The following is a 113,081-nucleotide window of genomic DNA, read 5'->3' on the forward strand; positions in this document are numbered from 1 at the left end:
AGTGGACGAGGAAGAATTTTTCCACTCGCGCGAATCGGGCGGCACGGTGGTGTCGTCGGCGCTGCACCTGCTCGACAAGGTCATCGACGAGCGCTACGCCGCTGGCAGCTGGAACAGCTACGTGGCGCAGGCATCGGACGGCGACAACTGGGACAACGACTCGGTGCTGTGCCGGCAGTTGCTCACCAACACCATCATGCCCAAGGTGCAGTATTACACCTACGTGGAGATCACCGACGGGCCGCCGCAAAACCTGTGGGAGCAATATTCGCAGGTACCCGATCACCATCCCCACTTTGCCATGCAAAAAATCGTCACGCCGGCCGACATTTACCCGGTATTCCGCGAACTGTTTAAAAAGCAGGCAAAATCATGAACGATATGACGCACCCCGCCACGCCCACGCCGGGCCCGCGCGACCGCGAACCAGTGTCGCGCCATCCGAACGCCCTGCCCGAGCAATCGGAATGGACGTTCGAGCTGATCGAACAAATCCACGCCGAAATTCGCCGGGTGGCGGAAAACTTCGGCCTCGACACTTACCCCAACCAGCTCGAGATCATCACCGCCGAGCAGATGATGGACGCCTACACGTCGGTCGGCATGCCGGTCTCGTACAACCACTGGTCGTTCGGCAAACATTTTCTGAGCACTGAGAAAGGCTACAAGCGCGGGCAGATGGGCCTGGCATACGAGATCGTCATCAACTCCGATCCCTGCATCGCCTATTTAATGGAGGAAAACAGCCTGACCATGCAGGCGCTGGTGATCGCCCACGCGGCCTACGGCCACAACTCTTTCTTCAAAGGCAACTATCTGTTCCGCACCTGGACCGATGCCGAGGCCATCGTCGATTACATGGTGTTCGCCAAGAATTACATCGCCGAATGCGAGCAGCGCTATGGCATCGACGAGGTCGAGCTGCTGCTCGATTCGTGCCATGCAATCCAGAATTACGGCGTCGATCGCTACAAGCGGCCTGCCAAGCTGTCGCTGGCGCAGGAGCGGGCGCGCCAGAAAGAACGCGAGGCGTACGTGCAATCGCAGATCAACGAGCTGTGGCGCACCCTGCCACGCCGCGAGGAAGAGGAAGTCAACAAGTCGGCCAAGCGCTTTCCGCCCGAGCCGGAAGAGAACCTGCTCTACTTTATCGAAAAATATGCACCATTATTGGAACCCTGGCAGCGCGAAATGGTGCGTATCGTGCGCAAAATCAGTCAGTATTTCTATCCGCAGCGGCAAACCCAGGTCATGAACGAGGGCTGGGCCACCTTCTGGCACTACACCATCCTCAACCAGTTGTACGACGAGGGCGTGATCGGCGACGGCTTTATGATGGAATTTCTCAAGAGCCATACCAACGTGGTGTACCAGCCGCCGGTGCACAGTCCCTATTACAACGGCATCAACCCGTACGCGCTGGGGTTTGCCATGATGACCGACATCCGCCGCATCTGCGAGCATCCCACTGCCGAGGACCGCGCCTGGTTCCCCGACATAGCCGGCAGCGACTGGCGCAAGACGCTCGACTTTGCTATGCGCAATTTCAAGGACGAGAGCTTCATTGCCCAGTACCTGTCGCCCAAGCTGATACGGGAATTCCACTTTTTTGCCGTGCTCGACGACGATCACAACGAGAAACTGGCCATCTCCGCCATCCACGACGACCTCGGCTATCGTTACGTGCGCCAGCAGCTGGCAGAACAATATAATCTCGGCAATAGAGAACCGAATATCCAGGTATGGTCGGTCAACACCCGGGACGACCGGGCATTGACGTTACGCCATACGCAATTCCAGCGCCGGCCGCTCAACCAGCAGGCCGGCGAGGTACTCAAGCACGTAGCGCGGCTATGGGGCTTCGATGTCCACCTCGAGACAACGGGGCCCGATGGCGAAGTAATCAGCGCGATGGAGGTTAAACGCGAGAAACGCTCACGCTTTTGACTGACAACTGCAGGACATCTCTGTAGTGTGCTTGTTATGCTAGGCATGAACGGGCCCCTAAAACAGGCACGGCTCTTGCATGGAACAAGACCGGGTTCAGAAGCGAAAGCTTCGATACCCGGTTTCTTTTTTAGGGAATGCATGGCCGCAGAAAGAAGTCAATATTTATCTGCACCATTTTGTAGTACCTTGCAACTTGCAGTTTCACTTGAGAAACATCAGCGGCCGAATTATCAACTGCGCGTAGTAAAGTTACACGCATAAAATTCCGCAAATGTCCTTAAGGGAGAACTAAGTAGTGTCACTGAGGGGGTCGCCCCAATTGTGCACTGCAAGGGGCGCTCGCGTGTACTATATTGGTGCAAAGGGAGCGCTAACACACAGGAAAAGCCGACGAAATTTAACCGGTTTTAGGGATGAAAATTCTATGTAAAATCAAGAATTCGTATGTATAATTCGCCGACGTCCCGGATGCGGCTGTTGTTTTATGTCGCCATTTTGGGGTTTAGTAGCAACAAAAAGAGTTGGTATTGGAGAAAGCAGGCATGAATTTCAGTCACGAGAAAAGCACCGGGAAGAACTTTACAGGCATTACCATTGTCATTTTGTTGCATGTACTGGTTGCTTGGGGGATCATTTCGGGCATGGGCAAGACCCTGATAGCCAAACTGGCTCCGCCAGTGGAGACGAAGATCATCGAGGAAGTAGCACCTCCTCCACCTAAAGAGCTCCCACCACCGCCACCGCCACCGGAAATGAAGGCTCCACCGCCGCCATTCATCCCGCCAGTCGAGGTGAACGTGCAGCAACCGCCGCCGCCGCAGAACGTTCTGCAAAACGCGACCAACGTGGCGCCGCCATCGAAGGAAATCGTGAAGGCACCGCCGGCACAACCGGCGCCAACGCCTGCACCTGCACGTACGGGTCCACCGAACGTGGCAGCAGTAGCCGACTTCTCCACCTGCGCATTGCCAGAGTGGCCGAAATCGTCGCTGCGTAACGAAGAAACGGGTACGGTGACGTTGTCGTTCCTGATCGCTGCCGATGGTCGCGTCGCCGACTCCAAAATCGTGAAAACCTCGGGTTTCCGCGATCTGGACAAAGCAGCGGTCGTAGGCATCAGCAAGTGCAAATTCAAACCGGGTCTGACGGACGGCAAGCCGACGGAAGCGTGGATGCAGATGCAATATGTCTGGAAGCTGGAGTAAAAGCGAGGCAGCAGCACCGTCTCAACTTAGTAAGTTTCGTTGTCGATTACGTTCAGCGATCTGATTATTTATCAATTTGGAGGAAGCATGTTTAAGAATACCCGTTTGTCCGCTGTACTGGCCGCTGTAATGTTCTCCATGACGGCCACCGCCGCCCTGGTCAGCGCACCAGCTTACGCACAAGAGACTGCCCCTGCAGCCTCGGCACCAGCAGCGGATGCGGCAGCAGCACCAGCAGCGGATGCAGCAGCACCAGCACCAGCGGCCGACGCAGCAGCAGCTCCAGCAGCAGACGCAACCCCAGCAGCCGGCGGCCACACCGAAGTTGAAAATCCATACGGCTTCAAGGCAGTGTGGGACGCCGGCTTCGTGTCGCGCGCTACCCTGATCATCCTGACCATCATGTCGATGGGTTCCTGGTACATCATCATCGTCAAGCTGATCGACCAGGCCAAGATCTTCAAGCAATCGAAAGAAACCACTGCCAAGTTCTGGAAAGCTTCGTCGATCGCTGCAGGTTCGGCTACCCTGAAAGAAGGCTCGCCATTCCGCTTCATCGCTGAAACCGGCACCAAGGCTACCGTGCACCACGACGGCGCCCTGCTGGAACAAATCGACCTGTCGACCTGGGTGACCATGTCGATCCAGCGCGCTGTTGACAAAGTTCAATCGCGTCTGCAAGACGGCCTGTCGTTCCTGGCAACCGTTGGTTCGACCGCACCGTTCATCGGTCTGTTCGGTACCGTTTGGGGTATTTACAATGCACTGATCGCCATCGGCATGTCGGGTAACGCATCGATCGACAAGGTTGCAGGTCCAGTTGGTGAAGCACTGATCATGACCGCTTTCGGTCTGTTCGTGGCAGTTCCTGCTGTTCTGGGTTACAACTGGCTGGTACGTCGTAACAAAGCCGCGATGGAAGATGTCCGTTCGTTCTCGGCTGACGTTCACTCCGTGCTGATCTCGGGCGCAATGTCCACCTCCGACGCTGCCCGTATGGCCGCTAAAAAGATTGGGTAATTAATCATGTCGATGTCCGTAGGCTCCGATAGCGGAGACGAAGATCAAGTCATGTCAGAAATCAACACGACGCCCCTCGTGGACATCATGTTGGTTCTGCTGATTATCTTCCTGATCACGAGCCCGGTTGTTCTGAAGCTGATCAAGATCAAGCTGCCAGAAGAAAACAACCAGGTTATTCAGACCAAACCGGAAGATGTCAACATTGTGGTAAGCAAGGATGGCGACATCTACTGGAATCAGAAGAAAATGCGGGACACCAATGAGTTGTTCGATTTTCTGAAGGTGGAGGCCGTGAAATTGCCGCAGCCGGAAGTTCACGTTCGTGGCGACCAAGAAACGCGCTACGAGTCGATCGGCAAAGTAATCTACACGACCCAGCGCGCTGGTATTCAGAAGGTCGGCTTCATCACCGAACCGCCTGACCGGGGTTAAACCCACCCGTGCACCGCAGGCCTGGTCTCCAGGCCTGCCCTTCTAAAAAGGAAACATCATGAGTATGAATGTCGGCTCCCCATCCGCAGGCGCGGATCCGGAACCAATGATGGAAATGAATATGACGCCCCTCATCGATGTGATGTTGGTGCTGATTATCATGATGATCATTACGATTCCTAAAGCCAACCACTCGGTCAACTTGAACATGCCGGTCGGTACGCCGCCGCCATCGACCAAGGAACCGGTGGTCATCACGATTGACGTCGATTTCGACGGTACGATTCTGTGGGATAACAACGTCATTCCTGACCGCGGTACCCTGGAAGCGAAACTGGCCGATGTCGCAGCGCAAGCTGACCAGCCGGAAGTGCATCTGCGTCCGAACAAGCTGGTTGAGTACAAAGTCGTGGCACAAGTCATGGCTTCGGCTCAGCGTCTCGGTGTGACCAAGATTGGCCTGGTTGGCAACGAGCAGTTCCAATAATTAGTTCTATGTTCAACGATAGGCAGGACCATTCCTGCCTATTTCGCATTTTGAAGAAAGAAAACTTACCCATGACCAAGTTTCGTCTCGCTCATCTCGGCCTGGTAATGGCCGCTATTGGTTTTACTGCAGCAGCTCCCCTGGCAGGTTTTTCGTCGGTTGCCTTCGCAGCCGAAACAGTGCGCGCTGAAATCGGCAAACCATTGCAGGAAGCACAGAAACTGGCTGCGGCAGGAAAGAACAAGGAAGCACTCGCAAAATTGCGTGAAACCGACTCGGTCGGTAACAAATCCGCCAACGACACGTACCTGATCGAACGCACGCGCGCCTCCGCCGCGTCGGCCGCAGGCGACTTCGACACCGCCGCCAAGGCATTCGAAAGCGTGATCAACTCCGGCAAGCTGTCCGCTGCCGAACAACCAAAATTCACCCAGGCCCTGGCCGGTATCTACTACCGTATCAAGGACTATCCGAAAGCGATCACCTGGATCCAGCGCGCGCTCAAGGACAATCCGAGCGACGGCGCCATGAAGGAACTGCTGATCCAGACCTACTACATCAGCGGCAAGTACGCTGAAGCAGCCAAGGAACTGTCGTCGCAAAAGACCCTGAACGAAGCCCAGCTGGGCATGCTGGCCAACATCCAGCTCAAGCAAAACGACAAGACTGGCTACGTCCAGACCCTGGAACGCATGGCTGCCAGCTATCCGAAGCCACAAACCTGGGCCGACCTGCTGCAACGCGTGCAGACCAAGCCTGGCTACTCGTCCACGCTGTCGCTCGACGTGCTGCGCCTGCGCCTGGCCAACGGCCTGCTGACCAAGCCTTCCGAATACATGGAAATGAGCCAGCTGTCGCTGCAAACCGGCAATCCGGCTGAAGCACTGAAAATCATCAACGAAGGCTACAAGAAAGGCGCCCTGGGCACCGGTTCCGACGCCCCGCGCCACCAGCGCCTGAAAGACCTGGCAACCAAAACCCAGGCTGAGTTCGACGGCAAGCTGGCTGCGGCCGAAGCCGAAGCGACCAAGGCCAAGGATGCAGATGCGCTGGCCAACCTCGGTTATGCCCTGGTATCGTCCGGTAAAGCCGACAAGGGCCTGGCGCTGATGGATCAAGCGGTCAAGCTGGGCACCGGCCGCAATCCGGAAGCCATCAAGCTGCACTACGGTATCGCCCAGTCGATCGCCGGCAAGAAAGCGGCTGCGCTGTCCACCTTCAAGACGGTTAAAGGCACGGACGGCACCGCCGACCTGGCCCGTTACTGGACCATCAGCCTCAGCCATAGTTAAGATCCTGGCTCGCTGCAAGAAAAGCGTTGTTTGCTGCGGCAAACAGCGCTTTTTTTTCATCTTTTCCACCCTCTCCCCCGCTCACGTATAATCTTTCATTTAGCGTTAGTTTCCAGCACAATCCCATGAAGGTATTTCGAGGTCTTCCCAACGCGGCATCGCGTGCGCCGTGTGCGCTCACGATCGGCAATTTCGACGGTGTCCACCTGGGCCACCAGGCGTTGCTGGCCCGCGTGCGCGAAGCTGCCGGCGATCTCGGGCTCGAAGCGGCCGTGATGACGTTCGAGCCGCACCCGCGCGAATTTTTTGCGCAAAAATCGGGCGACCTGTCGCGCGCACCGGCGCGCATCGCCAACCTGCGCGACAAGCTGCAATCGCTGTCCGACAACGGCATCGACCGCGTGATCGTCGAACACTTTTCGTCCTCGTTTGCCGCTCTCACCCCGCAGGAATTTACCGAGAAAGTGCTGGTCGAAGGCTTGCACGTCAAGTGGCTGATGGTCGGCGACGATTTTTGCTACGGCGCACGCCGCGCCGGCAATGTGCAGATGCTGCAGGAAGCCGGCGAGCGTTACGGCTTCCACGTCGAAACCCTGCCTACCGTGATGAATGGCTCCACCCGCATCTCGTCGTCGGCCGTGCGCACCGCGCTGGCCGAAGGCGATTTTATCCGCGCCGAGGCGCTGCTGGGCCACCCGTACGCCATGTCCGGCCACGTGATCCACGGCCAGAAGCTGGGCCGCACGCTGGGCTTCCCGACCTTGAATCTGCGGGTGCCGCACCGCCCCGCCCTGATGGGCATCTTCATCGTCCAGGTGCATGGCCTGGCGGACCAGCCGCTGCCGGCCGTGGCCAGCCTGGGCGTGCGTCCCACCGTGGACGACAGCGGCCGCGTGCTGCTGGAAGTGCATATCTTCGACTTCGCGCAGAATTGCTACGGCAAGCAGGTGCGGGTGGAATTCCTGCAAAAGATCCGCGACGAAGAAAAATACGTCGACCTGCCCACGCTCACCGCCGCCATCGACCGCGATGCCGACATCGCCCGCGCGTACTTCGCGCAGCGCCATGGCGCCAAAAATGGTGCAACTTCGGCCACCGACCGAATTTGAGCGCGCGACCAGCTACGCGCGCCGGCTACCCCCAATTCCCCGAAATCTTATTGAAGAAATCCCATGTCCAATCCAAAATCCGACAACCCTAAAAACAGCAAGAAGCCAGAGAGCAAATACCCGGTCAACATGACCGAAACCCCGTTCCCGATGCGCGGCGACATGGCCAAGCGCGAGCCGACGTGGGTGCAGCAATGGCAGGACAAGAAGATCTACGAGCGCGTGCGCAAAGCCGCCGCCGGCCGGCCGAAGTTCATCCTGCACGACGGTCCGCCGTACGCCAACGGCGACATCCACCTGGGCCACGCGGTCAACAAGATCCTCAAGGACATGGTGATCAAATCGCGCTCGCTGGCCGGTTTCGACGCGCCGTACGTGCCGGGCTGGGACTGCCACGGCATGCCGATCGAAATCCAGATCGAAAAACTGTACGGCAAAAACCTGCCGACCGCCGAAGTGCTGACCAAGGCCCGCGCCTACGCGCTCGAGCAGGTGGACCGCCAGCGCAAGGACTTCATCCGCCTGGGCGTGCTGGGCGAATGGCAGAATCCATATCTCACCATGAACTACTCGAACGAGGCGGACGAACTGCGCGCGCTCGGCAAGCTGCTGGAAAAGGGATATGTCTATCGTGGCCTGAAACCGGTAAACTGGTGCTTCGACTGCCAGTCGGCGCTGGCCGAGGCGGAAGTGGAATACCAGGAAAAGCGCGATCCGGCCATCGACGTCGGCTTCAAGTTCGCCCAGTTCGACGCGCTGGCAGCGGCCTTCAACCTGCCGCAGCTGCCGACCGAAAACGGCTTCATCGTCATCTGGACCACCACCCCGTGGACCATCCCGTCCAACCAGGCATTGAACGTCAACCCGGAAGTGACCTACGCGCTGGTGCAGGCCGAGCGTGACGGCCAGCCGCTGCTCTTGATCCTGGCGCAGGACCTGGTGGAATCGTCGCTGGCGCGCTTCAAGCTCGAAGGCACCACGATTGCCACCACCCTGGGTGCGGCGCTGGAAAACATCAGCTTCCGCCATCCGCTGCACGCCGCCGATCCGTTCTACGACCGCCTGTCGCCCGTATACCTGGCCGACTACGTCACCACCGAGAGCGGCACCGGCGTGGTGCACTCGGCGCCCGCCTATGGCCTCGACGACTTTATCTCGTGCCGCAAGCATGGCCTGAAGGACGAGCAGATCTTGACGCCCGTGATGGGCGACGGCAAATTCGCGTCCACGCTGCCGCTGTTCGGCGGCCTGACCATCTGGGAAGCCTCGAAGCCGATCTGCGACGCGCTGCGCGACGCCGGCGCGCTGTTCGAACTCAAAATGTTCGCCCACAGCTATATGCACTGCTGGCGCCATAAAACCCCGATCATCTACCGCGCCACGTCGCAGTGGTTTGCGGGCATGGACGTCACGCCTGCCGACGGCGGCGCCACCCTGCGCGAGACCGCGCTGGCCGGCATCGAGCAAACCGAATTCTTCCCCGACTGGGGCCAGGCCCGCCTGCACGGCATGATCGCCAACCGTCCGGACTGGACCCTGTCGCGCCAGCGCCAGTGGGGCGTGCCGATGGCCTTCATCGTGCACAAGGAAACCGGCGCGCTGCATCCGCGCACCGCCGAGCTGCTGGAGCAGGTCGCCCAGCGCATCGAACAGGGCGGCATCGACGCCTGGCTGGCGCTCGACCTGAAAGACCTGCTCGGCGATGAGGCGGCCAGCTACGAAAAGAACAAGGACACGCTCGACGTGTGGTTCGATTCGGGCGTCACCCACCAGACCGTGCTGCGCGGTTCGCACAAGGAACAACTGGCCTTCCCGGCCGACCTGTACCTGGAAGGCTCGGACCAGCACCGCGGCTGGTTCCACTCGTCGCTGCTGACCGCCTCCATGCTGGACGGCAAACCGCCATACAAGGCGCTGCTGACCCACGGCTTCACGGTCGATGGCGAAGGCAAGAAGATGTCGAAGTCGCTCGGTAACACGCTGGCGCCGCAAAAGATCTCCGATACTCTGGGCGCCGACATCCTGCGCCTGTGGATCGCGTCCACCGACTACACCGGCGAGCTGTCGATCTCCGACGAGATCCTCAAACGCGTGACCGAAGCGTACCGCCGCATCCGCAACACGCTGCGCTTCCTGCTCGCCAACACGTCCGATTTCAACCAGGCGCAGCACGCGGTACCGCTGGAGCAGATGCTGGAAATCGACCGCTACGCGATCGCCAACATGGCCGCGCTGCAGGAAGAAATCGCCCAGCACTACGCCCGCTACGAATTCCAGCCCGTGTACTCGAAGCTGCAGAACTACTGCTCGGAAGACCTGGGCGGCTTCTACCTCGACATCCTCAAGGACCGCCTGTACACGTCGGCCGTCGATTCGCCGGCGCGCCGCTCGGCGCAGACCGCGCTGTGGCACATCACGCAAAGCCTGCTGCGCGTAATGGCTCCGGCGCTGTCGTTCACGGCGGAAGAAGCCTGGGCCATCTTCGCCGGCGAGGAAGCATACGCCGCCAGCGACGAGACCATCTTCACGCAGACCTGGTGGCAATTGCCGCAGCAGGCCGACGCCGGCGCTTTGCTGGCCAAGTACACGGCGCTGCGCACGGTGCGCGCGGACGTCACCAAGCAGCTCGAAGACCTGCGCACGTCGGGCGCAATCGGCTCGTCGCTGCAGGCGGAACTGTCGATCAAGGCGGCGGGCGACAAGTACAAGTTGCTGGCCAGCCTGGACGACGACTTGAAGTTCGTGTTCATCACGTCGGCCGCCCAGGTGGCTGAAGTATCGACCGAAGCGGAAGAAGTGGTAGCAGTCGCCGCATCGACGGCGGAAAAGTGCGAGCGCTGCTGGCACTACCGCGCCGACGTGGGCGCCCACGCCGACCACCCTACCCTGTGCGGCCGCTGCTACAGCAACCTGTTCGGTGCGGGCGAACAGCGCAAGTTCGCTTAAGATGAAGGCCCTGCGCTCCTGCCCACCGCCCGGTGGCGGGAGCGCAGGTGAAACGATCCAACTGACTATTTATGGCCACCAAAAAAATCATCTCTTCCAAATCCTCGGCCAGCCTGACGCCGTGGCTGGGCATCGCCTTCATCATCATCCTGATCGACCAGCTGACCAAGATCACCATCACCCGCACGTTCGCGCTCGGTGAAGAGAAATTCATCACGTCGTTCTTCAACCTGGTGCTGGCGTATAACAAGGGCGCCGCGTTCAGCTTCCTTCACGACGCCGGCGGCTGGCAGCGCCATTTCTTTACCGCGATCGGCCTGGCGGCGGCAGCCTACATCATCTACCTGCTGAAAAAGCACGGCGGCCAGCGCATGTTCTCGTGGGCGCTGACGCTGGTGCTCGGCGGCGCGCTCGGCAACGTGATCGACCGCGTGGTGTACGGCCATGTCGTGGACTTCCTCGATTTCCACTGGGAGGGCCTTGGCCACTTCCCGGCGTTCAATGTCGCCGATGCGGCGATCTGCATCGGCGCCGCGCTGTTCATCCTCGATGAGCTGCGCCGGGTAAACAAATAAAGCGGAGAGCATCATGGAATTGAGCGGCAAGAAAATCGTGCTGGGCCTGTCCGGCGGCGTGGCGTGCTACAAGTCGGCGGAATTGTGCCGCGCGCTGACCCGCGCCGGCGCCTCGGTGCAGGTGGTCATGACCGACGCCGCCGAACACTTCATCACGGCCGTGACCATGCAGGCGCTGTCCGGTAACAAGGTGTATTCGAGCCAGTGGGACCCGCGCGTGGACAACAACATGGCCCACATCGATGTTACCCGCCACGCGGACGCGATCATGATCGCGCCCTGCTCGGCCGACTTCATGGCCAAGCTGGCGCACGGCGTGTGCGACGACCTGCTCTCCACCATGTGCCTGGCGCGCCCGCGCCACGTGCCGCTCCTGATCGCGCCGGCCATGAACGTGGAAATGTGGCAGAACCCCGCCACCGGCCGCAACGCCCGCCAGCTCGAAGACGACGGCATCGTCATCTTCGGCCCGGCCGCCGGCGACCAGGCCTGCGGCGAAGTGGGCATGGGCCGCATGCTGGAACCGGCGCAACTGCTGGAAGAACTGATCGCATCGTTCCAGCCGAAAGTGCTGGCCGGTAAACGCATCCTGATCACGGCCGGACCGACGTTCGAGGCCATCGACCCGGTGCGCGGCATCACCAATCTGTCGTCGGGCAAGATGGGTTACGCGGTGGCGCGCGCGGCGCGCGAAGCCGGCGCCGAAGTGGTGCTGGTATCGGGCCCCACGGCGCTGCCGGCGCCGTTCGGCGTGCAGCGCATCAACGTGCAAAGCGCGATGCAGATGCACGACGCGGTGCTGGCCAATGTCGATCACCAGCACATCTTCATCGCGGTGGCGGCGGTGGCCGACTGGCGCATCTCGAATGCCAGCGAACAGAAACTGAAAAAGAACCCGGACGGCTCGGTGCCCGACCTGAAATTCGAGCAGAACCCGGACATCCTGGCCACAGTGGCGGCGCGCACATCGCTGGCCGGCCATCCGTATTGCGTTGGCTTTGCCGCCGAGTCGGAAAACCTGATCCAGTTCGGCGCCGACAAGCGCGAGAAAAAAGGTATTCCACTTTTGGTCGGTAATATCGGCCACCACACCTTCGGCCAGGACGACAACACCATCATCCTGTTCGACGAAAACGGCCACACCATCCTGCCGCGCGCCGACAAGCTCACGCTGGCGCGCCAGCTGATTTCCGAAATTTCCAAACGCATCACCCAGCATTCGCTCTTCGACAAATAACATGAACACTATCGACGTCAAAATCCTCGACCCGCGCATGAAAGACCAGTTGCCGGCCTACGCCACTCCGGGTTCCGCCGGTCTCGACCTGCGTGCCTGCATCGACGCGCCCATGGTCATCGAAGCCGGCCAGACCGTCCTGATTCCCACCGGGCTGGCGATCCACGTGGCCAATCCCGGCTACGCCGCCATGATCCTACCGCGCAGCGGCATGGGACACAAGAACGGCATCGTGCTCGGGAATCTGGTAGGCTTGATCGACTCCGATTACCAGGGCCAACTGATGATTTCGACCTGGAATCGCGGCCATAGCGCATTCACCCTGAACCCGATGGAACGGCTGGCGCAACTGATTATCGTGCCGGTGCTGCAGGTGGGCTTCAACGTGGTGGAAGAATTTGACAGCAGCGAACGTGGCGTCGGAGGCTTCGGCAGCACGGGCGTACAATAAAGAGCAGGAGACTTCAGGATGGTTCGGCAGCACACTTCGACAAAACTCGCTTCATTGTCCCTGGTCGCGGCAGCCAGCCTGCTCACCGCCTGCACCACCTACACGGTGCGCCCCACGGACGGCGCGTCCGAGCCGGCCGTGGTCCGCACCATCAACCAGGACCAGCCGGTGGTCACCGCCAAGATGGCGGCGGCTCGCGAAGAACTGGGCCAGATGGTGGCGCTGCAAGACCGCCTGTACCGCATTGCCGCCCCGCTCCTGATCAATAACGCCGACCTGTGCCGCTCGCAGGCGCGCAACCTGCTGGGCTTTACCGCCAAGAACCGCTACTCGTACTCGGGCGAATACGTCGATGCCGCCACGGCAGTGCTCAACTATGGCGACCGCCTGGAAGTGGCCAGCGTGCTCGCCGGCAGCGGCGCCGCCAAGGCCGGCCTGAAACAGGGCGACATCCTGCTGGCCGCCGAAGGAAAGGAACTGCCGCGCGGCGCCAACGCTGAAACGCAGGCGGCCGGCATCCTCGGTCCGCTCGCGTCCAGCAACAAAACCCTGAACCTGATGGTCGAGCGCAAGAACGCCAACGTGCCGCTCAAGGTGCCCGTCACGCGCGCCTGCGCCTTTAAAATCGACATCGGCAATGTCGATAACATCAACGCCTATGCCGACGGCCAGCGCGTGCTGATCACGCGCGGCATGGTCAATTTCGCCCAGACCGACGAAGCGATTGCCTACGTGCTGGCCAAGGACATGGCCCACAACATCCTCGGCCATGCCGCCACCACGCGTTCGGCCTACACGGTGGCCAGCATCATCGACAATCTGGTCACCATTCGTCCCGACACCTCCATGCTGATCGGCAGCGCTGGCGTCAAGCCGATGCCGCAGGAGCTCGATGGCGCCGCCGACCGCCTGTCGCTCTACATGGTGGCCCGCGCCGGCTACAGCACGGCCGGCGCCCGCGCCTTCTGGCAACGCCTGACCACGCAGTATCCGGCCACGGTCCTCAACGGCTACACCGCCAATCATCCTTCGGTGAACTATCGCCTGTCGGTGATCGACAAGACCGTCGCCGAAATCCGCAGCAAGCAGTCTTCCAACAAACCGCTGGTGCCGTAGGAGTCATCGATGAACAAGTCCGCCCTGTCGGTCGTGGTGTGCCTGTTGTTTGCGGCAGCGGGCGGCGCCCAGGCCGCGCAATGGGCCAAGGTGGGCGGCGCCTCGGGCGGCGCCGGCAATGTCTATTACATCGACCGTGCCAGCGTGATCAAGAAGGACAAGACGCGCAAGGTGTGGTCGCTGCACTCGTTCGCACGCGCGCAGAATTCGCCCGAGGGCAAGCCGTACAAATCGGTGAAGGCGCTGCACCTGTATTCGTGCGAAGACCGCACCACCATCCTGCTCTCGCAGGTGTTTTACCCGGAAGCCATGGGCAAGGGCGAGGCGCTGGAAACCTACAAGTACGAGAAATTCACGGCGGAAGATATCGTCCCCGACAGCCCGTACGACAATGCACTCGCCATCGTCTGCAAGCCGTAGATCGCCTGGCAAAGCCTCCAGAGCTGCGTTGCAGCTCCTCGCCGTACGCTCGTACTGTCTTCGTCGCTGCGCCTTGCTCTGTAAGCTTTGCCAGGCGATCTAACATCATCAGGTGAAATTCGGAAAGTCCGGAAACACGGTGGCCATCAGCCACGTGAGCGCGCCACACAGCAGCACCACGCCGACCAGCACCAGCAGCAGGCGGCCGAACTTCGGACCGTCTTCATCGTCACTGTCGTCTTCGTAATGATTCGGTTCGGTCATGGCGTGCCTGCACGGTTCGGAGAGGCATAGTATATTCCAACCATGGACAGCATCGATCTCGAAGTACTTAAAACCAGCGCAGCGTGGATCGCCTCCGGGCGCCGCTGCGAACTCATCACCGTCATCAAGACCTGGGGCAGCAGCCCGCGTCCGATCGGCGCCACCCTGGCCATCTGCGAAGATGGCACCGTGATCGGCTCGGTCTCGGGCGGCTGTATCGAGGACGACCTGATCGCGCGTGTGCGCGATCATGGCATCAGCCGCACAGCGCCCGAAATCGTCAGCTACGGCATCACTGCCGACGAGGCGCACCGTTTCGGCCTGCCCTGCGGCGGCACCATCGAACTGGCGATCGAACCGCTGGCACAGCACAGCCGCATCGCCGAGCTGCTCGAACGGCTCGAACGCCACGAACTGGTGCAACGCCGGCTCGACCTGCACACCGGTGCGGTGGAACTGTCGGTGGCGCCGCCCGGCGCGCAGATGCAGGTCAGCGACCGCGCCATGGTCACGCTGCACGGTCCGCGCTGGCGGTTGCTGATCATCGGCGCCGGCCAGTTGTCGCGCTTCCTGGCGCAGATCGCCACCGCCATGGACTATCACGTGATCGTGTGCGACCCGCGCGAGGAATACCGCGCCGGCTGGCACGTGGACGGCGTGCAGCTGGTGCACGACATGCCCGACGATACGGTTACCGCCATGCGGCTCGACCATCGCAGCGCGGTGGTCGCGCTCACCCACGATCCCAAGCTCGACGACCTGGCGCTGATGGAGGCACTGAAGTCCGACGCGTTTTATGTCGGCGCGATCGGCTCGCGCCTGAACAACAGCAAGCGCCGCGAGCGGCTGCTGCAATTCGACCTGACGCCGGCACAACTGGCGCGCCTGCACGGGCCGATCGGCCTCTACATCGGCAGCAAGACGCCGTCGGAGATTGCCATCTCGATCCTGGCCGAACTGACCGCGACCAAGAACGGCGTGCCGACCGCGATGCTGGTGCCCCACGCGGCGGCGCCGACGGCGCCGGGTGACGATGTGTGCGTGGTGGAGACCGGCGCCGTTTAGCCTGACAGCCCGAAGGAGGGCGGGCAGGGACGCCGGGTCGCTTTCGGGTTCGGCCACCGCGCCGAGCAGTGCAGGATAAAAGCAAGAACCGGCTGGTATTCCCCTGCGTGCTGCGGGACAATGGCACCATGAGCACAGCTAACCTCCTCCGCCTGATCTTCCTCGCCGCCATCTGGGGCGGCTCTTTCCTCTTCATGCGCATCGCCGCGCCCGTGCTCGGTGCGCCGGTGCTGATCGAATACCGTGTGCTGTTTGCCGCGCTGTTCCTGGCCGTGATGGCGCTGGTGCTGAAAAAACCGCTGGCCCTGCGCCAGCACTGGAAGCACTACCTGATCCTGGGCCTGGTCAATTCCGCGCTGCCGTTTCTCCTGTTCGCGTTTGCCGCGCGCACGCTGTCGGTATCGCTGATGGCAGTGCTCAATGCCAGCACGCCGCTGTGGGGCACCTTGATCGCGGCGGTGTGGTCGCGCCACCCGATCACGCCAAAGGTAGCAATCGGCCTTCTGTTAGGGGCGTGCGGTGTGGCGTTGCTGGTCGGCTTCGACCATGTGACGTCCAAGCCCGGCGCCGGCATCGCCATCGTGGCCGTGCTGTGCGCCTCGTTCATGTATGGCGTGGCCAGTAATTACACCCGCAGCGCGGCCAGTGCGCAAGGCGTGGAACCATTTGCCAACGCCCACGGTTCGATGTGGGCGTCGGTGCTGCTGGTGCTGCCGGTGGTGCCGTTCTTCCCGGCGCCGGCCACGCCCACCATTGGCGAGATGGGCGCAGTGATCGCGCTGGGGGTGCTGTGCAGCGGCGTGGCCTACCTGATCTACTTTCGCCTGATCCAGGACGTGGGGCCGTCGTCGGCGCTGACCGTGACGTTCCTCAGTCCCCTGTTCGGCATCCTGTGGGGCGTGCTGTTCGTCGACGAAGCGATCCATTGGTACACGGTCGCCGGCGCCGGCATCGTGGTCGTGGGCACCGCACTGGTGACGGGCTTCCGCCCGAATTTCGGCGCGCTGCGCAAGGCCCGCGCCTGATGGCCAGCCTCACCTTCACGTTCGAGCTGGCGCCCGGCTATCGCCTGCATGACGTGCTGGCCTTCCACCGCCGCGATACCGAGGCGGTGGCCGAGCAGGTCAGTGAAGCCCGGCTGCGCAAGGGCGTGATGCTGGGCGGCGTGCCGGTGCTGCTGGACGTATCGTTTGAAAGCCTCGTTGATGCATCGAGCAGCGCCAGCGCGCCGGGACGCGCGGCCTGCACGGTGCACGCCGACGGCAAGCTGTCCGCCGCCGCGCGCCGCCGCCTGGAAGGGCAAGCGCATGACGCCCTGCTCAACATCCTCGGCTTGCGCATCGACCCGGCGCCGTTTTGCGCGTTTGCCGCCGGCGATGCGCTGCTGGGCGTGCTGGTACGGGCGCAGCCGGGCCTGCTGATCGTGCAGTCGGCCACCGTGTTCGAGGCGCTGACTTGGGCCGTGATCGGCCAGCAGATCAACCTGTCGTTCGCCATCGCGCTGCGCCGCACCCTGATCGAGCTGGCCGGACGCCGGCACAGCAGCGGCTTGTGGTGCTATCCGGGGCCACAGGACGTGGCCGCGCTGGAACTCGACGCACTGCTGGCACGCAAATTTTCACGCGCCAAAGCGGAAACCTTGCTGCGGCTGGCGCAACTGGTGCACAGCGGCGCGCTCGATCTCGAGCTTTCGCCCACCAACAGCATCGAACAGATTTCGGCGGCGCTGCTGGCGATCAAGGGTATCGGCCCGTGGACCGTCAACTACGGCCTGCTGCGCGGCTACGGCCATGCCGACTGCTCGCTGCACGGCGACGTCGCCATCCGCGCCGCCCTGCAGGCGCTGCTCGGCGAAGACACCAAGCCCGCCATGGCGCGCACCGAACAGCTGCTGGCGCGTTACGCCCCGCACCGGACCATGGCGGCGGCGCACTTGTGGGCCAGCTTGCATCCGCGTGCCAGCGATCAGTAAAAAACCACGGCACAAATGAAAAAACGCTGACTTCTTTCGAAATCAGCGTTTTTAGTATCTGGTTGCGGGGACAGGATTTGAACCTGTGACCTTCGGGTTATGAGCCCGACGAGCTGCCAGACTGCTCCACCCCGCGTCTGTATGGATGTATTATAGGGCAGTTCAGGGGATTAGGCAATATTAATCCCGAAATGATTGCTGATAGACCGAATAAATCCGCAGAGCCCCTTTCAACGGGCATGTCCGCGCGCCGCAATCGGTGTAAAGTAGGCAAATGAACAAACCATCCCGACCAGTCAGCATCTGCCCATGAAATATTGTTCCGAATGCGCCGCCGCCGTCACCCTGACGATCCCCGCTGGCGATAACCGCCCCCGTTTTGTCTGCATTAACTGCGGCACGATCCACTATCAGAATCCGAAAATGGTGCTGGGCTCGATCCCGGTCTGGGAGCGCGAAGGCGAACTCAAGGTGCTGTTATGCAAGCGCGCGATCGAACCGCGCCATGGTTACTGGACCCTGCCTGCCGGTTTCATGGAAAACGGCGAAACCACGGCCCAGGCGGCGATCCGCGAAACCGAAGAGGAAGCCGGCGCCCACATCGAACTCGGCAAGCTGTTTTCGATGCTGAACGTGGTGCGCGTGCAGCAGGTACATATGTTTTACCTGGCCACCCTGCTCGACCTCGATTTTGCGCCCGGCATCGAAAGCCTGGACGTGCAATTGTTCAGCGAGGCGGAGATTCCGTGGGACGACCTGGCCTTCCCCACCATCCGCGCCACGCTCGAACTGTTCTTTGCCGACCGCGCCCGCATGCGCGAAGCGGGTTCCCGGGACGACTACGGTTTCCATGAACACGATATCCACCGGGCCATGCGTTCGGACGATGCAACGTGATCCCTTGGCTCGACACTGACACGCCCTTCCCCGATGTCTCGACCGCGCTCACGCGCGAGGCGCCGGGGCTGCTGGCCGCCGGCGCCGACCTGTCTCCGCAGCGGCTGTTGATGGCTTACCGGCACGGCATCTTCCCGTGGTTTTCGGAAGGCCAGCCCATCCTGTGGTGGAGCACCGATCCGCGCATGGTCTTGATGACCGACCAGTTCCGGGTCAGCGACAGCCTGCGCAAGACCTTGCGCAAAGTGGAGCGTGAACGCACCAACCCGGACGGCCGACGGTGGCAGGTGCGCTTCGATAGTGCATTCGAGGAGGTCATGCGCGCGTGCGCCGCACCGCGCCGCGACGGCCCCGGTACCTGGATTTCGGAAGACATCATTGCCGGCTACACGGGCTTGCACCGGCTGGGCTACGCACACAGCGCCGAGGTATGGCTCGATGGCGAACTGGTCGGGGGCGCGTACGGCGTTTCGATCGGGCGCATGTTCTACGGCGAGTCGATGTTTGCCCGCGTGACGGACGGTTCCAAGATCGCCCTGGCTTACCTGGTGCGGTTCTTGCAAGATCATGGCGTCCAGATGATTGATTGCCAGCAGGAAACTAACCACCTGGCCTCGCTGGGCGCCGCACCGATTCCGCGTGAGCGCTTTTTAATACACTTGCGCAACAATATTGGCTTACCTCAAATCAAGGACTGGGAGCCGATTGCGCCGCTGGCTCCGCGCAGTTAAGCTGGAGCAAAATCCTGCGACACGGTTCCTTGATTAACGCTATTATTGGTCAAAAGAACAACCGCCCGGTCATACACCAAGTATGGGGCACCGAACTAGGACCGGCATGACGCACCTGAACGAACTGCCTTTTGCGACGCTGCAGTTTTATACCACCGCGCCCTACCCGTGCTCGTATCTCGACGGGCGGCAGGCACGCTCGCAAGTCGCCACCCCGTCGCACCTGATCAATGCCGATGTGTATTCGGAACTGGTCAAGAACGGCTTCCGGCGCAGCGGCATCTTTACTTACCGCCCGTATTGCGACGGTTGCCAGGCTTGTATCCCGGTGCGGGTGGTGGTCGATCAATTCCTGTCCAGCCGAGGCCAGCGCCGTGCGTGGGCACGCCATGCCGACCTGATACCGGGCGTGGCCACGCTGTCCTTCTCCGACGAACACTACGATTTGTACCTGCGCTACCAGAGCAAGCGCCATGCTGGCGGCGGCATGGACCAGGACAGCCGCGACCAGTATGCCCAGTTCCTGCTGCAAAGCCGGGTGAACACGCGGCTGGTGGAGTTCCGCGAACCGGGCGGCGTGCTGCGCATGGTCAGCATCATCGACGTGCTGTCCGACGGCCTGTCGTCGGTGTACACGTTTTTCGATCCCGACGTGGAAGGCGCGTCGTACGGCACGTTCAACATCCTCTGGCAAATCTCGCAGGCGCGCGAATTGAAGCTGCCTTACGTGTATCTTGGCTATTGGATCAAGGAAAGCCAGAAGATGTCCTATAAAACCAACTTCAAACCGCTGGAAGCGCGCATCAAAGGCGTGTGGAGTGTACTGGGCGACTGATAAAATACGGGCGAACAACATCCAGAGCGCCCTCATGTCCCAAAACTTCCTGTACTCCCTGGCCCGTCCGCTGCTGTTCTCCATGGACGCCGAGCAAGCCCACCACACCACCCTGCCCGCGCTCAAGCGCGCTGCCGCCCTCGGTCTGACCAAGCTGGTCAAACAACCGGCGGCCGATCCGCGCACGGTGATGGGCATCACGTTCAAGAACCCGGTGGGCCTGGCGGCTGGCCTCGACAAGGACGGCGCCTATATCGACGCGCTGGCCGACCTCGGTTTCGGTTCGATCGAAGTGGGCACCGTCACGCCGCGTGCGCAGGCCGGCAATCCCAAGCCGCGCATGTTCCGCCTGCCAGAGGCGCACGGCATCATCAACCGCATGGGGTTTAATAACGGCGGCGTCGATGCCTTCGTGGCCAATGTGCAGTCGTCGCGCTTTTACCAGGACAAGGCCGGCGTGCTGGGCCTCAATATCGGCAAGAACGCCGATACGCCGATCGAACGCGCCACCGACGACTACCTGCACTGCCTGGAAAAAGTCTATCCGTACGCCAGCTATGTCACCGTCAACATCTCGTCGCCCAACACCAAGAACCTGCGCCAGCTGCAAGGCGGCTCCGAGCTCGACGGCCTGCTGGGCACCTTGAAAGAGGCGCAGCTGCGCCTGGCCGACCAGCACAAGCGCTACGTGCCGCTGGCCCTGAAAATCGCGCCGGACATGGACGGCGACCAGGTCAAGAACATTGCCGATGCGCTGGTACGCCACCGGATCGACGGCGTGATCGCCACCAACACCACCCTGAGCCGCGACGCGGTGACCGGCATGCGCCACGGCGCCGAAGCCGGCGGCCTGTCGGGCGCGCCCGTGTTCGCGCTGTCGAACACCGTCATCAAGCTGCTCAAGGCGGAACTGGGCGACGCGCTGCCGATCATCGGCGTGGGCGGCATCATGCGCGGCGCCGACGCCAGGGTCAAAATGGACTGCGGCGCGCAACTGGTACAACTGTACAGCGGCTTGATTTATGCCGGCCCGGCCCTGGTGCGCGACTGCGCCGACGCCGTGCGTGGCAAATAAAGGACATCACATGGAAAAAACAGCACTGGGCGCGAGCGGCCTGAACGTCTCGAAAATCTGCCTCGGCACCATGACCTTCGGCGAGCAGAATACCGAAGCCGAAGCGCACAGCCAGCTCGACTACGCCTTCGAGCGCGGCATCAATTTCATCGACACCGCCGAGATGTACCCGGTGATGCCGCGCGCCGAGACGCAAGGCTCCACCGAGCGCTACATCGGCACCTGGCTCAAGAAAAGCGGCTTGCGCGATAAGGTCGTACTGGCGACCAAGGCGGCCGGCCCCAATCCCAACCTGACCTGGGTGCGCGACGGCAAGCAGAACCTGGACGCGGCCAGCCTGCGCGCAGCGGTCGAGACCAGCTTGCAGCGGCTGCAAACCGACCATATCGATTTATACCAATTGCACTGGCCCAGCCGCAACACGCCGATCTTCGGCAGCACCGTGTTCAATCCCGAGAACGAGCGCGACTGCGTGGCCATCGAAGACACGCTGGCGGCATTGGGCGACCTGATTAAAGAGGGAAAAATTGGCGCGATCGGCGTGTCGAACGAATCGAGCTGGGGCGTGAGCGAGTTCATCAAGCAGGCCGAACTGAAGGGTTTGCCGCGCATCGCCAGCATCCAGAACCTGTACAACCTCACCGCGCGCCACTATGAGACCAGCCTGCTGGACGAGACCTGCTTCCGTGAAAACGTGGGGTTGCTGGCATACAGCCCGCTGGCGTTCGGCCAGTTGACGGGCAAGTACCACGACGATCCGAAGGCGCACGGCCGGCTGACCATCTTCCCGCCCAGCTGGAGCCCGCGCTACCTGCGGCCATCGGTGCTGGAGGCGGTGGCGCAGTACACCAGGCTGGCCCGCGACAACGGCATGACGCCGACGCAGCTGGCGCTGGCATGGTGCTACTCGCGCTGGTTCGTGGCCTCGACCATCATCGGCGCGACCACGCTCACGCAGCTGAAGGAAAACATCGATGCGTTTGAAGTAAAACTGGCGCCGGAGGTGGTCGAGGCGGTGAATGCGATTCACGCCCGCATCACCAACCCCGGCCAGTAATCACCGCAGTAAGCACTACCGGTGGTGGCTAGTCGCCGCCACCATTCAACGCGGTCTCGATATCGGACCGCTTCAGATCCGGCGCAAATTGCAGGATGAAGTCGTACGCATACGAGCGCAGGTAGGCGCCACGGCGCACCGCGAGGCGCGTCGTGTTCGAGGCGAACAGGTGCGATGCTTCCACCGCGCGCATGCCCTTGTCGCGGCCATGGTCGAACGCCATCGACGCCACGATGCCCACACCCAGTCCCAGCGACACGTACTGCTTGATCACGTCCGAATCCATGGCCGTCAACATGATGTCGGGCTTGAGGCCGGCCTGGTTGAAGGCCGCGTCGATATGGCCGCGGCCGGTAAAGCCCACGTCATACGTAATCAGCGGGAATTCCGCCAGGTCTTCGAGCCGGATCGGGCTGCGCGACAGCAGCGGGTGGCCGTCCGGCACCACGATGATGTGGCTCCAGCGGTAGCACGGGAACGATACCAGGTCCGGGAACTGCGACAGGCCCTCGGTGGCAATGCCGATATCGGTCTTGCCCGACAAAATCCATTCGGCAATGTGCTCGGGCGCGCTCTGCTGCAAGGCGATGCGCACGTCCGGGTACGCGGCGCGGAAGCCCTGCACCACTTTCGGCAACGCATAGCGGGCCTGGGTGTGGGTGGCTGCCACGCTCAGGGTGCCGCTTTGCTGGCCCGTGTATTCGAGGCTGGCCTGCTGCAGGTTCTCGGCCTCGATCAGCAGGCGGTCGATGATTTTCAGGATGCCCTTGCCCGGCTCCGTCATGCCGGTCAGGCGCTTGCCGTTGCGTTCGAAAATCACCACGCCGAGTTCGTCCTCGAGCTCGCGGATCTGGCGGCTCACGCCCGGTTGCGACGTGAACAGCGCGTTGGCCACTTCGGTCAGGTTGTAGCCGCGCCGTGCCGCTTCTCGGATCGAGCGCAATTGCTGGAAGTTCATAACGGCGCTCCGGGTTGTGCTCCATTATCGACAAACACATGCAGCCGCTTCGGCCGCACGACCAGGGTCTCGCCTTCCTTGAGCTGCAAATTGGTGAAACGTTCGTTCGACATCACCGCCTCGATCAGCTCGGACGTGTCGCCGCGTTCGAGATCGAGCTGGGCCAGAGGGCCGATCGCGTGCGCGCGGCGCAACTTGACCACGATGCCTTCGGCGCCCGGCGTGTAGCGGTCGATTTCCAGATCGTGCGGCCGCACATACGCCGTACCCTTGCCGTTCTTGCCTTCGCCATTTTGCTGGCCAGGCACCTGGAAGCTGGCGTCGCCGCTGGCCAGGATGCCGTCCTGCACGCGGCCATGGAACATGTTCACATTGCCGAGGAAGCCGTACACGAACGGCGACGCGGGATGGTTGTACACCTGGTCCGGCGCGCCGATCTGCTCGACGTTACCCTTGTTCATCAGCACGACCTGGTCGGCCACTTCCAGCGCTTCTTCCTGATCGTGGGTCACAAAAATACTGGTTACGTGCAAGTCGTCGTGCAGGCGGCGCAGCCAGCGGCGCAGTTCCTTGCGCACCTTGGCGTCGAGCGCACCGAACGGCTCGTCGAGCAGCAGCACGCGCGGTTCCACCGCCAGCGCGCGCGCCAGGGCGATACGCTGGCGTTGGCCGCCCGACAGTTGCGGCGGATAGCGGTCGGCCAGCCAGTCCAGCTGCACCAGCTCCAGCAAGTCTTTTACTTTACGGCGGATCTGGTCTTCGGACGGCCGCTCGGCGCGCGGTTTGACGCGCAGGCCGAAGGCGACGTTCTCGAACACGGTCATGTGCTTGAACAGCGCGTAGTGCTGGAACACGAAGCCCACCTGGCGCTCGCGCACGTGGCGGTGCGAGGCGTCGTCGTTGTCCAGCAGCACCTGGCCCGAATCGGGATGCTCGAGACCGGCGATGATGCGCAACAAGGTGGTCTTGCCGCAGCCGGACGGTCCCAGCAGCGCGGTCAGTTCGCCCTGCGGAAAGTCGAGCGAGACATTGTTGAGGGCGACGAAATCGCCGAAACGCTTGTTGATGTTTTTAACTTCGATCGTCATGTTACTGCTCCTTGATACGGGCATCTTCGACGCGCGATTCGTTCAGGCGCCAGGAGATAAAGGATTTCAGGGCCAGCGTCACCAGGGCCAGCAAGGCCAGCAGGGACGCCACGGCAAAGGCTGCGGCAAAGTTGTATTCGTTGTAGAGAATTTCCACTTGCAGCGGCATGGTGTTGGTCTCGCCACGGATGTGGCCGGACACCACCGACACCGCGCCGAACTCGCCCATCGCGCGGGCATTACACAAGATCACGCCGTACAGCAGGCCCCACTTGATGTTGGGCAGCGTCACGCGGCGGAAGGTATTCCAGCCCGACGCGCCCAAGACGATGGCCGCTTCTTCTTCCTCGCTGCCTTGCGCCTGCATCAGCGGGATCAGTTCGCGCGCCACGAACGGGAACGTCACGAAAATGGTTGCCAGCACGATGCCCGGCACCGCGAACAGGATCTTGATGTCGTGCTTGTACAGCCACTCGCCGAACCAGCCCTGGGCGCCGAACAGCAGCACGTAGATCAGGCCCGAAATCACCGGCGACACCGAGAACGGCAAGTCGATCAGCGTGAGCAAAAAGCTCTTGCCACGGAACTCGAACTTGGCGATACACCACGACGCAGCGATACCGAACACCAGGTTCAGCGGCACGGCAATCGCGGCCGTGATCAAGGTCAGTTTGATGGCCGAGATCGCGTCTTCCTCGACGATGGCGGCCACGTACGCTTCCCAGCCCTTGCGCAACGCTTCGGCAAACACGGCGACTAACGGCACGAACAGGAACACGGTCAGGAACAGCAGCGCGACAGCGATCAGCACATTGCGCACCCAGCGCGGCTCGAGGGTTTGCGGGGCCGACGGCAGTTCGCCGCGACGCGCAGGAGGATTAACACCGCTCATTATTTACCCGACTTTCCGCGAGCCCAGGCTTGCAAGAGATTGATACCCAACAGCATGAGGAACGACACCACCAGCATCACCACCGCAATCGCGGTGGCGCCGGCGTAGTCGTACTGCTCGAGCTTGGTGATGATGAACAGCGGCGTGATTTCCGACACCATCGGCATATTGCCGGCGATGAAAATCACCGAACCGAACTCGCCGGTGGCGCGCGCAAACGCCAGCGCGAAACCGGTCATGAGCGAGGGCAAAATCGTCGGGAACACCACGCGGCTGAAGGTCTGGAACGCATTGGCGCCCAGGCTGGCGGCAGCCTCTTCCAGTTCGCGTTCGGCGTCTTCGAGCACCGGTTGCACGGTGCGCACCACGAACGGCAAACCGATAAAGGTCAGCGCCACCACTACGCCCAGCGGCGTAAACGCCACCTTGATGCCGAGCACGCCTTCGATAAACTGGCCGAACCAGCCATTGGCCGAGTACAGCGCGGTCAGCGTGATGCCGGCCACGGCGGTGGGCAGCGCGAACGGCAAGTCCACCAGGGCATCGACGATGCGCTTGCCTGGAAATTCGTAGCGCACCAGCACCCAGGCCACGATACCGCCAAAGATGACGTTGATAAACGCGCCGATCAGCGACGCGCCAAACGTCAGGCGGTAGGAAGCCATCACGCGGTCGGATGTGACAGCCGCAATAAAGCCTTCCCAGGTCATGGTAAAAGTCTTGAGGAAAATCGCCGACAGCGGGATCAGGACGATCAGCGCCAGATAAAAGATGGTGAACCCGAGCGAGAGCCGGAAACCGGGCATCACGCGGAAAGGCGCGCCCCGTGCGGCAACGGGTGCCGTGGCGGGCGCTGCTAAGACTGCTGACATGGTCGCTCCCTTATTACATAAACTTCTATAAGGGCTGCATAGTCTCACTTGTGCTTCATTCTACAAACGAAGCAATTTTTATTTAGTTAGATCAATCAGCTATAACGAGTCCACCACACCTAGCTTTTAAAAATCAGTTTGAAGGCTACCGTCACCAGGATCATCGCCAGCAAGCCGCGCAGCAGCTTCTCCGGCACCGCGCGCGCCACGTAGGAGCCGAGCGTGATGCCCGGCAAGGAACCCACTAGCAGCGCCAGCAGCAGGTTCCAGTCGATGGAACCGAGCCACCAGTGGCCCACGGCCGCAATCGCCGTCAGCGGCACGGCGTAGGCGATGTCGGTACCGGCGACTTCGGCAGCAGTCAGGCGCGGGTACAGCAGCACCAGCACGGTTGCGCCAATGGCGCCGGCGCCGATCGATGAGATGGTGACCAGCACGCCGAGCACGGCGCCGGACACGATGGTCGCAAGTGCCAGCGAGCGGCCTTGCAGCTGGCGTTCCGGGTGGGCGGTGATCCACTCGAGCATCTTGCGCTTGAACAGCAAGGCAACCACGGTGAGCAGCACCGAGCCGCCGATCATATAGCGGATCAGCTGGCCGATATCCTGGTTGAGGGTGCCGAAATACTTGAGCGAGAGACTGGCCAGCAGCGCGGCCGGCAAGGCGCCGATGCACAGGCGGCGCACGATATCCCAGTGCACGGTCCCGCGCAGGCGGTGGGTGAACGTGCCCACGCCCTTGGTGATCGAGGCGAAAGCGAGGTCGGTGCCTACGGCCACGGCCGGCGACACGCCAAACAGCAGGGTCAACAACGGCGTCATCAACGAACCGCCACCAACGCCGGTCATGCCGACCAGCAGGCCAACAGCAAAACCCGATACAACGAAAGATACATCCATGCAAAAATCCCCAAAGTAGGCCGCAGAGTACCTACTTCGGGGAAATTATCAAACAACAGCATCGTTATTTGCTTATGCGCTTACTGTACTTGGTGCGCCTCGATATGCATTACTTGTTCGGCTGCGGTGTAACGCGCAGATAAGGGCGCGCAGCCGTAAAGCCTTTTGGATACTTTTGCTTCAGCACTTCCGGATCTTGCACGGTCAGCGGAATGATGACATCGTCGCCGTCTTTCCAGTTGCCGGGCGTGGCCACGGTGTAGCCGTCGGTCAGTTGCAGGGCGTCGATCACGCGCAGCACTTCGTCGAAGTTGCGGCCGGTGCTCATCGGGTAGGTCAGCGACAGGCGCACTTTCTTGGCCGGGTCGATCACGAACAGCGTGCGCACGGTGGCAGTGGTCGAAGCGTTCGGGTGGATCATGTCGTACAGCGACGATACCGAACGGTCTTCGTCGGCGATGATCGGGAAGCCGACCACGGTGTCTTGCGTCTGCTCGATATCGCTGATCCAGGCCGCGTGTTTTTCAGCCGGATCGACCGACAATGCGATCGCCTTGACGTTGCGCTTGTCGAATTCCGGCTTCAGCTTGGCGGTCAGGCCCAGCTCGGTGGTGCACACCGGCGTGAAGTCGGCCGGGTGCGAGAACAGCACCACCCAGGAATCGCCCGCCCACTCGTGGAACTTGAGCTTGCCAATCGAAGAATCCTGTTCAAAATCAGGGGCGACGTCGCCCAGTCGTAAAGTCATAGTGGTCTCCTGAAAGAGGACCCGATCGGTGGATCAGTGGGTCCGGGATTGCGTATTGTGCGCTTGTTCTGCCAAAAAATACAACATTTCCAATCCTTCGGGCCAGTCGCCCAGGCCGGACTCGGCATTGATATGGCCGAGCGGTCCGCCGTTGACGAACCGGCTCTGCCAGCGCTCTGCCCAGCACGCCGCGCGCGGCGCCGCCATCCAGGGATCGTTGGTGCTGCCGACCATGACGGAAGGTCGCGCCAGTGGTTCCAGCGGCAACTGCTCCACCACGTCGAATTTTTCCGGATCGGCCGGCGCCACCAGCAGCACGCCCGCCACGTTGGACGGATCGCGCGCCAGGCTGTGCACGGTGGCCAGGCTGCCGAAGCTGTGCGCCACGATCAGCGTGGGCCGGGTATCGCTGCCCTGCTGACGCAGCTGGTCCACCCGCGCCGACCAGCGTGCCAGGTCGGGCACATCCCAGTCATCCTGCTCCACGCGCTCGAAGGCCGGGAACAAACGCTGCCACCGGCTTTGCCAATGGTCCGGTCCGCTGTTATGCAGACCGGGCGCGATCAGGACACGGAATTCGGCAAGCGCGTGGGCCATGATATTTGATTACCTGGGTTGCTTATTTAGGCTGATAAATCTGGTCGAACACGCCGCCATCCGAGAAGTGTACCTTCTGGGCACGGGTCCAGTCGCCTGCCACATCCGCGATCGTGAACAGCTTGACGGCCGGGAACTGGCTGGCGTATTTCTTCGCTTCCTTCTCCACTGCCGGACGGTAGTAGTTCTTGGCGATGATTTCCTGCGCTGCATCGGTGTACAGGAAGTTCAGGTAAGCTTCGGCCACCTTGCGGGTGCCACGCTTGTCCACTACCTTGTCAACCACGGCCACTGGCGGCTCGGCCAGGATCGACACCGACGGGGCGATGATGTCGAACTTGGTCGGGCCCAGTTCCTTGATCGCCAGCAGCGCTTCGTTTTCCCACGCGATCAGCACGTCGCCGATGCCGCGTTCAACGAAAGTGGTGGTGGCGCCACGGGCGCCCGAATCCAGCACCGGCACGTTTTTATACAGCTTGCCGAGGAAGTCTTTAGCGGACGCTTCGGTGCCGCCCGGCTGGCGCAGCGCGTAGCCGTAGGCTGCCAGGTGGTTCCAGCGGGCGCCGCCCGAGGTTTTCGGATTCGGGGTAATGACGGCCACGCCTGGTTTCACCAGGTCGTTCCAGTCCTTGATGCCTTTAGGATTGCCCTTGCGGACCAGGAACACGATGGTGGACGTGTACGGGGTGCTGTTGTGCGGCAGCTTTTTCTGCCAGTCCGGCGACAGCAGTTTTTTCTCGGCGATGGCGTCGATGTCATAGGCCAGCGCCAGCGACACCACGTCCGCTTCCAGGCCGTCGATCACGGCGCGGCCCTGTTTGCCCGAGCCGCCGTGCGATTGCTTGATCTTGACGTTGTCGCCAGTCTTGGCTTTCCAGTCCTTGGCAAAGGCGGCGTTCACGTCGGCATACAGCTCACGCGTGGGGTCATACGATACGTTAAGCAAAGAAATATCTGCAGCGAACGATGGAGCGGCGGTAACAACAGTGGTCGCGGCCAAGATGGCAGCGGCAATAATTTTTTTGGACAGCATCGTAATCCCCTGGTTGTGAAGGCCCCCAGATTACTGCTGTCCCTTATAAATGAGAACTAAGCTTTTAGCAGTTCAATATACCGCAATCTTATATAGAATCAATAGAATCAATAGAATCAATAGAAGCGGTTGAAGAGCACCACGCCCCATGTGGCTGCCGCCAGCAGGCACGCCAGCAGCACGGCCGCACTGCCGAAATCCTTGGCATTTTTCGACAGCGGATGGCGCTCGAGCGAAATCCGGTCCACCACTGCTTCGATCGCTGAATTGATCAGCTCGACGATCAGGATCAGCACCATTACCGCGATCAGCACCAGTTTTTCAAATGCCGAAATGCGCAGCGCCAGCGCGATGGCGGTGGCGACAATGAACAGCACCAGTTCCTGGCGGAACGCGTGTTCATGGCGCCAGGCGGACTTGAGACCGTCCATCGAATAGAAAAAAGCCGAAAAGATACGTTTCAGGCCGCTTTTGCTCTTGAACTCGCTCACTGGTTCCATATTTGGGGGCTGTGTAAAAAGATAAGATTATGCATCATGTGCTGCGTGTTTTCACATTATGGTATAAAGTAATATCACTTTACGGCATTGCACCACCATATGATGAAAGCAGAGATACCGACAGAGCAGAAGACCACTATCCAGGTCATCGACCGCATGATGGCGCTGCTCGACGCGCTGGCGCGCTACCCGGACCCGGTCAGCCTCAAGGAATTGTCCAAGGTCTCGGGATTACACCCTTCCACCGCCCATCGCATCCTCAACGACATGGTGGTCACGCGGTTTGTCGACCGCATCGAACCGGGCACGTATCGGCTTGGCATGCGCTTGCTGGAACTGGGCAACGTCGTCAAGAGCCGGCTGTCGGTACGCGAAGCGGCGCTGGACTTCATGCGCGCGCTGCACAAGAAAACCCAGCAGACCATCAACCTGTCGGTGCGCCAGGGCGACGAGATCGTCTATATCGACCGCGCGTTCTCGGAACGCTCTGGTATGCAGGTGGTGCGCGCCATCGGCGGCCGCGGACCGTTGCACCTTACCTCCACCGGCAAGCTGTTTTTATCGGTCGATGAGCCCAAGGCCATCCGCGCGTATGCCACGCGCACCGGGCTGGCCGGCCACAACAAGAATTCGATCACGGACTTGTCCAAGCTCGAGCGCGAGCTGAGCCTGGTGAAGTCGCGCGGCTATGCGCGCGACAATGAAGAACTGGAACTGGGCGTGCGCTGCATGGCCGCCGGCATCCGCGACGATAGCGGCAAACTGATTGCCGGGCTGTCGATCTCGGCGCCGGCCGACCGTTTACAGGAAGACTGGCTGGAAGACCTGGTGATTACCGCCAACCAGATCTCCGCCACCCTCGGTTACATGCCGGTGGAATAAACCGGCGTGGTGCCGGCGCCGATGTTCAGCGCGGCCGGCTTCAGTGCTTCGATCCACTTGCGGATACGGCCGGCATCGGCCACGCGCGACTGCGTGCCCTTGGAATCGAGGAACACCATGATCACGGAACGCCCTTCGATCACCGCCTGCATCAGCAGGCAACGGCCCGCTTCGTTGATAAAACCGGTTTTCTGCAAGCCGATCGACCAGTCCGGGCTGGCCACCAGGCGGTTGGTCGTGCCGAATTGCATCGGACGGCCATTCGCTTCAACGATGGCGTTGGTGTCGGTGGAAAACTGGCGCAGCATCGGGTGTTCGTAAGCGGCAATCGCCAGCTTGGCCAGGTCGCGCGCGCTGGCCACATTCATTTTCGACAGGCCGCTCGAATCGACGTAATGGGTGTCGCTCATGCCCAGTTCGCGCGCCTTGGCGTTCATCGCTTCGACAAACGCAGGCTTGCCACCCGGATAGTTGCGGCCGAGTGCCGAAGCTGCGCGGTTTTCCGAACTCATCAAGGCAATATGCAGCATGTTGGCACGCGTCAGCTGGGCGCCCACGCGCAGGCGCGAGCTGCTGAACTTGGCGCGATCGACGTCGTCGTCGGTCACGGTCAGCACTTCATCCATGTCCTGGTTCGCTTCCACCACGACCAGGCCGGTCATCATCTTGGTGATCGAGGCGATCGGCAACGCGATATTGGAATTCTTTTCAAACAGCACTTCCGAATTGGCCTGGTCGAGCACCAGCGCCACGTTCGATTTCAGGTCGAGCGGATCGCGGGTAGCGGACAGGCCGGCCAGGTCGCCCATGGTGGCAAACGCCGGGGCGGCCGTGATCAGGCGCTGGTAGCTGACTTTCTTGCGGCCGTTCACGCGTGTAATACGCTTGACCACGCGGCCTTCCACCCGGGGAGCGGACAGGCGCACGGTCTGGCGCGCCTTGGCTTTTTTGACTTGTGCCTTCTTGGGTGCGGCAGTTTCTGCGTGGGCGATGCTGGCCGTGGTAAGGCCGGCGGAGGCAAACATCAGCGAAATGACGGCACTGAGCGCTAGTTTATACATTCATTTCCCCAGGAAGAACAAACAAAATTCACAAATTGACCGTTGCAGTGTAGCAAAATGCTGTGCCAGCGCAAGCAAAATTCTCCCTGCTGACCAGATTGGTTGCGGATTCGCCATATACGAATCGCAACTCGTGTTCAAACAGATATCACGACATAAATTTAACAAATTCGTCGAGCGCCATGCGCTCGGTGACCAGCGTGTTCTCGACCTTGCTCATATCGGCATAGCCGAGGGCCATGCCGCAGACCACCATTTCATGGTCGGGCAGCGCCAACTGGGCGGCAATCACCCGATGATACTGGGTAAACGCGGCCTGTGGACAGGTATCTAGCCCACGGCCGCGTGCAGCGACCATCACGCTTTGCAGGAACATGCCGTAGTCGAGCCACGCCCCCTGCGCCATCGCCCGGTCGATGGTAAAGATCAGTCCCACCGGCGCGCCGAAAAAGTCGTAATTCTTGCCGTGCTGGGCAGCCATGCCGGCCTTGTTCTCGCGCGTGAGGCCCAGCAGCGCATACAGGTCCCAGCCCACCTTGCGGCGGCGGTCGATGAACGGCGACTTCCACTCGGTCGGGTAATAGGCGTATTCCTCAATGTGCTGGCGCGCCTGCACCGGGTCGTGGTGCAGGGCCAGGATGGCGTCCGACAGCGACCGTTTCGGATCGCCCTGCAGCACATACACTTTCCACGGCTGGGTATTGGTGCCCGACGGCGCCCTGCCCGCCACCTGCAGGATGTGGGCGATGTCTTCGCGCGCGACCGCTTGCGGCAGGTAGGCGCGGATCGAGCGGCGCGACGTGATGGCGGCGTCCACCGCCTGCTGTTCGGGAGTCGTCACAGGTTTTTCCTTATTTCGATTTACTGACAACAAAGAATACCCCGGCGACGGCCAGCGCCATGCCAGCCATGCCGAGGGCGTTGAACGCTTCGCCGAACATCAGCCACGCCATCAGCGCGGTGGTCGGCGGCGTCAGGTAAAGCAAGCTGGTCACTTGAGTGGCGTCGCTGCGGCGTATCAGCGCGAACAGCAGGAAGATCGCGCCGATCGATACCGCCAGCACTGCCCAGGCCAGCGCGCCTATAAAGTGCGGGGTCCACTGCACCGCAGCAAAGTCCAGCCCCATGCCTTCAAAAATGATAGCCAGCGGCAAGATCACCATGGTGGAGGCGGTAAACTGGATCACCGTGCCGGTGCGCAAGTCGAATTGTGGGCAGTAACGTTTCTGGTACAAGGTGCCGACGGTGATCGACACCAGCGCCAGCACGCACAGGGCAATCGCCGCAAACGACAGGCCGACCAGCTCGATCTTGGCCGCAACCACCAGCGCCACCCCGCCAATGCCGAACAATAATCCCAGCCACTGGCGCGGCCGCACGGTTTCGCCGATCAGCGGCGCGGCAAAGGCGGTCAGGATCGGCTGCATGCCCACGATCAGGGCCGACAGTCCGGCCGGCATGCCCAGCTTGATCGCGCACCACACGCCACCCAGGTAGCCGGCATGCAGCAGCACACCGGCCAGCGCAATGTGCAGCACCTTGCCCTGCGGCCAGGGCGCGCGCAACAGCAATACCAGCGGCGCCAGGATCGCCAGCACACACAGAAAACGCAGGACGATAAAGGTCAGCGGCGGTGCATAAGGCAGGCCGAACTTGGCAACGATGAAACCGCTGCTCCACAAAAATACGAAAAACAACGGAATTGGCGACAGAAAAGAAGCGGTGCGGGGAGCGGTTGTGGCGGCGGACGGGTCGGGCATGTCAAGTTACTATCAGTCTAATAGGAGGTCGGCTACGCCGAACAGGTGCTCGTCGAGTCTAGCACGGGAGAGGCGGCCTCATGGGGAGGAGGTGCCGGAGGCCAGTCGTGGCGCGGTTCCACACGGATATTTACTTGCAAGGAAACAAATAACCGGCAGTCGCTTTGCTTACCTGAAAATAACACTCATGCCTTGATGCAACGCACAAAAAATCGCTTGACTTAATTTTTGAAGGCCGTAAAATCGGTCTTGTTGCGTTGCACAATTTGTGATTCGGTCTGAAACGTGGATGACTGCATTCTGGTCTGTTCTGGTCGTTTCGCACCGACAGTAAAAACAGTAAGAAACCTCATTCAAGCCCTATTTTCTGGAGAGTTAAATGTTTTCGATCCCTGAGCAATTTTCCAATGCGACCAAAGCCAACTTCGAAGCCCAGTTCGCCATCTTCTCGGCACTGACCAACAAAGCATTCGAAGGCGTCGAAAAACTGGTTGACCTGAACCTGACCGCCGCCAAAGCTTCGCTGGAAGAAACGTCGAACACCGCCAAGCAACTGCTGTCGGCCAAAGACCCGCAAGAATTCTTCGCGCTGGCTTCTGCTCAAGCCCAGCCGAACGCTGAAAAAACCCTGGCTTACAGCCGTCACCTGGCCACCATCGCTTCGAGCACCGGCGCCGAGTTCAGCAAAGCTGCCGAAACCCAGATCGCCGAAACCAACCGCAAAGTCATTTCGCTGGTGGAAGAAGTGAGCAAGAACGCCCCGGCCGGCAGCGAAAACGCGATCGCCCTGTTCAAATCGGCCATCGGCAACGCCAATGCCGGCTACGAGCAAATGACCCGTACCGCCAAGCAAGCCGCCGAGTCGATCGAAACCAACCTGAACCAGGCCGTCAGCCAGTTCACCGCCGCTGCCGCCAAAGCCGCGCCGGTACGTGCCTGATCAGTAGCAACCTCCTCCTCGTCCGCTCGCGGACGACCTTGAAAGCCTCGGACTCCGAGGCTTTTTTTTCATCTTGAGGTGTGGAGCCCACTCGTCGCCGAGGCGCGCAGGCAACGCCTCATTCCCGACCGGGACACGCTGTTACTCGCCCAGGTAGGCAGCCTTCACGCGCGGGTCGTCCAGCATGGCGCTGGCCTGGCCGGTCATGGTGATCACGCCGGAGTCCATCACGTAGCCGCGGTGCGCCGCTTGCAGCGCCAGCTTGGCGTTCTGCTCCACCAGCAGCACGGTGATGCCTTCGGCAGAGACGTTGCGGATCACCTCGAAAATCTTGTCCACCATGATCGGCGACAGGCCCATCGACGGCTCGTCGAGCAGCAGCAGTTTCGGGTGCGACATCAGCGCGCGCGCCATCGCCAGCATTTGCTGCTCGCCACCGGACAAGGTGCCGGCCAGTTGCTGCGCGCGTTCCCTCAGGCGCGGGAACACGTCGAACCATTTGGCGACGTCCGCCTCGATGCCGGCCTTGTCGTTGCGCGTAAACGCGCCCATCATCAGGTTTTCCTCGATGGTCATGCGGGTGAATACACCGCGTCCTTCCGGCACCATCGCCAGCTTCTTTTCCACCAGGTGGAAGGACTTGGTGCCCTTCATCGACTCGCCCTGGTACGTGATCGTGCCTTCCACCTTGCACTCCGGCAAGGTGCCGGTGATGGCTTTCAGGGTGGTGGTCTTGCCGGCGCCGTTGGCGCCGATCAGCGCGACCAGTTCGCCCTGGTTCACTTCCAGGTCGATGCCCTTGACTGCCTTGATGCCGCCGTAGGCCACCTTGAGCCCGGAGATTTTCAGTACGTTGCTACTCATTAATGCGATCCTCCGAGGTAGGCGTCGATCACCGCCTTGTTGCTTTGTATTTCAGCCGGCAGGCCTTCCGCAATCGGCTTGCCGTACTCCAGCACCATCAGCCGGTCGCACAGCGCCATCATCATCTTGACGTCGTGCTCGATCAGCAGCACGGTCTTGCCCTGCTGCTTGATCTTGATGAGCAGTTCGCGCAGCGCCAGTTTTTCGGTGGCGTTCATGCCGGCCGCCGGTTCGTCGAGCGCCAGCAGTTGCGGATCGGTGGCCAGCGCGCGGGCGATTTCCAGGCGGCGCTGGTCGCCGTACGACAGGAACTTCGACGTGCGGTTGGCAAACTTGCCGATGCCGACGAAATCGAGCAGCTCCTGGGCGCGGGTGCGGATCGACGCTTCTTCCTCGCGCGCGGCCTTGTGGCGGAAGATGGCGCCAAACACGCCCTGCTTCGAGCGCACGTGGCGCCCGACCATGACGTTTTCCAGCGCCGTCATCTCGCCGAACAGGCGGATGTTCTGGAAGGTGCGGGCGATGCCGGCCTTGGCCACCTCGTGCGGGGCGGACGGCGAATACGGCTTGCCGGCCAGCTCGAAGGTGCCGGTATCGGGCTGATACAGGCCGGTAATGACGTTGAAGAACGTGGTCTTGCCCGCGCCGTTGGGGCCGATCAGGCCGTAGATCTGGCCTTGCTTGATCGTGATGCCCACGTCGGTCAGCGCCTGCAGGCCGCCGAAGCGTTTATTGACGCCGGCGATATTCAAAATGGTTGGCTGTTCATTCATGGTGGCGTTCATCGTTGCACTCCTCAAGCCGCGACCGTGTCGGACGATTTATCTTTGGTGTCCGAATCGTGGTCGGGACGGTCTTCGTGCTTGGGCGACGGCCACAGGCCGGCCGGGCGGTACAACATCATCAGCACCAGCGCCAGGCCGTACAGCAGCTGGCGCAGCACTTCCGCTTCGATCACGACATGGCCGAACAGTTTCTGTTGCAGCGGCTCCACCACGTGGCGCAGCACTTCCGGCAGCGAGGCCAGCAGCGCGCCGCCGAGGATCACGCCCGGGATATGGCCGATGCCGCCCAACACCACCATCGCCAGCACGGCGATCGATTCGGTCAGCGAGAACGATTCCGGCGAGACAAAGCCCTGGAACGCGGCAAACATGGCGCCCGCCACGCCGCCGAACGACGCGCCCATCGAGAAGGCCAGCAGCTTGACGTTGCGGGTGTTGATGCCCATGGCCTTGGCGGCGATTTCATCTTCGCGGATCGCCACCCAGGCGCGGCCCAGGCGCGAGTGCTGCAGGCGCGCCGTGACGAACACGATCACCACGCACAGGAACAGGAACAGGTAATAGTAGGCATTGACCGACGGCATGGCGAAGTCGCCCAGCATGACGGTGGCGCGCGAACCGGCCTCGCCGGCCAGGTTGACACCGAACACGCGGATCGGGTCGATCATGTTGATGCCCTGCGGACCGTTGGTGAAATTGATCGGCTCGTTCAAGTTCATCATGAAGATGCGGATGATCTCGCCAAAGCCCAGGGTCACGATGGCCAGGTAATCGCCGCGCAGCTTGAGCGTGGGGGCGCCCAGCAAGGCGCCAAAGAAACCGGCCAGGATGGCGGCGATCGGCACGATGGCCCATACCGACAGGTGGATGCCGTTCTGCTGGATCTCGGGTCCGAGCACGGCGACCAGGGCATCGGCCACGGCCGGGTACTCGTAGATCATCGACTCGAGCAAGGTGGCGAACTGCGGCGAGGCCAGCAGCCCGGTCACGTACGCGCCCACCGCGAAGAACGCGATGTAGCCGAGGTCGAGCAGGCCGGCGAAGCCGACTACGATGTTCAGGCCCAGCGCCAGCATGATGTACAGCAGCGCCATGTCGATGATGCGTACCCACGAATTGCCGAACTGGGCGGCAAAGAACGGGAAGATCAGCAGGCCGATCAACAGCACGGCCATGCTGGCGTAAGCCTTGCGCGGGTTATGCGACGTGTCAAAAATAGCCATCTCGGTCTCCTTATGCGCGGTCGGCCACGCGCTCGCCCATGATGCCGGACGGCCGCACGGTGAGCACGAGGATCAGCACCACGAAGGCGAAGATATCCTGGTAGTGGCTGCCAAGGAAGCCGCCGGTCAGGTCGCCGATGTAGCCGGCGCCCAGGCTTTCGACCAGCCCCAGCACGATGCCGCCGATCATGGCGCCGTAGATATTGCCGATACCACCAAGCACGGCCGCGCAGAACGCTTTCAGGCCGGGCAGGAAGCCCATGGCAAACTGGATCGACGCGTAGTTGGCGCCCCACATCACGCCAGCCACGGCAGCAAGCGCCGCACCGAGCGCAAACGTCAGCACGATCACCTTGTTGGAATCGACGCCCATCAGGCCGGCGACGCGCGGGTTCTCGGCCGTGGCGCGCATGGCGCGGCCCATCTTGGTTTTTTCCACCAGCAGCACCAGGCCGACCATCGATGCGGCAGCGAGCACCAGCAGCAGGATCTGGGTTTGCGAAATCAGCGCGCCGCCGATCAGTACCGGCTCGGGCGACAGCAGTTGCGGGAATGGCAGCGGGTTGCGGGTCCAGATCATCATGGCAATCGTCTGTAGCAGGATCGATACGCCAATGGCGGTGATCAAGGGAGCCAGGCGCGGCGCGTTGCGCAGCCGGCGATAAGCGACCCGCTCGATCAGCACGTTGACGATCATGCAGACTGGAATCGCGCCGCCGATGGCAATCGCCAGCTTGATATAGCCGGGCATTTCGGGCGCATATTGATTGAGCAAGTTGAGGATGGTCAGCCCGGTCATGGCGCCGATCATCAAGACGTCGCCGTGGGCGAAGTTAATGAGGTTGAGCACGCCGTACACCATGGTGTAACCGAGCGCGACCAGTGCGTACATGCTGCCGAGCACCAGCCCGTTGATAATTTGTTGGATAAGGGTATCCATTGAGAACCTTTACTATGTTATGCCTGCACCACGTAACAAAAACGGCACCCGGAAAGCAAGTTCCCGTAGTGCCGCAGTTGGCTACGCATTCATAATGCAAGTTTCGTACCAGAAGTACCGCTGGAGACGAAACGACAAGCTTTTAAGAGCGAGGCAATGATAGCGAGATTCTGGAAAAACTAACAGCGGAATAACTCAGCAGTAACTGAATTAAATTCCGCCGCGATCAAGGCGTTTTTACGCGACGCCCTCGATTGGTGCAAGTTTTGGACCATCGAGGCCCTTGGGCAAAGGGAATGTGACCGACTCTTCCACGCCGTCGAGCGGACGTACGCTGCGCACGCCGCACTCTTTCAGGCGCGAAATCACGGCTTCGACCAGAACTTCGGGCGCCGACGCGCCGGCGGTCACGCCCACGCGCACCTTGCCGTCGAGCCAGGCCGGGTCGATCTGCGAAGCGTTATCGACCATGTAGGCAGGGGTACCCATCTTTTCGGCCACTTCGCGCAGGCGATTCGAGTTCGAGCTGTTGGGGCTGCCCACCACGATCACCAGTTCCACCTGCGGCGCCATGAACTTGACGGCTTCTTGGCGGTTGGTGGTGGCGTAGCAGATGTCGCCCTTTTTCGGCTCGATAATTGCCGGGAACTTGCGCTTGAGCGCGGCGATGATTTCGATGGTGTCATCGACCGACAGCGTGGTCTGCGACACGTAGGCCAGCTGGTCGGGCTTGGCCACCACCAGGTGTTCGACATCGTCCACGGTTTCCACCAGGTACATGCCCTGGTCGGTCTGGCCCATGGTGCCTTCCACTTCCGGGTGGCCCTGGTGGCCGATCATGATGATCTCGCAGCCCTGCTTGCGCATCTTGGCCACTTCCACGTGGACCTTGGTCACCAGCGGGCAGGTGGCGTCGAAAATCGACAGCCCGCGCGACTCGGCCTCGGCCCGCACCGCGCGCGAAACGCCGTGTGCCGAGAATACCAGCGTATTGCCGGCCGGGACATCGTCGAGATCCTCGATAAAGATCGCGCCCTTGGCGCGCAGGTCGGCCACGACATAGGCGTTGTGGACGATTTCGTGGCGCACATAGATCGGCGCGCCGAACTGGTTCAGGGCACGCTCGACGATTTCAATGGCCCGGTCGACGCCGGCGCAAAAGCCGCGCGGCTGGGCCAGCAGGAGTTCTTTATCGCTCATGGGTTAATCCTCAAGGTTCAGTCTCACAGCACCGAGATCAGGTTCACTTCAAATTTCAACGGCTGGCCGGCCAGCGGATGGTTGAAATCGAATAAGCAGGTTTCCGCACCAAGCTCGCGCAGGATGCCGGCAAAGCGCCCGCCGCCGGGCGCGGCGAAATCGACCAGGTCACCGATTTTATAGTCCGCATCGGGCGCCGAGTTGGCGTCGAGCGTGGCGCGCGACACTTCACGGATCAGCTCCGGGTTGCGCGGACCGAAGCCCACGCCCGGTTCCAGCTCGAAGGTCTTGTGCGTGCCTTCGGGCATGCCGAGCAACAGCTCTTCAAGCACCGGCGCCAGTTGTCCCTGGCCCAGCATCAACGTGGCCGGCGTGCCGCCGAAAGTGGTGACGATATCTTTGCCATCCACGGAGGCCAGGCGGTAATGCAGGGTGAGATAGGCCGACGGGGTGACGACAGGTTGCTCGTTAGACATGACGTGAATTCGGTAAGCTGACAAAGGCTGTATTGTAAGCCACCTTGCCTGATTCGGCCTGATCGTCAGACTCAGAGCTCGATATTTCAGCGGCAAACTATAATCGAGCCCATGACGGACCACTTCCAACATCCGATATTTACCAAACTCATCAAATGGGCTGCCCTGTCGTGCCTGATCGGCGTGCTGGCTGGCGCCGCGTCGGCCGCCTTTTTGCTCGCGCTCGATGCGGTGACGCACTGGCGGGGGCAATACCGTTGGCTGATCTGGCTGCTGCCGGTCGCCGGCCTGCTGGTGGCCTGGTTGTACCGGCGTTATGGCGCCGGTAGCGATGCCGGCATCAACCTGCTGATCAACGAAACCCGCGCGCCCACTCACCCCATCCCGCTGCGCATGGCGCCGCTGGTGTTGTTCGGCACGCTGACCTCGCACCTGCTCGGCGCCTCGGTCGGGCGTGAAGGGACGGCCGTGCAGATGGGCGGTGCCCTGTCGGACCAATTGAGCAAACTATTCAGAGTCAGCAATCGCACCCGTACCCTGATCATCACGGCCGGCATGGCGGCCGGTTTCGCGTCCGTGTTCGGCACGCCCGTGGCCGGCGCCATCTGGGGTATCGAAGTGGTGGCGCTGACCGGCATGGCTGCCAGCGCCCTGCTGCCCTGCCTGCTATCGGCCGTAATCGCACACTTCGTCACGCTGGGCCTGGGAGCCCACCACATGCATTACGCGGCGGGCGCCATGCCGGCGCTGGGCGGGATGCCGCTGCTGCTCGTTGCCGTTGCCGGCGTGGCGTTCGGACTGGCGGCGCGGGCTTTTTGCATGGCCATCCATGGTTTCTCGGCGCTGTTTAAACGCTGGGTGGCCAACAGCCTGCTGCGCCCGGTCATCGGCGGCATGGTGATCGTACTGTTTGCCATGACGGTGAACAGCGCCGACCGTTACCTGGGTCTGGGCTTGCCGGTGCTGCAGGCAGCCTTCTCGGGACAGGTAGCGCCGCAGGATTTCCTGGTCAAGCTGGTCATGACGGCCTGGTCGATCGCCAGCGGCTTCAAGGGTGGCGAGGTGACGCCGCTGTTCTTCGTGGGCGCCACGCTGGGCCACGTGCTGGCGCCGCTGCTACAACTGCCGCCGCCGTTCCTGGCGGCAGTGGGCCTGGCAGCGGTGTTCGCGGGCGCATCGAACACGCCGCTGGCCTCCACCATCCTCGCCATCGAACTGTTCGGCTTTGATATTGCCGTGTATGCAGCTTTCGGTTGTGCGATCAGCTACCTGGTCTCGGGCCGGCACGGGATTTATGCGGCCCAGCGGCTGCTATACCCGAAGTTGAAATAAGAACGCTTCCTCGCGCCATGCCCCGCTACCGGTGCATGGCAATCCGCTGCCTCCGCCCTAACCGCCACGGTTATAACCGCCGCACGCTTGATGTACGCCCGTTCGCGGCCGAACCTGCTCCGCATAATTGCTAGACAACTGCGGCGGAGAAACCCGATGACAATCAACCAGTGGCCCAAACACCAGCGCCCGCGCGAGCGCCTGATTCGCGACGGCGCCGGTGCGCTGTCCGATGCGGAATTACTGGCGATCTTTCTGCGCGTGGGCGTGCGCGGCATCGATGCGGTCCAGCTCGGCCAGCACGCGATGCAGCACTTCGGTTCGCTGCAAGGTTTATTTGGCGCCACCCTGCCGGAGTTTTCCGCGATCAACGGCATGGGCCCGGCCAAGTTCGCCCAGCTGCAGGCGGTGATGGAACTGGCGCGGCGCGCCATGCTCGAGGAGTTGCGCCGCCCCACCACGCTCGGCTCACCGCAGGCGGTGAAACAGTACCTGCGGCTGCTGTTCAACGGACGCACCTTCGAATCGTTTTACGTGTTGTTCCTCGACGTCAAAAATCGCCTGGTCGATGTGAAGGAGCTGTTCCGAGGCACGCTGACGCATACCAGCGTCTATCCGCGCGAAGTCGTCAAGGAAGCGCTGGCGCGCAACGCCGCCAGCATCATGCTGGCCCACAACCATCCGTCGGGTACAGAAGACCCCAGCGAGGCCGATTTGCGGCTGACCAGGTCGCTGGTGCAGGCGCTGGCGCTGGTCGATATCCGCATCCTCGATCATTTTGTGGTGGCGGGACACCACGTGCATTCGTTCGCTGAGCACGGACAATTATAGGTTTACCCCTGCTCGCTCAAGGGTTTACGCGCAATTGTTAAATTTTACGAGATATCCATGACACTATTGTTTTTCACAAGTCATTGAATATCCTAAGTTTTTTGGATATACTCTTGTTTTTCCAATTGTGGAATGTCTTTTAAGGAGTGCGTTATGGCACGTGTTTGCCAAGTTACTGGGAAGAAGCCGATGGTCGGCAACAATGTTTCCCACGCAAACAACAAAACCAAACGTCGTTTCCTGCCTAACCTGCAGAACCGTCGTATTTTTGTTGAATCTGAAAACCGCTGGGTCTCCCTGCGTCTGTCCAACGCTGGTCTGCGCGTAATCGACAAGGTCGGCATCGATGCCGTTCTGACCGACATGCGTGCCCGTGGCGAAAAAGTCTAATTAGGGAGCTACCATGGCAAAAACTGGCCGCGACAAAATCAAGCTGGAATCGACCGCAGGTACTGGTCACTTCTACACCACCACCAAAAACAAGCGCACGATGCCTGCTAAAATGGAGATCATGAAGTTCGATCCTAAAGCACGCAAGCACGTCGCTTACAAAGAAACCAAGATCAAGTAATCGATCGCCGTTTCCTGAAAACCACCTCCGGGTGGTTTTTTTTCGTCCCTGCATTGTGTCGGGACGAAAAAAACCCCGCATGGTGCGGGGCCTTTACGACAACAACGACAGCTTAAGCGTAGCTACGCAGCCTCAGCGAGAACTCTTGCAGCGACTTGATGCCCGACGCTTCGGCGCGGTTGCACCAGTCTTGCAGCTTGTGCAGCAGCTGCTCGCGGGTGAAGTGCGAACGTTCCCAGATCACACCCAGCTCCACGCGCATGGTGTGCATGGTTTCCAGCGCCTTGCTGTGCTGGAACAGCTCGATCAGTTGCTCCTGCTGCGGCGCTTCCAGCTTGCCCGGCTCGCGCTGCAACAGCTTGCGCGACGATTTCAGGAAGCGCGATTCGAGCTTGGCTTTTTGTTTCAGGTGCTCGCGCTCTTCGTTCCAGGCCGACTTGACCGACTTGGCGTACTTTGCCATGACGTCGTAGCGGTTGGCGATGACGGACGCCAGCGTGTCGAAGTCCGCTTCCACTTTGCCCTTGGCAAACTTGGGTTCCGGTGCGCGGCGCTTGACCTTGGCCAGGCCGACGATTTCCAGCGCGCGGATATAGCCCCAGCCGATGTCGAACTCGTACCATTTCGACGACAGTTTGGCCGACGTGGCAAACGTGTGGTGATTGTTGTGCAGTTCTTCGCCGCCGATCAGGATGCCGAACGGGATGATGTTGGTGGCAGCGTCGCTGCAATCGTAGTTGCGGTAGCCCCAGTAGTGCCCAATGCCGTTGATGATGCCGGCGGCAGTGACAGGGATCCACATCATCTGCACGGCCCACACGCTGATACCGATCACGCCGAACAGGGCGAAATTGATGAAGAACAGCGCGATCACACCGGATGCGGAAAAGCGCGTGTAAAGGTTGCGCTCGATCCAGTCGTCAGGCGTGCCATGACCATACTTTTCCATGGTTTCCAGGTTTTTCGATTCGGCGCGATACAGCTCGGCACCTTCCCAGAATACTTTTTTGATGCCACGCGTGACCGGGCTGTGCGGATCTTCTTCGGTATCGCACTTGGCGTGGTGCTTGCGGTGGATCGACGCCCACTCCTTGGTCACCTGGCCCGTGGTGAGCCACAGCCAGAAACGGAAGAAATGGCTGGGGATCGCATGCAGCTCGAGTGCACGGTGCGCCTGGTGGCGGTGCAGATAAATCGTCACGGCGGCAATCGTGATATGGGTCACGATCAGCGTGTAAAAAAATACTTCCCATGCACTGAAGCGGGTAACGCCGTTGGCAAGAAAATCCAGTACCGCATGTAAACTCAAGCTCATTCTCCAAAAAAGGCCAATGTTGCAACAAGGCGGATCCGCCAATATTGCTCTTTACAACAGGCGCAAAAAATCAATCTGTCTTATGCACAGCACGCCATTGTACGATGATTTGAGGACCTTTTGACGATAGGCCCGTGCGGTCCATGCCTAAGTTTTCAGCACGCTCGTGCTTAATGCCGGATCAGCCCTGGGTATCATGCTCGGGTGGCTGGCCGGGCACGCGCATTTCGCGCGCCGGGAATGGCACCAGCACGTGGTTGTCCTTGAGCGCGCGCCAGATCGCGCGGTTGACGTCGGACGTCACGCCACCCCGCCCTTTTTCCGGATCGTTGATCCAGAAACTCAGTTGCAAGTCGAGTCCATCGACGCCAAAGCCGACCAGGGTGGCCGACGGCCCCTTGTCCTGCAACACGCGCGGCACGGTGCGCGCCGCATCTTCGAGCAGCTTGAGCACCATGTCGACATCGGTCTCGTAGGCCACCGACACCTTGGTGGAAATATTGACCATGCTGTTCGACAACGACGAATTCTGCACCGCGCCCGATACCAGCATCTCGTTTGGCACGATCGATTCCATGCCGTCGAGACCCTGCAACACCGTGTAGCGCGTGTTGATCTGCGTAACGCGCCCGCTGTACTTGTCCACCGTGATCATATCGCCGATGGTAAGACTGCGGTCGAGCAGGATCACGAAACCGGACACGTAGTTGCTGGCGATCTTTTGCAGGCCGAGACCGAGACCGACGCCAAGCGCGCCGCCAAACACCGACAGCACGGTGAGATCGATTCCCACCAGCGACAAGCTCAACAGCACAGCCACGAGGATCAGCACGGCGCGCGCAGTACGCGACACCACCACCCGCAGGTTGGTGTGCATGCCCTGCATTTTCATCAGCCATTCTTCGAGCGCGGTGCCGGCCCACAGCGCCAGCATCAAGAGCACCACCACCGAGATGGCCGCTTGCAGGATGTCGGCAATCGAGACCTTGTACTTACCGAGCGGCAGCACCGTGTGGTCGAGGAAATAAAACACTTCGTCCCACATGCCGGTGATGTAGAGCACGTAGGCAGCCCACACCAGCAACTGGAACAGCTTTTCGAACGAGACCATGCCAGGGCTGATCTCGCGGTGGCGCGCGAACACGCGGCGCAGCACGTAGAAGGTAAACCGGATCGCCGCCAGCGCGCCGAAGATCGGCATCGCCACGTTGACCAGGTTGGTATGCGGCATGTACTGGCGCAGCACCAGGCGCGACAGCCACAGCAGGCACATGATGGCCAGCGGCCCCATCACCCTGCCGAAGCTTTCGACACCGAAGCGTGCCATATTGCCCTGGCTTTCGTTGCGACCGAAACGGGTGCGCAGCATGGTGGCCAAGGTCCAGCCCAGCACGATGGAAGCGACGATGGCGCCCAGCTGCCACACCAGCAAAATATTCTTGAAGTCGCCGGTGATATCGTCGATCAGTTTGAGGAGCGGCTGTTGTGGGGTCATCGTCAAGTCTTAGGTCGTGCGGGAATGGTCCGGACAGGGACTGTGCCCTGCCCGGCCGTGCTGGTTACTGCGGTTACTCTTCTTCTGCTTCTTCCTGTACCGGTGCGGCCTTCCTGGCCATCGGCTTGCGCTCGAACACGGCAGCAAAGAAGCCGTCGGTCTGGTGCTTGTGCGGCAGCAGTTTCAGGAAGTCGCCCATTTCCAGGTCGATCTTCTGTTCGGCCAGCACTTTGCTCATCGGTACCAGTTCGAAGTCCGGGTGGGCTGCCAGGAACTGGTTGGCGATGAAGTCGTTCTCTTCGTCGAGGAAGCTGCAGGTGGCGTACACCAGGCGGCCACCGCCCTTGAGCAGGCGCGCGGCGCCGTCCAGGATCGCGGCCTGCTTGGTCTGCATTTCAGCGACAGCGCTTTCCTGCTGGCGCCATTTGACGTCCGGATTGCGGCGCAGGGTACCGAGACCCGAGCACGGGGCATCGACCAGCACGCGGTCGATCTTGCCGGCCAGGCGCTTGATCTTGGCATCGCGCTCGTGCGCGATCAGCACCGGGTGCACATTGGACAGGCCGCTGCGCGCCAGGCGCGGCTTGAGCTTGGCCAGGCGTTTTTCGGAGACGTCGAACGCATACAGGCGGCCGGTATTGCGCATGGTGGCGCCCAGGGCCAGCGTCTTGCCGCCGGCGCCGGCGCAAAAGTCCACCACCATCTCGCCGCGCTTGGCGCCGACCACGGCCGACAGGATCTGGCTGCCTTCATCTTGCACTTCGATATGGCCGTCCTTGAACAGCGGCAGGTTTTGCAGCTGCGGCTTTTGCAGCACGCGCAGGCCCAGCGGCGCGAACGGCGTTGGCGTGGCGCGGATCGGCGCTTCGGCCAGGGTGGCGATGACGTCGTCGCGATTGGCCTTGATGGCATTCACGCGCAGGTCCAGCGGCGCCGGCTGGTTCATGCCGTCAGCCAGCAGCAGGGTTTCTTCTTCGCCCATTTGGGCGACCAGCTTGTCGAACAGCCACTTTGGCATGTTCGAACGGCTCGACTTGTGCATCACCTTGCGGTCGATTTGCAGAATGCGCTCGACCCACTGCACTTCATCGTCGGTCAGGCCACCGAGCGACTCGACACCGACCGCGTCGGCCATGCCCAGCAGGGTCAGGCGACGCATGGTGGCACCGCCGCCTGCTTCGGAGAAATCGGTATAAAACGATTTGTTGCGCAGCACGTTGTACACGCACTCGGCCACGGCGCCGCGTTCGCGGCCGCCCAGGCGCGGGTGGTCTTTGAAATAGCGCGACAGGGTAGTATCGGCTGGCGCGGCAAAGCGCAAAATCTCGCGCAACACTTCTTCGGCGTTGGCGAGTATCGCTGGAGGCAATCTCATGGAAATCCTTGGTTAATATTTCTGCTGTGTTTCAGCGGTCTGCGATCAGTGTTCGAGGACCTGGGTATGTTCTTGCGCCATCGTCAGCTTGCCATCCACGAAATCGCGCACGGCCTGCGGGTAAAGCTTGTGTTCCTGTACCAGCACCCGCGCCGACAGGGTGTCGGGCGTATCCCCGGGCAATACCGGTACCCGCGCTTGCGCGACGGCCGGGCCATGATCGAGCTCGGCAGTGACAAAATGCACGGTCGCGCCGTGTTCGGTCACGCCAGCCGCCAGCGCCTGCGCATGGGTGTGCAGGCCCGGGAACAGCGGCAGCAGCGACGGGTGGATATTGAGCATGCGGCCCGCGTAATGGTCCACGAAGCCCGGCGTCAGGATGCGCATGAAGCCGGCCAGCACCACCAGGTCGGGCGCGTAGCCATCGATGACGGTTTGCAGGGCGGCGTCGAACGCTTCGCGGCTGGCGTAATCCTTGTTCGAGACCACGGCTACAGCAATGCCATGCGCGGCGGCAAATTCGAGCCCGCCGGCGTCGGCACGGTTGCTGATCACGGCGGCAATGCGGGCCGGCCAACGCTCGGCCTGGGCCGCGCGCACGATCGCTTCCATGTTGCTTCCGCGACCTGAAATAAGGATGACGATGTTTTTCATAGGCCGACATTGTACCTTGTCCACACCAAGCGGACCAGAAAATGCCGAGGTTAGCGACGATTATGCTGCAGCGCAGCAGGACTCAGCCCCGGCGCATCAGTGGCAACGGAGGATGGTTTGCGGCCTACTCGAACGAGTAGAACACGCGGAACGGGACCTGCTTTTCGGCCCAATAATCGGCAGCATCGCGGAAGACGTCAAGCAGGGTTTCCCGTGCTTCCTTGTCAAATTTTTGGGCATTCGGCAATTGTTCGAGCACGACCAGGAAACCCTCCTGGTGGCCGGCAGCGGCCATGGTGGTAGTCAGCGTTTCGCGCAGACCGTCGAAATTCTTGCCTATGCCCTTGGGAAACTGGAACGATTCGGCGATCAGGCCCAGCACTTGCTGCTTGGTGGCACCGGCGAGCGGGTGCGCATACAGGAAGTGATGGCCGAGGCGCGCCGCCTCCTCCTGCAATTCGACCACGCGGAAAGCGCGGATCGACTGCACCAGGTTGGCGGGCACGGTCATCAACAACGTCTCGTTTCCCTCGATCTGACCAGGTATGTACGGTGTGTCCACTTTGTTGTCGAGAGTGCCTAGCTTGTGAATTAATGAGTAAATAATTTGAGCACCTGTCCACTTAACACGGCCGGCGGGTCAGTGCCAACCGTGGTCGATTCAACATGTTTTTGAATCCCATACGCTTATTAGGGTAACGTGTTGTTCCTCCCAGATCAACACGAAGTTGATTCGTGGCGCAATATTTGTTAAAACTGGAACATTCTGAGGGGGTTTTAAGACGAAATCGGCACATTTGTCAGGATTCGCCGGCGGTGGCGTTTCTGTCCCGCTGTTACAATTTGTTGCCACAGATACCAGTTGGCCACTGGCCCCGAAGCGCCAACCGGACTACCATACAATCACGCGTCTCAGACTACCTGACACGCACCCCCGACAGTCAAACAACACGAGGTATCAAACATGAGCCTGCACACCAAATTGATCGCGGCAGCCCTCTGCGTCAGCGCCCTGCCGCTCGCACAAGTTGCCAGCGCCGCCGATTTCGAAGATTACGGCCGCGTGGTGCGCGTAACGCCGCAGGTCGAGCAGATCAACCGTCCGCGCCAGGAATGCCGTACCGAATACGTGCAAGTCCAGCAACCGCCGCCACAGCGCGGCGTCGGCGGCGCCATCATTGGCGGCCTGATCGGCGGCCTGGCCGGTAACCAGGTGGGCGGCGGCAGCGGCCGCTCGGCAGCCACCGCTGCCGGCGCCATTGCCGGCGCGGTGATCGGCGACCGTACCGAGAACTCGAACGTTCCCAACAGCGGCGGCTACCAGGAGCAGCAAGTCAAGCAGTGCCGCACGGTCGATCATTGGGAATCGCGCACTTCCGGCTACCAGGTCACCTACGAATATCGCGGCCGCAACTACACCGACGTCATGTCGTACGACCCGGGCGAACGCCTGCGCCTGCGCGTTGCCATCGAGCCGATGCAGCGCTAATCGTCCACCAAGCGTTGTTCTGTACCGAAATAATGCCGGCCCCCGTGGCCGGCATTGTCGTTTACGGCTTGCCGCTGGCCGCGCCCACGCGGGATAATGCCGGTTCACTCCCGCCCCCACCTGCCCAATGCTGATCAAACGTAAATCCATCGAAAAAGAAGAATCCTCCCGCCCGGCGCGCAAGCCCAAGTTTGCACCGGTCACGCTGTCCGAGCAGGACGGTGTGCGTTATCTGCATTTCGGTACGGAATGGGTGCAAGGCGCGATGCGTATCCGCAAACCAAACTGGCCCGAACTCGAATACGCGCAGCAGATGATGGCCGCCATGCTGTGGCAGGAACAGCCGCGCCACCTGGCCCAGTTGGGCCTGGGTACGGCGACCCTGACCAAGTTCAGCTATACCACCTTCCCGGACGCGACGATTACGGCGGTGGAACTCAATCCATCGGTGATCGCCATTTGCGAGTCGATGTTCAAGCTGCCGCCGAACGACGCCCGCCTGCGCGTGCTGGAAATGGACGCACTCGATTTCGTCAACGACGAGGCCAACGCCGGCACCATCGACGCCCTGCAAGTGGACCTGTACGACGCCACCGCGCGCGGCCCGGTGCTCGACACCGCCGAGTTCTACCAGGCGTGCAACCGCTGCCTGAGCGATGATGGCATCATGACGGTGAACCTGTTCGGCGACCACCCGAGCTATGCGCGCAACATCAAGGCCATCAAGTTCGCGTTCGCGCAAGTGATTTGCCTGCCGGAGGTCCATGATGGCAACGTCGTGGCGATCGCCTTCAAGCGCCAGCGCGCCATCGACCTCGAGGCGCTCACCGCGCGCGCCGCGCAGATCCTGGCCAACACCAAGCTGCCGGCCAAGTCGTGGGTCAAGGGCATTGCCGCCAGCCTGACCAGGTAACGCAACAAGCAGCAGCGGCGCCGGAACGGTCCGGCGCCGAGACAGTGGGAGCTTCGCATGGCCGCACCGCTCGATCTGCAAGACATCTATAACTGGCTGCTGGCCGACGGCATGGTGCGCAAGAGCGAGATCAATACGCTCCACGCCCACAGCCAGGCCATCATGAAGAACAGCCCCATGCACCCGCTGTGCGCGGTAGCGCATGGCAAGCTGCTCTCGGCCCAGCCGCCGCACAAGCTGCTCACGCTCGACGCCTTGTGCGAGTGGATGGCGCACCGTCACCAGTTGCCCTTCATCCGCATCGACCCGCTCAAGATCGATTTCACCAAGGTGGCCGACGTCATGTCCGCCAGCTACGCGGCGCGCTTCCACATCCTGCCCGTCGAACTGACGCCGGACGTGCTGGTGGTGGCCACCTCGGACCCCAACGCCACCGAGTGGGAAGCGGAAATTGCGCGGCTGTCGCGCCGGGCCATCCGCCGCGTGATCGCCAACCCGCTCGACATCGCCCAGTACACCACGCAGTTCTTCAGCCTGGCCAAGTCGATCAAGAAGGCCAACAAGAGCAACAGCAACGAACTGGCGCTGCGCAACAACTTCGAACAACTGGTGGAACTGGGCAAGGCCAGCAAGCAGGTCGATGCCAACGACCAGCACGTGATCAACATCGTCGACTGGCTATGGCAGTACGCGTTCGAACAGCGCGCCTCCGACATCCACCTCGAACCCAAGCGCGACATGGCATCGATCCGTTTCCGCATCGACGGCGTGCTGCACCAGGTGTACCAGGTGCCGGCGGTGGTCATGATTGCCATGACCGCGCGCATCAAGCTGCTGGGGCGCATGGACGTGATCGAAAAACGCCGCCCGCAGGACGGCCGCATCAAGACCCGTACCGCCGGCGGCCAGGAAGTGGAACTGCGCCTGTCCACGTTGCCCACCGCCTTCGGCGAAAAACTGGTGATGCGTATTTTCGATCCCGACGTGGTGGTGAAAACCCTGCCGGAGCTGGGCTTCCCGGTCGACGACGCCGCGCGCTGGGACAGCCTCACGCGCCGCCCGCACGGCATCATCCTGGTGACAGGCCCCACCGGCTCGGGCAAGACCACCACCTTGTACACCACGCTCAAGGCGCTGGCCACGTCCGAAGTCAACGTGTGCACGGTGGAAGACCCGATCGAGATGGTGGAACCGGCCTTCAACCAGATGCAGGTGCATCCCGCCATCGACCTGACGTTTGCCGACGGCGTGCGCGCGCTGATGCGGCAAGACCCGGACATCATCATGGTCGGCGAGATCCGCGACCTGGCCACAGCCGAGATGGCGATCCAGGCCGCGCTCACCGGCCACCTGGTGCTGTCCACGCTGCACACCAACGACGCGCCGTCGGCCGTAATGCGGCTGCTGGAACTGGGCGTGCCCTACTACCTGCTGGAGGCCACGCTGATCGGCATCATGGCGCAGCGCCTGGTGCGCACGCTGTGCGAGAACTGCAAGGCGCCCGACGGCGAACTGGCCGACGACCTGTGGCACAGCCTGGGCGGCGCCTGGCACATGCCCAAGCCGGCCGCCATCTACCGCGCCGTGGGCTGCGCCGAGTGCCGGCAAACCGGCTACCGTGGCCGGACCGGCCTGTACGAACTGATGACGGTGACCCAACAATTCGGCGAACAGATCCGCGAAGAAACCGACGTCCACGCGCTGCGGCGCCAGGCCGTTGCCGACGGCATGAAACCGCTGCGCATCGCGGGCGCGCTCAAGATCGCCGAAGGCGTGACGACAGCGGACGAGGTGCTGAAGGCCACCGCGGCGTTGACTTCTGCGAAGACGTAAAGCCGTCACTCCCGCGCAGGCGGGAATCCAACTTGACGCGCCGTCGAAAAAACTCCTTGGCACCAACCGTCGAGCTGTATATAATACGGCCTCTTTCGGGGGTCGTTAGCTCAGCTGGTAGAGCAGCGGACTTTTAATCCGTTGGTCGCAGGTTCGAATCCCGCACGGCCTACCACCGAATTTCAGCAGTACAGATCAAGGTTACAAGCGTCAGCTTGCTAGCCTTTTTTTGCGTCCAAATTTCCCTTCTCCCCGTGTTATCTCGTCCGCGCCCCCTTTTTTCGAGGCTGCTTTCCCTTGATTACAAATTGGTAATGTACGCATTTAAAAATTGATATGATTTTTTTTGCATGGAATAATCAGCTACGAATTTGATCGATACCGAACGGGTACGCTCCCCTGAAAACCCAGGCCTTTGAACGTAGAGTTTATGCAAATGACGCCAATAGCGATCCCGGGATTGAGAATAACTCTTCGGATAATCAAGCTGAAAAACAGCATTATTTTTTCGGCTGCGCCTGTCGCGGGAGACGGTGCATGAGCACATTGTTATTCAGGCACGAGGCGCTTGACGCCCGCAGCACGCATTGGGCCGGCACGATTATTCTGTTACGTCCCAGTTTCGATGCGGCTGGCGGCCGCATTTGCGGCAGTCGTGACCGTGATGCTGCTCGGTTATTTAACGGTGGGAGAGTACACGCGCAAAGTGCGGGTAAGCGGACAACTGGTGCCGACTGCCGGCGTGATCAAGGCGGTGGCGCCCCAGTTCGGCCGTGTTCTGAACCGCCCGGTAAACGATGGTGACACCGTCAAAGCTGGCCAGGTCATCTACGAATTATCATCCGAACGCGACGCCCAGGGCGGGGGCATCGACACCCGTATCGACGTGTCGCTGGCCGCCCGGCGCGACCTGTTGAACCAGGAGCGGATACTACAGACCCAGCAACTACAGCAGCATGAACACGCACTACGCGCCAAGCGCCTGCTGATCCAGGAAGAACTGACACGCCTGGACCAGGAACTGCGGCTACAACAGGATCGCATTGCGACCGCGGAAAAAACGCTGGACCGGTATCGCTTGCTTCGCAGCCAAGGTTTCGTATCGGAGTTCCAGTTGACACCCTATGAAAACGACCGTACAGATCAACTGGCACGCAAGCAAACCCTGGAGCGGACCAAACTAGTGGCCACAGGGGAGTTGATGCAGGCGCAGGAGGATGCCAGCCAGGTTGCTGGCCAAATTCGCCTCAACGCCGGGCAGACTGAACGCACACTTGCCTCGCTGGACCAGGAGTCTGCAGAGCACCAGGGACATAGTCCGGTACAGGTGCTGTCCCCGGCCGACGGTGTTATCACTGCGTTGACGGCGGAAGCCGGGCAAACCGTCAATCTGGGCGCTTCCCTGGCCAGCGTGATACCCGCCAGCAGTACGCTGGAGGCGCACCTGCTGGCGCCATCGCATGCGATCGGTTTTCTGGAACAGGGACAAACCGTATTACTCAGGCTTGCCGCCTTCCCATACCAAAAATTCGGCCAGGTCGAAGGGACCGTGATACGCGTGGAGCAGAGCCCGATCGCTGAGGGAACCGGCATGGTCGCTGCCGCCGCGGCGGACGCCGAACCGGTATACCGGATCGTCGTCAAGCTGGACCGGCAGTCGGTGTGGGCATACAACAAGCAGCAATTATTCAGGGCGGGGATGACGCTGGATGCGGACATCCGCCAGGATCGCCGACGACTGATCGACTGGGTGATGGACCCGTTGATCAGTGTCGCGAAAGGCCGTGCAGGGTGACGTCAACACCCCGCACGGTGGTACCAGGCCATTCCATCGGAATGTTCAATCAACCAGATAGAGGAATAGCACAAAATGCGTTTGATAACAAATGAAGAGCTGTTCGCGGTCGCTGGTGGCGAAGAAGAAATGGAGAGCAACGATGGCGGTGGCGGCGGTGGCGAGGGTGGTGGTGGTGGCGACATGCAGGTGGTGACGATCACTGCCACCAGGGCGGACGTACAAGCGGCCCGTTACGAAAACTTTGCCGACAATGCCGCCGGTTACATCAGTGCCGCCGCCGGCATCGGCGCAGGCGCCGTGGTCACGGGCGCTTGCGTTGGCATTACCGCCATCGTATCGGGCCCGGCCGCGCCGGAAGCGGTGGCGGTGGCGGCGCGTCCCTGCGCGTACCTGGGCGGTGTGGCGGCCACAGGGGTGGGCGTATATACCTCCAACTACCTGAGACAGGCGCTGCGCTAATCGATCAAAAGTTACTTGTAACCATGACGCCAGCGCCCGGACGCGTACGATCATTGCGGACGGGCGCGGGTTCACCACGGGAACCATCACCATGAAAAGCAAAAAAAATATACTGATATTTTTTATCTCAGTATTTTTTGTCTGTTGGATCTTTGCGTTAGCTCTCACTTATTATCTCGGGAATTTCAATTTATTCTCCGCGACCATAATTGCATTGTGTGGTTCGATTGGCGCCTCCGCCACTGCGCTGATCTGTGAAAAAATCGCGGGGAAATAATAGAGGAATAGTTGATGAGAAAAATAATTATCATTCTTGGTTTATTCTTCCTGACTGGCAGTTGCCGGGCGCTCGACTTTCCGCTCATGCGTCTCACTAAAGATGGTCACAGCATTTTACTGATCGGGTCCATGCATATTGGCATCATGGATCCATCGCGAACAAAAGAGATTAACGCGCTACTTAAAGAAACCGGCAGCATCTGCATGGAAGACGACGCCGGCGATATTCCAGGCGCGCAGCGCGTTGCCCAGGCGGTGTTTGGCAATCCGCCGGGCCAGCGCTTGCGCGACCGTCTCGGTGACGCGCTGTACGACCAAAGCAAGAATCAACTGCAGTGGTATCTGGCCAAGGGCGGAGCGATCGACGACATTTCGCCCTATGCCGTGGCAAGTCTGCTGACGATGAATATGCCGGCCATGCGTGATTTCACGCTGCGACTCACGCCGCAGCAATCGCTCGACGCCGCGATCCGGTCGGCGGCGGTGGCGCACGGCCAGCAACTGCTCACCATCGAAAGCAGCGACGCCGTTCCTGCGGCCTTTGCGCGCCTGACGGAGGATGAATGGCGCTATTACGTCGCCGGCACATTGAAGATACTGCACTGCCCGGAGTGCGCGGCATCCTATTCGGAAAACATGATCCACGCCTACGACGCCACGACCGATGCCGAGGCGGCGCAGCGGCGCGCACAGCAGGCTATGGCGAGCGACCCCAGGCTGCTTGCCATTTTCGAGAAACTGTTTTACGGAGAGCGTAACATCGCGATGGTCAACAATATCGAACACGACGCTCTCGCGCATCAAAAATGCAGCGTGGTGGCGATCGGTGCTGGTCATTTGGGTGGCCCGCTCGGTGTCGTGGCCAGACTGCGGGAGCGCGGGGTAAAGGTCGAGAAACTGACGTCGGTGGACGAGGCACAGCGTGGACACGATTGAGCCAGTGAGCTTGCGATGAATAAATCCGCTGTTGAAGCCAGTCTCGGACGACTGGAATTTTTCGCCCGGCGCATGCCGGTAATCATCCAGACCGAGGCCGCAGAGTGCGGCCTTGCCTGCCTGGCCATGATCGCCGGCCACCACGGCTTTCTTACCGATTTGTCGGCATTGCGCGCGCGATTTTCGCTATCGCTCAAAGGCAGCAATCTCGCTCAACTGGTGCGTTACGCCAACGATCTGAATCTGTTCTCGCGCCCTTTGCGGCTCGAGGTGGACGAACTGTCGAGCCTCAAGCTGCCCTGCATATTGCATTGGAACCTGAACCATTTCGTGGTGCTGCAAAAGGTGGAACAAAAAGGGATCGTCATCCACGATCCGTCGGTCGGCGTGCGCAAGGTGGCGTTCGCCGAAGTGGGCAAACATTTTACCGGCGTCGCACTCGAACTGACCCCGACCATGCAGTTCACCGTAGCCGACGAGGCGCGGCGGGTATCCCTGCACGGCCTGATGGGCAAGGTGGAGGGACTGTGGAAATCGCTGGGACTGGTCATGGCGATGGCCTTGGCACTGGAAGTATTCAGCCTGATTTCGCCCATGTTCAACCAATGGGTGGTGGACGAGGCGCTCGCCTCGGCTGACCGCGACCTGCTGAACGTGCTGGTGATCGGCTTCGTTCTGATGCTGGTGATTCAGACGTCGATTTCGTTGGCGCGGGGCTGGACGGTGATGTACCTCGCGACGCACCTCAATTTGCAATGGACCACCAACGTATTCCGGCACATGTTGCGGCTGCCGGTAGCGTGGTATGAAAAACGACACCTGGGCGACATTGTCTCACGCTTCGGCTCGATCGGCGCTATCCAGCAGACGCTGACCACCGGCTTTATCGAGGCCATGCTCGACGGCCTGATGGCGATCGCAACGCTGGCCATGATGCTGCTATACAGCCCGAAACTGACACTGGTGGTGGTGTTGGCCGTGCTGCTGTATGCCATGTTGCGCAGCTTGTCGTATCGCCCATTGCGGGCAGCGAGCCAGGAAAGCCTGATCCTGTCCGCCAAAGAGCAAAGCTGTTTCCTGGAAAGCATTCGCGCGGTACAGGCAATCAAACTGTTCGGGCGCGAGCTGGATCGTCAAAGCCGCTGGCTCAATCTCAAGGTCGACTCGGTCAACCGCAGCGTGCGCACCCAAAAGTTCATGCTCTGGTTCGGCATCGCCAACACCGGTCTGTTCGGCATCCAGGGACTGTTGCTGTTCTGGCTGGGCGCACACATGGTGATGGACGGCGCGTTCACGGTGGGCATGCTATTCGCCTTCACGTCCTACAGCGGACAGTTCACCAGCCGCCTTGCCTCGTTGATCGACAAGTTTTTTTCGTTCCGCATGCTGTCGCTGCACGCCGAACGTTTGGCCGACATCGTGCTGGAAACCGCCGAAGAAGACACCCAGCATGAGGCCGACGCAACCCAGCTGCAGTCGCGCATCGAATTGATCAACGTCAGCTTCCGCTACGGGCAAGGCGAGCCCTGGGTGGTCAGGCATCTCGACCTGGTGATCGAACCCGGTGAATCGGTGGCGCTGGTGGGACCGTCTGGTTGCGGAAAAACTACGCTGGTCAAGCTGATCCTGGGCGTGCTGTCACCGTCCGAAGGTGAAATACGCTACGGTGGCATGCCGATCCAGGCCCTGGGCCATCGCGCATATCGCCAGGCCATGGCGGTGGTCATGCAAGACGATCAATTGTTATCGGGCTCACTGTCCGACAACATCAGTTTTTTTGATTCCCACGCGGATCAGGATCGCATCCAGGCATGCGCCAGGCTGGCCGCCATCCACGACGACATCGCCGCCATGCCGATGGGCTACCACACGCTGGCGGGCGATATGGGTACCACTTTATCAGGTGGACAAAAGCAGCGGGTACTGCTGGCGCGGGCGCTGTACAAGTCTCCCAAAGTGCTGGTGCTGGACGAGGCGACCAGCCATCTCGACGTGGAGCGCGAGCGCATGGTCAACCAGTCGATACGGGCGCTCGACATCACCCGCATTTCCGTCGCTCACAGGCCCGAGACGATCGCCATGTGCGGACGCGTCGTGTGGCTTAACCATGGCACAATAGAACAGGATTTCAGACAGTTAGATACCCATGCCGCCTGATACGCAACCACGCATCGAACGGCTGTTCGTCAAACCGGCCCGCAACGAGCCCATGCGTGCTGTCGAGGCACTGGCGCTGGTTGCCCGGTTCGGCATCGCCGGCGACATCCACGCCCACAAGCTCAGCCCGCGCCAGGTGCTGGTCACGCTGGCCTCTGAACTCGACGCGCTGGGACTGGCGCCGGGCACGCTGTACGAAAACCTGGTGATCGAGGGCGCGGTGCCTGAGGACTTCCGCCCCGGCAGCGCCATCGTCAGTGGCGCCGTCGAAATCCGGCTCACCATGCACTGCGAACCGTGCCAGCGCATCGCGCCGCTGGTCGGCAACCTGGCGGCCATGGTCGGGCGGCGCGGCATCCTCGGCGTGGTGGTCCATGGCGGCACGCTGCGCACGGGCGATGCCGTCTCGCTCATTCCGGGGCGTTACTCACCGCTGCCGGCATCGGTGCAGCAAAAATTCAGCGACTTTGTTGCGACCATTCCTGCAGGTCGCGTGGTGCGCTACCGTGATGTGACCATGGCCATCGGCGTCGATGACAGCTTCGTGCGCGCCCTGCCCGGCTACATCAGGCGCAACCTGGACGCCGGGCTGCCGCTGCACCGTATCGTCGACGGACGCGGGCAATTGCTGGCGGCGCTGCCGCAGCAGGCAGGCATGCTGGCCGCCGAAGGTGTACCATCGGATGGCGCGGTCGATCTAAGCCGTTTTCTGTGGCAGGGCTGACCTGGGCCCCGCGCCAAAATTCAGCACCGATCAATATTTTATAAACGATATGCCTGGAAATGCCATGCGCCGCGCAGTTCGCTCCTTGCCAGTGCTGTTGCTCTGCTGCCTGCTGCTGGCGGCAGGCAGCCAGGCGCAAAACATCGTCACGCTGCGCGTGGCCGCGCAGACCGGCACCGAGCCGAAGTTCATCGACGGCGGCAACGGCCGCGTGATCGGCCTGTGCATCGACATCTTCCGCACCATCGAGCGCATCGACCCGGGACTGGTGTTCGCGGGCGACCAGCAATGGCTGCCGCTGATCCGCGCCGTGTCGGAAGTCACCACGCGCCAGGACGACGTGGCGTGCGCCATCCAGCGCTCGCCGGAGCGCGAGCGGCAACTGGTATTCCTCGATCCTGTCATTATCCAGTTCCAGTACCTGCTGGTGGCGCGCGCAGACGACCAACTGGTGGTCAACAGCTGGGACGACCTGCGCGCGCTCGGCGAGCGCGGTGTGGTGCTGGTCAACCGGGGCTTCACCACCTCGGATTACCTGAAGCAGCTGGGCGGCCTGCAGATCAACGCCAGCGCCACCGATCCGGCCATCAACCTGCAAATGCTGGTGGCGCGGCGCGGCCGGGTTTTCCTGCACCGTAATCCGGGACTCAAGACACTGATCGCACGCACCGGCATGACCGACAAGGTCAAGGTGCTGCCGCACGTGATGTACGAGAACCCCACCTATATCGCCATCGGCAAGCATGTCGATGCAGCGGTGGTGGCACGCGTGCGGCGCGCGCTGGAGCAGATGGAGCACACCGGCGAACTGGCGCGCATCGTCAAAAAATGGGAGTAGCCGCCGCACGATGACAAGCCCGAATTGACAGCCCCGGCAGTATTGGTCACTATCGCTTTTTAACTTTTTATTGGGCGACTGTTTTGATGACCATACCGCGACTTTCCGTTCTTGCCTTTACCCTTGCCACCGTGCTCGCCGGCCCGTCACAGGCGGCGGCCGAAGCGCCGGCCGCCAAGCGCGCCATCACCCACGAAGACGTGTGGCTGATGAAGCGCGTGGGCGCTCCGACCGTCAGCCCGGACGGCAAGTGGGCGGTGTTTTCCGTCACCGATCCGGCCTACGACAGCAAGGAACAATGGTCGGACCTGTGGATCAAGTCGCTCAATGACGACAGCGCACCGCGCCGCCTCACCTTCAGCAAGGGCGGCGAAGGCGCCGTCAACTGGTCGCCCGACAGCCGCCAACTGGTGTTTACCGCCAAGCGCGAAGGCGACGACGCCGGCCAGATCTACCGCATCGACATCGCCGGCGGCGGCGAAGCCCAGCGCCTTACCACCCTTACCCTCGGCGCACGCACACCCAAGTTCAGCCCCGACGGCAAGCAACTGCTGTTCGTCAGCGACGTCTTTCCCGGCGCGGCCAGCGAGGAAGACAACAAGCGCATCGCCAAGGAACGCAAGGACCGCAAGTACAACGTGCGCGCCTACGAGACCTTCCCGCCGCGCTTCTTCGACAAATGGCTCGACGATAAAAAAGTGCGCCTGTTCGTGATGGATGCCGCCGTCGGCGCCCAGCCACGCGATGTACTGGCTGGCACCAGGCTGGCGCAAATGCCGGGCTTCGGCGGCGGCCAAGGCGACGAGGGCCAGTCGCTCGACGCCATCTGGTCGCAAGACGGCAAGACCATCGTTTTCTCGGCCTCCACCAACCGCGACGAGGCGGCGCGCGCGTCCGGCTACACGCAAATCTTCGCGCTGCCGGCAGCCGGCGGCGAGGCACAGCAGCTCACCCAGGACAAACACAGTTACAAGGCGCTCAAGTTCAGCCGCGATGGCAAAACCCTGTTTGCGCTGACCGAGGAAGAAGCGCCGGGCAAGGTGTATGACGTCTCGCGCCTGGCCAGCCTGGCCTGGCCGGTGACCAACCCGGCGCCAAAAATCCTGACCTCGTCGCTCGACCGCTCGATTTCGCGCTTCGCCCTGCCCGATGGCACGAACCGCATCGTGTTCAGCTACGAGCACGCGGGCCTCGAGCAACTGCACTCGATCAAGTACGACGGCAGCGACCTGCGCGCGGAGAATTCGCCCGCCACCGGCGCCATCGCTTCTTTCAACGCTGGCGGCAAGGCCGTAGTGGGCGTGTGGGAATCGGCCATCAATCCACCGGAGGTGTATTCGTTCAACGGTACACCGAAGCGCCTGACGTCGTTCAACGTCGAACGCGCGGCGGCCATCGACTGGCAGGCGCCCGAGCACTTCTGGTTCAAGTCCAAGGATGGGCGCATGATCCACAACATGATCATCAAGCCGGCCAACTTCGACCCGGCCAAAAAATATCCGCTGTTCTCTGTGATCCACGGCGGCGCCGCCAATATGTGGCGCGACCAGTTCGTACTGCGCTGGAACTACCACCTGCTGGCCAAGCCCGGCTACGTGGTGCTGCTCACCGACTACAAGGGTTCGACCGGCTACGGCGAAGAATTCGCGCGCGCGATCCAGGGCGATCCTTTAAAAGGTCCGGCCGAGGAGCTGAACGAGGCGGTGGACGAAGCGGTCAAAAAATACAGCTACATCGACGGCGCCAAACTCGCTGCTGGTGGCGCCAGCTACGGCGGCCACCTGGCCAACTGGCTGCAGGCGACCACCACGCGTTATAAAGCCATCGTCTCGCATGCAGGCGAGATGGACCTGATCATGCAGTGGGGGACCAGCGACAGCATTTACGGCCGTGAAGTCAACAGCGGTGGTCCGGTCTGGGAAAACCTGCCCGTGTGGCGCGACCAGAGCCCGGTGATGCAAGGCGGGAACCACGCCAAGGGCACCGGCTTCACCACGCCAATCCTGATCTCGGTGGGGGAACTCGATTACCGCGTACCTGCCAACAACGCACTGATGAACTTTGCCACCCAGCAGCGCCTGAACGTGCCGAGCAAACTGCTGGTCTTCCCGGAAGAGAATCACTGGATCCTCAAGGGCGAAAACAGCCGCTACTTCTACAACGAAGTGCACGGCTGGCTGGCCAAGTACCTGAACTGACTTCGGGACGCACGCTACCAGGCGTTACGCCGGCTTGAGCCGGTTGCGCATGAAGGGCCACACCAGCAGCGCCACCAGCGCACACGCCACGAACACCGGCAGCACCGCCAGGCGCCAGCCGAAGTGCTCGATCAGCCATGCCCCCACCGGCAGGAAGATCAACTGCCCGGTAGCCGAACTGGCCGTGAGCACGCCGACCACCAGCGACAACGCGGTCACCACCACCGCGCGCAGGCCGAAGCGCTCCATCAGGATCGCCGCGAACGGCCCCATCAGGCCGAACAGCACGAAGCGAATCGCCAGTGCCGACGAAATCTGCTCGACATCCCAGCCGAACTCGCGCGACGGCGGTTGCAACAGCGCGCCGGGCAGCCCGACCGCAGCCGATGACGTCAGCGCGGTCAGAAAGGTGACGGTGACGATCACCCAAGAATAATGCCAGCCGCGCTGCTGCAGCCAGCGGGAAAAACGGAGTGCGAACACCATGACCTCGAACGTGCGTGCGCGCCGGCGGCATGCTCGCAGCCAGTTTAAATGATGATCATAATGAATAAAAGCAAAACAAAGGGCCGGATGTACCGGCCCCCGTTCACGCTACACGGTGCGGATTACTTCACGCGCAGCGAGTTTTGCACGTCATGCACGCCTTTGACGCTGCGGGCGACGTTGGCAGCCTTGTCGGCTTCAGCTTGCGATGGCACGAAACCACTCAGCGACACTTTACCGTTGTTGGTTTCCACTTTGACGTCCAGCGATTTGAGCGAAGGCTCGGCCATCAGGCCGGTTTTGATCTTGGTGGTGATGACGGAATCGGCCACAGCGTCCTTGGCCAGTGCGGTTTTCGAACGGGCTTCGCAGCTCACCTTGTCGCCGCCGGTCAGGTTGTTGCAATCAACGCCAGTCTGGGCGATGTCGGCGGCTTGCTTGCCAGCCTTGGCATCGTTGATGGCAGCGGTTTGCTGCATCTTGGCGGTGCTCTTGCAGCTGTCTTTGCCGTTGCCGGTCATGGCATCGCATTTTTCTTCGTCGAGGTCATAGCGGGCGTCCGCCACGGCGATGCGGGCTTTTTCCAGCGAATTCTTGTCGTTCTTGTACTTGGTGGTGGCGTCGAGTTCAGCCTGCTTTTGGTCCAGCTTGGCTTGTTCTTCGCAGATATCCTTGGCGTTGCCCGATTGCGCATCGCAAGCGGCTTTGGCGGATTTGTAGCTGGCTTCGGCGCGGTCGGCGGCGGCTTTGTAGGCGACGGTATCTTGTTTTGGGGTAGCAGCGAAAGTCATGCTGGTGGCGCTAGCCAGTACCAGGAAGAGCAGCTTGTTCATGATATGTCCCTCTGTGTTGTGGTGGTTGATGGACACATTAAACCGCGCGGCCGCCCTTTTCTCTGTGCGGAACCGTACAAAAATGACATGGTGACGAGTTCGCAACTACTCCCCGTTTGCAAGCCCCTTGCGCCACAAGCTACCCGCCTGCTCGAACAACGGCAACCGGCTGTTGAAAGCATCACCAGTCCTGGCCAGTTGCAGCCACGCCATGGTGCCATGCGATTCGACGGAGGCCACCGCCGCCGATGCCGGCGCGCGCACCTGCCGCATCCAGGCAGCCACGTCGGCATAGTGCTCGGGATGGCGCTGCTGAGTCCACGCCAGCGCCACCAGATCGGCAAAGCCTTCCTCGCGCCGGGTCTGTTGCAGCGATTGGGCGGGCTGCGCACCGCCGTGGGCGAAGCCGGACGGCGTCTGGTGCCAGGCGCCCTGCGCATAGCGCCAGCAGTGGGCGATCTCGTGGGCGAACATGGCTTCGATCATCAAAGCGCGCCGCGCTTCGGGCACGCTGCCAAGGATGTCTTCCGCTTGCGGATTGCCGCGCAGGGACAGCACCAGCTTGCAGCGGCCATCGTGGTAGCCCACGGCCACCGGCACATCGCTGGCGCGCGCCTGCGGCTGCACGGTGATATCGACCGGCAGCTTGAGGTCATGCTTGGCGTAATTGATCACGGATAAACCCGCCGTCAGCCAACGGGTTTCCATCGAGGTCAGCTCGGCGGCTAAGGCCGGGCTGCAAGACAACATCAGGAGAGGGATGAGTGTGCGCTTGATCATGGTGGCGATTTCCTTGATCAAAACTGTAGCACGGTGACCGCAATAATTATTGCTTTGTGGAAGGTCTTACAACAGTAAATTATTACGTAGGCAAAGTTGAATGCTTGAGGTTTTAAAGCGGGATTCCGCACGTTGCGGAACCCCGTCGTCCTTACTTCGACAGCAGGCTGTTGGCGGTCTTGAACTGCGGACGGATGTCGTTCGGCACCGACTTCATCTTGTCGAGCGCCTTTTGCACGTCGGGACGGATCACCACGTACTTGGCCATCATCTCCTTGGCGCGCGCGTAATCGCCGGTCGCTTCGATCATCAGGAACTCGCGATCAAGTTCCTTGACCGCGTCCTTGATCCTGGCAAAGTCCACCGAGAACGTACCGTCGCCATGCGACACAAAACCGCCCTTGTCGAGCAGGTAGTTGACCTGGATTGCCATGCCGCGCGCGTGCGAATCGGTCAGGCCGAAGTGCAGCGTGCGGAAGGCCGATGCCAGGAACGTCGTGTACAGCTTGCGCTCGGCCGCCTCGCCCTGCCCCAGGATGCCTTTCAGCTGGCCTTTGCCCATCATCACGTCAAGCACGTACAAGCCGGTGATGTCGGCTTTGGCTTCCTCGATGGTGGAGTAGGCTTCCTTCAGATCCTGGCGCGGCGTCGAGGCCTTGCCGTCGATGGTGGTGGCGTGGGGACCGAGGCCGTGGGTGATTTCGTGCGCCAGGATGTGGGTGAAGAACGAGTCGAAATCGACGTCCTTCTGGTCGGCAGCCCGCAGCACCAGTTTCGAAATCGGCGTGAGCGTCGATTTGAATTTCGCTTCCTGCACATTCTTGAGCATCACGCGCTTGGATCCGCGCTGGCTGATGATGCGCTCGTCGTTGGGCAGGTTGTAGGCGGCGGTCTGCACGCCCATATTGCCGTCGCCGGCGCCATACACCTGGTTGACCACCACCATCGGCGCGATCGCGCCCACCTTGGGGTTGCGGTACTGGGCGTCGATCGGCAGGCTGTCTTCCAGCTCCTGCATGTGCTGGGCGAAGAAGTCGAGCTTTTGCGTCTCTTTCTGGTCGCGGATATTCACGTACGCCTCGAACGCGGCCTTGTAGCCGAACAGTTCGTCGTTATAGGTTTCGTACGGGCCGATGGTGACGTCCACCGGCGAATCGAGATCCATCCAGGCGAAATCGGAAGCGAGATAGTCGTTGCTGAGGAAAGCATCGGCGCGCAGGTCGAGGAATTTTTTAAGCGACGCGTTGTCGGTGGCGGCAGCGGCCTGCTTGAGCAGTGCGGCGGCTTTTTCCAGTTCCGGCTGGTACTCCACCGAGTACGGCACGGTGGTGAACTGGCCGCCGGCATTGCGGCGGATCGCCGTGAAGAACCACTGCGCCTGCGACTTGTCGATGGCTGGCAAGGCGTTCATCCAGGTATCGAGCTGGGCCTTGCTGGCGTCGTCGGGATAGAAGCTGCCGCCTTCGGGCTTTTTGGCCGGGATCTTGATGCCGCCGATTTGCGCGGGCAGGAACGACTGGTGGTCGTCGAGGATGGACCAAGGCCCCTTGTTAAGCCAGAAGTAATCGAGGCGCGCCTTGCCCAGCGGCGTGGTGTCCTTTTTCAGCGCGGCCCACAGGGCCTCGTTGCCGGACCAGCGCTGGCGCAGTTGCAGCACGTCGATGATCTTGGCCGCTCCGATCAGCTTGACGATGGCCTGCTTGTCGCCGGCCGACAGCTTGCTGGTGTCGGCGGTGAGCGCCACGGGGGCGTAGCGCTGGCTCATCTTGTTCAGGTCGGCGATGGTGGCCGGTGCGGCGTGGACGGTGGAGGCAACAGCCAGGACCAGCGCCAGCGGGAGCAGGATTTTTTTCATACGAACCTCGGGTGGTGTGAGGTTCGTATTGTAATCCAGCGCTTACTTCGCCACAGCAGCCAACTGCGCCGAAGGCTGCCAGCCGGCGCCGAGCGACCGTGCCACTGCCACGGTCGCGAGCAAGCGCTGGGTATTGATCTGCACCGCCGCCCGATCGGCCGCCAGCGCGCTGCGCTGGGCATCGGTCACGTCGAGATACGTCGAGACGCCACGCTCGTAGCGCGCCCGCGCCACCAGGTAGCCGCGCGCGGCGGCCGTCTGCGAGGCCGATTGCGCTTCGCCCTGCAGCTGGCGTTCCTGCACGTCGGACAACGCGTCTTCCACTTCGCGCAGCGCCGTCAGCAGCCTGGTTTCGTGGTTGGCCACCGCCTCGTCGTAGCGCGACCTGGCGATCGCCAGGTTGGCCTGGTTGCGGCCACCGTCGAAGATCGGCAGCGACAGCGCCAGCGGTCCCACGCTGAACTGGCGCGCGCCGCTCTCGCCGATGTTGCGCAGCGCTTCGGACGCATAGCCGAAGTTACCAGTCAGCGACACCGACGGATAGAACGCACCTTCGGCCACGCCGATCTGCGCATTGGCCGCGCGCAGGGTCGCCACGCTGGCGGCCAGGTCCGGGCGCTGCGACAGCAGGCTGGCCGGCAGGCCGACCGGAATCGCCGGTGGCGCCGGCAGCACCGCCGGCGTAGCGGTAGCGGCAGTGAGCAGCGCCGACGGCGAGGCGCCCACCAGCGTGGCCAGCTGGTGCTCGACCAGGTTGCGCTGGCGCTGCACTTCGTGCAGGTCGGCCTTGGCGTTGGCCAGTTCGATGCGGGCGCGCGAGACGTCCAGTTCGTTCGACAGGCCGGCGTCGAAACGCGCGGTGACCAGCTGTTCGCTCTCCTGGCGGGTGCCCAGTGCGCCGTTGAGGATCGCCATTTCGGCGTCCAGCCCGCGCAGTTGCCAGTAAGCGGTGGCCAGTTGCGAGGACAGCATCAGCAGTACGCCGTCGCGGTCCGCTTCGGCCGCCAGCGCCTGCGCATCGGACGCTTCCACCATGCGGCGCACGCGGCCCAGCAGGTCGAGCTCATACGAGAAATTGGCGCCGACCGCGTAGTTGTTACCCTTGATCGAACGGCCGCCCAGCGCGATCCCCTGCGACGTTTCGGCCGAGGTGCGCGAGTTTGCCACCGACGCGCTCACGCCCACCGACGGCCGCTGGCTGGCGCGCGACAGGCCGGCCTGCTCCTGCGCCTGCACCAGGCGCTGACCCGCCGCTTTCACGCTCGGGTTGTCGCGCAGCGCGCGCTCTTCCAGGCGGTTCAGGACCGGATCGTTGAACACGGTCCACCACTGCGCCGGCAAGTGCGCAGCCGTGCTGCCGGCTTGCGGCAGGTGGCGGAACGACGCATCCTTGACGTTTTCCGGCGTGCCGAAATCGGCGCCGACGGTGGCGCAGCCGGAGAGCGCCGCGGTAATGGCAACAGCGAGCGCGATGCGCTGCAAAGCTGAATTGAACATGGTATTACCTCACAAAATTTTTAGATTAGTGCCCGCCGCCGCCACCCGAAGGGGCTTTGACCTTGTCCGAGAACCACAGCACGCCGATGCAGGCAAACAGCACCATGGCGACCAGGAAGAAGCCGTCGTTGTAGGCCATCACGAACGACTCGCGCCGCACGATGCCGTCGATGGCCTTGAGCGCCATGTTCGATGCGGTGGTCGAGTCGAAACCCTGGCCGATGAACGATTGCGTCAGCACCGATAAACGTTCCTGCGTGGCGGCTGCGAAGCCGGTGACCGATTCGCCGATGCGCTGCGAGTGGAAATGCTCGCGTGACGTCAATGCGGTCGCCAGCAGCGCGATACCGATCGAGCCACCCAGGTTGCGGGTCATGTTGATCAGCGACGAGGCCGATGGCATGTCCCTGGGCTGGATGCCGTTCATGGCAAAGTTCGACAGCGTGAGCATCACGAACGGCTGGCCCAGCGCGCGCACGATCTGCGACAGCAGCAGCTGGTCATAGCCGGTAGTGGCGTCCATGTAGGAGTTCATCAGGCACGAGCCGCCGAACAGCAGCAGGCCGAACGTGCACAAAATGCGGTTATCGACCTTGGACGACAGCTTGGCCACGAACGGCATGATGAACAGCTGCGGCAAACCGGACCACATGATCACTTCGCCGATCTGCATCGGCGAGTAGCCGGGAATCTGGCCCAGGTACAGCGGCAGCAGGAACGACGAACCGTACAAGCCCATGCCCATCGCCATCGACAACGCGGTAGCGGCAGCGAAGTTGCGCTGGCCGTACAGGGCCAGGTTGACGAACGGCTGCTTCTTCAACGCGCTGTTGACTACCCAGCCCAGCAAACCAAAGATCGCCAGCGCGGCAAAGGTGATGATGAATGACGAATCGAACCAGTCCTTGCTGTTGCCTTCTTCGAGGAAGATGGTGAGACTGCCCAGGCCCACGGCCATGAAAAAGATGCCGCTCCAGTCGGCGCCCGACAGCAGCGACGGCTGAAATTTTTCCTTGTCCAGGCCATAGGCGATGCCGCCGATCAGCAGCAAACCCGGCACCCAGTTCAGGTAGAAGATCGACGGCCAGCCATACAGCTCGCTGAGGTAACCACCGAGCGTGGGGCCCATCGACGGCGCCAGCGTGGCGGTCAAGCCGAAGATGGCCATGCCGGTGGCGCGCTTCGATGGCGGCAGCTGCGTCATCACCAGCGTGAAGGCCATCGGGATCAGGGCGCCGCCCGTAAAGCCCTGCATCATGCGGAAGATGATCATGCTCTCGAGGTTCCAGGCGAAGCCGCACAGGGTCGAGAACAGCAGGAACAGCGCGGTGGTGCCGATCATGTAGTTACGCGTGCCAAATACCCGCGTAAACAGGCCGGTCATCGGAATGACGACGATCTCTGCCACCAGGTAGGCCGTGGCGATCCACGAGCCCTCTTCCTGGGTGGCCGACAGCGAACCGAGGATGTCCTTGAGCGACGAGTTGGTGATCTGGATGTCGAGCACCGCCATGAAGGCGCCCAGCATGCCGGCGGCAATCGCGATCCAGGTGCGGGCCGTGACTTTTTCGCTCGGCGCCGGCGGAGCGGCGGGTGCAGCCTTTCCCGCCGCCCTTGACGCCGGCGGATCGAATGTGGAACTGGCCATGATGTCGTTCCTTACTGGACCGTGGCAGGTGCGGCAGCGACCTTACGCTCGGACTTTTTCTCGTCCTGGTGGATCGCCACTTCGGCGATCGCCGACATGCCCGGCACCAGGCGGCCATTGAGGGCCTTCACGTCTTCCGGCTTGAACACGATCTTGACCGGCACACGCTGGACGATCTTGGTGAAGTTGCCGGTGGCGTTATCGGCCGGCAGCAGCGCGAACTGCGCGCCCGACGCTGGCGCGAAGCTCTCCACGGTGCCGATCAATTCCTTGCCCGGCATGGCGTCGATGGTGACTTTGACTTCCTGGCCCGCATGCATCTCGGCCAGCTGGGTTTCCTTGAAGTTGGCGGTCAGCCACACGTTGTCCTGCACGATGGCGGTCAGTTGCTGGCCCGGCTGCACGCGCTGGCCCACTTCGATCGAACGCTTGCCGATGCGACCCGCGACCGGCGCCAGAATGTGGTTGTAGGCCAGCTGCTGCTGGGCGTCCTTCAGTTGCACGCGCAGCACCGATACCTGCGCCTTGAGCACGTCGCGCGCCGATTCGGCGGCAGTGATTTGCGCGCGGGCGGCGGCAGCGTTGTCCTTGCGCGCGGCCAGGTCGGCGGTGGCGCTGGCGCGGCCTGCAACGGCAGCGTCGAGTTCCGCCTTGGAGACGGCTTTCATCTGGTCGTTGTACAGCTGGCCGAAACGGTCGGCGTCCTGCTTGGCGCGCAGCAGTTGCGCCTGCGACTGCGCCACTTGCGCGGCGGCCGAACTGGCTTGCGCTTTCACTTGCATGATCTGGGCGTCGGCCTGCAGCACCTGCTGCTCGGCGCTGGCGATCTGCGCCTGGATCTGCTCGACCTTCACGCCCTGGTCGAACGGATCGAGTTCGGCGATCACGTCGCCGGCGCGCACGACCTGGTTGTCGTCGATCAGCACCTTGGTCACCACGCCGGAAATGCGCGCCGATACCGGGTGCACGTGGCCAGCCACGTAGGCATTCTCGGTCTCGACGAAGTTATGGCTGCGGTACCACATGCGGCCGCCGGCGCCGATGGCGACCAGCGCGATGATGCCGGCAATGACCAGCACTTTGCGGTTCGATTTGGCCGGAGGCGCCGGAGCATCCTGGCTCGGCTGGGCTGCCTGGGGTGGTACCGCGCTTGGACCTTTTTGTTCTTGCTGTTGTGGGCTGGACATGCACTGCTCCGAAAATAATGAAAGGGGATGAGCGCATTATTGGATGATTTCAATTGGAAGTCAAGAAATGAAACGATTGCATTTCATTTTATTTTGGACTAGCATGGCGCCATTCGCTATCATCGATCACCATGAAAAAAGACAACATTTCAACCGAGGAAGAACTCGACTGTCCGGACGCCGCGCCGCACGAACCGTGCTTCGGCAAATCGGCCGGCCGGCCGCGCGCAGCCGACAAGGAAGCCCGCGAACAGGCGCTGGTGCACACTGCTGCCCAACTGTTCATGGAAAAGGGTTATAGCAAGGTCAGCCTGGAAATGATTGCCCGTGAAGCCCATGTTGCCGTGCGCACCATCTATGTGAAATTCGGCGGCAAGGCCGGCCTGCTGAGCGCGGCCATCACCCGGGGCCGCGCCAGGTTTTTCTCCGACATGACCAGCCTGGAAACCGACATGCGCCCGATGGAAGCGATCCTGGGCGACTACGCGCTGCGCTTCCTGGAACTGGTGTCGCAGCCGGCATTCGTCAACCTGCACCGCATGGTGGTGGCCGAGGCGCGCACCACGCCCGAGCTGGCAGAAACCTTTTACGATGCCGGCCCGCGCAAATCGCGCGAGCAACTGGGCAAGTTTTTCGCCCGCGACGACATCAAGCCAAGGCTGCGCACCGACCTGCCCCACGAATTTCTTCCGGTCCATTTTGTCAACTGCCTGATGGGCGACACCATGAGCCGCATGCTGTTTCCACCGGACCATCAACCTTCCCATGCTGAAATCCGGCGCCAGGCAGCCCAGGGCCTCGACCTGTTCCTGCGCAGCGTGGTTCTTTAGACACCAAAGGTCTGTACAACTTTGCCATTTGATCTATACTAATCCTTTACAAGGAGTGCATATGAGCAAAACAAATAGACTGGACTGGAGCCGACAAGTAACGGTCATGAACGAGCGCATCAAGAGCTTCCAGGCCAATCCGGGACAAGAACAGCTGGACGCCGTCATCGAAGAAATGAAAGCCTACGCCGAAGCAGCCCGCAACGGCGGCATCGAAATTCCGGCGCGCTTCACGGTCAACTAAGCCATCCGCGCGATGGCCGGTCACATGATCATCCGCACGCTGCAAGCAGCCGACGCGCCAGCATTACTGGCGTTCGAGCTCGCCAACCGCACGTGGTTCGAACAGCATGTGGCGGCCCGCGCGCCCTCGTTCTATTCCCATCAGGGCATCACCGCCCACATCACCGAATATCTCGACCTGCACGACCAAGGCGCCATGCTGCCCTGCGTGCTGGTTGACGTCGGCGGCGTCATCGTGGGCCGCGCCAACCTGCGCCATATCGACCGCGCGGCGGGTACCGGCGAAGTCGGCTACCGCATCGCCCATGACGCTGGTGGGCAAGGACTGGGCAGCCTGGCGCTACGCCACCTGCTCGATGCCGCCTGCAACGACTACCAGCTGCGCACTATCGACGCATGGATCACCGACGACAACCCCGGCTCGCGCCGCATCGCGGAAAAGCACGGTTTCATGCGCCTGGACCTGGCGCCATTGCCTGAAATCTGCGGCGAGCAGGAGCGGTGGGCGTACGCTTACCGCTATGCGCTGGCGCTCCCTGCTCCATAAACAAAAAGCCGCCCGGCTTGCACCAGGCGGCTTCCTCACACTGGCCTGCCAGAGAATTACTTGCGCGATTGCGCGACCAGCGCGTCGAGCACTTGCAGCGTGGCGGCGGTCAGCTGCTGGCGCGGGATGCCGGGGTTGGCGGCGTCCACCATCGACGGGTTGGTCAGGTAGCGGCCATTGACGATGATGGTCGGCGTGCTGTTGACTTCATACGACGATGCCACGCGGCCGGCGTTTTTCAGGCGGTTGTTGATTGCAAACGAGTTGTACACGGCCAGGAATTTTTCCTTGTCGATGCCGTTCTTGACGGCCCACTCGATGTTGGCGTCGTCGCTTTGCAGGCGCTTGCGTTCCACGTGCCAGGTCTGCAGCACCTTGGCGTGCAGCTGCGACTCGAGCTTCATCGCTTCGAGCGTGAGGAACAGATGGGTTTCCGGATCTTTTTCACCGGTCAGCGGCAAATGGATGCGGCGGAAGCTGATGTTGTCGCCCTGCTTCTTGACCCAGTCCAGCATGGCCGGCTCCAGCGCGTAGCACGCCGGGCAGTGGTACATGAAGAACTCGATCACTTCGACCTTCTTGCCCTCGGCCTGGACCGGCTGCGGCGTTTTCAGCGTGGTGTACTCGGCGCCGCTCTTCGGTGCGGTGGGCGTGGCAAAAGCGGTACCGGCAAACATGGCGGCAACAGCGGCAGTGACAGCGGCGGTCAGGAACGTACGACGGAGCATGGTTATCCTTTAAAAAAATCTGCAAAAAATCTGCACTGCGAATATAACAGCTTCCGGCGCGCGGTGGCGGCGCTGCGGCCGCAATTCACACTACGCTACAATTGCTTACACATCTGCCCCAGGATCCCCCATGAAAATACCGCTGTTGTCGCCCGCCTGGCTGGCCCTGGCCATGACCATGTCTTGCGCCCACGCCGCCGAACTGTCCCCCGTCGAGCAGAACATCGTCGCCGCCATCAAGGCCCGTTCACCGCAGGCGCTGCAACTGCTGGAGCAATCGGTCAACATCAACAGCGGCACCATGAACATCGACGGTGTGCGCGAAGTGGGCAAGATGTATCGCCGTGAACTCGACCAGCTGGGCTTTGCCACGCGCTGGATCGACCTGCCGCCAGCCATGCGCCGCGCCGGCCACCTGGTGGGCACACGCGAGGGCAAACAAGGCAAACGGCTGCTGCTGCTGGGCCACCTCGACACCGTGTTTGAAAAAGACAGCCCGGTGCAGCTGTGGCAGCGCAACGGCGACCGCGTGCGCGGCCAGGGCGTCAATGACATGAAGGGCGGCGACGTGGTCATCCTCGAAGCGCTGCGCGCGCTGAAAAGCGCCGGCGCGCTCGATAACACCACCATCACCGTGATGTTCACCGGCGACGAAGAAAGCGCCGGCGAACCGATCGCCACGTCGCGCGCCGACATGGTAGCCGCCGCCAAACGCAGCGACATCGCGCTCTCCTTCGAAGGCACCATGCGCAACCAGGAGGGCCAGGACACCGGCACCATCGGCCGCCGTTCGGCGTCGTCGTGGGAGCTGGAAGTCAAGGGCAAGCAGGGCCACTCGAGCACCATCTTCACCGACAAGGCGGGTTATGGCGCCGTGTACGAAGCGGCGCGCATCCTCGACGGCTTCCGCCAGCAGGTGATCGAACCCGATCTCACGTTCAGCGCGGGACTGGTCCTCGGCGGCACCGATGCTGGCGTCGATGAGACAGGCACGAAAGGCCAGGCCGCCGGCAAAACCAACGTGATCGCCAGGACCGCGCTGGTGCACGGCGACCTGCGTTACCTCACCTACGAACAGCGCGACCGGGCCCACGCCAAGATGCGCGCCATCGTCGCGCAGAACCTGCCCGGCACCAGCGCCAGCATCAGCTTCCACGACGCCTATCCGCCGATGGCGCCCACGCCCGGCAACCTGGCGGTGTTAAAAGTGTATTCGCAGGCGAGCAGCGACGCCGGCCTGGGCGCCATTCCCGCCCTGCCCCCGGGCCAGCGCGGCGCCGGCGACATCCAGTTCGTGGCCTCGCTGGTGGACAGTCTCGATGGCCTGGGCGTGGCCGGCAACGGCGCCCATTCGCCGGATGAAGACCTGGAAATCGCCTCGCTGGAAAAGGCCACGATCCGCAGCGCTTTGCTGATCTACCGCCTGACCCGTTGAAGCTACACGTGGCCGGGGCGGGCCTCCAACCCGCCGATATCCTTCATCAGCGCAATCAACCGCTTGGCGCCCAGGCCCAGCGGGCGGTCGTTCACCCACACCACGTCCACCCATAAACGCAGCTGGTTGCTCATGCTGGCGAAATCGATCACCAGCAGCTCGCCGTCGGCCAGCAGCGGCGCCACCAGGCGCCGGGGCAGGAACGCCCAGCCGATGCCCGCCTGCACCAGCTCCAGCGTGGCCTGGTGGCTGTCGGTGCGCCACAGCTTGCGCGACACCAGCACCCGCTTGTCCTCCTGGTGCGCGGCGCGGCTGACGATGGCTACCTGCCGGATATCGACCAGGTCTTCGAGCCGGAAATGGCCATTGCGCTCGCGCGCTGCCGGATGCTGCGGCGAGAGCACGGCGACCAGCACCTCGCTGCCCAGTTCCTGGAAGCTTTCGCGTTCATCGACCTGCGGCCGGTCGTAGAGCAGCGCCAGCTGCGCAGTACCGTCGTGCAGCATGCGGCGCGCATCGGCCTGCGGCGCGGACAGTACATCAACTTCCAGCGACGGAAATTCGTCGGCCAGGCGCGCCAGCGGCTCGCCCCACGCGGCCGACAGCAGCTCGGGCGACACCGCCAGCGTCAGCCGGCGCTCGAGCCCCTGGTGCAGCGACAAGGCGTGGGCCTGCAGGCGGCGCATCTGGCCGGCCATGTGGCGCGCCTCCGCTTCCAGCGCGCGGGCCATGTCGGTGGGGATCACGGCGCGCGAGTTGCGCTCGAACAGTTGCAGGTCCAGCTCGGCCTCAAGGTTGGCAATCGCCATGCTGACGGCCGACGGCACCCGGCCAAGCGCGCGGGCGGCGGCGGAAAAAGAACCGTGGTCGATCACGGCAAGGAACAGATCGACGTTGTCGCTGGAAAAGGCCATTCACCATGCTGTCACAAAAACTGATAGCTGTCGACTTTTACTATCAGATCACTTCAACTATCATCGCTCGATTGATGTTTGAAGGAATCTATCATGCAAGGATTGAAGCGCAAGATTGTCTATGTATCGCTGTTCGAACTGTTTGCGGTGGGGTTGACCACCACCACGCTGATGCTGCTGGCTGGCAGCAGCAGCGCACATGCCAGCGTGGCGGCCGTGGCGTCGTCCACCGTTGCCGTGGTCTGGAATTTCATTTTCAATTCCATGTTCGAGGCGTGGGAAGCACGCCAGACCACCAAGGGCCGCAGCGTGGCGCGGCGCATCGCCCACGCCATCGGCTTCGAAGGTGGCCTGGTGGCGTTCCTGGTGCCGCTATTCGCGTGGTGGCTCGAGATCTCGCTGTGGGAGGCGTTCATCGTCGACCTGTGGATCGTGGTGTTCTTCCTGGTGTACACCTTCCTGTTCAGCCTGGCGTTCGACCGCATCTTCGGCCTGCCCGCCTCGGCGCAGGGCGGGCGGCCGCAGGCGGCCTGATTATTTCGGGGCCACTCGCCAGATCTCTCCGGTGACATCGTCATCGACCAGCAGCGAGCCGTCGTCCTGCACCACCACCGACGACGGCCGGCCCCACACCTCCTTGTCGCTGACGACAAAACCGGTCATGAAGTCCTGGTACTTCCCGGTCGGCACACCGTCTTTCATGAACACCCGCACCACTTTCGAGCCAGTGCGCGTGGCGCGGTTCCAGGAGCCGTGCAGGGCCAGGAAGACATCGCCAAGATACTCCTTCGGGAAGGCCGCTTTGGCGGCGGTGGACGCGTCGTACATGATCATGCCCAGCGGCGCCGAATGGGCCGTCAGCAGCAGGTCCGGCGCAGTAACCTTGTCTTTGAGGTCGGGACGCTGGCCCTGCAAACGCGGCTCCTCGTTGTTGCCGATGTAGTGCCACGGCCAGCCATAGTGCGCGCCGCCCTTGACGCGCGTGAGGTAGTCGGGCGGCAGGTTATCGCCGAGCATATCGCGCTCGTTCACGCTGCACAGCAAATCGCCCGTGCGCGGATACAAATACATGCCCACGCAGTTGCGCAGGCCGGTGGCGAAGGTACGCTTGTTCTTGCCATCGGGGTCGAACGCCAGCACCACTGCGCGGTCCAGCTCCGCCCCCCAGGCCGCGCCAAGGCCGTGTTTTGCTTCCCACTGCTTCAGCGGTTCCGGCGGCGTGGCGCCGATGCCCTCGGCCACGTTGGACGCGGAGCCGATCGACAAATACATGGTCTTGCCATCCCTGGAAAATACCAGCGTGCGCGAGGAATGGCTGCCCGTCTCCGCCGTGAGGGTGGGCACCACCACTTCGGCCGGTGCGCCGGCCACCAGGTCGCCGTTTTTATAGGGGAACCGGATGATGGAATTGACGTTGGCCACGTACAGGTACTGCGGGTTCGGTCCTGCCGGCCAGAAGGCGAAGCCGAACGGCCGATCGAGCTTGTCGGCGAACACACTGATCTTGTCGGCGGTCGCGCCGGTGCTGGACCTGAACACCTTGATCAGGCGCTTGGTAGTGGACGAGATGAAGATGTCGCCATTGGGCGCCTTGGCCATTACGCGGCCACGATCCGGGTCCGTCGCCCACAGGTTGACGGCGAAGTTGGCCGGCACCGATGGCAGCACGCCTTGCGGGCGCGGCACGGTCTTCGGGTTGTTGCCGGCGCTGGCACTGGCAAACGGCGGTGGCAGGTCGGCCATGCGCACTGCATGGATGCGACCGGGCTGGTCGTCGCTCCAGTGTTCTTCCTTGCTGGTGTTGTTGGCGTTGCTGGCGGTGGATGCTGTTGATACAGCCGGCGTGGCAGCCTTGATCTCGGCCTTGCCCACGGCCGTGGCCAGGTACGCAACCAGCGCCGCGCGTTCGGCCGGCTGGGCAACCGCGATCGGCATCGAGGTGCCGGGCGCGTAGGCGCTGGGGTCTTTCAGGAACAGTTCCAGTTCCTGCGCGGTCCAGCGCTTGTTCTTTGCACCCAGCGCGCTCAAGGCATCGGAGTAAGCAAAGCCCGCCACGCCGGCGACCTTGCGCCCGACTACATTGAACAGCGGCGGCCCGGCCAGCGTGGCCATGTCGGGCGACGCGGAATGGCACATCGCGCAGTTGTTCTGGAAGATGCGCTTGCCATCGAGCGGGGCAGCTTGGGTGGTTTGGGTGACGGCCAGTGTCAGGCCGAAGAGCAAGGGCAGGAGTCGGATCGGGGTGGCTTGGTGCATGGCTAACCTCATTGTTCGGACAGCCATGCTTTCATACTTCACCGCCCTCGCCTACCGCCGCGCGGTTTTAATCAGAAACATGATTGCGCCGCTTCGCAGCAAAAAGGCGGAGAATGCCAACTTACTTATTTTTTATCCCATCGCCATGTCCACCACGATCACCGCGCCCATGCGCCCTCCGTCCAACATCAACCCCGGCGCCCTGTGGAGCGCGCTCGCCATTGTCGTACTTGGCGCGTGGTATTTGGGCCAGGCCGTCGGCCCGCGCCAGGCCGCACTGTACGTGGTCGGTGCGCTGCTCGGGGTCACGCTATATCACGCGGCGTTCGGCTTCACGTCGGCGTGGCGCGTCTTCATCGCCGATGGCCGCGGCGAAGGACTGCGCGCGCAGATGGTGATGCTGGCCGTGGGCGTGGCGCTGTTCTTTCCGGTGCTGGCGGCTGGCTCGCTGTTCGGCGCGCCGGTCAAGGGCCTGGTGGCGCCGGCCGGCACGTCGGTCGTGATCGGCGCCTTCATCTTCGGTATCGGCATGCAGCTCGGCGGCGGCTGCGCCTCCGGCACCTTGTACACGGTGGGCGGTGGCAGCACCCGCATGATCGTCACGCTGGTGGCGTTCATCGGCGGCTCGCTGATCGGCACGGCCCACATGCCGTTCTGGACGTCGCTGCCGCAACTGGCGCCGATCTCGCTGGTCAAGTCGCTGGGCGTGGCGCCCGCGCTGGCGCTCAATTGGCTGGTGTTCGGATTGATCTTTGCAGTGACGGTCGTGGTGGAAAAGCGCCGCCACGGCAAGCTGGTCGCCGCCCACGTGCAACCCGACCACACGGCGCGCTGGCTGCACGGCCCGTGGCCGCTGGTCGCGGGCGGCATCGCGCTCGTCCTCCTCAATTTCGCCACGCTGGCACTGGCCGGCCGCCCGTGGGGCGTGACGTCCGCGTTTGCCCTGTGGGGGGCGAAAGCCGCCATGCTGGCCGGCGTGGACGTCGCCAGCTGGACCTACTGGTCGGCGCCGGCCAACGCCGCCACGCTCAATGCGCCGGTGATCGAAGACGTCACGTCGGTAATGGACATCGGCATCGTGTTCGGTGCCATGCTTGCCGCCGCCCTGGCCGGGCGCTACGCGCCGGTATGGCGCGTGCCCTTGCGCTCGCTGGTGGCGGCAGTCGTGGGCGGCCTGCTGCTCGGCTACGGCGCGCGCCTGGCCTACGGCTGCAACATCGGCGCCTACTTCAGCGGCATCGTTTCGGGCAGCCTGCACGGCTGGCTGTGGCTGGTGGCGGCGTTCATCGGCAACGTGTTCGGCACCAGGCTGCGGCCATGGTTCGGGTTGGAGGTGGAGCGGGTGAAGCCGACGGCTTGCTGAGGTGGAGAAGTGTGACTGGCGATGCGCCCGTCAATGAAAATGCCGCTCAGACGGTGAGCGAGCGGGATTATCGTCATCATCAAGAACGCCCAAGTGCTTTTGATTCGGTGTCGATCAGTTGCAGCACGGCGCGCGCCAACAGGCCGCTGCGGGTTTCATGGCGGGACGCCGCGTAACGATCTATTTTGCCTACAACAAACCGCGGCAGACCGATGTTGATGCGTTCGGTACACGCTGCCTTCATCCTTGAAAATCACCACGGGAAGATCCATCGCCTGCTCCGTTTTCTACTCGCTGGCGTGTAATCATACACGCAGAACTTGACAGCATCACGTACGAAATGTGGCTCGGCTTGCAGCGAACCGTCCACCGCCCTACATTGACACACGAGCATGCCAACATCACAAATTGACAGGGGAATCACCATGCACATTCACAGATTCAAATGCTTCGGTGAGTCGCCAGGCGATGGCAATCCGGCGCTGGTCATCGAGGGCGACTTCTCGCCCCGCGAAGCGCGCCAGGACTTTGCGCGCGAGCGCAATATCACCTGCGTCTGGATCGATCCGCCCGATGAGGCGAACGTGGTGGCAAGCGTCGATTACTTCTATCCGCACACGCGCAGTCCGCTATGCCTGCACGCGACCCTGGCCGTCGGCCAGCGCCTGTTCATGCAGCATGGCGGCCATCGCGAACTCACGGTGAAGACTGCCGTGCATGGCCAGCGGCTTGGGCTGGTTCCTGGTGCCGATGGCCAGGTAATGGTTCGTCTTCAACGGCAGGATGCATCACAGCCGAACCTGGCGCCTGACCTCATCGGGCGCCTGCTGGCCGCGCTGGGTTTGATGCCGCTGGCGCCGGCACGTGTATTTTCTGTCGGCAGTCCAAAGCTGCTGGTCGAGGTGGCGGATGCAACCACGCTGCATGGCCTGACGCCCGATCTGCCGGCAATCGCCGCCTGGGGCAAAACCGCAGGCGTCAATGGCATCTACGTGTACTGCAAGGTTGACGATGGCAGCTACGAAGGCCGTAACTTCAACCATCTCGATCCGGCGCTGGAAGACAGCGCCACCGGGGTCGCGGCCGGCGCCCTCTCTGCGCTGCTCGGCCACGGCATCACGCTGCGCCAGGGCCGGGCAACGGCACGCGCCTGCCTGATAGAAACGCGGCTTGAAGGCGCCGACATATTGGTGGGTGGCTGCGTACAAGCTGCGTGAATGCCGGACAAAAAAAATGCCGCCCAGCTCACGCTGAACGGCATCTCGGGCAACCGGTAAGGGAAGCTTATTTTTTGCGCGGTGGCGGCAGATCGGTGCACGAGCCTTCGTACACTTCCGCCGCCATGCCGATCGACTCGCCCAGGGTCGGGTGCGGGTGGATGGTTTTGCCGATGTCGGTGCCGTCGCAGCCCATTTCGATGGCCAGCGCGATTTCGCCGATCATGTCGCCGGCGTGGGTGCCGACAATGGTGCCGCCGATGATGCGGTGGGTTTCAGCGTCGAACAGCAGCTTGGTGAAGCCTTCGGCGCGGCCGTTGGCCACGGCGCGGCCCGAAGCGGCCCACGGGAAGTGGCCCTTCTCGACCTTGATGCCCTTGGCTTTCGCTTCGTCCTCGGTGATGCCGGCCCATGCCACTTCCGGATCGGTGTATGCCACCGATGGAATCACCTTCACATCGAAATGCGACTTCTGGCCGGCGGCGGCTTCCGCTGCCACGTGGCCTTCGTGCACGGCCTTGTGCGCCAGCATCGGCTGGCCCACCAGGTCGCCGATGGCGAAGATGTTCGGCACGTTGGTACGCATCTGGCTGTCCACCGGGATGAAGCCACGGTCGGTGACCACCACGCCCGCCTTGTCGGCAGCGATCTTCTTGCCGTTCGGGCTGCGGCCCACGGCGACCAGCACCAGGTCGTAGACCTGTGGTGCAGGTGCTGCGGCGCCGGCTTCGGCGGCTTCGAACGTGACCTTGATCCCTTCGGGCAGCGCTTCCACGCCGACCGTTTTGGTCTTGGTCATGATGTTATCGAAGCGCTTCTCGTTGAACTTCTGCCAGACCTTGACCGCGTCGCGGTCGGCGCCCTGCATCAGGCCGTCCATCATTTCGACCACGTCGATGCGCGCGCCGAACGTCGAGTAGACGGTGGCCATTTCCAGGCCGATGATGCCGCCGCCGATGACCAGCATGCGTTTCGGGATCTGGCGCAGTTCCAGTGCACCGGTCGAATCGACGATGCGCGGATCTTCGGGCACGAACGGCAGCTTGACCACGGCCGAACCGGCAGCGATGATCGCCTGCTTGAACTGCACCACTTTTTTGGTGCCATCCGCTGCAGTGACTTCGATGTGGTTCGCGCTGATGAACTGGCCCACGCCGGTGACGATTTGCGTCTTGCGTGCCTTGGCCATGCCGGCCAGACCGCCGGTCATGTTCTTGATCACGCCTTCCTTGTACGCGCGCACCTGGTCGATATCAATGGTGGGCTTGGCAAAGGTGACGCCGGTCTTGCTCATGTGCTGCGTTTCATCGATGACCGATGCCACGTGCAGCAGCGCCTTCGATGGAATGCAACCGACGTTCAGGCACACGCCGCCCAGCGTTTCGTAACGCTCGACGATCACGGTGTTCAGGCCCAGGTCGGCCGCACGGAACGCTGCCGAGTAGCCGCCAGGACCACCGCCCAGTACCATCATGTCGCAGTCGACATCGACCTGGCCGGTGTAGTTGCCGCCGATAGGCGCCGCCACGGGGGCTGCCGGAGCAGCGGCAGGTGCAGGGGCCGGAGCCGAAGCGGCCGGTGCCGGAGCAGCGGCGGCAGGCGCAGCAGCGTCGCCGGCAGCCGCATCGATCACCAGCATCGCCACGCCTTCCTTGACCTTGTCGCCCACTTTGACCAGCACCTCTTTGACCACGCCGGCGTGCGACGATGGCACTTCCATCGACGCCTTGTCCGATTCCACGGTGATCAGTGACTGGTCCACCTTGATGGTGTCGCCGATCTTGACCATCACTTCGATTACTTCAACTTCTGCGAAGTCGCCGATATTCGGCACTTTCACTTCTGTGCTCATAGTCGCTCCTTACAGCAGAATTTTGCGCATGTCGCCGAGCACTTCGCTCAGGTACACGGAGAAGCGGGCGCCCATGGCGCCGTCGACCACGCGGTGGTCGTACGACAGCGAGGTGCCCATCATCAGGCGTGGCTGGAAGGCCTTGCCGTCCCATACCGGCTTGATCGATGCCTTGGACAAGCCCAGGATCGCCACTTCCGGCGCGTTGACGATCGGCGTGAAGTGCGTGCCGCCAATGCCGCCCAGCGACGAGATGGTGAAGGTCGCGCCCTGCATGTCGGCCGGTTTGAGTTTGCCGTCGCGCGCTTGCAAGGAGAGTTCCGTCATTTCACGGGCGATCTGCGAGACCGATTTCTGGTCGGCGTTCTTGATCACCGGGACCACCAGGCCGTTCGGCGTGTCCGCTGCGAAGCCGATGTTGTAGTACTGCTTGAGGATCAGGTTTTCACCCTTCGCATCGAGCGACGAGTTAAACGACGGGAACTTCTTCAGCGCAGCCACCGACGCCTTGATCACGAAGGCCAGCATGGTCAGCTTGGCGGCATCCTTGTTCTTGGCGTTGGCGTTGTTGGTATCGACGCGGAATGCTTCCAGGTCGGTGACGTCCGCTTCGTCGAACTGCGTGACGTGCGGGATCTGCACCCAGTTGCGGTGCAGGTTCGGACCGCTGATTTTCTTGATGCGCGACAGTGGCAGCAGTTCGGTCGGACCGAATTTGGAAAAGTCCAGCGACGGCCATGGCAGCACATTGAAGTTGCCGCCACCAGCGTTGGACGACGCGGCGCCCGCAGGGGCTGCGATGCTGCCGGCGATCACGCCCTTGACGTAGTTCTGCACGTCGATCTGGGTGATGCGGCCTTTCGGACCCGAACCTGGCACCTTGCCCAGATCGACGCCCAGTTCGCGCGCGAACTTGCGGATCGATGGCGAAGCGTGGGCCAGTTTGCCGGTTTGGACCGAGCCTTGCGAAGCGGCTGGTGCAGCGGCTGCTGGAGCTGCAGCAGCAGGTGCAGGCGCTGGTGCAGCAGCTGGCGCGGCGCTTGGTGCTGGTGCGGCAGCAGCAGGAGCAGCAGCGCCACCGGTCGATTCAACCACGAACACGATCGAACCCATGGCAACCTTGTCGCCGACCTTGACTTTGACTTCCTTGACCACGCCGGCATGCGACGATGGAATTTCCATGCTGGCCTTGTCCGATTCCACGGTCAGCAGCGACTGATCGACCTTGATGGTGTCGCCCACTTTGACCATCACCTCGATGACTTCCACTTCCTTGAAGTCGCCGATGTCCGGTACCGCGATGTCCACCGGACCGGCAGCGGCGGCAGCCGGTGCAGGAACTGGTGCAGCAGCAGGTGCTGGCGCAGCGGCGGCAGGTGCAGGAGCGGCAGCAGCGGCTGGCGCAGGCGCAGCAGCAGCTTCGCCTTCCAGCAGCAACAGCAGGCCGCCTTCGGCGATCTTGTCGCCGACCTTGACCTTGATTTCCTTGATCACGCCGGCGGCCGACGATGGAATCTCCATGCTGGCCTTGTCCGATTCAACGGTGACCAGCGACTGGTCCACCTTGATGGTGTCGCCAACCTTGACCATCAGCTCGATGACTTCCACTTCCTTGAAGTCGCCGATATCCGGGACTTTAACTTCCACAATGCTCATAGCGTTTGCTCCGTATTCTGTTTAGTGTCAGGGGGCTCGTACAACCGTAGCGAGCGGCCTGCCATCGTCTCGAGTAGCGCAAGCGTACGGAGGTACGCTGAGCAACGCAGAGGCGATGGCGGGTCGCGCAGTAGGTTGTGCGAGTTCCCTGTTATTGGGTCACCGGGTTCGGCTTGTTCGGATCGAGGTTGTACTTGGCGACAGCCTGTTCAACCACGGACACGTCCAGCTTGCCTTCTTCGGCCAGCGATTTCAGTGCGGCGACCGTGATGTAGTAACGGTTCACTTCAAAGAATTCGCGCAGCTTGACGCGGCTGTCCGAACGGCCGAAGCCGTCGGTGCCCAGTACGCGGTAGGTACGGTCCTTCGGAATGAAGGCACGGATCTGTTCCGCAAACGCACGCATGTAGTCGGTGGTGGCAACGATCGGGCCGGTGGTGGCGTTCATCAGTTGCGTCACGTACGGTACGCGCTGTTCCTTGGCCGGGTTGACCAGGTTCCAGCGTTCTGCGTCCTGGCCGTCACGCGCCACCAGCGTCAGCGACGGTGCGGACCAGACGTCGGCCGCGATGTTCCAGTCGTTTTTCAGCAGGTCTTGCGCCGCGATCGATTCGCGCAGGATGGTGCCGGAACCCAGCAACTGCACGCGCTGCTGCAGCGACTCGTCGCCTTTTTGCAGCAGGTACAGGCCTTTCAGGATGCCCTCTTCCTGGCCTGGCTTGATGCCTGGATGCGGGTAGTTCTCGTTCATGATGGTGATGTAGTAGAACACGTCTTCCTGTTCTTCCACCATGCGACGCATACCGTCCTGAATGATGACTGCCAGCTCGTGACCGAAGGTCGGGTCGTACGGCATGCAGTTCGGTACTGCTGCGGCGAACAGGTGGCTGTGGCCATCTTCGTGCTGCAGGCCTTCGCCGTTCAGCGTAGTGCGGCCGGCGGTGCCGCCCATCAGGAAGCCACGGGCGCGCATGTCGGCGGCGGCCCATACCAGGTCGCCGATACGCTGCATGCCGAACATCGAGTAGTACGTGTAGAACGGGATCATCACGCGGTTGTTGGTCGAGTACGAGGTCGCCGCAGCGATCCACGAGCTCATGCCACCGGCTTCGTTGATACCCTCTTGCAGGATCTGGCCGGCCTTGTCTTCGCGGTAGTACATGACCTGGTCTTTATCGACCGGCTCGTACAACTGGCCCTGCTGGTTGAAGATACCAACCTGGCGGAACAGGCCTTCCATACCGAAGGTGCGCGACTCGTCAACCAGCACCGGCACGATGCGGGCGCCCACGCTCTGGTCTTTCAGCAGCGTGGTCAGGATACGCACGTACGCCTGGGTGGACGATACTTCGCGGCCTTCGGCGGTCGCATCGAGCACGTTCTGGAACGCGCTCAAGGGCGGTACCGTCAGCTTTTCGTCCGCTTGCATGCGGCGGGCCGGCAGGTAGCCGCCGAGGGCCGCGCGGCGCTCATGCAGGTACTTCATTTCCGGTGCGTCATCGGCTGGCTTGTAGAACGGGATGTCGGCCAGTTGATCGTCCGGGATCGGGATCGAGTAGCGGTCGCGCATTTCGCGCACGGCTTCGTCGGTCAGCTTCTTGGTGTTGTGCGCGGTGTTGCGTGCTTCGCCGTGCTTGCCCATGCCGAAGCCCTTGATGGTTTTCACCAGCAGGACGGTCGGTTGGCCTTTATGCTCTTGCGCCACTTTGAACGCGGCGTAGATCTTGTGCGGATCGTGACCGCCACGGGTCAGGCGCCAGATGTCGTCGTCGGTCATGTTGGCAACCATCTCCAGTAGCTTTGGATGCTTGCCGAAGAAGTGCTTGCGCACGTACGCGCCGTCTTTCGCCTTGTAGTTCTGGTATTCACCGTCCACGGTGTCCATCATTACCTTGCGCAGGATGCCTTCCTTGTCCTTGGCCAGCAGTGCGTCCCAGCCCGGGCCCCACACGACCTTGACCACGTTCCAGCCGGCGCCACGGAACTCGCCTTCCAGTTCCTGGATGATCTTGCCGTTGCCGCGCACCGGACCGTCCAGGCGTTGCAGGTTGCAGTTGACGACGATGACCAGGTTGTCGAGTTTTTCACGCGAGGCCATGCCGATGGCGCCCAGCGATTCCGGTTCGTCCATCTCGCCGTCGCCGCAGAAGGCCCAGACCTTGCGGTCGGTGGTGTCGGCGATCGAACGCGCGTGCAGGTACTTGAGGAAGCGCGCCTGGTAGATCGCCATCAGCGGGCCCAGGCCCATCGACACGGTCGGGAACTGCCAGAAGTTCGGCATCAGTTTCGGGTGCGGGTACGACGACAGGCCGCCACCGTCCACTTCGCGACGGAAGTGGGTCAGCTGGTCTTCGGTCAGGCGGCCTTCGAGGAACGCGCGGGCATACACGCCCGGCGAGGAGTGACCCTGGATGTACAGCAGGTCGCCGCCATGGTTTTCGCTCGGCGCTTTCCAGAAGTGGTTGAAGCCGATGCCCAGCATGTTGGCCAGCGAGGCAAACGAGGACAGGTGGCCACCGAGGTCGCCATCGACGCGGTTGGCCTTGACGACCATCGCCATGGCGTTCCAGCGCATCCACGAGCGCAGTTTTTCTTCGTATTCCAGGTTACCCGGGCAGTGTTGTTCCTGGTCCAGGGGAATCGTGTTGACGTAGGCGGTATTGGCGGAGAACGGGATATCCGAGCCGCTCTGGCGTGCCAGGTCGATCAGGCGTTCCAGCAGGTAATGCGCACGATCAGGGCCCTCTTGTTCGAGTACCGAGGCCAGGGAATCCAACCATTCTTTGGTTTCTTGCGAATCAGGGTCGGTGCTTGCCGGTACCTGGTCGAGTTGATCTGACATGTGTTAAGTCTCCTGAGTTAAAGGCCCGTGTAGTGCATCTGCCGGGCCTGTGGAACGCTGATTATTTACCAATACTTCTACGACGTGTGGGGATTCTAACAGTGATTTTTTGCTTTTTCAAACTATGATAAGTCATTTCATATCGTGGAATTTCCCTATGAAAATCTTGTGCGGTGCAGCATCCGAAAAGGCCGGAAATCGCGGGACCGGGCGCGTTAGCGCTTATAATCTCGCTTCCCTCTTCCAATCCTCCTAACCTGGTTAAAACATGTCTGCTCAACTGATCGACGGAATCGCCCTCTCCCAAAAACTGCGTGCTGAAATTGCTGCACGTGCTGCCGTGCTCACCGCCAAAGGCAAACAACCCGGCCTGGCCGTGATCCTGGTCGGCGACGATCCCGCCAGCCACGTGTATGTACGCAACAAGGTCAAGGGTTGCGAGGATGCCGGTTTCTATTCGCTCAAGGAGCAATACCCGGCCGACCTGTCGGAAGTTGCACTTCTGGAACGTATCGCTGCACTGAACGCCGATCCGAAAATCCACGGCATCCTGGTGCAAATGCCGCTGCCCAAGCATATCAATCCGCACAAGGTGATCGAAGCGATTTCCACCACCAAGGACGTCGATGGCTACTCGGTGCTCAGCGCCGGCGAACTGATGACGGGCCTGGAAGGCTTCCGCCCGTGCACGCCGTACGGCTGCATGAAGCTGATCGAAAGCACCGGCGTCGATCTGAAGGGCAAGCACGCCGTGGTCATCGGCCGCAGCAACACCGTCGGCAAACCGATGGGCCTGCTGCTCTTGCAAGCCAATGCCACCGTCACCATCTGCCACAGTGGCACCCCGGACCTCGGCGTATTTACGCGCCAGGCCGACGTGGTGGTGGCAGCCGTGGGCCGCCGCAACGTGCTGACCGCCGACATGGTCAAGCCGGGCGCCATCGTGATCGACGTGGGCATGAACCGCAACGATGAAGGCAAGCTGTGCGGTGATGTGGACTTTGCCGGCGTCAAGGAAGTGGCGTCGCACATTACCCCGGTGCCGGGCGGCGTGGGCCCGATGACGATTACGATGTTGTTGATGAATACCGTCGAAGCCGCCGAGCGCGCTTAAACCTACCGGAAACTGACATGACTACAGACGCAACCAATCCTCTCCTCGACTTTTCCGGCTTGCCGCGTTTCGACGCCATCCTCGCCGAGCACGTCACGCCCGCGATCGACCACCTGCTGGCACGCTCGCGTACCGTGGTGCAGCAACTCGAAGCGCCGCAGGACGACGTGACCTGGGACAGTTTCGTCACGCCGCTGGAAAACGCCACCGAGCTGCTTGGTCGCGCCTGGAGCATTGTCAATCACCTCAACAGCGTGGTGGATACGCCCGAACTGCGCGCCACCTACAACGAGAATCAACCGAAGGTGACCGAGTTCTGGACCGAGCTGTCGCAGAACGAAGCACTGTTCGCCAAGTACAAGGCCTTGCGCGCGTCCGATAGTTTTGCCAGCCTGTCGCCGGCGCGCCAGCGCATCATCGACAACGCGATTCGCGACTTCCGCATGGGCGGCGCCGAACTGGCGGCCGATCAGAAGGAACGTTTTGCAGCGATCCAGGAAGAACAGGCAGCCGTCTCCACGCGCTTCTCGGAAAACGTGCTTGATGCCACCAACGACTACAAGCTGCTCGTTACCGACGAAGCGGAACTGGCCGGTCTGCCCGACGACGTCAAGGCAGCCGCCCACGCTGCCGCGCAAAAGGACGGCAAGCAGGGCTGGCAGTTCTCGTTGCACTTCCCGTCGTACTACCCGATCCTGCAATTTGCCGACAACCGCGCGCTGCGCGCGACCGTGTACCGCGCCAACGCCACCAAGGCGTCGGACCAGGGCGATGTATTCAGCAAGAAGGACGACTGGGACAACACGCAAAACATCGTCACCCTGCTGCGCCTGCGCGACGAAGAAGCCAAGCTGCTCGGCTACAAGAACTTTGCCGAAGTATCGCTGGTACCAAAAATGGCGCAATCGCCCGAGCACGTGATCGGCTTCCTCGAAGACCTGGCCCAGCGCGCGCGGCCGTTCGCCCAGAAAGACCTGGAAGAGCTCAGGCAGTTTGCCAAGATTGAACTCGGCATCGACGACCTGCAGGCGTGGGACATGCCATACGCGTCCGAAAAACTGCAGGAGCGCCGCTACGCGTTCTCGGCGCAGGAAGTCAAACAGTACTTCCCCGAGCATAAAGTAGTCGATGGCCTGTTCCGCCAGATCCAGAACCTGTTCGCGGTCGAGATCAAGCCCGACGTGGCGCCGGTATGGCACAAGGACGTGCGCTTCTACAGCATCGAGCGCGATGGCATCCTGATCGGCCAGTTCTACCTCGATCTGTACGCGCGCGCGGGCAAAAGCGGCGGCGCCTGGATGGACGACGCCCGTGGCCGCCGCGCCAACGCCCACAGCGTGCAGACGCCGGTCGCTTACCTGACCTGCAACTTCACCGAACCGGCCGTGGTCGATGGCGTGGCGCAGCCGTCGCTGTTCACCCATGACGAAGTGATCACGCTGTTCCACGAATTCGGCCACGGCCTGCACCACATGCTCACCCAGGTCGATGAGCTGGGCGTGTCCGGCATCTCGGGCGTGGAGTGGGACGCGGTGGAACTGCCGTCGCAGTTCATGGAAAACTTCTGCTGGGAGTGGGACGTGCTCGAGCACATGACCGCGCACGTGACCACCGGCCAGCCGCTGCCGCGCGCACTGTTCGACAAGATGCTGGCCGCGAAAAACTTCCAGTCCGGTTTGCAGACCCTGCGCCAGGTGGAATTCTCGCTGCTCGACATGCACCTGCACTACGACTACGACGCCACCACCGGTCAAACCGTGCAGCAAATGATCGACAGCGTGCGCGCCAAGTTCTCGCTGGTGGTGCCGCCCGCGTTCAACCGTTTCCAGAACTCGTTCGGCCACATCTTTTCCGGCGGCTACGCGGCCGGCTACTACAGCTACAAGTGGGCCGAAGTGTTGTCGGCCGACGCGTATGCCGCGTTCGAAGAAGCCAAGGCGCTGGGACCCGATGCCACCACCGAAGCGGGCAAGCGCTACCTGCGCGAAATCCTGTCGGTGGGCGGCTCGCGCCCGGCCCTGGAATCGTTCACGGCCTTCCGCGGCCGCGAGCCGAGCATCGACGCGTTGCTGCGCCACAGCGGCATGGCCGCCTGAACGGGGACAGCATGACGCGCATCGACTTCCACACCAACATCACCGACAAGGTCGCCTACGCCTGCCGCCTGGCGCGCAAGGCGTTTGGCGCCAACCATCGCATCGTGGTGCTGGCGGACGATGCGCAGCAGCTGGCGGAACTCAACACCGCCATGTGGACCTTTTCCACGACCGACTTCCTGCCGCACGTGCTGGCCGGCGATGTACTGGCCGAGCACACGCCGATCATACTCACCGACAACGATGAGGCGGAATTACCACACACCGAATTATTAGTGAATCTGTCGCGCCGCGCGCCCTCCCGCGTGGACCGATTCGAGCGCATGATAGAAGTGATTTCCTCGGACGAGGATGATGCGGCTGCCGGCCGCAAGCGCTATGTCGCCTACAAGCAGCAACAGTATCCCCTCACTCACTTTGTCGCAGGAAAATCATGAGCTCAACCTTTGATAACAGCATCCCGGTGTTGACCGAAGTTCTGAAGACCGAGGCACCCGGCGAAGACCCTCTCCCTGGCGCCACGGCCCCGCTGGCGCCCACCAAGGCCGAGATCGCCGCCGCGCTCGAAGCCGAAGCCGTCGATGGCTGGACCGACGCCGAATGGGCCATGATGGAACACCGACTGGCCGAACGCATCATGCACAAGCTGCAATCGCGCGTCGATTTCGTGCTCGAGCAGCGCATCAAGGACAGCATGGCCGAGGTACTCACGCACGCGCTGCACGGCCTCACCAACGAGATCCGCATCGGCCTGCACGACACCATCGAAAAGATCGTCGCCCGCGCCGTGTCGCAGGAACTGGTACACCTGCAAGCGCAGAAAAAGTAACTCTCCCCGCCTTCCGATTCGCGCATTGTGTCTCATCCTGGTGCGCGGATCGCACCCATTGCGGGCATCCCCGCACCATTCCAGGAAACGCATCATCAAAGCGCAAAACAATCACGTTTGCCGCTTTGCGCCGCCTCCAAATTGTTGTACCTTTTGGCCTTGCAGAAAAACCTGCGGCGTTCACGAGACCCCGTTGACCAACACTTTTGGAGAATGACAATGCAGTTCAAGACTAAATTCATTCCACTCGCCATCGCCCTCGCTGTTGCCGGCATCGGCAGCGCCAGCGCCCAGGAAGTCATCAAGATCGGCCACGTCGGTCCGGTCTCGGGTCCATCGGCCCACCTCGGCAAGGACAATGAAAACGGCGCCAAGATGGCGATCGAAGACTTGAACGCCAAGGGCTTCAAGATCGACGGCAAACCGGTCAAGTTCGTGCTGGTGGCCGAAGACGACGGCGCCGATCCCAAGCAGGGCACGGCCGTGGCGCAAAAGCTGGTCGATGCCAAGGTGAACGGCGTGATCGGCCACCTCAACTCCGGCACCTCGATCCCCGCCTCCAAGATTTACCACGACGCCGGCATTCCGCAAATTTCCCCCGCCACCACCCAGACCAAGTACACCCAGCAAGGCTTCAAATCGGCGTTCCGCGTGGTGGCCAATGACGCCAAGCTCGGCGGTACCCTGGGTACCTACGCCGTGGGCAAGCTGGGCGCGAAGAAAATCGCCGTGATCGACGACCGCACGGCCTACGGCCAGGGCGTGGCCAACGAGTTCATCAAGGGCGCCAAGAAATCGTTCCCGGGCGTGCAGATCGTCGCCAAGGAATTCACCACCGACAAGGCCACCGACTTCAACGCCATCCTCACCTCGATCAAGGGCAAGAACCCGGACCTGGTGTTCTTCGGCGGCATGGACTCGGTTGGCGGCCCGCTGCTGCGCCAGATGAAGGCGCTGGGTATCACCGCCAAGTACATGGGCGGCGACGGCATCTGCACCGAAGCGCTGCCGCGCCTGGCCGGCACGGCTGCCGCCAACGGCGTGGTGTATTGCGCCGAGGCCGGCGGTATCACGGCCGAGCAGCAAAAGAACATGGACGACTTTACCTCGCGCTTCAAGCAGAAGTACAACGCCAACGTGCAGATCTACGCGCCATACGTGTACGACGCCGTGATGACCATGGCCACCGCGATGCAGGAAGCCAAATCGTCGCAACCGGCCAAGTACCTGCCGGTGCTGCAGAAGATCAAGTACCAGGGCGTTACGGGCCTGATCTCGTTCGACCAGTACGGCGACATCAAGGATGGCGCACTGACCTTGTTCACGTACACCGACGGCAAGAAGACCAAGGTGGAAGTGGTCAAATAAAAATCGGCCTCATCAACGACAAACGCGCCCGAAGGCGCGTTTGTCGTTTGTGAAGTAAAGCGGAGGACGCAAAAGCGCTTACTTTTGCGTCAGCACCCATTTCACCAGGGTGCGGGCTTCCGCCTCGCTCACCTGTGGGTTGGCTGGCATCGGGATCGCGCCCCAGGTGCCCGAACCGCCCTTCATCACCTTGGTGACGAGCTTGGATTCGGCATCTTTCTGGCCCGCGTACTTGGCGGCCACATCCTTGTAGGATGGACCAACCAGCTTGGTGGCGACAGCGTGGCAAGCCATGCAGTTCTTGGCCTTGGCCAGATCCGAACCGGCATCCGCCATCGCCGCTTGCGATGCGAACGCCGACGCGACCAGTACACCCACCATCATCAAATTGCGTTTCATATTCCTCTCCGGTTAAGCTGCGAATGCCCCTACATTTTACAGTGTTTTTCTCTTCAGAATTTAACGCACAAGTAAATGCAATGGTTGACGCAGGTGACCGAGAGGATGTTCTAACTATTCAATGATCAGGGCAATAACATTCGGGTTTCAACGCTTCAACTGCGACAAATCGCGCACCGCGCCGCGGTCGGCCGAGGTGGTCAGCGCGGCGTAGGCTTGCAGTGCCTGCGAGACGTAGCGCTCGCGGTCCACCGGTTGCCAGGCGGCGTCGCCTTTGGCTTCCATGGTGGCGCGGCGGGCGGCCAGTTCGGCATCGGTGATGCGAAGGTTGATGGTGCGGTTGGGGATGTCGATGTCGATCATGTCACCCTCTTCCACCAGGCCGATGGCGCCGCCTTCGGCCGCTTCCGGCGAGGCGTGACCGATCACCAGGCCAGACGAACCGCCCGAGAAGCGGCCATCGGTCAGCAGCGCGCACGACTTGCCGAGGCCCTTCGATTTGATGTACGACGTCGGGTACAACATCTCCTGCATGCCCGGGCCGCCTTTCGGTCCTTCGTAGCGGATGATGACGACATCACCGGCATGCACGGTGTCGCCAAGGATGGCGGCCACTGCATCGTCCTGGCTCTCGAACACGCGTGCTTTGCCGCTGAACTTGAGGATGCTCTCGTCCACACCGGCAGTTTTCACGATGCAGCCGTTGACCGCCAGGTTACCGTACAACACGGCCAGGCCGCCGTCCTGCGAGTACGCATGTTCCTTGTCGCGGATGCAGCCGGTGCTGCGGTCCAGGTCCAGCGACGCGAAGCGCTCCGATTGCGAGAACGCCGTTTGCGTCGGCACGCCGCCTGGCGCGGCGCGGAACAGCTGGTGCACGGCCGGGTCGTCGCTGCGCTTGATGTCGTTGCGTTCGATGGCGTCGGCCATGGTGGGCGCGTGGATGGTCGGGCGGGTGGTGTCGAGCAGGCCGCCGCGCGCCAGTTCGCCCAGGATCGAGATGATGCCGCCAGCGCGGTGCACGTCTTCGATGTGGTACTTGTCGGTCATCGGCGCGACCTTGCACAGGCAGGGCACCTTGCGCGAGATGCGGTCGATGTCGGCCATGGTGAAGTCCACGCCCGCTTCGTGCGCGGCTGCCAGCAAGTGCAGCACGGTGTTGGTAGAGCCGCCCATGGAGACGTCGAGCGCCATGGCGTTTTCAAACGTGGCCTTGTTGGCGATGGTGCGCGGCAGGATCGAGTAGTCGTCCTGCTCGTAGTGGCGACGGGCCAGTTCCACGATCAGGCGGCCGGCGCGCAGGAACAGCTGCTCGCGGTCCGAGTGCGTGGCCAGCACGGTGCCGTTGCCGGGCAGGGACAGGCCCAGCGCCTCGGTCAGACAGTTCATCGAGTTGGCGGTAAACATGCCCGAGCACGAACCGCAGGTCGGACAGGCCGAGCGTTCGATTTCAGCGACGTCGGCGTCCGACACGGTGTCGTCGCCGGCCTTGATCATGGCGTCCACCAGGTCGAGCTTGATGATCTTCTGGCCGCCGTTGACGACCTTGACCACCTTACCGGCTTCCATCGGGCCGCCGGACACGAACACCACCGGGATGTTGATGCGCATGGCGGCCATCAGCATGCCAGGCGTGATCTTGTCGCAGTTGGAGATGCACACCATCGCATCGGCGCAGTGGGCGTTGACCATGTACTCGACCGAGTCGGCGATCAGGTCGCGCGATGGCAGCGAGTACAGCATGCCACCGTGGCCCATGGCGATGCCGTCATCAACGGCGATGGTGTTGAATTCTTTCGCCACGCCACCGGCTTTTTCGATCTCGCGCGCCACCAGTTGGCCCAGGTCCTTCAGGTGCACGTGGCCCGGCACGAACTGGGTGAAGGAATTGACGACCGCGATAATCGGCTTGTCGAAGTCGCCATCTTTCATGCCGGTGGCGCGCCACAGGGCGCGGGCGCCGGCCATGTTGCGGCCGTGGGTGGTGGTGCGGGAACGATAAACTGGCATGATGATTCTCCAAAGATGGTACAGCGACGTAGCACGACAGAGTGCCTTGGCCCTGCTCCCCTGTCAAATATAAGATTGTCGGCGCTGTGAGTCGTTTAAAATATCACAGAGCAAAAATTAAATAGAAATACATATGAACCTGGAACTCAGACAGCTGCGCTATTTCGTCACCGTTGCCGAGGAACTGCACTTCGGCCGTGCCGCGCTGCGCCTGCACATGACGCAGCCGCCGTTGTCGCAAACCATCCAGGCGCTCGAGGAACTGCTGGGCGCGGCCGTGTTCGAGCGCAACCGGCGCGGCGTCACGCTCACGCCGGCCGGCAGCGCACTGCTGCCCGAGGCGCGCCGCATGCTGGCACAGGCCCAGGAACTGCCGCAACTGGTGCAGCGCGCCGCCGCCGGCGAGGTCGGGCGCCTGACCCTGGACTTCGTCTCCTCGGCCGACTACAGCGTGCTGCCGCCGTTCCTGCGCGCCTACCGCGCCGCGTACCCGCAAGTGCAGATCACGCTGCAGGAAGCCACGTCCGACCTGCAGCTGGACGACCTGCTGCACAACCGCATCGATGCCGGCCTGCTGATCCCGCCACTGCCCGACAAAGCGCGCGCCGAACTCGATTATCTGCCGGTGCTGCGCGAGCCGCTGGTGCTGGCCGTCCCCGCCGGCCTGCCGGCGCTGAACAAGCGCGGCAAACAGGCATTGCATGCGTTGCCGGCGCTGCCGGCGCTGCCGGCGCTGCCGCTGATTATCTTCCCGCGCGCGATCTCGCCCGCGCTGTACGACGCCATCCTGTCGGTGTTCCGCGACGCGGGCGTCACGCCCGAAATCGGCCAGCAGGCGATCCAGATGCAGACCATCGTCGGGCTGGTGTCGGCCGGCATGGGCATGGCGCTGGTGCCGCAGTCGGTCTCCAACCTGATGCGTCCCGGAGTAGAATACCGTGCGCTGGCCCACACCACGCCGCTGGTCGAAACCGGACTGGCCTGGCGACGCGACAATGCTTCGCCCGTGCTGCGCGGCTTTTTGGAATTATTAAGGAACGAAGTAAGGAAAACCGCCCTATGCTGATACACCCGATGCCCGATCCGGTCGCCATCCACCTGGGACCGGTCGCGATCCACTGGTATGGCTTGATGTACGTCCTTGCCTTTGCGCTGTTCATTACGCTCGGCCACGTGCGCATCAGGCAGCCGCACATCGCCGCCCAGCTGTGGCGCAAGGAAGACCTCGACGACATGCTGTTTTACGGCATGCTGGGCGTGGTCATTGGCGGGCGCCTGGGCGAGGTGCTGTTCTACGAACCGGTTAAATATTTTTCGAACCCGATCGAGATCTTCAAGGTGTGGCATGGCGGCATGTCGTTCCACGGCGGCTTCATCGGCGTGCTGATCGCCATGTCGCTGTGGGCGCGCAAGGCCGGCCGCAACATCCTCGACGTGTACGACTTCATCGCGCCGCTGGTGCCGCTCGGCTACGCCGCCGGCCGCCTGGGCAACTTCATCAACGCCGAACTGCCGGGCCGCGTGGTGGCCGACCAGTCGCTGCCGTGGGCCATGTTGTGGCCCGATAATTCGTTCCCGCTGCACCCGAACCCGATCTTCCTGCAAGGCCTGCGCCATCCGTCGCCCATTTACCAAATGCTGATCGACGGCCTGCTGGTGTTCGTCATCCTGTGGCTGTTCTCGCGCAAAGAGCGGCCACGCCTTGCAGTCGGCGCGTTCTACACGCTGCTGTACGGCTGCGCACGATTCTTCACCGAGTACTTCCGTACGCCGGACTGGGAAACCACGTTCCTCGGCATGCCGATCACGTCGGGCCAGGTGCTGTCGCTGCCGATGGTCGTCGCCGCGATTGCCATGCTGGTGTGGGCCTATAAAGTACGCCAGCGCGCCACGGCGCCGACTGTGCCGCGCGCAGAACCTGCGAAGAGCGCCTGACAAAGCCTTCAGAGCAAGGCGCAGCGACGAAGACAGTACGACTGTACGGCGAGGAGCTGCAACGCAGCTCTGGAGATTTGTCAGCGCTCTACGCCAGCAGCTTGACGATGGCCTGCCACTGCGCCGGCGTCACCGGCGTGATGGACAGGCGGCTGCCTTTTTGCAGCACCACCATGTCTTCCAGCGCCGCGATGGTGCGCATCTCGGCCAGCGGCAGCAGCCGCGTCTTCTGCGTTCCCTGTACGTCGATCGAAATCCAGCGCGGCTGCTCCTGCGTGGCCTTGGGGTCGTGGTAATGGCTCTTGGGGTCGAACTGCGAGGCATCAGGATAAGGACCGCTGGCAATCACTGCCAGGCCGGCAATACCGGGCTGCGGGCAGCTCGAATGATAAAACAGCACCCCATCGCCCTGCTGCATCTGGTCGCGCATGAAGTTGCGCGCCTGGTAGTTGCGCACGCCATACCACGCGGTCGTGTGCTGGGGGGACGCCATGAGATCGTCGATGCTCACGTCGTCGGGTTCGGACTTCATCAACCAGTATTGCATACGATATCTCCAGACGAAAAAAAGCGGCTGAGCATTTGCATGCCAACCGCCTTTCAAGGAATTAGTACCCCGCTTGTGCCGTTATGCCGGCATCCCGAACCTAATGGCTCAGGTGGTCACGGTTAGTTCAATTTCGGGTTCATCGAACAAGCGATGCTCACGCCCACCAAACAAAATCCCACGACCGGTGCAAACAAATGGTTCAAGGAATATATGACATTCACGAACACTGCAGGGTGACGCCAGTTTACTCTCTTGTCCGTCGCAAAGGAAGGAGTTTGATGATTAAAAAACCGTTAAAACAGCGCTTCTTGCGGTGTGAGTGCGGTATCCAACACCTTGTGCATGGCGGCGATCTTGGTCTGTACTTCGAGTATCGACATGTCGGACAACGGACCTTGCGGCGCCTTGATCGACAGGAATTCCGCCGCCACGCTGAGCGCCGCCATGACGGCAATGCGGTCGTTGCCCTTGACCCGGCCCGCTGCGCGGATGCCGGTCATTTTCTTGTCGAGCATGACGGACGCTTCGCGCAGTGCGCGTTCCTCGTCGGCCTTGCACATGAGGCGATACGATTGGCCCATGATAGTAACGTCGAGCTCGATCATCGTACTTCCTCTTTTTCCGCAGCGGCAGCGGCATCGCCAGCTGGTTGTTCAGTTGATGCGACTTCGTCTTCATCCAGCACAGGCTCCGGCACCAGCGACGGCACGTGCACCAGCAGCGCCTGCACACGGTCGGCGGCCTCGCTCAAGCGGCGTTGATATCCCATGTTTTCCACCACGAGGGCGGCATTGGCCTGACGCAACTGGGCGTTTTCGCGGCGCAAAGCATTGGTCATCTCGGCCAGCTGGTCGATCTTGTCGGATAGTTCTTGGAAGTCTGAAATCATCCCGCCACTATAGGCAGGGCGCGGGGTGCCGTCAACCGAATCACGTGTGCGGCCCCGAATTTTAAGTAAAACGCAAGTTAACTATTTGCGCGCCGGACATTCGGCGCGCAAATCGATGACATTTTACTGTTTTTACTGTTTTGGCTCGATCGTCACGTTACCGGTGATGCCGCTACCCTGGGCGCCAGCCTGGCCCGGTTCCGCTTCGACAATCACGCTGATCTCGCGCTTACCGGTACCGGCTGGCAGCGGCAAGTCCAGCGGTTCGTTGGCAAAGCTCTCCTTCTTGCCTGCCAGCTTGCCGTTGATCCACACTTCCGCCTTGCCCTTGATGCCGGCAAAGCGGATCAGGCCATTGCCGTCAGCAAGGTTCTTGCGCGGCGTGAAGCTCGACCGGTACAGGTTGAACTTGCTGCCTGCTGCACCCCACATCGGCGGCTGGCCCCAGCCCCAGGTGTTCATGTCGAAGCTGTCGATTTTCTGGTTCGGGTTCGGCCGCGTGTCGCCCGGCGGCGCCACGCGCCAGGTGCGCACGAACGTCAGCGGCGCATCGGCGCTGGCCACGAACGGTACGGCCGGCACGGCTTTCACCGGGATCGTCACCGTGGCCGCCTTCAGGCCAGGCGCGCTTGCTTCCACCGTAACGGGCTGGGTGGCGTCGTAGCTGGTCTGCACGATCAGCTGCGCCAGGCCGTTGAACAGGCGCCGGGTGGCGCCCTTCTCGTCCTCGTGCGAGGTCGGGTCGCCATTGCCATGGCCGATCGACCGGCCACCGCCGGTGACCTTGAAGGTCACGACCGGGTCGGCCAGCGGCACTGCGCGGCCCTGGGCGTCCAGCGCGCGCACCGTGATCGGCATGGCATCACGGCCATCGCCGGCCAGGTCCGCGCGGTCCGGCACCAGTTCCAGGGAAACCGGCTCGCCCGTGGTTTCCACCGCCGTGCGCACGACTTCCTTGCCGCCGTTGTAGCCGATGGCTTCGAGCTTGCCCGGCGCGTAGGCGACATTGAAGTAATTCATGCGGAACGGATCGGCCTTCTGTTCGCCAAGCTTGGTACCGTTCAACAGCAGTTCTATGCGTTCGACGTTGGCCATCACCATCACGCGGATGTCCTTGCCTTCGCTGCCGGCCCAGTTCCAGTGCGGCGCGATGTGGATCAGCGGACGATCCTTGATCCATTGCGCCTGGTGGATGTAGTAGGCGTTTTTCGGGAAACCGTTCAGGTCCATGATGCCGAACACCGAGCTGACCGACGGCCACTCGTTGGGGGTCGGCTCGCCGCGATAATCAAACCCGGTCCAGACAAAGCCGCCGGCCACGAACGGGCGCTTGGCAATCGCTTCCCATGCATCGCGGTGGGTATTGCCCCACTGCGCGGCATCGGCCAGGTCGTCGTAGCTGGCGATCTGGTTCTTTTGCTTGTCGGTCTTGAACACGCCGCGCGTCATGAACGCGGACGTGTCTTCCGAGCTGGTGAACGGCACCGTCGGATACGCCGCGTGGAAGCGGTCGTAATCGGGCACCTGGTAGTTGGCGCCCACCACGTCCACCGCGTGCGCCACGTTGAGGTCGCTGAAGAAGCCGCCGTTCATGGCCGCGGTGACCGGACGGGTATCGTCGAGCGCTTTGACGGCAGCGGACATGCGGCGCACCATCTCGTAGCCCACTTCCGATCCCTGCACCGGTTCTTCATTGAATACCGACCAGAGGATGATGCCGGGGTGATGGCGGTCGCGCTTGACCATCCATTCGAGCTGCTTCATGTAGTCCGGCGACGGATTGAAGTTGCGGTTCTCGTCCATCACCACGAAGCCCATGCGGTCGACCATGTCGAGCACTTCGGCGGCTGGCGCATTGTGCGAGAAGCGGATCGCGTTCACGCCCAGTTCCTTCAGGCGGCGCAGGCGATACTCCCACACCGCATCGGGAATCGCGACACCGACGCCGGCGTGATCCTGGTGGATGCACACGCCTTGCAGTTTCAGGTGTTCGCCGTTGAGGAAGAAGCCTTTTTCGGCATCGAAGCGGATGGTGCGGAAGCCCGTGTGCAGCGCCACTTCGTCCTGCGCCTTACCGTTTTCCAGCACGCGCGTGACGACCTTGTACAGGTTGGTCTTGGCGATCGACCACAGGGCCGGATCGTTGATCTTGAACGGCAGCTTGACGGTGGCGTCTTTCAATACGCCCACGCTGGCCTTGGCCTGCTGGCGGCCCACCTGCTTGCCGGCCGGGTCGAACACGGTCACTTCCACCGTCACGTCGGACGCCTTCTTGCCGCTGTTATTGAGTGTCACCTCCACTGGCAGGGTCCAGTCGCGGCCCTTGCCAGCGCGAGGTACGGCATACACGCCATCGGTGGCCACATGCACCGGTGCGCGCTTGACCAGCCACGCGTGGCGATACATGCCGGCGCCCTCGTACCACCAGCCCTCCATCGCTTCCGCATCGACGCGGATCGAGATGGTATTGAGCGCGTCACCATAGGTCAGGTAAGGCGTGATATCGATATTGCTGGCGTTGTAGCCGGACCAGTTGCGGTTGACGACATTGCCGTTGACGTACACGGTGGCGTGGGTGGCAATCGCATCGAACTGCAGCTCGAAGTGGCGACCTCGGTCGGCCGGATCGACCTGCAGATAGCGGCGATACCAGCCGATGCCGCGCGGGCGGTAACCCTGCGAGATATTGGCTTTCGGGTCGAACGGTCCTTCGACGGCCCAGTCGTGCGGCAGGTCGAGGCGACGCCAGTCGGAGTCGTCGAATTCGGCGCCGGCAGCGCCGGGCGCGTTGCCGGCCTTGGCGTTGCTATACGATTCTTCGTGGCCGACGATCGGCGCCTGGCGCACGTCGCCGAGGTGGAACAGCCAGCCGCGATCGAGCGACAGGCGCTCGCGCCCGGCCTTGACGGTGGCGTCGGTAATGTGGGGTTTGATCGGTGCGGCGGCGTGCGCAGCAGTGTGTGCGGCGGCGCTGGCGGCCAGCAGCAGGACGGCAGCGCAGATGCGCCGCCAGTGAGGCAGTTTGTTCAAGCTTGGCTCCCTTACAACTTGGGCTAAAAAAAACGGAGCAGCACCGTTAAGCACTGCTCCGCAAACCACGATAAAACAAAGGTACAACGGAAAATTTACAGCTTGAAGGACAGGCCCAGGTTGAAGCGGCGGCCGAACTCGGTCACTTCCTGTTGCAGCGGGTTGTTGGCGCTGGTGTAGACCGCCTTCTGGTTGGTCAGGTTTTCGATGCCGAAGCGGATCTGCACGTTTGGCGTGATCTGCTTGGCCAGGTTCATGGACACGAAAGTTTCCGCTTCGTTGACCAGCAACTGGCCGGCGCTCCAGGTCGGGTTACGTACGAACGAGCTGTGGTGATTGGCCGAGATACGGGCTTCGTAACCGGCTTTTTCGTACCACAGGGTCACGCCGCCGTTGTTGCGCATCAGGCCTTCGATCGGGAACGGATTGCCGACCGGAACCTGTTCACGCACGGTGCTGGCGGTGTACGCGTAGTTGCTGGCGATACCCAGGCCATCGAACGGTGCCGGCAGGCCGGTAAATGCTTGCTGGTAGACCAGTTCCACGCCACGGATGTTGCCGCCTTCGCCGTTGACCGAACGGGTGATGTTGTCGCTCTGGGTGATGGCGATGTAGCGCTGCAACTGCTTGTAGAAGCCTCCCACCGAAACGAGCGAACCCTTCTGGAAGTACCATTGGTACGCCAGGTCAACCTGGTTGGCCATCATCGGCTTCAGGTCCGGGTTACCGGCCGAACCCGTTTGCGGCTGGCTGGTGCCGGCCTGACTCAGGTTGCGCGAAGCGCGCAGTTCATCCAGTGGCGGACGCGACATTGCGCGGGCCAGGCCGAAACGCACCTGGTGTTCCTGGGCTTCGTCGAGGTTAAAGATCAGGTTCAGGCTCGGCAGGATCTCGGTATACGACGTGCCTTGCTCGACTGCGGACGGGGTGGAACCGTTGATGGAACCCATGCCATAGCTGTCGGTCTTGGTGTGCACCAGGCGCACGCCCACGTTGCCGCGGTAGGTTTTGCCGAAGGCTTCACCATCGAGGTCGCCCTGGACGAAGGCCGAGGTGCTGCGTTCCTTGACGCGCCAGCCAGCGAGCTGGTCGTTGCGAATCTGGTCGGCAGTACCGACTTTGCCGTTCGGATTGATGGCATCAGCACCGAAGGCGTTGCCGATGGTGCCGTAGAAGTCCTTGAGCACGAAGTACGACGGGAAACCTTCGACGTTGACGGTCTCGTAGGCCGAAGCAGGAATCGCGTTTTTCTGGGCCAGTTGCCAGGTGGTCTGGCGGTAGCTCTTCTCGCGGTCGGTCGCGCGCACGCCGACCTTGATACGGCTGACGATGCTGTTTTCGATCGGACGCGCGGCGGTGACCGACGCAGCGTTCAGCAGATCCTTCACGTGGCCGTCGGTATCGACGTACAGGGTCGGCGCTTCGAAGTTGGCCGGGTTGCCGGTGTCGATGCCGCCAAAGCTGTACTGCTGACGCTCGTTGCCGGTGAACGACCAGTTGACCGACACTGGAATCGAGCTCAGCGAATTTTGACGCAGGTCGCGCCACTGGCTGCTGCGCAGCGCGTGCGACGTCGACAGGTCGGTTTCAACTTTCCACTCGCCGAGATTGACCTTGGCGTTCAGGCCGCTGGCGGCCACGCTGGCGTCCTGGATCCAGTGTGCATCGTTGTTGATGACGCGGTTCCAGTTGACGGTGCCACCGGCCACATAGCCGTTACGGATGTCGAGGTTGCTGAAGTTGCCGGAGTTGCCGCCATCCCAGTTGCCCAGGTCGCCGGTCCAGTGCTGCATCTGCGCTTCGTCGATCTTGGTTTGCGCGTAATAGGTGTCGGCGGTGATCAGGACATCGCTGTTCGGCTTGTACTCGATCTTGCCCAGCACGCTGCTGCGCTTGTTGCTGCCGCGGCGCACGTCGTCCTGGAAGCCCCACGGAGTCTTGTCGACCTTGCCGTCGCCGTTCATGTCGACGGAATTGTTTTCGTTGAAACCCCAGTGGCGCACGTTCTTCTGCACCGATGGCTGGTCCTGGTAGCTGAACGCGACGGCTGCACCGAGCGTCTTGTTGAGGAACTGGTCAACCCAGATACCGCCCACGCGTGGCTTGTTCTTGTCAGCGCCGGCGATGTCCTTGGCAATGTTGTAGTGCAGGACATCGGCCTTGAAGTTCAGCTGGCGGCCGTTGTACTTCAGCGGCGACACGGTTTGCAGATCGATCGAGGTAGCAATGCCGCCTTCGACCAGTTCGGCGTTCTGGGTTTTGTACACGGTGGCGCCACTGATCGACTCCGACGGGAACTGCTCGAAGCGCACGGCGCGATCCGGTTCCGACGAGGCCAGCTCGCGGCCGTTCAGGGTGGCGCCGATAAAGCGGGGGCCCATACCGCGCGCAACAATCTGCGAGGCATTACCGCGATCGAGACCCGACGACAGGCCTGGCAGGCGTGCCAGCGATTCGGCGATGGTGGTGTCCGGCAGTTTGCCGATGTCTTCCGACGCGATCACTTCCACCATGCTGTTGGAAGCTTCCTTGACGGCCAGCGCGTTACGCACCGACGCACGGATGCCGGTCACGTTCACTTGCTGGATTTCGCCGGCGACCGGCGCTGCGGGAGTTGCCGCTGGTGCTGCTGCCTGTGCTGCTGCCTGTGCTGCTGGCTCTGCTTGTGCTTCTTGCGCGAACGCTTGTTGCGCCATCAACGGGGTGCTGAACAAGGTCGCGATCAGCAGGCTCATTTTCTTGTGTTTCATTATGTGCATCTCCAGTGTCTATGTAGTTCCGTCTCTGATCTTTGAACCACATCGGACGGATAAGACGGGATGCTATCGAAACCGAAGTTGAGAGGCCAATAGCTTATTGACGTTGGCCCATATCAAGTTCGTATATCAGACATACAAAAAGCGTAAACAGTTTGTCAGCTTGACTGTTTACGGCTTGGTGTAGTGGGGATACATGGTGGTGGCAGTATCGCGCAGCGCCAGCAGCATGGCGTCGGCGCCCGGGGAGAGCTGGTGTCGTTTGCGCGTCACAATGCCGAACGAATCCATGCTCACGCCGAGGTCGAACGGCAAGATGGCCATCAGGCCGGTTTGCAGGTAAGCCTGCACAGCTTCGGCCGGCAGTGCGACGATCATGTCGCTGTTCATCAGCAGGCTGGCGACCACCGGCAAGTCTTGAGTCTCGACGGTTTCGGCCGGCTGCTCGAGGCCGTGCGACAGGAACAGGGCCGTCAGGCGATCGCGCAGGATGCTGCCGGCCGGCGGCAGTATCCAGCATTGCCGCACCAGTTCTTCGAGCTGCAAATCGGTACGACCGGCCAATGGATGGTCGCTGCGCGCGATCAACAGGTGCGGCTCGTCGGTAAGCGGTTCGAAATGCAGTTCGTCGGCGGCAGCGGTGTCGAGGATGCGGCCGACCACCAGATCGAGCTCGCCGCTGCGCAGCCGTTCCACCAGCACTTTGCTGGTGGACATCTTGACCGACACGTGCACGCGCGCATGGCGCGACTTGAGCAAATTGATAGCTTTGGGCACCAGCGAGGTGGCTGGCGCCAGCACCGAGCCGATACCGACCCGTCCGCGCAGGCCCGACAGCAGTTCCATCACTTCCTGGTGCGCCGCGTCCATCTCGGCCAGCGCCGCACCGGCGCGGCGGATCAGCACCTTGCCATACCAGGTAGGCGCCACGCCGCGCGACAGGCGTTCGAACAGTTGCACGCCGAGGGCGTGTTCAAGCTCGCCCAGCAATTTGGACGCACCGGGTTGAGTGAGGTTGGCGGCTTGCGCCGCGTGCGCGATGGAACCGTGACGGCCGAGTTCCACCAGCAATACCAGGTGGCGGGTCTTCAGGTGGGAGCGGACAAAGCGGTCGGAGCGGGAATCGGTCATATTGGCGATTATTATACCGCCCGAAAGGTAGAGCACGCGCGACTAGCGTGGCGAAGCCGCGTTCTGCGGACGCGCGCACCTGCCCGTCTTCTCCTCGTCCCGCGCTCGCTAGCCGACGGCCTGCACTGCGGGTGCCATGTCGTCGAACCGCGTGTCGGCGATGCCAGCGGTGGCGCTATCAAGCAAGCCGGACGGCAAACCGTACAAGGCGCCGTCGTTACCCAACAACAGCAACTGCGCCAGGCCGTCACCACCGAAGGCCAGCGCGACCGGTGCAGCGCCTTCGAGCGCGATTCGGCACAGCACGGCGCCGCCGGCGTCGTATCGCACCAGTTCGGCGCCCTGGATGCTCCACAGGCAGTCGGCGCTGTCGATCACGGCCGCGCCCACGGTCACATCCGACTCGGCAAACGTGGTGACATTGCCAACCCTGGCACGGTCGGCATCATACGTACAGCGCAGGATGCGGTTGCCGTCGGCGAACACCATGCGGGTGCCGTCGGCGCTGAAGGCTATGCCGGCCGCGCGCACCACCACCGGCAGCGCCAGCCGGCGCAGGCCGTGGCGTTGCGAGTATTGGTAAAAGCTGCCGATCGGGCGCTGGTCGCTGGCGGTATTGGCGGTGCCGAACACAAAATTGCCGGCGCGGTCGGTGCAGCCGTCGCTGATCGCCGTGCGCGGCTCGGCCGCGTCCACCGTCAACAACACTTGCGACTGTAGCGTCCTGGCCACACTGCCGGCCGCCGGCAACTCGATCAGCCCCAGCCGCTTGCCCTGCCCCAGCAGCAGGCGCCCGGAGGCGCAGGCGGCCAGCGCGCAAGCGCTTTCGGACAAGCGCAAGCTGGCCGCTGTTGCGACTGTAGCGGCCATGGCAGGCGGTGCCGGCGACCAGTTGTACAACAGGCCGGCAAGTGGATCGGACCAGCGCCAGCAGTTGCCGGCTGCGTCCCAGCGCAGGACACCGCCGGTGCGGCCGCCGCGCTGCAGCAGGATAGCGTGCGCAGCGACGGCGCCGATGGCAGGCGTGGAGATGTCTATCATGACGCCGAGTGTAAGCGCGGCCGGCGTCCGGCAGATATAAAAAAATCACTATCAGCTATCTTGATATCAGATAGCTGACTTGTTTATTTCTGGTATTCGATAATGATATGGTTTGTGGCGAATTAATCATATTTCCATAGCTGGGCGCCGTTTTAGACTGTGTGCTGTTCATTGAACTTACTCTCATTCATCACCCCTATGAAAATCACCAAACTGACGACCTACCGTGTTCCACCGCGCTGGATGCTGCTGAAAATCGAAACCGATGAAGGCGTAGTCGGCTGGGGCGAACCGGTCATCGAAGGCCGCGCCCGCACCGTGGAAACGGCCGTCCAGGAAATGGAACCGTATTTGATCGGCCAGGACCCGTCGCGCATCAACGACCTGTGGCAAACCATGTACCGCGCCGGCTTCTACCGTGGCGGCGCCATCCTGATGAGCGCGATCGCCGGCATCGACCAGGCGCTGTGGGACATCAAGGGCAAGGTCCTGGGCCAGCCCGTGTACGAACTGCTGGGCGGCCTGGTGCGCGACCGCATGAAGATGTACAGCTGGGTGGGCGGCGACCGTCCTGCCGACATCATCGAACAGATCAGCAAACTCAAGGAAGGCGGCTTCGACACCTTCAAGATGAACGGCACCGAAGAACTGGGCATGCTCGATACGTCGGCAGCGGTCGATGAAGCGGTGCGCCGCGTGGCGGAAATCCGCGAAGCGTTCGGCAACACCATCGAGTTCGGCCTGGACTTCCACGGCCGCGTGGCCGCGCCGATGGCCAAGACCCTGCTGCGCGAACTGGAGCAGTTCCGTCCGCTGTTCGTGGAAGAGCCGGTCCTGGCCGAGCAGGCCGAATACTATCCGCGCCTGGCCGAGATGACCTCGATCCCGCTGGCAGCCGGCGAGCGCATGTACTCGCGCTTCGAGTTCAAGAACGTGTTCGCGGCCGGCGGCCTGTCGATCGTGCAGCCCGACCTGTCGCACGCGGGCGGCATCACCGAGTGCCTGAAAATCGCCTCGATGGCCGAAGCCTACGACATCACGCTGGCGCCGCACTGCCCGCTCGGTCCGGTTGCCCTGGCTTCGTGCCTGGCGGTGGACTTCGTGTCGTACAACGCCGTGCTGCAAGAGCAAAGCATGGGCATCCACTACAACAAGGGCGGCGAGCTGCTCGACTACGTGATCAACAAGGAAGACTTCAAAATCGTCGACGGCTACTGCGCGCCGCTGCGCAAGCCTGGCCTGGGCGTGGAAGTGGACGAAGAACGCGTGATCGCCGCCAGCAAGAACGCCGGCGACTGGCGCAACCCGGTCTGGCGCCACAAGGATGGCAGCGTCGCCGAGTGGTGATGCAATCGTGGTAACCGAAGCCGGCGTAATTGCCGGCTTTTTTTATGCGCCCCGCTGCTGCGCCCACCCGGTATCATGACGGCATGGATTTCATCAAACTCGCCGCCCTTTTCTTCATCACCGCCATTGCCGAAATCGTCGGCTGCTACCTGCCTTGGCTGGTCCTGCGCCAGGACAAGTCGCCATGGCTGCTGCTGCCGGCGGCCCTGTCGCTGGCCCTGTTTGCCTGGCTGCTGACCTTGCATCCCACCGGCGCGGCGCGCACCTACGCCGCTTACGGCGGCGCCTACATCGCCGTTGCGCTGCTGTGGCTGCGCCTGGTGGACGGCGTGGCGCTCACCCTATACGACATGGCCGGCGCTGGCCTGGCCCTGGCCGGCATGGCTGTGATCGCCTTGCAGCCTTCGACTTAGAACCTATCCCGGTAGGGAGGAGGCAGCGGATTGCGATGCCTCGGTAGCGGGGGCAAGGCGCGAGGAAGAAGCATGGCGGGCCATGCGATGACGGGATAGGTTCTTAGCCGATATCGCCGGAATCTGTTGCCTCTCATGCATCACAACGCTGCTTTTTTGCGCTTTCACAAATCTTGTGCCTTGAAATACAGGGATGTCGTCCCTATAATTGGCACTCGTTATGAGAGAGTGCTAACAAAGTCTCTTGTCCCACTTTCCGCTGCGGCAATCCCCGTAAGGTGATTGAAACAGCAACAAACTGTACCATTGTTAATTAAGGAGTTTTGTATGAACCTTCGCCCTTTGAACGATCGCGTTATCGTCAAACGTCTCGACCAGGAAACCAAGACTGCATCCGGCCTGATCATCCCTGATGCGGCTGCTGAAAAACCGGATCAAGGCGAAGTCCTGGCCGTTGGCAATGGCAAGATCCTGGAAGACGGCAAAGTGCGTCCTCTGGATGTCAAAGTAGGCGACCGCGTCCTGTTCGGCAAATACGCCGGCCAGACCGTCAAGATCGACGGCCAGGAACTGATGGTCATGCGCGAAGAAGACATCATGGCGATCGTCACCAAGTAATTGCATTTGCAATCACTGGTCCACGATTCCCACTTAATACCTTACTGGAGTAAAAAACATGGCAGCTAAAGAAGTAATCTTCGGCGACGCAGCGCGCGCCAAAATGGTTGAAGGCGTCAACATTCTGGCCAACGCCGTTAAAGTAACCCTGGGCCCTAAAGGCCGTAACGTGGTACTGGAGCGCTCGTTCGGCGCCCCTACCGTCACCAAGGACGGCGTATCGGTTGCCAAAGAAGTCGAACTGAAAGACAAGCTGCAAAACATGGGCGCGCAAATGGTCAAGGAAGTCGCTTCCCGCACCAGCGACAACGCCGGCGACGGTACCACCACCGCAACCGTGCTGGCCCAGGCTATCGTGCGCGAAGGCATGAAGTTCGTTGCCGCCGGCATGAACCCGATGGACCTGAAACGCGGTATCGACAAGGCAGTTGCTGCCACCGTCGAAGAACTGAAAAAAATCGCCAAGCCAACCACCACCACCAAAGAAATCGCCCAAGTTGGCGCGATCTCGGCCAACTCGGATTCGTCGATCGGCGAGCGCATCGCTGAAGCGATGGAAAAAGTCGGCAAAGAAGGCGTGATCACCGTGGAAGACGGCAAATCGCTGAACGACGAGCTGGACATCGTTGAAGGTATGCAGTTCGACCGCGGCTACCTGTCGCCGTACTTCATCAACAACCAGGAAAAGCAGGTTGCTGCCCTGGAAAGCCCGTTCGTCCTGCTGTGCGACAAAAAAATCTCGAACATCCGTGACCTGCTGCCCGTACTGGAACAAGTTGCCAAAGCCGGCCGTCCACTGCTGATCATCGCAGAAGACATCGAAGGCGAAGCACTGGCCACCCTGGTGGTGAACAACATCCGCGGCATCCTGAAAACCGTTGCTGTGAAAGCTCCAGGCTTCGGCGACCGTCGTAAAGCCATGCTGGAAGACATCGCCATCCTGACCGGCGGCCAGGTTGTTGCTGAAGAAGTCGGCCTGACCCTGGAAAAAATCACCCTGGAAGAGCTGGGCCAAGCCAAGCGTATCGAAGTCGGCAAGGAAAACACCATCGTTATCGACGGTGCTGGCCAGGCCGCTGCGATCGAAGGCCGCGTCAAGCAAATCCGCGTACAGATCGAAGAAGCGACCTCGGACTACGACCGTGAAAAACTGCAAGAGCGCGTGGCCAAGCTGGCCGGCGGTGTTGCCGTGATCAAGGTTGGCGCTGCCACCGAAGTCGAAATGAAAGAGAAAAAAGCCCGCGTTGAAGATGCACTGCACGCTACCCGCGCTGCCGTGGAAGAAGGCATCGTGGCTGGCGGCGGCGTTGCCCTGCTGCGCGCCCGTGCTCAAGTTGCTGGCCTGAAAGGCGACAACCCAGACCAGGACGCAGGTATCAAGATCGTGCTGCGCGCGATGGAAGAGCCACTGCGCATGATCGTGCAAAACGCCGGTGAAGAAGCTTCGGTCGTTGTGGCAGCGGTTCTGGCCGGCACCGGCAACTACGGCTACAACGCCGCCAACGGTACCTACGGCGACATGGTCGAAATGGGTGTTCTGGATCCAGCAAAAGTCACCCGTTCGGCACTGCAAAACGCAGCCTCGATCGCTGGCCTGATGCTGACCACCGACTGCATGATCGCTGAATCGGCTGACGACAAGGCAGCTGGCGGCATGGGCGGTATGGGTGGCATGGGCGGTATGGGTGGTATGGACGGCATGATGTAATTGCCAATCGGCCAAAACATCGGCCGATAAAAAAAGCCCGCGCAAGCATCAAGCCTGCGCGGGCTTTTTGACGTCTGGCGATTAGTGTACGTCGGCGCGCAGTTGGCGCAGCAACGCATCGCCGCGCTCGGCGTCAAGTCCGGGCAGACGGGCCGTAAGAACGTCACCCACTTCGCCTAGCGCGCGCGCGTACGCGCCTAGCGTATTGGCGCCGAGCTGATCGAGCGGACATTGCTCCTGTTCGGCGATGCCGGCCAGGATGGCCAGCGTGAGCGCGCGGCTCTCGGGGGCAGGCTCGCAACCGGGCGCATCGTGGAAAAAACCGCCGCGCATTTCCTGGGGCCAGGCCAGCTGGTCGAAGGCGCGATAACAGTAGAACAGCGCTTCGTTGGCGGTATGAAAAGGAACTGGTTCGAGGTAGGCTAAGATATTCATGACAGGTCTCCGGCTTAAAGCTCAAAGGCATCAAAGAGATCCCGGGGCAGACTTCTGATGATATATTCCTCAGAAAACGGATGGGCTCTCAGCTTGACTGGCACAGACGCCAGCAAGGTGCTACGTTGTGGTGCGGTATGACGAACATCAGCGGTGCAAAATCTTGCAACTGGGACTGTTTGACAATGTCGAGGATTTCCCGATACTGCATATTGTCGATATTACCCGCTTTCAGATTAAGGGCTGCACCCTTTTGAATGCCGCGCCGGATTTCCGCTACCTTGATCGAATGCCGGTCACGACCGTCCACGTCGCGCCGCAGGTTCCAGTAAATCTCGCGAGGATTGGAGCTCGGCGGTACCAGGTTATATGAACTCAACTTGGAACGGGCATCGAAACCGGCGCAGACCCTGACGGCTGATCCCGGTCAATGGTGTTAGCGGGACGTCAAGCGTCGTGGAACTCGTCCTCGATTTCCTCGCGGCGCGGCGCGTCGGCGATGTGCATGATCAGGGTGTCGTGCAGCTCGTGCGCCGGGTGGCTGGCGCGGTGCTGGGCAAACCAGAATGCTTCGGAAAGGTCGTCGTCTTCGTGCGACGTTGTGATCACCAGGTCGGCTTCGTCCACGTCTTCGTAGTTGGTTGCTTCCAGGTGAGCGTCGTCGATCGACTCCTGCCACTGCGCGGCATCCCTGCCCCATACCATGGCGTACTTGCAGCCCGAGTCGACCAGCCAGCGGCTGATGTCCCAGCGTACCGTTTCCAGCACGTCCACATCGACCACCAGCACGGCCTTGAAGTTATCGAGCGCTTCGAGTACCGGCAGTTCGTCTGCCGGCGCCAGGTGCAGGTAGCGGGGAGGATTTTTTTTCATCATGCGTCTCGGAGGTTCAAACGACGCATTCTCCCCTGATTCCCGCCAACCTGCAATTATGCTCAGAAGGGATCGAGCGCGATGGTGAACTTACCGCTGCCGTCCAGTGCGCCAAACGTATAGCCCTGCCAGCTCGGGTACGCCTGTGGCTCCCAGTAGAACACGCCCAGGCCGTTGGCGCCCAGCGCCTTGGTCTTGGTCAGCAGGTCGGCCACCATGGCCTTGGACGTTGCAGCTTGCGTCCAGTCCATGCCCACTTCGGTCACCATCACCGGCTTGGCGTAACGTGCCACCATGTCCTTCATGTTGATCGAGATGCGGTTGTTGTAGTTGGTCCAGTCCGATGGCGGCGGATAGTGCGACATGCCGATCACGTCCCACTTGGCGCCAGCGCCTTTGACGCCATCGAAGAACCAGCGGAACACTGCGTTGTCGTAGCCGTTGGCCAGGTGCAGGATCACCTTGGCGTTCGGGAACACGGCCTTGGTGGCGTTGTAGCCGCTGTTGATCAGGCCGGCCAGGTTGGTGAAGCTGGTGGTCTTCCCTTCCGGCCACAACATGCCGCTGTTGATCTCGTTACCGACCTGCACCCACTCGACGTTGATGCCGTTCGATTTCAGGTAGTTGAGCGTGCCCTGGGTATGGCTGTACACGTCGTTGTTCAGCTGCGCCAGGGTATGGTTGGCCCACGCGGACGGCTTGGTTTGCTGGCCGGGGTCGGCCCAGCTGTCGCTGTAGTGGAAGTCGATCATGATGCGCTGGCCTTGCGCTGCGGCGCGCTTGGCCTTGTACAGCACGTCGGCGCCGTCGTTCCAGCCAGGCTTGACCCACACGCGCAGGCGGATGGCGTTGATGTTCAGATTTTTCAGCAGCACGAACGGGTCGGTCTTGACGCCGCTGCTGTTGTAGAACGCATAGCCGGCGGATTCCTGCTGGCTGACCCAGCCCACGTCGGCGCCGTTGGCGAAACTTTGTGCCGAGGCCGTCGAGGCGGCCAAGGTCAGCGCCATGCCGCAGAACGCGGCAAGCATTTTCTTGAAATTCATGTTATCTCCAGTGTCTTTTTTGTTTTGGATAAAACGGAACTGCCAACCACCCGTGCGCACCTCCCCCCTGCCGCCTTGCGCGGCACAACAATCGGGTCATGGAAGAACGCGCCGCCGCAGCGGCGACGCGTCAGATAGCGTTAGCCGAAGCGTGCCGCCGGAATGCCGGCAACATCCACGCGCACCGCGAACAGGCCACCCGTGAGCGGGAATTCTTTCAGTTGCTCGGGCGTGTTGTCTTCGCTGGCGGTGGTGATGAACAGCGTCTTGAAGTCCGGGCCGCCGAATGTGCACGACGCAGGATTGCGCACCGGCACGCGGATCGTCTCGAGCAGGTCGCCGTCCGGCGAATAGCGGCACACGCGGCCGCCGCCCCACTGCGCTACCCACACGCAGCCTTCGCTATCGACTGTCATGCCGTCGGGCGAACCTTCGCCTTCGGCGAACTGGCGCCACACGCGCGGCTCGCCCAGGGTGGCGTCGGCCGCCAGCGGGTAGGCATAGATGCGGCCTTCGAAGCTGTCGGTATGGAACATGGTAGCGCCGTCGCGGCTGAAGGTGGGGCCGTTGCAGATGTGGTAGCCGGCATCGGCCACCGTCAGCGACAAGTCCTTGTCGAGCAGGAACAGTGCACCGACCGCCTGCGCGTAGTCGGTGTTGTGCATGGAGCCGGCCCAGATGCGGCCAGCGCTGTCGACCTTGGCGTCGTTCAGGCGCAGGTCGCTGCCCGGGGCAAACGGATGGGCGATGTATTCGATACGCAATTCAGGTTCGAGCCACACGCGGGCGATGCCGTGGCGCAGGCCGGCCATGAAGCCATCGCCGTCGGCGCGGGCGATGAGCCAGCAGACGTAGTCCGGCATTTCCCAGGCGTGGCGCTTGCCGGTCTCGGTATCGAACGCGTGCAGCGTCTTACTTTTCAGGTCAACGAAATACAGCCGTTGTTCTTCAGCCACCCACAGCGGGCCTTCGCCCAGTTGCGCACCCAGGTCCCACAGGCATTGCACCTCATGCTTACTCATCGTTTTTGTCTCCGTAATTAGGGAATCTCGAAGAACCTACTGCGCGATCCGCTATCGCCGCTCCGTTGCTCAGCGTACCTCCGTACGCTTCCGCTACTCGCGACGATAACGAACCGCTCGCTACGGTTTTTCGAGGTTCCCTTTTTTTTTAAAAAATCAGGCAGCCAGTGCGCGCCAGGCATTGACGAACGCCGCCGCGCGCTCACCCAGTTCTTCGAGCGATACGCCCGGGGTAAACAGCGCGCCGCCGATGCCGAAACCGGTGGCGCCGGCTTTCTTCCAGCCTGCCATGGTCTCGGGCGTGACGCCGCCCACCGGCCACATAGGCGTGCCAGCCGGCACCACGCTGAGCATGGCTTTCAGGCCGCCGTGGCCGACCATCTCGGCCGGGAACAGTTTCAATGCATGGGCGCCGGCGTCCAGTGCGGCAAACGCTTCGGTCGGGGTGGCCACGCCGGGAGCGCAGTACATGCCCAGTTCGGCGGCGCGACGGATCGCGGCCGGGTTGCAGTTGGGCGAGACCAGCAGGCGGCCGCCCGCTTCGTACACGGCTTCCACGTGCGCCACGCTGAGCATGGTGCCGCCGCCGACCAGGGTATCCGGCAGGTTGAGCTTGACGATGGCGGCGATGCACTCGAGCGCGCCCGGACGATTCAGCGGCACTTCCAGCGCGCGGAAACCGGCGTTGTACAGCACCTTGGCGACATCGACCGCCTCGGCAGGTTGCAGACCGCGCAGGATGGCGACCAGTGGCGTGGTTGGATGGGAAATAGTCATGTTCAGCCCTTGATGAATTGGGAAATCGCAGTGCAATACACGCGATGTGGATCGAGCACCTGGCATTGCAGGCCAAAGTGCTGGGCGGCTACGGCGTAGCGCTTGGCCAGCGCTGGCGAGCCGATGACAGTGATGGTGCCGCCAGCCGGCAGGCTGCGGGCGGCAGCAGCGAATTCGGCACCGATCAGCAAGCCGCTGACAAACGCGGCGGCCTGCTCGACCGGGGCGCTGCGCGACACCACGCCGGCGCGCACGCGGAACAGGGTGTTCGAGAGCGGTTCGCCCACGCCAGCCTGGTCGAGGCCGGCGGCGAAGCCGGTGGCGTCGCTGGTATCGCCGCCCATCATGGACGACAGCGTGCCGCCCTTGGACAGCATGGCGAACAGTTCGCCGGTCATGTACGTGGACAGCGACTGGATCACGCCGTCCTTGAGCAGCACCCACTTGCTGTGCGTACCCGGCAGCACCAGC

108 protein-coding genes, 2 tRNA genes, 1 other RNA gene and 2 pseudogenes (2 of these 113 only partly in view) are annotated in these 113,081 nt (G+C 61.9%); 57 read left to right on the forward strand and 56 right to left on the reverse strand.

What is annotated here, in order from left to right:
* The 14 genes from ASF04_RS10285 to ASF04_RS10350 form a co-directional block, all read left to right on the forward strand.
* Positions 1-376, forward strand: partial view of a YeaH/YhbH family protein gene (locus tag ASF04_RS10285; RefSeq protein ID WP_026637466.1) — the 3' end only. Its footprint begins 902 nt before the window's first position; 376 of the gene's 1,278 nt are visible here — the last part of the coding sequence; the start codon falls outside the window, past its left edge; its stop codon occupies positions 374-376.
* The gene (locus ASF04_RS10290) at positions 373-1,947 is read left to right on the forward strand and encodes a SpoVR family protein (protein ID WP_056140812.1); all 1,575 of its coding nucleotides are present in this window, start codon (positions 373-375) and stop codon (positions 1,945-1,947) included. Before ASF04_RS10285 ends, ASF04_RS10290 begins: the two co-directional genes overlap by 4 nt.
* A 545-nt stretch (positions 1,948-2,492) precedes the next feature.
* Positions 2,493-3,155, forward strand: a complete 663-nt coding sequence (locus ASF04_RS10295; RefSeq protein ID WP_056140815.1) for an energy transducer TonB — start codon at positions 2,493-2,495, stop codon at positions 3,153-3,155.
* A gap of 87 nt (positions 3,156-3,242) precedes the next feature.
* Entirely contained in the window at positions 3,243-4,175 is a 933-nt protein-coding gene (locus ASF04_RS10300) for a MotA/TolQ/ExbB proton channel family protein (RefSeq protein WP_200931081.1), read from the forward strand.
* Between the two features lie 6 nt (positions 4,176-4,181).
* Positions 4,182-4,610, forward strand: coding sequence for a biopolymer transporter ExbD (locus tag ASF04_RS10305; protein ID WP_056140820.1), 429 nt, complete (start codon positions 4,182-4,184; stop codon positions 4,608-4,610).
* A 58-nt stretch (positions 4,611-4,668) separates the two neighbouring features.
* The gene (locus tag ASF04_RS10310) at positions 4,669-5,097 is read left to right on the forward strand and encodes a biopolymer transporter ExbD (protein ID WP_200931082.1); all 429 of its coding nucleotides are present in this window, start codon (positions 4,669-4,671) and stop codon (positions 5,095-5,097) included.
* Positions 5,098-5,168: 71 nt separating this feature from the next.
* Positions 5,169-6,389: a tetratricopeptide repeat protein gene (locus tag ASF04_RS10315; protein WP_229204999.1), complete on the forward strand. Its 1,221-nt coding sequence runs from the start codon at positions 5,169-5,171 to the stop codon at positions 6,387-6,389.
* A gap of 125 nt (positions 6,390-6,514) precedes the next feature.
* Positions 6,515-7,498: a bifunctional riboflavin kinase/FAD synthetase gene (locus ASF04_RS10320; protein WP_056140826.1), complete on the forward strand. Its 984-nt coding sequence runs from the start codon at positions 6,515-6,517 to the stop codon at positions 7,496-7,498.
* A 63-nt stretch (positions 7,499-7,561) separates the two neighbouring features.
* Positions 7,562-10,444: an isoleucine--tRNA ligase gene (gene ileS / locus ASF04_RS10325; RefSeq protein ID WP_056140827.1), complete on the forward strand. Its 2,883-nt coding sequence runs from the start codon at positions 7,562-7,564 to the stop codon at positions 10,442-10,444.
* 71 nt (positions 10,445-10,515) lie between these two features.
* A complete protein-coding gene (gene lspA, locus ASF04_RS10330; protein ID WP_056140831.1) occupies positions 10,516-11,019 on the forward strand; it encodes a signal peptidase II in 504 nt (167 codons plus the stop codon).
* A 13-nt stretch (positions 11,020-11,032) separates the two neighbouring features.
* Positions 11,033-12,256 carry a bifunctional phosphopantothenoylcysteine decarboxylase/phosphopantothenate--cysteine ligase CoaBC gene (coaBC, locus tag ASF04_RS10335; protein ID WP_152881693.1) on the forward strand — a complete coding sequence of 408 codons (1,224 nt, stop codon included), beginning with the start codon at positions 11,033-11,035 and terminating at the stop codon, positions 12,254-12,256.
* A gap of 1 nt (position 12,257) precedes the next feature.
* Complete coding sequence (gene dut, locus ASF04_RS10340) at positions 12,258-12,707, forward strand: dUTP diphosphatase (RefSeq protein WP_056140838.1); 450 nt, start codon at positions 12,258-12,260, stop codon at positions 12,705-12,707.
* 18 nt (positions 12,708-12,725) lie between these two features.
* Positions 12,726-13,823, forward strand: a complete 1,098-nt coding sequence (locus ASF04_RS10345) for a M48 family metallopeptidase (RefSeq protein ID WP_056140841.1) — start codon at positions 12,726-12,728, stop codon at positions 13,821-13,823.
* Between the two features lie 9 nt (positions 13,824-13,832).
* Positions 13,833-14,243, forward strand: coding sequence for a surface-adhesin E family protein (locus ASF04_RS10350; RefSeq protein ID WP_056140844.1), 411 nt, complete (start codon positions 13,833-13,835; stop codon positions 14,241-14,243).
* Between the two features lie 108 nt (positions 14,244-14,351).
* Here the strand turns inward: ASF04_RS10350 and ASF04_RS27835 are convergent, their stop codons facing one another.
* Positions 14,352-14,507 (reverse strand): hypothetical protein, encoded by a 156-nt coding sequence (locus tag ASF04_RS27835; RefSeq protein ID WP_164474767.1) that lies wholly within the window; start codon positions 14,505-14,507, stop codon positions 14,352-14,354.
* A 42-nt stretch (positions 14,508-14,549) separates the two neighbouring features.
* Between ASF04_RS27835 and ASF04_RS10355 the strand changes: the two genes are divergently transcribed.
* From ASF04_RS10355 to ASF04_RS10365, 3 genes are all read left to right on the forward strand, one after another.
* Positions 14,550-15,572, forward strand: a complete 1,023-nt coding sequence (locus tag ASF04_RS10355; RefSeq protein ID WP_056140847.1) for an XdhC family protein — start codon at positions 14,550-14,552, stop codon at positions 15,570-15,572.
* Between the two features lie 128 nt (positions 15,573-15,700).
* A complete protein-coding gene (locus ASF04_RS10360; protein WP_056141934.1) occupies positions 15,701-16,597 on the forward strand; it encodes a DMT family transporter in 897 nt (298 codons plus the stop codon).
* Positions 16,597-17,544 (forward strand): DNA-3-methyladenine glycosylase 2, encoded by a 948-nt coding sequence (locus ASF04_RS10365; RefSeq protein ID WP_056140850.1) that lies wholly within the window; start codon positions 16,597-16,599, stop codon positions 17,542-17,544. Before ASF04_RS10360 ends, ASF04_RS10365 begins: the two co-directional genes overlap by 1 nt.
* 59 nt (positions 17,545-17,603) lie before the next feature.
* Here ASF04_RS10365 and ASF04_RS10370 read toward each other — a convergent pair.
* A tRNA-Met gene (locus ASF04_RS10370) sits at positions 17,604-17,680 on the reverse strand.
* Between the two features lie 173 nt (positions 17,681-17,853).
* Here ASF04_RS10370 and ASF04_RS10375 point away from each other — a divergent pair.
* From ASF04_RS10375 to ASF04_RS10395, 5 genes are all read left to right on the forward strand, one after another.
* Positions 17,854-18,441, forward strand: a complete 588-nt coding sequence (locus ASF04_RS10375) for an NUDIX hydrolase (RefSeq protein WP_056140854.1) — start codon at positions 17,854-17,856, stop codon at positions 18,439-18,441.
* Positions 18,438-19,172: a leucyl/phenylalanyl-tRNA--protein transferase gene (gene aat / locus ASF04_RS10380; RefSeq protein WP_056140857.1), complete on the forward strand. Its 735-nt coding sequence runs from the start codon at positions 18,438-18,440 to the stop codon at positions 19,170-19,172. Before ASF04_RS10375 ends, aat begins: the two co-directional genes overlap by 4 nt.
* A gap of 106 nt (positions 19,173-19,278) precedes the next feature.
* Positions 19,279-20,007, forward strand: coding sequence for an arginyltransferase (locus ASF04_RS10385; protein WP_056140860.1), 729 nt, complete (start codon positions 19,279-19,281; stop codon positions 20,005-20,007).
* Between the two features lie 34 nt (positions 20,008-20,041).
* Positions 20,042-21,082, forward strand: a complete 1,041-nt coding sequence (locus ASF04_RS10390; RefSeq protein WP_056140862.1) for a quinone-dependent dihydroorotate dehydrogenase — start codon at positions 20,042-20,044, stop codon at positions 21,080-21,082.
* A gap of 10 nt (positions 21,083-21,092) precedes the next feature.
* Positions 21,093-22,139: an aldo/keto reductase gene (locus tag ASF04_RS10395; protein WP_056140864.1), complete on the forward strand. Its 1,047-nt coding sequence runs from the start codon at positions 21,093-21,095 to the stop codon at positions 22,137-22,139.
* A 28-nt stretch (positions 22,140-22,167) separates the two neighbouring features.
* Here ASF04_RS10395 and ASF04_RS10400 read toward each other — a convergent pair whose 3' ends face one another.
* The 9 genes from ASF04_RS10400 to ASF04_RS10440 form a co-directional block, all read right to left on the reverse strand.
* Positions 22,168-23,097, reverse strand: coding sequence for a CysB family HTH-type transcriptional regulator (locus ASF04_RS10400; protein WP_019922902.1), 930 nt, complete (start codon positions 23,095-23,097; stop codon positions 22,168-22,170).
* Positions 23,094-24,185 carry a sulfate/molybdate ABC transporter ATP-binding protein gene (locus ASF04_RS10405; protein ID WP_056140866.1) on the reverse strand — a complete coding sequence of 364 codons (1,092 nt, stop codon included), beginning with the start codon at positions 24,183-24,185 and terminating at the stop codon, positions 23,094-23,096. The genes ASF04_RS10400 and ASF04_RS10405 overlap by 4 nt, the downstream gene beginning before the upstream one ends.
* A 1-nt stretch (position 24,186) precedes the next feature.
* Positions 24,187-25,077 (reverse strand): sulfate ABC transporter permease subunit CysW, encoded by an 891-nt coding sequence (cysW, locus tag ASF04_RS10410; protein WP_056140868.1) that lies wholly within the window; start codon positions 25,075-25,077, stop codon positions 24,187-24,189.
* On the reverse strand, positions 25,077-25,949 hold the full coding sequence (gene cysT, locus ASF04_RS10415; protein ID WP_056140870.1) for a sulfate ABC transporter permease subunit CysT: 873 nt from the start codon (positions 25,947-25,949) through the stop codon (positions 25,077-25,079). The genes cysW and cysT overlap by 1 nt, the downstream gene beginning before the upstream one ends.
* A gap of 119 nt (positions 25,950-26,068) precedes the next feature.
* Entirely contained in the window at positions 26,069-26,848 is a 780-nt protein-coding gene (locus tag ASF04_RS10420; RefSeq protein ID WP_056140871.1) for a sulfite exporter TauE/SafE family protein, read from the reverse strand.
* 109 nt (positions 26,849-26,957) lie between these two features.
* The gene (locus tag ASF04_RS10425; RefSeq protein WP_019922907.1) at positions 26,958-27,596 is read right to left on the reverse strand and encodes a peroxiredoxin; all 639 of its coding nucleotides are present in this window, start codon (positions 27,594-27,596) and stop codon (positions 26,958-26,960) included.
* A gap of 33 nt (positions 27,597-27,629) precedes the next feature.
* Entirely contained in the window at positions 27,630-28,193 is a 564-nt protein-coding gene (locus ASF04_RS10430) for an alpha/beta hydrolase (RefSeq protein ID WP_056140873.1), read from the reverse strand.
* 22 nt (positions 28,194-28,215) lie between these two features.
* Positions 28,216-29,226: a sulfate ABC transporter substrate-binding protein gene (locus ASF04_RS10435; protein WP_056140875.1), complete on the reverse strand. Its 1,011-nt coding sequence runs from the start codon at positions 29,224-29,226 to the stop codon at positions 28,216-28,218.
* Positions 29,227-29,342: 116 nt separating this feature from the next.
* Positions 29,343-29,726 carry a diacylglycerol kinase gene (locus tag ASF04_RS10440; RefSeq protein ID WP_056140878.1) on the reverse strand — a complete coding sequence of 128 codons (384 nt, stop codon included), beginning with the start codon at positions 29,724-29,726 and terminating at the stop codon, positions 29,343-29,345.
* A gap of 102 nt (positions 29,727-29,828) precedes the next feature.
* Between ASF04_RS10440 and ASF04_RS10445 the strand changes: the two genes are divergently transcribed.
* Positions 29,829-30,608, forward strand: a complete 780-nt coding sequence (locus tag ASF04_RS10445; RefSeq protein ID WP_056141937.1) for an IclR family transcriptional regulator — start codon at positions 29,829-29,831, stop codon at positions 30,606-30,608.
* On the opposite strand, the gene pbpG is transcribed toward ASF04_RS10445, so the two are convergent.
* The 3 genes from pbpG to ASF04_RS10460 form a co-directional block, all read right to left on the reverse strand.
* The gene (pbpG, locus tag ASF04_RS10450) at positions 30,590-31,669 is read right to left on the reverse strand and encodes a D-alanyl-D-alanine endopeptidase (RefSeq protein WP_056140883.1); all 1,080 of its coding nucleotides are present in this window, start codon (positions 31,667-31,669) and stop codon (positions 30,590-30,592) included. The genes ASF04_RS10445 and pbpG overlap by 19 nt on opposite strands.
* Before the next feature lie 148 nt (positions 31,670-31,817).
* The gene (locus ASF04_RS10455) at positions 31,818-32,510 is read right to left on the reverse strand and encodes a nitroreductase (protein WP_056140885.1); all 693 of its coding nucleotides are present in this window, start codon (positions 32,508-32,510) and stop codon (positions 31,818-31,820) included.
* 10 nt (positions 32,511-32,520) lie between these two features.
* The gene (locus tag ASF04_RS10460) at positions 32,521-33,429 is read right to left on the reverse strand and encodes a DMT family transporter (protein ID WP_056140888.1); all 909 of its coding nucleotides are present in this window, start codon (positions 33,427-33,429) and stop codon (positions 32,521-32,523) included.
* Positions 33,430-33,808: 379 nt separating this feature from the next.
* On the opposite strand from ASF04_RS10460, the gene ASF04_RS10465 reads away from it, so the two are divergent.
* Positions 33,809-34,369, forward strand: coding sequence for a phasin family protein (locus ASF04_RS10465; protein ID WP_056140891.1), 561 nt, complete (start codon positions 33,809-33,811; stop codon positions 34,367-34,369).
* A gap of 141 nt (positions 34,370-34,510) precedes the next feature.
* Here the strand turns inward: ASF04_RS10465 and ASF04_RS10470 are convergent, their stop codons facing one another.
* From ASF04_RS10470 to ASF04_RS10495, 6 genes are all read right to left on the reverse strand, one after another.
* Positions 34,511-35,233, reverse strand: coding sequence for an ABC transporter ATP-binding protein (locus ASF04_RS10470; protein ID WP_056140894.1), 723 nt, complete (start codon positions 35,231-35,233; stop codon positions 34,511-34,513).
* Positions 35,233-36,006, reverse strand: a complete 774-nt coding sequence (locus ASF04_RS10475; RefSeq protein ID WP_056141940.1) for an ABC transporter ATP-binding protein — start codon at positions 36,004-36,006, stop codon at positions 35,233-35,235. The genes ASF04_RS10470 and ASF04_RS10475 overlap by 1 nt, the downstream gene beginning before the upstream one ends.
* 23 nt (positions 36,007-36,029) lie before the next feature.
* Positions 36,030-37,241, reverse strand: a complete 1,212-nt coding sequence (locus tag ASF04_RS10480) for an ABC transporter ATP-binding protein (RefSeq protein ID WP_056140897.1) — start codon at positions 37,239-37,241, stop codon at positions 36,030-36,032.
* A 10-nt stretch (positions 37,242-37,251) separates the two neighbouring features.
* Positions 37,252-38,181, reverse strand: a complete 930-nt coding sequence (locus ASF04_RS10485) for a branched-chain amino acid ABC transporter permease (protein WP_056140901.1) — start codon at positions 38,179-38,181, stop codon at positions 37,252-37,254.
* A 237-nt stretch (positions 38,182-38,418) separates the two neighbouring features.
* The gene (ispH, locus tag ASF04_RS10490; RefSeq protein ID WP_019922923.1) at positions 38,419-39,381 is read right to left on the reverse strand and encodes a 4-hydroxy-3-methylbut-2-enyl diphosphate reductase; all 963 of its coding nucleotides are present in this window, start codon (positions 39,379-39,381) and stop codon (positions 38,419-38,421) included.
* Positions 39,382-39,404: 23 nt separating this feature from the next.
* The gene (locus ASF04_RS10495) at positions 39,405-39,857 is read right to left on the reverse strand and encodes a peptidylprolyl isomerase (RefSeq protein WP_019922924.1); all 453 of its coding nucleotides are present in this window, start codon (positions 39,855-39,857) and stop codon (positions 39,405-39,407) included.
* Positions 39,858-39,968: 111 nt separating this feature from the next.
* On the opposite strand from ASF04_RS10495, the gene ASF04_RS10500 reads away from it, so the two are divergent.
* The 4 genes from ASF04_RS10500 to rpmG all read left to right on the forward strand — a co-directional run bounded on the left by ASF04_RS10500 (position 39,969) and on the right by rpmG (position 42,591).
* A complete protein-coding gene (locus ASF04_RS10500; RefSeq protein ID WP_056140905.1) occupies positions 39,969-41,189 on the forward strand; it encodes a chloride channel protein in 1,221 nt (406 codons plus the stop codon).
* A gap of 156 nt (positions 41,190-41,345) precedes the next feature.
* On the forward strand, positions 41,346-42,020 hold the full coding sequence (radC, locus tag ASF04_RS10505) for a DNA repair protein RadC (protein WP_056140908.1): 675 nt from the start codon (positions 41,346-41,348) through the stop codon (positions 42,018-42,020).
* A gap of 153 nt (positions 42,021-42,173) precedes the next feature.
* Positions 42,174-42,410: a 50S ribosomal protein L28 gene (gene rpmB, locus ASF04_RS10510; protein WP_026637479.1), complete on the forward strand. Its 237-nt coding sequence runs from the start codon at positions 42,174-42,176 to the stop codon at positions 42,408-42,410.
* A gap of 13 nt (positions 42,411-42,423) precedes the next feature.
* Complete coding sequence (rpmG, locus tag ASF04_RS10515) at positions 42,424-42,591, forward strand: 50S ribosomal protein L33 (protein ID WP_019922928.1); 168 nt, start codon at positions 42,424-42,426, stop codon at positions 42,589-42,591.
* A 112-nt stretch (positions 42,592-42,703) separates the two neighbouring features.
* On the opposite strand, the gene ASF04_RS10520 is transcribed toward rpmG, so the two are convergent.
* The 5 genes from ASF04_RS10520 to ASF04_RS10540 all read right to left on the reverse strand — a co-directional run bounded on the left by ASF04_RS10520 (position 42,704) and on the right by ASF04_RS10540 (position 47,941).
* Positions 42,704-43,906 (reverse strand): fatty acid desaturase, encoded by a 1,203-nt coding sequence (locus ASF04_RS10520; RefSeq protein ID WP_056140912.1) that lies wholly within the window; start codon positions 43,904-43,906, stop codon positions 42,704-42,706.
* A gap of 181 nt (positions 43,907-44,087) precedes the next feature.
* A complete protein-coding gene (locus ASF04_RS10525; RefSeq protein ID WP_019922930.1) occupies positions 44,088-45,401 on the reverse strand; it encodes a mechanosensitive ion channel family protein in 1,314 nt (437 codons plus the stop codon).
* A 73-nt stretch (positions 45,402-45,474) separates the two neighbouring features.
* On the reverse strand, positions 45,475-46,776 hold the full coding sequence (locus ASF04_RS10530) for an RsmB/NOP family class I SAM-dependent RNA methyltransferase (protein ID WP_056140915.1): 1,302 nt from the start codon (positions 46,774-46,776) through the stop codon (positions 45,475-45,477).
* Positions 46,777-46,821: 45 nt separating this feature from the next.
* Positions 46,822-47,430, reverse strand: coding sequence for a phosphoribosylglycinamide formyltransferase (gene purN / locus ASF04_RS10535; protein WP_056140917.1), 609 nt, complete (start codon positions 47,428-47,430; stop codon positions 46,822-46,824).
* A 124-nt stretch (positions 47,431-47,554) separates the two neighbouring features.
* Entirely contained in the window at positions 47,555-47,941 is a 387-nt protein-coding gene (locus tag ASF04_RS10540; RefSeq protein ID WP_019922933.1) for a barstar family protein, read from the reverse strand.
* A 453-nt stretch (positions 47,942-48,394) separates the two neighbouring features.
* Between ASF04_RS10540 and ASF04_RS10545 the strand changes: the two genes are divergently transcribed.
* The 11 genes from ASF04_RS10545 to ASF04_RS10595 all read left to right on the forward strand — a co-directional run bounded on the left by ASF04_RS10545 (position 48,395) and on the right by ASF04_RS10595 (position 61,054).
* Positions 48,395-48,919 (forward strand): glycine zipper 2TM domain-containing protein, encoded by a 525-nt coding sequence (locus ASF04_RS10545; RefSeq protein ID WP_056140920.1) that lies wholly within the window; start codon positions 48,395-48,397, stop codon positions 48,917-48,919.
* A 127-nt stretch (positions 48,920-49,046) separates the two neighbouring features.
* On the forward strand, positions 49,047-49,832 hold the full coding sequence (locus ASF04_RS10550) for a spermidine synthase (RefSeq protein WP_056140923.1): 786 nt from the start codon (positions 49,047-49,049) through the stop codon (positions 49,830-49,832).
* 57 nt (positions 49,833-49,889) lie between these two features.
* Positions 49,890-51,665 carry a GspE/PulE family protein gene (locus ASF04_RS10555; RefSeq protein ID WP_056140926.1) on the forward strand — a complete coding sequence of 592 codons (1,776 nt, stop codon included), beginning with the start codon at positions 49,890-49,892 and terminating at the stop codon, positions 51,663-51,665.
* Between the two features lie 99 nt (positions 51,666-51,764).
* Positions 51,765-51,840 (forward strand) — tRNA-Lys (locus ASF04_RS10560).
* A gap of 450 nt (positions 51,841-52,290) precedes the next feature.
* The gene (locus ASF04_RS10565) at positions 52,291-53,460 is read left to right on the forward strand and encodes an HlyD family secretion protein (RefSeq protein WP_056140929.1); all 1,170 of its coding nucleotides are present in this window, start codon (positions 52,291-52,293) and stop codon (positions 53,458-53,460) included.
* Between the two features lie 75 nt (positions 53,461-53,535).
* Complete coding sequence (locus tag ASF04_RS10570; protein WP_056140932.1) at positions 53,536-53,922, forward strand: hypothetical protein; 387 nt, start codon at positions 53,536-53,538, stop codon at positions 53,920-53,922.
* A gap of 291 nt (positions 53,923-54,213) precedes the next feature.
* The gene (locus ASF04_RS10575) at positions 54,214-55,137 is read left to right on the forward strand and encodes a TraB/GumN family protein (RefSeq protein WP_082488678.1); all 924 of its coding nucleotides are present in this window, start codon (positions 54,214-54,216) and stop codon (positions 55,135-55,137) included.
* A gap of 72 nt (positions 55,138-55,209) precedes the next feature.
* Complete coding sequence (locus ASF04_RS10580) at positions 55,210-57,294, forward strand: peptidase domain-containing ABC transporter (RefSeq protein WP_255360917.1); 2,085 nt, start codon at positions 55,210-55,212, stop codon at positions 57,292-57,294.
* Positions 57,284-58,018 (forward strand): MGMT family protein, encoded by a 735-nt coding sequence (locus tag ASF04_RS10585; RefSeq protein ID WP_056140940.1) that lies wholly within the window; start codon positions 57,284-57,286, stop codon positions 58,016-58,018. Before ASF04_RS10580 ends, ASF04_RS10585 begins: the two co-directional genes overlap by 11 nt.
* A gap of 64 nt (positions 58,019-58,082) precedes the next feature.
* Complete coding sequence (locus ASF04_RS10590; protein ID WP_056140944.1) at positions 58,083-58,856, forward strand: ABC transporter substrate-binding protein; 774 nt, start codon at positions 58,083-58,085, stop codon at positions 58,854-58,856.
* An 86-nt stretch (positions 58,857-58,942) separates the two neighbouring features.
* Positions 58,943-61,054 (forward strand): S9 family peptidase, encoded by a 2,112-nt coding sequence (locus ASF04_RS10595; RefSeq protein ID WP_056140948.1) that lies wholly within the window; start codon positions 58,943-58,945, stop codon positions 61,052-61,054.
* A 39-nt stretch (positions 61,055-61,093) separates the two neighbouring features.
* On the opposite strand, the pseudogene ASF04_RS10600 reads toward ASF04_RS10595, so the two are convergent.
* The 7 genes and pseudogenes from ASF04_RS10600 to ASF04_RS10630 form a co-directional block, all read right to left on the reverse strand.
* Positions 61,094-61,540, reverse strand: a pseudogene (locus ASF04_RS10600) (MFS transporter); the annotation flags it as partial.
* A 122-nt stretch (positions 61,541-61,662) separates the two neighbouring features.
* Complete coding sequence (locus ASF04_RS10605) at positions 61,663-62,373, reverse strand: BON domain-containing protein (RefSeq protein ID WP_056140951.1); 711 nt, start codon at positions 62,371-62,373, stop codon at positions 61,663-61,665.
* Between the two features lie 105 nt (positions 62,374-62,478).
* A complete protein-coding gene (locus ASF04_RS10610; protein WP_056141942.1) occupies positions 62,479-63,153 on the reverse strand; it encodes a hypothetical protein in 675 nt (224 codons plus the stop codon).
* Between the two features lie 151 nt (positions 63,154-63,304).
* Complete coding sequence (locus ASF04_RS10615) at positions 63,305-65,008, reverse strand: DNA mismatch repair protein MutT (RefSeq protein ID WP_056140954.1); 1,704 nt, start codon at positions 65,006-65,008, stop codon at positions 63,305-63,307.
* A 42-nt stretch (positions 65,009-65,050) separates the two neighbouring features.
* A complete protein-coding gene (locus ASF04_RS10620) occupies positions 65,051-66,505 on the reverse strand; it encodes an efflux transporter outer membrane subunit (protein ID WP_056140956.1) in 1,455 nt (484 codons plus the stop codon).
* 25 nt (positions 66,506-66,530) lie between these two features.
* Positions 66,531-68,153 (reverse strand): DHA2 family efflux MFS transporter permease subunit, encoded by a 1,623-nt coding sequence (locus ASF04_RS10625; protein WP_056140960.1) that lies wholly within the window; start codon positions 68,151-68,153, stop codon positions 66,531-66,533.
* Positions 68,154-68,164: 11 nt separating this feature from the next.
* Entirely contained in the window at positions 68,165-69,340 is a 1,176-nt protein-coding gene (locus tag ASF04_RS10630; RefSeq protein ID WP_056140963.1) for an HlyD family secretion protein, read from the reverse strand.
* A 131-nt stretch (positions 69,341-69,471) separates the two neighbouring features.
* Between ASF04_RS10630 and ASF04_RS10635 the strand changes: the two genes are divergently transcribed.
* From ASF04_RS10635 to ASF04_RS10640, 3 genes are all read left to right on the forward strand, one after another.
* On the forward strand, positions 69,472-70,170 hold the full coding sequence (locus ASF04_RS10635; protein WP_056140966.1) for a TetR/AcrR family transcriptional regulator: 699 nt from the start codon (positions 69,472-69,474) through the stop codon (positions 70,168-70,170).
* A 61-nt stretch (positions 70,171-70,231) separates the two neighbouring features.
* A complete protein-coding gene (locus tag ASF04_RS27440; protein ID WP_156368596.1) occupies positions 70,232-70,414 on the forward strand; it encodes a hypothetical protein in 183 nt (60 codons plus the stop codon).
* Between the two features lie 24 nt (positions 70,415-70,438).
* Positions 70,439-70,960 carry a GNAT family N-acetyltransferase gene (locus tag ASF04_RS10640; protein ID WP_162241432.1) on the forward strand — a complete coding sequence of 174 codons (522 nt, stop codon included), beginning with the start codon at positions 70,439-70,441 and terminating at the stop codon, positions 70,958-70,960.
* Between the two features lie 56 nt (positions 70,961-71,016).
* On the opposite strand, the gene ASF04_RS10645 is transcribed toward ASF04_RS10640, so the two are convergent.
* Positions 71,017-71,688 carry a thiol:disulfide interchange protein DsbA/DsbL gene (locus ASF04_RS10645; RefSeq protein ID WP_019922950.1) on the reverse strand — a complete coding sequence of 224 codons (672 nt, stop codon included), beginning with the start codon at positions 71,686-71,688 and terminating at the stop codon, positions 71,017-71,019.
* A 130-nt stretch (positions 71,689-71,818) separates the two neighbouring features.
* Between ASF04_RS10645 and ASF04_RS10650 the strand changes: the two genes are divergently transcribed.
* Positions 71,819-73,123 (forward strand): M20/M25/M40 family metallo-hydrolase, encoded by a 1,305-nt coding sequence (locus ASF04_RS10650; protein WP_056140972.1) that lies wholly within the window; start codon positions 71,819-71,821, stop codon positions 73,121-73,123.
* A gap of 2 nt (positions 73,124-73,125) precedes the next feature.
* Here the strand turns inward: ASF04_RS10650 and ASF04_RS10655 are convergent, their stop codons facing one another.
* A complete protein-coding gene (locus ASF04_RS10655) occupies positions 73,126-74,037 on the reverse strand; it encodes a LysR family transcriptional regulator (RefSeq protein WP_019922952.1) in 912 nt (303 codons plus the stop codon).
* A gap of 93 nt (positions 74,038-74,130) precedes the next feature.
* Here ASF04_RS10655 and ASF04_RS10660 point away from each other — a divergent pair, with 93 nt between their 5' ends.
* Complete coding sequence (locus ASF04_RS10660; protein ID WP_056140977.1) at positions 74,131-74,571, forward strand: PACE efflux transporter; 441 nt, start codon at positions 74,131-74,133, stop codon at positions 74,569-74,571.
* Here ASF04_RS10660 and ASF04_RS10665 read toward each other — a convergent pair whose 3' ends face one another.
* Positions 74,572-76,293, reverse strand: coding sequence for a PQQ-dependent sugar dehydrogenase (locus ASF04_RS10665; RefSeq protein ID WP_056140980.1), 1,722 nt, complete (start codon positions 76,291-76,293; stop codon positions 74,572-74,574).
* A 145-nt stretch (positions 76,294-76,438) separates the two neighbouring features.
* Here ASF04_RS10665 and ASF04_RS10670 point away from each other — a divergent pair, with 145 nt between their 5' ends.
* Positions 76,439-77,656, forward strand: coding sequence for a YeeE/YedE family protein (locus ASF04_RS10670; RefSeq protein ID WP_056141946.1), 1,218 nt, complete (start codon positions 76,439-76,441; stop codon positions 77,654-77,656).
* Positions 77,657-77,735: 79 nt separating this feature from the next.
* Here the strand turns inward: ASF04_RS10670 and ASF04_RS26735 are convergent.
* Positions 77,736-77,882, reverse strand: a pseudogene (locus tag ASF04_RS26735) (type II toxin-antitoxin system HicB family antitoxin); the annotation flags it as partial.
* Between the two features lie 199 nt (positions 77,883-78,081).
* Here ASF04_RS26735 and ASF04_RS10675 point away from each other — a divergent pair.
* Complete coding sequence (locus ASF04_RS10675; protein WP_056140983.1) at positions 78,082-78,873, forward strand: PhzF family phenazine biosynthesis protein; 792 nt, start codon at positions 78,082-78,084, stop codon at positions 78,871-78,873.
* A gap of 67 nt (positions 78,874-78,940) precedes the next feature.
* On the opposite strand, the gene lpdA is transcribed toward ASF04_RS10675, so the two are convergent.
* The 3 genes from lpdA to aceE form a co-directional block, all read right to left on the reverse strand.
* On the reverse strand, positions 78,941-80,725 hold the full coding sequence (gene lpdA / locus ASF04_RS10680; RefSeq protein WP_056140985.1) for a dihydrolipoyl dehydrogenase: 1,785 nt from the start codon (positions 80,723-80,725) through the stop codon (positions 78,941-78,943).
* A 9-nt stretch (positions 80,726-80,734) separates the two neighbouring features.
* The gene (gene aceF, locus ASF04_RS10685; RefSeq protein WP_056140987.1) at positions 80,735-82,381 is read right to left on the reverse strand and encodes a dihydrolipoyllysine-residue acetyltransferase; all 1,647 of its coding nucleotides are present in this window, start codon (positions 82,379-82,381) and stop codon (positions 80,735-80,737) included.
* A gap of 151 nt (positions 82,382-82,532) precedes the next feature.
* Entirely contained in the window at positions 82,533-85,223 is a 2,691-nt protein-coding gene (gene aceE, locus ASF04_RS10690; protein ID WP_056140990.1) for a pyruvate dehydrogenase (acetyl-transferring), homodimeric type, read from the reverse strand.
* Positions 85,224-85,491: 268 nt separating this feature from the next.
* Between aceE and folD the strand changes: the two genes are divergently transcribed.
* The 5 genes from folD (at position 85,492) to ASF04_RS10715 (ending at position 90,630) form a co-directional block, all read left to right on the forward strand.
* A complete protein-coding gene (gene folD, locus ASF04_RS10695; RefSeq protein WP_056140993.1) occupies positions 85,492-86,337 on the forward strand; it encodes a bifunctional methylenetetrahydrofolate dehydrogenase/methenyltetrahydrofolate cyclohydrolase FolD in 846 nt (281 codons plus the stop codon).
* 17 nt (positions 86,338-86,354) lie between these two features.
* Positions 86,355-88,433, forward strand: a complete 2,079-nt coding sequence (locus ASF04_RS10700; protein ID WP_056140995.1) for a M3 family metallopeptidase — start codon at positions 86,355-86,357, stop codon at positions 88,431-88,433.
* An 11-nt stretch (positions 88,434-88,444) separates the two neighbouring features.
* The gene (locus ASF04_RS10705; protein ID WP_056140998.1) at positions 88,445-88,870 is read left to right on the forward strand and encodes a DNA polymerase III subunit chi; all 426 of its coding nucleotides are present in this window, start codon (positions 88,445-88,447) and stop codon (positions 88,868-88,870) included.
* On the forward strand, positions 88,867-89,262 hold the full coding sequence (locus tag ASF04_RS10710; RefSeq protein ID WP_019922965.1) for a hypothetical protein: 396 nt from the start codon (positions 88,867-88,869) through the stop codon (positions 89,260-89,262). Before ASF04_RS10705 ends, ASF04_RS10710 begins: the two co-directional genes overlap by 4 nt.
* Before the next feature lie 219 nt (positions 89,263-89,481).
* On the forward strand, positions 89,482-90,630 hold the full coding sequence (locus tag ASF04_RS10715) for a branched-chain amino acid ABC transporter substrate-binding protein (protein WP_056141002.1): 1,149 nt from the start codon (positions 89,482-89,484) through the stop codon (positions 90,628-90,630).
* Positions 90,631-90,708: 78 nt separating this feature from the next.
* Here ASF04_RS10715 and ASF04_RS10720 read toward each other — a convergent pair whose 3' ends face one another.
* Positions 90,709-91,029 carry a c-type cytochrome gene (locus ASF04_RS10720; protein WP_056141004.1) on the reverse strand — a complete coding sequence of 107 codons (321 nt, stop codon included), beginning with the start codon at positions 91,027-91,029 and terminating at the stop codon, positions 90,709-90,711.
* Positions 91,030-91,176: 147 nt separating this feature from the next.
* Positions 91,177-93,039 carry a dihydroxy-acid dehydratase gene (ilvD, locus tag ASF04_RS10725; RefSeq protein ID WP_056141008.1) on the reverse strand — a complete coding sequence of 621 codons (1,863 nt, stop codon included), beginning with the start codon at positions 93,037-93,039 and terminating at the stop codon, positions 91,177-91,179.
* 133 nt (positions 93,040-93,172) lie between these two features.
* Here ilvD and ASF04_RS10730 point away from each other — a divergent pair, with 133 nt between their 5' ends.
* Positions 93,173-94,105, forward strand: coding sequence for a LysR family transcriptional regulator (locus ASF04_RS10730; RefSeq protein WP_056141011.1), 933 nt, complete (start codon positions 93,173-93,175; stop codon positions 94,103-94,105).
* Entirely contained in the window at positions 94,099-94,974 is an 876-nt protein-coding gene (gene lgt / locus ASF04_RS10735; RefSeq protein ID WP_056141014.1) for a prolipoprotein diacylglyceryl transferase, read from the forward strand. Before ASF04_RS10730 ends, lgt begins: the two co-directional genes overlap by 7 nt.
* Before the next feature lie 88 nt (positions 94,975-95,062).
* Here the strand turns inward: lgt and ASF04_RS10740 are convergent, their stop codons facing one another.
* From ASF04_RS10740 to ASF04_RS10770, 8 genes are all read right to left on the reverse strand, one after another.
* Positions 95,063-95,521, reverse strand: coding sequence for an EVE domain-containing protein (locus ASF04_RS10740; RefSeq protein WP_056141017.1), 459 nt, complete (start codon positions 95,519-95,521; stop codon positions 95,063-95,065).
* A 62-nt stretch (positions 95,522-95,583) separates the two neighbouring features.
* A non-coding RNA gene (ssrS, locus tag ASF04_RS26740) (6S RNA) lies at positions 95,584-95,762 on the reverse strand.
* 55 nt (positions 95,763-95,817) lie between these two features.
* Positions 95,818-96,129, reverse strand: coding sequence for a cell division protein ZapA (locus ASF04_RS10745; protein WP_019922972.1), 312 nt, complete (start codon positions 96,127-96,129; stop codon positions 95,818-95,820).
* Entirely contained in the window at positions 96,126-96,413 is a 288-nt protein-coding gene (locus ASF04_RS10750; RefSeq protein WP_056141019.1) for a hypothetical protein, read from the reverse strand. Before ASF04_RS10750 ends, ASF04_RS10745 begins: the two co-directional genes overlap by 4 nt.
* A 132-nt stretch (positions 96,414-96,545) precedes the next feature.
* The gene (galA, locus tag ASF04_RS10755; RefSeq protein WP_082488681.1) at positions 96,546-99,443 is read right to left on the reverse strand and encodes a beta-galactosidase GalA; all 2,898 of its coding nucleotides are present in this window, start codon (positions 99,441-99,443) and stop codon (positions 96,546-96,548) included.
* 95 nt (positions 99,444-99,538) lie between these two features.
* Entirely contained in the window at positions 99,539-102,193 is a 2,655-nt protein-coding gene (locus ASF04_RS10760; protein ID WP_056141020.1) for a TonB-dependent receptor, read from the reverse strand.
* 177 nt (positions 102,194-102,370) lie between these two features.
* Entirely contained in the window at positions 102,371-103,330 is a 960-nt protein-coding gene (locus tag ASF04_RS10765) for a LysR substrate-binding domain-containing protein (RefSeq protein ID WP_056141021.1), read from the reverse strand.
* A 108-nt stretch (positions 103,331-103,438) separates the two neighbouring features.
* Complete coding sequence (locus ASF04_RS10770) at positions 103,439-104,371, reverse strand: SMP-30/gluconolactonase/LRE family protein (RefSeq protein WP_056141025.1); 933 nt, start codon at positions 104,369-104,371, stop codon at positions 103,439-103,441.
* A gap of 198 nt (positions 104,372-104,569) precedes the next feature.
* On the opposite strand from ASF04_RS10770, the gene dgoD reads away from it, so the two are divergent.
* The 4 genes from dgoD (at position 104,570) to groL (ending at position 108,457) form a co-directional block, all read left to right on the forward strand.
* Positions 104,570-105,718, forward strand: coding sequence for a galactonate dehydratase (dgoD, locus tag ASF04_RS10775; protein ID WP_056141028.1), 1,149 nt, complete (start codon positions 104,570-104,572; stop codon positions 105,716-105,718).
* Between the two features lie 83 nt (positions 105,719-105,801).
* On the forward strand, positions 105,802-106,131 hold the full coding sequence (locus ASF04_RS10780) for a YnfA family protein (RefSeq protein WP_056141029.1): 330 nt from the start codon (positions 105,802-105,804) through the stop codon (positions 106,129-106,131).
* A 327-nt stretch (positions 106,132-106,458) separates the two neighbouring features.
* Positions 106,459-106,749 (forward strand): co-chaperone GroES, encoded by a 291-nt coding sequence (gene groES / locus ASF04_RS10785; RefSeq protein WP_026637491.1) that lies wholly within the window; start codon positions 106,459-106,461, stop codon positions 106,747-106,749.
* 58 nt (positions 106,750-106,807) lie between these two features.
* Positions 106,808-108,457 carry a chaperonin GroEL gene (gene groL, locus ASF04_RS10790; protein ID WP_019922981.1) on the forward strand — a complete coding sequence of 550 codons (1,650 nt, stop codon included), beginning with the start codon at positions 106,808-106,810 and terminating at the stop codon, positions 108,455-108,457.
* An 81-nt stretch (positions 108,458-108,538) separates the two neighbouring features.
* On the opposite strand, the gene ASF04_RS10795 is transcribed toward groL, so the two are convergent.
* The 7 genes from ASF04_RS10795 to ASF04_RS10825 form a co-directional block, all read right to left on the reverse strand.
* Entirely contained in the window at positions 108,539-108,892 is a 354-nt protein-coding gene (locus ASF04_RS10795) for a hypothetical protein (RefSeq protein ID WP_056141032.1), read from the reverse strand.
* A gap of 88 nt (positions 108,893-108,980) precedes the next feature.
* Complete coding sequence (locus ASF04_RS27445; protein WP_156368597.1) at positions 108,981-109,202, reverse strand: hypothetical protein; 222 nt, start codon at positions 109,200-109,202, stop codon at positions 108,981-108,983.
* 137 nt (positions 109,203-109,339) lie between these two features.
* Complete coding sequence (locus ASF04_RS10805; RefSeq protein WP_056141951.1) at positions 109,340-109,765, reverse strand: hypothetical protein; 426 nt, start codon at positions 109,763-109,765, stop codon at positions 109,340-109,342.
* Positions 109,766-109,827: 62 nt separating this feature from the next.
* Positions 109,828-110,811 (reverse strand): glycosyl hydrolase 53 family protein, encoded by a 984-nt coding sequence (locus ASF04_RS10810; protein ID WP_056141038.1) that lies wholly within the window; start codon positions 110,809-110,811, stop codon positions 109,828-109,830.
* A 140-nt stretch (positions 110,812-110,951) separates the two neighbouring features.
* Positions 110,952-111,833 carry an SMP-30/gluconolactonase/LRE family protein gene (locus ASF04_RS10815; protein WP_056141039.1) on the reverse strand — a complete coding sequence of 294 codons (882 nt, stop codon included), beginning with the start codon at positions 111,831-111,833 and terminating at the stop codon, positions 110,952-110,954.
* A 156-nt stretch (positions 111,834-111,989) separates the two neighbouring features.
* The gene (locus tag ASF04_RS10820) at positions 111,990-112,610 is read right to left on the reverse strand and encodes a 2-dehydro-3-deoxy-6-phosphogalactonate aldolase (protein ID WP_056141042.1); all 621 of its coding nucleotides are present in this window, start codon (positions 112,608-112,610) and stop codon (positions 111,990-111,992) included.
* A gap of 2 nt (positions 112,611-112,612) precedes the next feature.
* Positions 112,613-113,081, reverse strand: the 3' portion of a protein-coding gene (locus ASF04_RS10825; RefSeq protein ID WP_056141044.1) for a 2-dehydro-3-deoxygalactonokinase. It continues 428 nt past the right edge of the window; only the last 469 of its 897 coding nucleotides appear in the window; its start codon lies off the right edge, out of view — the gene reads right to left on this strand; it ends in the stop codon at positions 112,613-112,615.

This window comes from Duganella sp. Leaf61, from assembly GCF_001421905.1.
In the GTDB taxonomy this organism is placed as follows: domain Bacteria; phylum Pseudomonadota; class Gammaproteobacteria; order Burkholderiales; family Burkholderiaceae_D; genus Rugamonas; species Rugamonas zoogloeoides.

Excerpts from the sequence above, each read along its gene's own strand:
- ASF04_RS10290 (WP_056140812.1), top strand. The coding sequence starts at position 373 with ATGAACGATATGACGCACCCCGCCACGCCCACGCCGGGCCCGCGCGAC.
- ASF04_RS10295 (WP_056140815.1), top strand. The coding sequence starts at position 2,493 with ATGAATTTCAGTCACGAGAAAAGCACCGGGAAGAACTTTACAGGCATT.
- ASF04_RS10300 (WP_200931081.1), top strand. The coding sequence starts at position 3,243 with ATGTTTAAGAATACCCGTTTGTCCGCTGTACTGGCCGCTGTAATGTTC.
- ASF04_RS10305 (WP_056140820.1), top strand. The coding sequence starts at position 4,182 with ATGTCGATGTCCGTAGGCTCCGATAGCGGAGACGAAGATCAAGTCATG.
- ASF04_RS10310 (WP_200931082.1), top strand. The coding sequence starts at position 4,669 with ATGAGTATGAATGTCGGCTCCCCATCCGCAGGCGCGGATCCGGAACCA.
- ASF04_RS10315 (WP_229204999.1), top strand. The coding sequence starts at position 5,169 with ATGACCAAGTTTCGTCTCGCTCATCTCGGCCTGGTAATGGCCGCTATT.
- ASF04_RS10320 (WP_056140826.1), top strand. The coding sequence starts at position 6,515 with ATGAAGGTATTTCGAGGTCTTCCCAACGCGGCATCGCGTGCGCCGTGT.
- ileS (WP_056140827.1), top strand. The coding sequence starts at position 7,562 with ATGTCCAATCCAAAATCCGACAACCCTAAAAACAGCAAGAAGCCAGAG.
- lspA (WP_056140831.1), top strand. The coding sequence starts at position 10,516 with ATGGCCACCAAAAAAATCATCTCTTCCAAATCCTCGGCCAGCCTGACG.
- coaBC (WP_152881693.1), top strand. The coding sequence starts at position 11,033 with ATGGAATTGAGCGGCAAGAAAATCGTGCTGGGCCTGTCCGGCGGCGTG.
- dut (WP_056140838.1), top strand. The coding sequence starts at position 12,258 with ATGAACACTATCGACGTCAAAATCCTCGACCCGCGCATGAAAGACCAG.
- ASF04_RS10345 (WP_056140841.1), top strand. The coding sequence starts at position 12,726 with ATGGTTCGGCAGCACACTTCGACAAAACTCGCTTCATTGTCCCTGGTC.
- ASF04_RS10350 (WP_056140844.1), top strand. The coding sequence starts at position 13,833 with ATGAACAAGTCCGCCCTGTCGGTCGTGGTGTGCCTGTTGTTTGCGGCA.
- ASF04_RS27835 (WP_164474767.1), bottom strand. The coding sequence starts at position 14,507 with ATGACCGAACCGAATCATTACGAAGACGACAGTGACGATGAAGACGGT.
- ASF04_RS10355 (WP_056140847.1), top strand. The coding sequence starts at position 14,550 with ATGGACAGCATCGATCTCGAAGTACTTAAAACCAGCGCAGCGTGGATC.
- ASF04_RS10360 (WP_056141934.1), top strand. The coding sequence starts at position 15,701 with ATGAGCACAGCTAACCTCCTCCGCCTGATCTTCCTCGCCGCCATCTGG.
- ASF04_RS10365 (WP_056140850.1), top strand. The coding sequence starts at position 16,597 with ATGGCCAGCCTCACCTTCACGTTCGAGCTGGCGCCCGGCTATCGCCTG.
- ASF04_RS10375 (WP_056140854.1), top strand. The coding sequence starts at position 17,854 with ATGAAATATTGTTCCGAATGCGCCGCCGCCGTCACCCTGACGATCCCC.
- ASF04_RS10385 (WP_056140860.1), top strand. The coding sequence starts at position 19,279 with ATGACGCACCTGAACGAACTGCCTTTTGCGACGCTGCAGTTTTATACC.
- ASF04_RS10390 (WP_056140862.1), top strand. The coding sequence starts at position 20,042 with ATGTCCCAAAACTTCCTGTACTCCCTGGCCCGTCCGCTGCTGTTCTCC.
- ASF04_RS10395 (WP_056140864.1), top strand. The coding sequence starts at position 21,093 with ATGGAAAAAACAGCACTGGGCGCGAGCGGCCTGAACGTCTCGAAAATC.
- ASF04_RS10400 (WP_019922902.1), bottom strand. The coding sequence starts at position 23,097 with ATGAACTTCCAGCAATTGCGCTCGATCCGAGAAGCGGCACGGCGCGGC.
- ASF04_RS10405 (WP_056140866.1), bottom strand. The coding sequence starts at position 24,185 with ATGACGATCGAAGTTAAAAACATCAACAAGCGTTTCGGCGATTTCGTC.
- cysW (WP_056140868.1), bottom strand. The coding sequence starts at position 25,077 with ATGAGCGGTGTTAATCCTCCTGCGCGTCGCGGCGAACTGCCGTCGGCC.
- cysT (WP_056140870.1), bottom strand. The coding sequence starts at position 25,949 with ATGTCAGCAGTCTTAGCAGCGCCCGCCACGGCACCCGTTGCCGCACGG.
- ASF04_RS10420 (WP_056140871.1), bottom strand. The coding sequence starts at position 26,848 with ATGGATGTATCTTTCGTTGTATCGGGTTTTGCTGTTGGCCTGCTGGTC.
- ASF04_RS10425 (WP_019922907.1), bottom strand. The coding sequence starts at position 27,596 with ATGACTTTACGACTGGGCGACGTCGCCCCTGATTTTGAACAGGATTCT.
- ASF04_RS10430 (WP_056140873.1), bottom strand. The coding sequence starts at position 28,193 with ATGGCCCACGCGCTTGCCGAATTCCGTGTCCTGATCGCGCCCGGTCTG.
- ASF04_RS10435 (WP_056140875.1), bottom strand. The coding sequence starts at position 29,226 with ATGCTGTCCAAAAAAATTATTGCCGCTGCCATCTTGGCCGCGACCACT.
- ASF04_RS10440 (WP_056140878.1), bottom strand. The coding sequence starts at position 29,726 with ATGGAACCAGTGAGCGAGTTCAAGAGCAAAAGCGGCCTGAAACGTATC.
- ASF04_RS10445 (WP_056141937.1), top strand. The coding sequence starts at position 29,829 with ATGAAAGCAGAGATACCGACAGAGCAGAAGACCACTATCCAGGTCATC.
- pbpG (WP_056140883.1), bottom strand. The coding sequence starts at position 31,669 with ATGTATAAACTAGCGCTCAGTGCCGTCATTTCGCTGATGTTTGCCTCC.
- ASF04_RS10460 (WP_056140888.1), bottom strand. The coding sequence starts at position 33,429 with ATGCCCGACCCGTCCGCCGCCACAACCGCTCCCCGCACCGCTTCTTTT.
- ASF04_RS10465 (WP_056140891.1), top strand. The coding sequence starts at position 33,809 with ATGTTTTCGATCCCTGAGCAATTTTCCAATGCGACCAAAGCCAACTTC.
- ASF04_RS10470 (WP_056140894.1), bottom strand. The coding sequence starts at position 35,233 with ATGAGTAGCAACGTACTGAAAATCTCCGGGCTCAAGGTGGCCTACGGC.
- ASF04_RS10475 (WP_056141940.1), bottom strand. The coding sequence starts at position 36,006 with ATGAATGAACAGCCAACCATTTTGAATATCGCCGGCGTCAATAAACGC.
- ASF04_RS10480 (WP_056140897.1), bottom strand. The coding sequence starts at position 37,241 with ATGGCTATTTTTGACACGTCGCATAACCCGCGCAAGGCTTACGCCAGC.
- ASF04_RS10485 (WP_056140901.1), bottom strand. The coding sequence starts at position 38,181 with ATGGATACCCTTATCCAACAAATTATCAACGGGCTGGTGCTCGGCAGC.
- ispH (WP_019922923.1), bottom strand. The coding sequence starts at position 39,381 with ATGAGCGATAAAGAACTCCTGCTGGCCCAGCCGCGCGGCTTTTGCGCC.
- ASF04_RS10495 (WP_019922924.1), bottom strand. The coding sequence starts at position 39,857 with ATGTCTAACGAGCAACCTGTCGTCACCCCGTCGGCCTATCTCACCCTG.
- ASF04_RS10500 (WP_056140905.1), top strand. The coding sequence starts at position 39,969 with ATGACGGACCACTTCCAACATCCGATATTTACCAAACTCATCAAATGG.
- radC (WP_056140908.1), top strand. The coding sequence starts at position 41,346 with ATGACAATCAACCAGTGGCCCAAACACCAGCGCCCGCGCGAGCGCCTG.
- rpmB (WP_026637479.1), top strand. The coding sequence starts at position 42,174 with ATGGCACGTGTTTGCCAAGTTACTGGGAAGAAGCCGATGGTCGGCAAC.
- rpmG (WP_019922928.1), top strand. The coding sequence starts at position 42,424 with ATGGCAAAAACTGGCCGCGACAAAATCAAGCTGGAATCGACCGCAGGT.
- ASF04_RS10520 (WP_056140912.1), bottom strand. The coding sequence starts at position 43,906 with ATGAGCTTGAGTTTACATGCGGTACTGGATTTTCTTGCCAACGGCGTT.
- ASF04_RS10525 (WP_019922930.1), bottom strand. The coding sequence starts at position 45,401 with ATGACCCCACAACAGCCGCTCCTCAAACTGATCGACGATATCACCGGC.
- ASF04_RS10530 (WP_056140915.1), bottom strand. The coding sequence starts at position 46,776 with ATGAGATTGCCTCCAGCGATACTCGCCAACGCCGAAGAAGTGTTGCGC.
- purN (WP_056140917.1), bottom strand. The coding sequence starts at position 47,430 with ATGAAAAACATCGTCATCCTTATTTCAGGTCGCGGAAGCAACATGGAA.
- ASF04_RS10540 (WP_019922933.1), bottom strand. The coding sequence starts at position 47,941 with ATGACCGTGCCCGCCAACCTGGTGCAGTCGATCCGCGCTTTCCGCGTG.
- ASF04_RS10545 (WP_056140920.1), top strand. The coding sequence starts at position 48,395 with ATGAGCCTGCACACCAAATTGATCGCGGCAGCCCTCTGCGTCAGCGCC.
- ASF04_RS10550 (WP_056140923.1), top strand. The coding sequence starts at position 49,047 with ATGCTGATCAAACGTAAATCCATCGAAAAAGAAGAATCCTCCCGCCCG.
- ASF04_RS10555 (WP_056140926.1), top strand. The coding sequence starts at position 49,890 with ATGGCCGCACCGCTCGATCTGCAAGACATCTATAACTGGCTGCTGGCC.
- ASF04_RS10565 (WP_056140929.1), top strand. The coding sequence starts at position 52,291 with ATGCGGCTGGCGGCCGCATTTGCGGCAGTCGTGACCGTGATGCTGCTC.
- ASF04_RS10570 (WP_056140932.1), top strand. The coding sequence starts at position 53,536 with ATGCGTTTGATAACAAATGAAGAGCTGTTCGCGGTCGCTGGTGGCGAA.
- ASF04_RS10575 (WP_082488678.1), top strand. The coding sequence starts at position 54,214 with ATGAGAAAAATAATTATCATTCTTGGTTTATTCTTCCTGACTGGCAGT.
- ASF04_RS10580 (WP_255360917.1), top strand. The coding sequence starts at position 55,210 with ATGCCGGTAATCATCCAGACCGAGGCCGCAGAGTGCGGCCTTGCCTGC.
- ASF04_RS10585 (WP_056140940.1), top strand. The coding sequence starts at position 57,284 with ATGCCGCCTGATACGCAACCACGCATCGAACGGCTGTTCGTCAAACCG.
- ASF04_RS10590 (WP_056140944.1), top strand. The coding sequence starts at position 58,083 with ATGCGCCGCGCAGTTCGCTCCTTGCCAGTGCTGTTGCTCTGCTGCCTG.
- ASF04_RS10595 (WP_056140948.1), top strand. The coding sequence starts at position 58,943 with ATGACCATACCGCGACTTTCCGTTCTTGCCTTTACCCTTGCCACCGTG.
- ASF04_RS10605 (WP_056140951.1), bottom strand. The coding sequence starts at position 62,373 with ATGAACAAGCTGCTCTTCCTGGTACTGGCTAGCGCCACCAGCATGACT.
- ASF04_RS10610 (WP_056141942.1), bottom strand. The coding sequence starts at position 63,153 with ATGATCAAGCGCACACTCATCCCTCTCCTGATGTTGTCTTGCAGCCCG.
- ASF04_RS10615 (WP_056140954.1), bottom strand. The coding sequence starts at position 65,008 with ATGAAAAAAATCCTGCTCCCGCTGGCGCTGGTCCTGGCTGTTGCCTCC.
- ASF04_RS10620 (WP_056140956.1), bottom strand. The coding sequence starts at position 66,505 with ATGTTCAATTCAGCTTTGCAGCGCATCGCGCTCGCTGTTGCCATTACC.
- ASF04_RS10625 (WP_056140960.1), bottom strand. The coding sequence starts at position 68,153 with ATGGCCAGTTCCACATTCGATCCGCCGGCGTCAAGGGCGGCGGGAAAG.
- ASF04_RS10630 (WP_056140963.1), bottom strand. The coding sequence starts at position 69,340 with ATGTCCAGCCCACAACAGCAAGAACAAAAAGGTCCAAGCGCGGTACCA.
- ASF04_RS10635 (WP_056140966.1), top strand. The coding sequence starts at position 69,472 with ATGAAAAAAGACAACATTTCAACCGAGGAAGAACTCGACTGTCCGGAC.
- ASF04_RS27440 (WP_156368596.1), top strand. The coding sequence starts at position 70,232 with ATGAGCAAAACAAATAGACTGGACTGGAGCCGACAAGTAACGGTCATG.
- ASF04_RS10640 (WP_162241432.1), top strand. The coding sequence starts at position 70,439 with ATGATCATCCGCACGCTGCAAGCAGCCGACGCGCCAGCATTACTGGCG.
- ASF04_RS10645 (WP_019922950.1), bottom strand. The coding sequence starts at position 71,688 with ATGCTCCGTCGTACGTTCCTGACCGCCGCTGTCACTGCCGCTGTTGCC.
- ASF04_RS10650 (WP_056140972.1), top strand. The coding sequence starts at position 71,819 with ATGAAAATACCGCTGTTGTCGCCCGCCTGGCTGGCCCTGGCCATGACC.
- ASF04_RS10655 (WP_019922952.1), bottom strand. The coding sequence starts at position 74,037 with ATGGCCTTTTCCAGCGACAACGTCGATCTGTTCCTTGCCGTGATCGAC.
- ASF04_RS10660 (WP_056140977.1), top strand. The coding sequence starts at position 74,131 with ATGCAAGGATTGAAGCGCAAGATTGTCTATGTATCGCTGTTCGAACTG.
- ASF04_RS10665 (WP_056140980.1), bottom strand. The coding sequence starts at position 76,293 with ATGCACCAAGCCACCCCGATCCGACTCCTGCCCTTGCTCTTCGGCCTG.
- ASF04_RS10670 (WP_056141946.1), top strand. The coding sequence starts at position 76,439 with ATGTCCACCACGATCACCGCGCCCATGCGCCCTCCGTCCAACATCAAC.
- ASF04_RS10675 (WP_056140983.1), top strand. The coding sequence starts at position 78,082 with ATGCACATTCACAGATTCAAATGCTTCGGTGAGTCGCCAGGCGATGGC.
- lpdA (WP_056140985.1), bottom strand. The coding sequence starts at position 80,725 with ATGAGCACAGAAGTGAAAGTGCCGAATATCGGCGACTTCGCAGAAGTT.
- aceF (WP_056140987.1), bottom strand. The coding sequence starts at position 82,381 with ATGAGCATTGTGGAAGTTAAAGTCCCGGATATCGGCGACTTCAAGGAA.
- aceE (WP_056140990.1), bottom strand. The coding sequence starts at position 85,223 with ATGTCAGATCAACTCGACCAGGTACCGGCAAGCACCGACCCTGATTCG.
- folD (WP_056140993.1), top strand. The coding sequence starts at position 85,492 with ATGTCTGCTCAACTGATCGACGGAATCGCCCTCTCCCAAAAACTGCGT.
- ASF04_RS10700 (WP_056140995.1), top strand. The coding sequence starts at position 86,355 with ATGACTACAGACGCAACCAATCCTCTCCTCGACTTTTCCGGCTTGCCG.
- ASF04_RS10705 (WP_056140998.1), top strand. The coding sequence starts at position 88,445 with ATGACGCGCATCGACTTCCACACCAACATCACCGACAAGGTCGCCTAC.
- ASF04_RS10710 (WP_019922965.1), top strand. The coding sequence starts at position 88,867 with ATGAGCTCAACCTTTGATAACAGCATCCCGGTGTTGACCGAAGTTCTG.
- ASF04_RS10715 (WP_056141002.1), top strand. The coding sequence starts at position 89,482 with ATGCAGTTCAAGACTAAATTCATTCCACTCGCCATCGCCCTCGCTGTT.
- ASF04_RS10720 (WP_056141004.1), bottom strand. The coding sequence starts at position 91,029 with ATGAAACGCAATTTGATGATGGTGGGTGTACTGGTCGCGTCGGCGTTC.
- ilvD (WP_056141008.1), bottom strand. The coding sequence starts at position 93,039 with ATGCCAGTTTATCGTTCCCGCACCACCACCCACGGCCGCAACATGGCC.
- ASF04_RS10730 (WP_056141011.1), top strand. The coding sequence starts at position 93,173 with ATGAACCTGGAACTCAGACAGCTGCGCTATTTCGTCACCGTTGCCGAG.
- lgt (WP_056141014.1), top strand. The coding sequence starts at position 94,099 with ATGCTGATACACCCGATGCCCGATCCGGTCGCCATCCACCTGGGACCG.
- ASF04_RS10740 (WP_056141017.1), bottom strand. The coding sequence starts at position 95,521 with ATGCAATACTGGTTGATGAAGTCCGAACCCGACGACGTGAGCATCGAC.
- ASF04_RS10745 (WP_019922972.1), bottom strand. The coding sequence starts at position 96,129 with ATGATCGAGCTCGACGTTACTATCATGGGCCAATCGTATCGCCTCATG.
- ASF04_RS10750 (WP_056141019.1), bottom strand. The coding sequence starts at position 96,413 with ATGATTTCAGACTTCCAAGAACTATCCGACAAGATCGACCAGCTGGCC.
- ASF04_RS10760 (WP_056141020.1), bottom strand. The coding sequence starts at position 102,193 with ATGAAACACAAGAAAATGAGCCTGCTGATCGCGACCTTGTTCAGCACC.
- ASF04_RS10765 (WP_056141021.1), bottom strand. The coding sequence starts at position 103,330 with ATGACCGATTCCCGCTCCGACCGCTTTGTCCGCTCCCACCTGAAGACC.
- ASF04_RS10770 (WP_056141025.1), bottom strand. The coding sequence starts at position 104,371 with ATGATAGACATCTCCACGCCTGCCATCGGCGCCGTCGCTGCGCACGCT.
- dgoD (WP_056141028.1), top strand. The coding sequence starts at position 104,570 with ATGAAAATCACCAAACTGACGACCTACCGTGTTCCACCGCGCTGGATG.
- ASF04_RS10780 (WP_056141029.1), top strand. The coding sequence starts at position 105,802 with ATGGATTTCATCAAACTCGCCGCCCTTTTCTTCATCACCGCCATTGCC.
- groES (WP_026637491.1), top strand. The coding sequence starts at position 106,459 with ATGAACCTTCGCCCTTTGAACGATCGCGTTATCGTCAAACGTCTCGAC.
- groL (WP_019922981.1), top strand. The coding sequence starts at position 106,808 with ATGGCAGCTAAAGAAGTAATCTTCGGCGACGCAGCGCGCGCCAAAATG.
- ASF04_RS10795 (WP_056141032.1), bottom strand. The coding sequence starts at position 108,892 with ATGAATATCTTAGCCTACCTCGAACCAGTTCCTTTTCATACCGCCAAC.
- ASF04_RS10805 (WP_056141951.1), bottom strand. The coding sequence starts at position 109,765 with ATGAAAAAAAATCCTCCCCGCTACCTGCACCTGGCGCCGGCAGACGAA.
- ASF04_RS10810 (WP_056141038.1), bottom strand. The coding sequence starts at position 110,811 with ATGAATTTCAAGAAAATGCTTGCCGCGTTCTGCGGCATGGCGCTGACC.
- ASF04_RS10815 (WP_056141039.1), bottom strand. The coding sequence starts at position 111,833 with ATGAGTAAGCATGAGGTGCAATGCCTGTGGGACCTGGGTGCGCAACTG.
- ASF04_RS10820 (WP_056141042.1), bottom strand. The coding sequence starts at position 112,610 with ATGACTATTTCCCATCCAACCACGCCACTGGTCGCCATCCTGCGCGGT.